The sequence below is a fragment of the Saccharomonospora xinjiangensis XJ-54 genome (assembly GCF_000258175.1).
Taxonomy (GTDB): Bacteria; Actinomycetota; Actinomycetes; order Mycobacteriales; family Pseudonocardiaceae; genus Saccharomonospora; species Saccharomonospora xinjiangensis.
In genome coordinates this window covers 2,998,643-3,110,667 of the sequence record NZ_JH636049.1, presented here as the reverse complement: position 1 = coordinate 3,110,667, position 112,025 = coordinate 2,998,643, and the positions used below count along the sequence as shown (strand labels likewise).

At 68.0% G+C, this 112,025-nt stretch carries 116 protein-coding genes and 2 tRNA genes (2 of these 118 running past the window's edge); 53 read left to right on the top strand and 65 right to left on the bottom strand.

Annotated features, from left to right (window positions below; all coding sequences use genetic code 11):
- The 6 genes from SACXIDRAFT_RS14035 to SACXIDRAFT_RS14010 all read left to right on the top strand — a co-directional run.
- A protein-coding gene (locus SACXIDRAFT_RS14035; protein WP_006239229.1) for an ABC transporter permease crosses the window boundary here: on the top strand, positions 1-627 show its 3' portion. Its footprint begins 141 nt before the window's first position; 627 of the gene's 768 nt are visible here — the last part of the coding sequence; its start codon lies off the left edge, out of view; it ends in the stop codon at positions 625-627.
- A 220-nt stretch (positions 628-847) separates the two neighbouring features.
- Entirely contained in the window at positions 848-1,393 is a 546-nt protein-coding gene (locus SACXIDRAFT_RS14030) for a ribbon-helix-helix protein, CopG family (protein ID WP_040922184.1), read from the top strand.
- Between the two features lie 77 nt (positions 1,394-1,470).
- The gene (locus SACXIDRAFT_RS14025; protein ID WP_006239227.1) at positions 1,471-2,328 is read left to right on the top strand and encodes a DUF4097 family beta strand repeat-containing protein; all 858 of its coding nucleotides are present in this window, start codon (positions 1,471-1,473) and stop codon (positions 2,326-2,328) included.
- Between the two features lie 17 nt (positions 2,329-2,345).
- Entirely contained in the window at positions 2,346-3,305 is a 960-nt protein-coding gene (locus SACXIDRAFT_RS14020; RefSeq protein ID WP_006239226.1) for a daunorubicin resistance protein DrrA family ABC transporter ATP-binding protein, read from the top strand.
- Positions 3,302-4,123 (top strand): ABC transporter permease, encoded by an 822-nt coding sequence (locus tag SACXIDRAFT_RS14015; RefSeq protein WP_006239225.1) that lies wholly within the window; start codon positions 3,302-3,304, stop codon positions 4,121-4,123. The genes SACXIDRAFT_RS14020 and SACXIDRAFT_RS14015 overlap by 4 nt, the downstream gene beginning before the upstream one ends.
- A 37-nt stretch (positions 4,124-4,160) precedes the next feature.
- Positions 4,161-4,766 (top strand): GH25 family lysozyme, encoded by a 606-nt coding sequence (locus SACXIDRAFT_RS14010; RefSeq protein WP_006239224.1) that lies wholly within the window; start codon positions 4,161-4,163, stop codon positions 4,764-4,766.
- A 199-nt stretch (positions 4,767-4,965) separates the two neighbouring features.
- On the opposite strand, the gene SACXIDRAFT_RS14005 is transcribed toward SACXIDRAFT_RS14010, so the two are convergent.
- A complete protein-coding gene (locus SACXIDRAFT_RS14005) occupies positions 4,966-5,952 on the bottom strand; it encodes a glycoside hydrolase family 183 protein (protein ID WP_040922183.1) in 987 nt (328 codons plus the stop codon).
- A 36-nt stretch (positions 5,953-5,988) separates the two neighbouring features.
- Here SACXIDRAFT_RS14005 and SACXIDRAFT_RS14000 point away from each other — a divergent pair, with 36 nt between their 5' ends.
- The gene (locus tag SACXIDRAFT_RS14000; RefSeq protein WP_006239222.1) at positions 5,989-7,380 is read left to right on the top strand and encodes an aminodeoxychorismate synthase component I; all 1,392 of its coding nucleotides are present in this window, start codon (positions 5,989-5,991) and stop codon (positions 7,378-7,380) included.
- Positions 7,381-7,548: 168 nt separating this feature from the next.
- On the opposite strand, the gene SACXIDRAFT_RS13995 is transcribed toward SACXIDRAFT_RS14000, so the two are convergent.
- Both SACXIDRAFT_RS13995 and rsmI read right to left on the bottom strand, forming a co-directional pair.
- Positions 7,549-7,863: a DMT family transporter gene (locus SACXIDRAFT_RS13995; RefSeq protein WP_006239221.1), complete on the bottom strand. Its 315-nt coding sequence runs from the start codon at positions 7,861-7,863 to the stop codon at positions 7,549-7,551.
- A 4-nt stretch (positions 7,864-7,867) separates the two neighbouring features.
- Positions 7,868-8,692, bottom strand: coding sequence for a 16S rRNA (cytidine(1402)-2'-O)-methyltransferase (gene rsmI, locus SACXIDRAFT_RS13990; protein ID WP_006239220.1), 825 nt, complete (start codon positions 8,690-8,692; stop codon positions 7,868-7,870).
- A 33-nt stretch (positions 8,693-8,725) separates the two neighbouring features.
- Here rsmI and SACXIDRAFT_RS13985 point away from each other — a divergent pair, with 33 nt between their 5' ends.
- Positions 8,726-10,297 (top strand): dolichyl-phosphate-mannose--protein mannosyltransferase, encoded by a 1,572-nt coding sequence (locus SACXIDRAFT_RS13985; protein ID WP_006239219.1) that lies wholly within the window; start codon positions 8,726-8,728, stop codon positions 10,295-10,297.
- A gap of 78 nt (positions 10,298-10,375) precedes the next feature.
- Here SACXIDRAFT_RS13985 and SACXIDRAFT_RS13980 read toward each other — a convergent pair whose 3' ends face one another.
- The gene (locus SACXIDRAFT_RS13980) at positions 10,376-12,127 is read right to left on the bottom strand and encodes a serine/threonine-protein kinase (protein WP_040922663.1); all 1,752 of its coding nucleotides are present in this window, start codon (positions 12,125-12,127) and stop codon (positions 10,376-10,378) included.
- A gap of 491 nt (positions 12,128-12,618) precedes the next feature.
- Between SACXIDRAFT_RS13980 and SACXIDRAFT_RS13975 the strand changes: the two genes are divergently transcribed.
- Positions 12,619-14,214, top strand: a complete 1,596-nt coding sequence (locus SACXIDRAFT_RS13975; RefSeq protein ID WP_006239217.1) for a beta-N-acetylhexosaminidase — start codon at positions 12,619-12,621, stop codon at positions 14,212-14,214.
- Between the two features lie 105 nt (positions 14,215-14,319).
- Here the strand turns inward: SACXIDRAFT_RS13975 and SACXIDRAFT_RS21820 are convergent, their stop codons facing one another.
- The 4 genes from SACXIDRAFT_RS21820 to SACXIDRAFT_RS13955 form a co-directional block, all read right to left on the bottom strand.
- Entirely contained in the window at positions 14,320-14,694 is a 375-nt protein-coding gene (locus tag SACXIDRAFT_RS21820; RefSeq protein ID WP_006239216.1) for a hypothetical protein, read from the bottom strand.
- Positions 14,681-15,217: a SigE family RNA polymerase sigma factor gene (locus tag SACXIDRAFT_RS13965; RefSeq protein WP_006239215.1), complete on the bottom strand. Its 537-nt coding sequence runs from the start codon at positions 15,215-15,217 to the stop codon at positions 14,681-14,683. The genes SACXIDRAFT_RS21820 and SACXIDRAFT_RS13965 overlap by 14 nt, the downstream gene beginning before the upstream one ends.
- Before the next feature lie 71 nt (positions 15,218-15,288).
- Complete coding sequence (locus SACXIDRAFT_RS13960; protein ID WP_006239214.1) at positions 15,289-15,663, bottom strand: hypothetical protein; 375 nt, start codon at positions 15,661-15,663, stop codon at positions 15,289-15,291.
- Positions 15,664-15,942: 279 nt separating this feature from the next.
- A complete protein-coding gene (locus SACXIDRAFT_RS13955) occupies positions 15,943-17,373 on the bottom strand; it encodes an aminotransferase class V-fold PLP-dependent enzyme (protein ID WP_006239213.1) in 1,431 nt (476 codons plus the stop codon).
- Positions 17,374-17,504: 131 nt separating this feature from the next.
- On the opposite strand from SACXIDRAFT_RS13955, the gene SACXIDRAFT_RS13950 reads away from it, so the two are divergent.
- From SACXIDRAFT_RS13950 to SACXIDRAFT_RS13940, 3 genes are read left to right on the top strand one after another with little or no spacing between them, the layout of a single operon-like run.
- Positions 17,505-18,530, top strand: coding sequence for a tryptophan--tRNA ligase (locus SACXIDRAFT_RS13950; protein WP_006239212.1), 1,026 nt, complete (start codon positions 17,505-17,507; stop codon positions 18,528-18,530).
- A gap of 7 nt (positions 18,531-18,537) precedes the next feature.
- Entirely contained in the window at positions 18,538-20,481 is a 1,944-nt protein-coding gene (locus tag SACXIDRAFT_RS13945) for a serine/threonine-protein kinase (protein ID WP_006239211.1), read from the top strand.
- Positions 20,478-22,307: a serine/threonine-protein kinase gene (locus tag SACXIDRAFT_RS13940; RefSeq protein WP_006239210.1), complete on the top strand. Its 1,830-nt coding sequence runs from the start codon at positions 20,478-20,480 to the stop codon at positions 22,305-22,307. Before SACXIDRAFT_RS13945 ends, SACXIDRAFT_RS13940 begins: the two co-directional genes overlap by 4 nt.
- A 9-nt stretch (positions 22,308-22,316) precedes the next feature.
- Here the strand turns inward: SACXIDRAFT_RS13940 and gdhA are convergent, their stop codons facing one another.
- On the bottom strand, positions 22,317-23,660 hold the full coding sequence (gene gdhA, locus SACXIDRAFT_RS13935; RefSeq protein WP_006239209.1) for an NADP-specific glutamate dehydrogenase: 1,344 nt from the start codon (positions 23,658-23,660) through the stop codon (positions 22,317-22,319).
- Positions 23,661-23,857: 197 nt separating this feature from the next.
- The gene (locus SACXIDRAFT_RS13930) at positions 23,858-24,613 is read right to left on the bottom strand and encodes a thioesterase II family protein (RefSeq protein ID WP_006239208.1); all 756 of its coding nucleotides are present in this window, start codon (positions 24,611-24,613) and stop codon (positions 23,858-23,860) included.
- A 295-nt stretch (positions 24,614-24,908) separates the two neighbouring features.
- Between SACXIDRAFT_RS13930 and SACXIDRAFT_RS13925 the strand changes: the two genes are divergently transcribed.
- Together SACXIDRAFT_RS13925 and SACXIDRAFT_RS13920 are read left to right on the top strand one after the other, a co-directional pair.
- On the top strand, positions 24,909-25,586 hold the full coding sequence (locus SACXIDRAFT_RS13925; RefSeq protein ID WP_040922181.1) for a universal stress protein: 678 nt from the start codon (positions 24,909-24,911) through the stop codon (positions 25,584-25,586).
- Positions 25,587-25,727: 141 nt separating this feature from the next.
- The gene (locus tag SACXIDRAFT_RS13920; RefSeq protein ID WP_006239206.1) at positions 25,728-28,490 is read left to right on the top strand and encodes a cation-transporting P-type ATPase; all 2,763 of its coding nucleotides are present in this window, start codon (positions 25,728-25,730) and stop codon (positions 28,488-28,490) included.
- A gap of 11 nt (positions 28,491-28,501) precedes the next feature.
- On the opposite strand, the gene SACXIDRAFT_RS13915 is transcribed toward SACXIDRAFT_RS13920, so the two are convergent.
- Positions 28,502-29,710: an MFS transporter gene (locus SACXIDRAFT_RS13915; RefSeq protein WP_040922660.1), complete on the bottom strand. Its 1,209-nt coding sequence runs from the start codon at positions 29,708-29,710 to the stop codon at positions 28,502-28,504.
- Positions 29,711-29,851: 141 nt separating this feature from the next.
- The gene (locus tag SACXIDRAFT_RS13910; protein ID WP_006239204.1) at positions 29,852-30,520 is read right to left on the bottom strand and encodes an ArsR/SmtB family transcription factor; all 669 of its coding nucleotides are present in this window, start codon (positions 30,518-30,520) and stop codon (positions 29,852-29,854) included.
- 202 nt (positions 30,521-30,722) lie between these two features.
- Between SACXIDRAFT_RS13910 and SACXIDRAFT_RS13905 the strand changes: the two genes are divergently transcribed.
- Positions 30,723-31,985, top strand: a complete 1,263-nt coding sequence (locus SACXIDRAFT_RS13905) for an MFS transporter (protein WP_006239203.1) — start codon at positions 30,723-30,725, stop codon at positions 31,983-31,985.
- A gap of 10 nt (positions 31,986-31,995) precedes the next feature.
- Here SACXIDRAFT_RS13905 and SACXIDRAFT_RS13900 read toward each other — a convergent pair whose 3' ends face one another.
- The 7 genes from SACXIDRAFT_RS13900 to SACXIDRAFT_RS13870 all read right to left on the bottom strand — a co-directional run bounded on the left by SACXIDRAFT_RS13900 (position 31,996) and on the right by SACXIDRAFT_RS13870 (position 36,993).
- Positions 31,996-32,205 carry an SHOCT domain-containing protein gene (locus SACXIDRAFT_RS13900; RefSeq protein WP_006239202.1) on the bottom strand — a complete coding sequence of 70 codons (210 nt, stop codon included), beginning with the start codon at positions 32,203-32,205 and terminating at the stop codon, positions 31,996-31,998.
- A gap of 44 nt (positions 32,206-32,249) precedes the next feature.
- Positions 32,250-32,639, bottom strand: coding sequence for a DUF302 domain-containing protein (locus SACXIDRAFT_RS13895; protein WP_006239201.1), 390 nt, complete (start codon positions 32,637-32,639; stop codon positions 32,250-32,252).
- 286 nt (positions 32,640-32,925) lie between these two features.
- Positions 32,926-33,001 (bottom strand) — tRNA-Ala (locus SACXIDRAFT_RS13890).
- A gap of 57 nt (positions 33,002-33,058) precedes the next feature.
- Entirely contained in the window at positions 33,059-33,952 is an 894-nt protein-coding gene (gene sepX / locus SACXIDRAFT_RS13885; RefSeq protein ID WP_006239200.1) for a divisome protein SepX/GlpR, read from the bottom strand.
- Positions 33,953-34,132: 180 nt separating this feature from the next.
- Entirely contained in the window at positions 34,133-34,810 is a 678-nt protein-coding gene (locus tag SACXIDRAFT_RS13880) for a GNAT family N-acetyltransferase (protein ID WP_006239199.1), read from the bottom strand.
- Between the two features lie 12 nt (positions 34,811-34,822).
- Entirely contained in the window at positions 34,823-36,091 is a 1,269-nt protein-coding gene (gene glp, locus SACXIDRAFT_RS13875) for a molybdotransferase-like divisome protein Glp (RefSeq protein WP_006239198.1), read from the bottom strand.
- Complete coding sequence (locus SACXIDRAFT_RS13870) at positions 36,091-36,993, bottom strand: UTP--glucose-1-phosphate uridylyltransferase (protein ID WP_006239197.1); 903 nt, start codon at positions 36,991-36,993, stop codon at positions 36,091-36,093. Before SACXIDRAFT_RS13870 ends, glp begins: the two co-directional genes overlap by 1 nt.
- Positions 36,994-37,017: 24 nt before the next feature.
- Between SACXIDRAFT_RS13870 and SACXIDRAFT_RS13865 the strand changes: the two genes are divergently transcribed.
- The 3 genes from SACXIDRAFT_RS13865 to SACXIDRAFT_RS13860 all read left to right on the top strand — a co-directional run bounded on the left by SACXIDRAFT_RS13865 (position 37,018) and on the right by SACXIDRAFT_RS13860 (position 38,909).
- Positions 37,018-37,629 carry a 5-formyltetrahydrofolate cyclo-ligase gene (locus SACXIDRAFT_RS13865; RefSeq protein WP_006239196.1) on the top strand — a complete coding sequence of 204 codons (612 nt, stop codon included), beginning with the start codon at positions 37,018-37,020 and terminating at the stop codon, positions 37,627-37,629.
- A 113-nt stretch (positions 37,630-37,742) separates the two neighbouring features.
- The gene (locus SACXIDRAFT_RS22470) at positions 37,743-38,090 is read left to right on the top strand and encodes an FmdB family zinc ribbon protein (protein ID WP_006239195.1); all 348 of its coding nucleotides are present in this window, start codon (positions 37,743-37,745) and stop codon (positions 38,088-38,090) included.
- Positions 38,091-38,252: 162 nt separating this feature from the next.
- Positions 38,253-38,909: an SAF domain-containing protein gene (locus SACXIDRAFT_RS13860; RefSeq protein WP_006239194.1), complete on the top strand. Its 657-nt coding sequence runs from the start codon at positions 38,253-38,255 to the stop codon at positions 38,907-38,909.
- 15 nt (positions 38,910-38,924) lie between these two features.
- Here the strand turns inward: SACXIDRAFT_RS13860 and SACXIDRAFT_RS23085 are convergent, their stop codons facing one another.
- From SACXIDRAFT_RS23085 to SACXIDRAFT_RS13815, 10 genes are all read right to left on the bottom strand, one after another.
- Positions 38,925-39,089 carry a hypothetical protein gene (locus tag SACXIDRAFT_RS23085; protein WP_006239193.1) on the bottom strand — a complete coding sequence of 55 codons (165 nt, stop codon included), beginning with the start codon at positions 39,087-39,089 and terminating at the stop codon, positions 38,925-38,927.
- A 56-nt stretch (positions 39,090-39,145) separates the two neighbouring features.
- Entirely contained in the window at positions 39,146-39,646 is a 501-nt protein-coding gene (locus SACXIDRAFT_RS13855) for a MogA/MoaB family molybdenum cofactor biosynthesis protein (RefSeq protein ID WP_006239192.1), read from the bottom strand.
- 99 nt (positions 39,647-39,745) lie between these two features.
- Positions 39,746-40,882 carry a hypothetical protein gene (locus tag SACXIDRAFT_RS13850; RefSeq protein ID WP_232285303.1) on the bottom strand — a complete coding sequence of 379 codons (1,137 nt, stop codon included), beginning with the start codon at positions 40,880-40,882 and terminating at the stop codon, positions 39,746-39,748.
- Between the two features lie 161 nt (positions 40,883-41,043).
- The gene (locus SACXIDRAFT_RS13845) at positions 41,044-41,634 is read right to left on the bottom strand and encodes an RNA polymerase sigma factor (protein ID WP_040922659.1); all 591 of its coding nucleotides are present in this window, start codon (positions 41,632-41,634) and stop codon (positions 41,044-41,046) included.
- Positions 41,635-42,358: 724 nt separating this feature from the next.
- Positions 42,359-43,690, bottom strand: a complete 1,332-nt coding sequence (locus tag SACXIDRAFT_RS13840; protein ID WP_198284319.1) for a S1C family serine protease — start codon at positions 43,688-43,690, stop codon at positions 42,359-42,361.
- Between the two features lie 66 nt (positions 43,691-43,756).
- The gene (gene galT, locus SACXIDRAFT_RS13835) at positions 43,757-44,785 is read right to left on the bottom strand and encodes a galactose-1-phosphate uridylyltransferase (protein WP_006239188.1); all 1,029 of its coding nucleotides are present in this window, start codon (positions 44,783-44,785) and stop codon (positions 43,757-43,759) included.
- The gene (locus tag SACXIDRAFT_RS13830; RefSeq protein WP_006239187.1) at positions 44,782-45,564 is read right to left on the bottom strand and encodes a DeoR/GlpR family DNA-binding transcription regulator; all 783 of its coding nucleotides are present in this window, start codon (positions 45,562-45,564) and stop codon (positions 44,782-44,784) included. The genes galT and SACXIDRAFT_RS13830 overlap by 4 nt, the downstream gene beginning before the upstream one ends.
- 100 nt (positions 45,565-45,664) lie before the next feature.
- Positions 45,665-47,059 (bottom strand): sensor histidine kinase, encoded by a 1,395-nt coding sequence (locus SACXIDRAFT_RS13825; RefSeq protein ID WP_006239186.1) that lies wholly within the window; start codon positions 47,057-47,059, stop codon positions 45,665-45,667.
- Positions 47,056-47,745, bottom strand: coding sequence for a response regulator transcription factor (locus SACXIDRAFT_RS13820; protein WP_006239185.1), 690 nt, complete (start codon positions 47,743-47,745; stop codon positions 47,056-47,058). The genes SACXIDRAFT_RS13825 and SACXIDRAFT_RS13820 overlap by 4 nt, the downstream gene beginning before the upstream one ends.
- 46 nt (positions 47,746-47,791) lie before the next feature.
- Entirely contained in the window at positions 47,792-48,442 is a 651-nt protein-coding gene (locus tag SACXIDRAFT_RS13815; RefSeq protein WP_006239184.1) for a response regulator, read from the bottom strand.
- 163 nt (positions 48,443-48,605) lie between these two features.
- Between SACXIDRAFT_RS13815 and SACXIDRAFT_RS13810 the strand changes: the two genes are divergently transcribed.
- Positions 48,606-48,678: transfer RNA gene (locus SACXIDRAFT_RS13810), tRNA-Arg, on the top strand.
- Positions 48,679-49,033: 355 nt separating this feature from the next.
- On the opposite strand, the gene SACXIDRAFT_RS23595 is transcribed toward SACXIDRAFT_RS13810, so the two are convergent.
- Complete coding sequence (locus SACXIDRAFT_RS23595) at positions 49,034-49,315, bottom strand: site-specific integrase (protein ID WP_040922180.1); 282 nt, start codon at positions 49,313-49,315, stop codon at positions 49,034-49,036.
- 337 nt (positions 49,316-49,652) lie between these two features.
- Between SACXIDRAFT_RS23595 and SACXIDRAFT_RS13795 the strand changes: the two genes are divergently transcribed.
- Positions 49,653-50,114, top strand: a complete 462-nt coding sequence (locus SACXIDRAFT_RS13795) for a hypothetical protein (protein ID WP_006239182.1) — start codon at positions 49,653-49,655, stop codon at positions 50,112-50,114.
- A 280-nt stretch (positions 50,115-50,394) separates the two neighbouring features.
- Here the strand turns inward: SACXIDRAFT_RS13795 and SACXIDRAFT_RS13785 are convergent, their stop codons facing one another.
- From SACXIDRAFT_RS13785 to SACXIDRAFT_RS13755, 6 genes are all read right to left on the bottom strand, one after another.
- A complete protein-coding gene (locus SACXIDRAFT_RS13785; protein WP_006239181.1) occupies positions 50,395-50,913 on the bottom strand; it encodes a hypothetical protein in 519 nt (172 codons plus the stop codon).
- Between the two features lie 503 nt (positions 50,914-51,416).
- The gene (locus SACXIDRAFT_RS13775; RefSeq protein ID WP_006239180.1) at positions 51,417-51,950 is read right to left on the bottom strand and encodes a YbaK/EbsC family protein; all 534 of its coding nucleotides are present in this window, start codon (positions 51,948-51,950) and stop codon (positions 51,417-51,419) included.
- A gap of 15 nt (positions 51,951-51,965) precedes the next feature.
- Entirely contained in the window at positions 51,966-52,265 is a 300-nt protein-coding gene (locus SACXIDRAFT_RS13770; RefSeq protein WP_006239179.1) for an ArsR/SmtB family transcription factor, read from the bottom strand.
- A gap of 135 nt (positions 52,266-52,400) precedes the next feature.
- The gene (locus SACXIDRAFT_RS13765; RefSeq protein ID WP_157599670.1) at positions 52,401-53,504 is read right to left on the bottom strand and encodes a putative hexosyltransferase; all 1,104 of its coding nucleotides are present in this window, start codon (positions 53,502-53,504) and stop codon (positions 52,401-52,403) included.
- 614 nt (positions 53,505-54,118) lie between these two features.
- Positions 54,119-55,261, bottom strand: coding sequence for a glycoside hydrolase family protein (locus SACXIDRAFT_RS13760; RefSeq protein WP_040922176.1), 1,143 nt, complete (start codon positions 55,259-55,261; stop codon positions 54,119-54,121).
- A gap of 82 nt (positions 55,262-55,343) precedes the next feature.
- Positions 55,344-56,663, bottom strand: coding sequence for an MFS transporter (locus tag SACXIDRAFT_RS13755; protein WP_006239176.1), 1,320 nt, complete (start codon positions 56,661-56,663; stop codon positions 55,344-55,346).
- Positions 56,664-56,900: 237 nt separating this feature from the next.
- Here SACXIDRAFT_RS13755 and SACXIDRAFT_RS21810 point away from each other — a divergent pair, with 237 nt between their 5' ends.
- Positions 56,901-57,725, top strand: coding sequence for an IclR family transcriptional regulator (locus SACXIDRAFT_RS21810; protein ID WP_006239175.1), 825 nt, complete (start codon positions 56,901-56,903; stop codon positions 57,723-57,725).
- A gap of 33 nt (positions 57,726-57,758) precedes the next feature.
- Here SACXIDRAFT_RS21810 and SACXIDRAFT_RS13745 read toward each other — a convergent pair whose 3' ends face one another.
- Complete coding sequence (locus SACXIDRAFT_RS13745) at positions 57,759-58,244, bottom strand: Lrp/AsnC family transcriptional regulator (protein ID WP_157599669.1); 486 nt, start codon at positions 58,242-58,244, stop codon at positions 57,759-57,761.
- Positions 58,245-58,406: 162 nt separating this feature from the next.
- Between SACXIDRAFT_RS13745 and pdhA the strand changes: the two genes are divergently transcribed.
- The 3 genes from pdhA to SACXIDRAFT_RS13730 are packed head-to-tail and all read left to right on the top strand — an operon-like array spanning position 58,407 to position 61,867.
- Complete coding sequence (pdhA, locus tag SACXIDRAFT_RS13740) at positions 58,407-59,507, top strand: pyruvate dehydrogenase (acetyl-transferring) E1 component subunit alpha (protein ID WP_006239173.1); 1,101 nt, start codon at positions 58,407-58,409, stop codon at positions 59,505-59,507.
- Between the two features lie 16 nt (positions 59,508-59,523).
- Entirely contained in the window at positions 59,524-60,519 is a 996-nt protein-coding gene (locus SACXIDRAFT_RS13735) for an alpha-ketoacid dehydrogenase subunit beta (RefSeq protein ID WP_040922654.1), read from the top strand.
- Positions 60,512-61,867, top strand: coding sequence for a dihydrolipoamide acetyltransferase family protein (locus SACXIDRAFT_RS13730; protein WP_006239171.1), 1,356 nt, complete (start codon positions 60,512-60,514; stop codon positions 61,865-61,867). The genes SACXIDRAFT_RS13735 and SACXIDRAFT_RS13730 overlap by 8 nt, the downstream gene beginning before the upstream one ends.
- Positions 61,868-61,900: 33 nt before the next feature.
- Here the strand turns inward: SACXIDRAFT_RS13730 and SACXIDRAFT_RS13725 are convergent, their stop codons facing one another.
- From SACXIDRAFT_RS13725 to SACXIDRAFT_RS13715, 3 genes are read right to left on the bottom strand one after another with little or no spacing between them, the layout of a single operon-like run.
- A complete protein-coding gene (locus SACXIDRAFT_RS13725; RefSeq protein ID WP_006239170.1) occupies positions 61,901-62,287 on the bottom strand; it encodes a VOC family protein in 387 nt (128 codons plus the stop codon).
- Complete coding sequence (locus SACXIDRAFT_RS13720; RefSeq protein ID WP_006239169.1) at positions 62,284-62,586, bottom strand: ArsR/SmtB family transcription factor; 303 nt, start codon at positions 62,584-62,586, stop codon at positions 62,284-62,286. Before SACXIDRAFT_RS13720 ends, SACXIDRAFT_RS13725 begins: the two co-directional genes overlap by 4 nt.
- A 25-nt stretch (positions 62,587-62,611) precedes the next feature.
- Entirely contained in the window at positions 62,612-63,157 is a 546-nt protein-coding gene (locus tag SACXIDRAFT_RS13715; protein WP_006239168.1) for a carboxymuconolactone decarboxylase family protein, read from the bottom strand.
- 64 nt (positions 63,158-63,221) lie between these two features.
- Between SACXIDRAFT_RS13715 and SACXIDRAFT_RS13710 the strand changes: the two genes are divergently transcribed.
- Genes SACXIDRAFT_RS13710 through SACXIDRAFT_RS13695 form a run of 4 tightly spaced genes read left to right on the top strand, consistent with a single transcriptional unit; the run spans position 63,222 to position 65,481 of the window.
- On the top strand, positions 63,222-63,707 hold the full coding sequence (locus SACXIDRAFT_RS13710; protein WP_232285302.1) for a MarR family winged helix-turn-helix transcriptional regulator: 486 nt from the start codon (positions 63,222-63,224) through the stop codon (positions 63,705-63,707).
- 37 nt (positions 63,708-63,744) lie between these two features.
- Complete coding sequence (locus SACXIDRAFT_RS13705; protein WP_040922175.1) at positions 63,745-64,446, top strand: alpha/beta fold hydrolase; 702 nt, start codon at positions 63,745-63,747, stop codon at positions 64,444-64,446.
- Between the two features lie 43 nt (positions 64,447-64,489).
- Complete coding sequence (locus SACXIDRAFT_RS13700; protein WP_006239165.1) at positions 64,490-64,981, top strand: GNAT family N-acetyltransferase; 492 nt, start codon at positions 64,490-64,492, stop codon at positions 64,979-64,981.
- Positions 64,982-64,992: 11 nt separating this feature from the next.
- A complete protein-coding gene (locus tag SACXIDRAFT_RS13695) occupies positions 64,993-65,481 on the top strand; it encodes a DinB family protein (protein ID WP_040922652.1) in 489 nt (162 codons plus the stop codon).
- A 7-nt stretch (positions 65,482-65,488) separates the two neighbouring features.
- On the opposite strand, the gene SACXIDRAFT_RS13690 is transcribed toward SACXIDRAFT_RS13695, so the two are convergent.
- Complete coding sequence (locus SACXIDRAFT_RS13690; RefSeq protein WP_006239163.1) at positions 65,489-66,073, bottom strand: dihydrofolate reductase family protein; 585 nt, start codon at positions 66,071-66,073, stop codon at positions 65,489-65,491.
- Positions 66,074-66,175: 102 nt separating this feature from the next.
- Between SACXIDRAFT_RS13690 and SACXIDRAFT_RS13685 the strand changes: the two genes are divergently transcribed.
- Complete coding sequence (locus tag SACXIDRAFT_RS13685; RefSeq protein ID WP_006239162.1) at positions 66,176-66,739, top strand: TetR/AcrR family transcriptional regulator; 564 nt, start codon at positions 66,176-66,178, stop codon at positions 66,737-66,739.
- Between the two features lie 85 nt (positions 66,740-66,824).
- Here the strand turns inward: SACXIDRAFT_RS13685 and SACXIDRAFT_RS13680 are convergent, their stop codons facing one another.
- Positions 66,825-67,775: a cutinase family protein gene (locus SACXIDRAFT_RS13680; protein ID WP_006239161.1), complete on the bottom strand. Its 951-nt coding sequence runs from the start codon at positions 67,773-67,775 to the stop codon at positions 66,825-66,827.
- A complete protein-coding gene (locus tag SACXIDRAFT_RS13675; protein ID WP_006239160.1) occupies positions 67,772-68,449 on the bottom strand; it encodes a C39 family peptidase in 678 nt (225 codons plus the stop codon). The genes SACXIDRAFT_RS13680 and SACXIDRAFT_RS13675 overlap by 4 nt, the downstream gene beginning before the upstream one ends.
- 210 nt (positions 68,450-68,659) lie before the next feature.
- Here SACXIDRAFT_RS13675 and SACXIDRAFT_RS13670 point away from each other — a divergent pair, with 210 nt between their 5' ends.
- Positions 68,660-69,625: a helix-turn-helix transcriptional regulator gene (locus SACXIDRAFT_RS13670; protein WP_006239159.1), complete on the top strand. Its 966-nt coding sequence runs from the start codon at positions 68,660-68,662 to the stop codon at positions 69,623-69,625.
- Between the two features lie 21 nt (positions 69,626-69,646).
- On the opposite strand, the gene SACXIDRAFT_RS13665 is transcribed toward SACXIDRAFT_RS13670, so the two are convergent.
- A complete protein-coding gene (locus tag SACXIDRAFT_RS13665; RefSeq protein WP_006239158.1) occupies positions 69,647-70,807 on the bottom strand; it encodes a macrolide family glycosyltransferase in 1,161 nt (386 codons plus the stop codon).
- Positions 70,808-70,986: 179 nt separating this feature from the next.
- Between SACXIDRAFT_RS13665 and SACXIDRAFT_RS23315 the strand changes: the two genes are divergently transcribed.
- From SACXIDRAFT_RS23315 to SACXIDRAFT_RS23080, 3 genes are all read left to right on the top strand, one after another.
- A complete protein-coding gene (locus SACXIDRAFT_RS23315) occupies positions 70,987-71,421 on the top strand; it encodes a hypothetical protein (RefSeq protein WP_006239157.1) in 435 nt (144 codons plus the stop codon).
- 334 nt (positions 71,422-71,755) lie between these two features.
- Positions 71,756-72,412 (top strand): transposase family protein, encoded by a 657-nt coding sequence (locus SACXIDRAFT_RS22460; protein ID WP_198284311.1) that lies wholly within the window; start codon positions 71,756-71,758, stop codon positions 72,410-72,412.
- Positions 72,413-72,432: 20 nt separating this feature from the next.
- The gene (locus SACXIDRAFT_RS23080) at positions 72,433-72,732 is read left to right on the top strand and encodes a hypothetical protein (protein WP_157599668.1); all 300 of its coding nucleotides are present in this window, start codon (positions 72,433-72,435) and stop codon (positions 72,730-72,732) included.
- Between the two features lie 963 nt (positions 72,733-73,695).
- On the opposite strand, the gene SACXIDRAFT_RS13650 is transcribed toward SACXIDRAFT_RS23080, so the two are convergent.
- Both SACXIDRAFT_RS13650 and SACXIDRAFT_RS13645 read right to left on the bottom strand, forming a co-directional pair.
- Positions 73,696-74,235 (bottom strand): hypothetical protein, encoded by a 540-nt coding sequence (locus SACXIDRAFT_RS13650; RefSeq protein ID WP_006239154.1) that lies wholly within the window; start codon positions 74,233-74,235, stop codon positions 73,696-73,698.
- Complete coding sequence (locus SACXIDRAFT_RS13645; protein ID WP_006239153.1) at positions 74,232-75,080, bottom strand: SAM-dependent methyltransferase; 849 nt, start codon at positions 75,078-75,080, stop codon at positions 74,232-74,234. The genes SACXIDRAFT_RS13650 and SACXIDRAFT_RS13645 overlap by 4 nt, the downstream gene beginning before the upstream one ends.
- A 348-nt stretch (positions 75,081-75,428) precedes the next feature.
- On the opposite strand from SACXIDRAFT_RS13645, the gene SACXIDRAFT_RS13640 reads away from it, so the two are divergent.
- Entirely contained in the window at positions 75,429-76,526 is a 1,098-nt protein-coding gene (locus tag SACXIDRAFT_RS13640) for a M23 family metallopeptidase (protein WP_006239152.1), read from the top strand.
- A gap of 118 nt (positions 76,527-76,644) precedes the next feature.
- On the opposite strand, the gene SACXIDRAFT_RS13635 is transcribed toward SACXIDRAFT_RS13640, so the two are convergent.
- Positions 76,645-77,430, bottom strand: a complete 786-nt coding sequence (locus SACXIDRAFT_RS13635; protein ID WP_006239151.1) for an SDR family NAD(P)-dependent oxidoreductase — start codon at positions 77,428-77,430, stop codon at positions 76,645-76,647.
- Between the two features lie 93 nt (positions 77,431-77,523).
- Between SACXIDRAFT_RS13635 and SACXIDRAFT_RS13630 the strand changes: the two genes are divergently transcribed.
- Complete coding sequence (locus SACXIDRAFT_RS13630; protein WP_157599667.1) at positions 77,524-78,000, top strand: MarR family winged helix-turn-helix transcriptional regulator; 477 nt, start codon at positions 77,524-77,526, stop codon at positions 77,998-78,000.
- Positions 78,001-78,019: 19 nt separating this feature from the next.
- Here SACXIDRAFT_RS13630 and mgtE read toward each other — a convergent pair whose 3' ends face one another.
- Complete coding sequence (gene mgtE / locus SACXIDRAFT_RS13625) at positions 78,020-79,369, bottom strand: magnesium transporter (RefSeq protein WP_006239149.1); 1,350 nt, start codon at positions 79,367-79,369, stop codon at positions 78,020-78,022.
- Positions 79,370-79,511: 142 nt separating this feature from the next.
- Between mgtE and SACXIDRAFT_RS13620 the strand changes: the two genes are divergently transcribed.
- The 3 genes from SACXIDRAFT_RS13620 (at position 79,512) to SACXIDRAFT_RS13610 (ending at position 82,699) form a co-directional block, all read left to right on the top strand.
- The gene (locus SACXIDRAFT_RS13620; RefSeq protein ID WP_006239148.1) at positions 79,512-79,943 is read left to right on the top strand and encodes a pyridoxamine 5'-phosphate oxidase family protein; all 432 of its coding nucleotides are present in this window, start codon (positions 79,512-79,514) and stop codon (positions 79,941-79,943) included.
- Positions 79,944-80,119: 176 nt separating this feature from the next.
- Positions 80,120-81,943 (top strand): DNA helicase RecQ, encoded by a 1,824-nt coding sequence (recQ, locus tag SACXIDRAFT_RS13615; RefSeq protein WP_006239147.1) that lies wholly within the window; start codon positions 80,120-80,122, stop codon positions 81,941-81,943.
- Between the two features lie 429 nt (positions 81,944-82,372).
- On the top strand, positions 82,373-82,699 hold the full coding sequence (locus SACXIDRAFT_RS13610) for a hypothetical protein (RefSeq protein WP_408640380.1): 327 nt from the start codon (positions 82,373-82,375) through the stop codon (positions 82,697-82,699).
- A 135-nt stretch (positions 82,700-82,834) separates the two neighbouring features.
- Here SACXIDRAFT_RS13610 and SACXIDRAFT_RS13605 read toward each other — a convergent pair whose 3' ends face one another.
- Entirely contained in the window at positions 82,835-83,590 is a 756-nt protein-coding gene (locus SACXIDRAFT_RS13605) for a 3'(2'),5'-bisphosphate nucleotidase CysQ (protein ID WP_006239145.1), read from the bottom strand.
- 109 nt (positions 83,591-83,699) lie between these two features.
- Between SACXIDRAFT_RS13605 and SACXIDRAFT_RS13600 the strand changes: the two genes are divergently transcribed.
- The gene (locus SACXIDRAFT_RS13600) at positions 83,700-84,506 is read left to right on the top strand and encodes an SDR family NAD(P)-dependent oxidoreductase (RefSeq protein ID WP_006239144.1); all 807 of its coding nucleotides are present in this window, start codon (positions 83,700-83,702) and stop codon (positions 84,504-84,506) included.
- Here the strand turns inward: SACXIDRAFT_RS13600 and SACXIDRAFT_RS13595 are convergent.
- Positions 84,496-85,392 (bottom strand): LysR family transcriptional regulator, encoded by an 897-nt coding sequence (locus SACXIDRAFT_RS13595; protein ID WP_006239143.1) that lies wholly within the window; start codon positions 85,390-85,392, stop codon positions 84,496-84,498. The genes SACXIDRAFT_RS13600 and SACXIDRAFT_RS13595 overlap by 11 nt on opposite strands.
- Positions 85,393-85,463: 71 nt before the next feature.
- On the opposite strand from SACXIDRAFT_RS13595, the gene SACXIDRAFT_RS13590 reads away from it, so the two are divergent.
- On the top strand, positions 85,464-86,519 hold the full coding sequence (locus tag SACXIDRAFT_RS13590; RefSeq protein ID WP_006239142.1) for an SDR family oxidoreductase: 1,056 nt from the start codon (positions 85,464-85,466) through the stop codon (positions 86,517-86,519).
- Between the two features lie 44 nt (positions 86,520-86,563).
- On the opposite strand, the gene SACXIDRAFT_RS13585 is transcribed toward SACXIDRAFT_RS13590, so the two are convergent.
- The 10 genes from SACXIDRAFT_RS13585 to SACXIDRAFT_RS13540 form a co-directional block, all read right to left on the bottom strand.
- Complete coding sequence (locus SACXIDRAFT_RS13585) at positions 86,564-87,328, bottom strand: ABC transporter permease (RefSeq protein WP_006239141.1); 765 nt, start codon at positions 87,326-87,328, stop codon at positions 86,564-86,566.
- Positions 87,325-88,242: an ABC transporter ATP-binding protein gene (locus SACXIDRAFT_RS13580; protein ID WP_006239140.1), complete on the bottom strand. Its 918-nt coding sequence runs from the start codon at positions 88,240-88,242 to the stop codon at positions 87,325-87,327. The genes SACXIDRAFT_RS13585 and SACXIDRAFT_RS13580 overlap by 4 nt, the downstream gene beginning before the upstream one ends.
- Before the next feature lie 268 nt (positions 88,243-88,510).
- Positions 88,511-89,128, bottom strand: coding sequence for a hypothetical protein (locus tag SACXIDRAFT_RS13575; protein ID WP_006239139.1), 618 nt, complete (start codon positions 89,126-89,128; stop codon positions 88,511-88,513).
- Entirely contained in the window at positions 89,125-90,396 is a 1,272-nt protein-coding gene (locus SACXIDRAFT_RS13570) for a hypothetical protein (RefSeq protein WP_006239138.1), read from the bottom strand. The genes SACXIDRAFT_RS13575 and SACXIDRAFT_RS13570 overlap by 4 nt, the downstream gene beginning before the upstream one ends.
- Positions 90,393-91,127, bottom strand: a complete 735-nt coding sequence (locus SACXIDRAFT_RS13565; protein ID WP_006239137.1) for an ABC transporter ATP-binding protein — start codon at positions 91,125-91,127, stop codon at positions 90,393-90,395. Before SACXIDRAFT_RS13565 ends, SACXIDRAFT_RS13570 begins: the two co-directional genes overlap by 4 nt.
- Positions 91,128-91,202: 75 nt before the next feature.
- Positions 91,203-91,601 carry a hypothetical protein gene (locus tag SACXIDRAFT_RS13560; RefSeq protein WP_040922171.1) on the bottom strand — a complete coding sequence of 133 codons (399 nt, stop codon included), beginning with the start codon at positions 91,599-91,601 and terminating at the stop codon, positions 91,203-91,205.
- A gap of 284 nt (positions 91,602-91,885) precedes the next feature.
- Entirely contained in the window at positions 91,886-92,359 is a 474-nt protein-coding gene (locus tag SACXIDRAFT_RS13555) for a hypothetical protein (RefSeq protein WP_006239135.1), read from the bottom strand.
- A 184-nt stretch (positions 92,360-92,543) separates the two neighbouring features.
- On the bottom strand, positions 92,544-92,978 hold the full coding sequence (locus tag SACXIDRAFT_RS13550) for a VOC family protein (protein WP_006239134.1): 435 nt from the start codon (positions 92,976-92,978) through the stop codon (positions 92,544-92,546).
- 69 nt (positions 92,979-93,047) lie between these two features.
- Positions 93,048-93,731, bottom strand: a complete 684-nt coding sequence (locus SACXIDRAFT_RS13545; RefSeq protein WP_006239133.1) for a metal-dependent transcriptional regulator — start codon at positions 93,729-93,731, stop codon at positions 93,048-93,050.
- 21 nt (positions 93,732-93,752) lie between these two features.
- On the bottom strand, positions 93,753-94,184 hold the full coding sequence (locus tag SACXIDRAFT_RS13540; RefSeq protein WP_006239132.1) for a GNAT family N-acetyltransferase: 432 nt from the start codon (positions 94,182-94,184) through the stop codon (positions 93,753-93,755).
- A 48-nt stretch (positions 94,185-94,232) separates the two neighbouring features.
- On the opposite strand from SACXIDRAFT_RS13540, the gene SACXIDRAFT_RS13535 reads away from it, so the two are divergent.
- Genes SACXIDRAFT_RS13535 through SACXIDRAFT_RS13520 form a run of 4 tightly spaced genes read left to right on the top strand, consistent with a single transcriptional unit; the run spans position 94,233 to position 97,435 of the window.
- Positions 94,233-94,985, top strand: coding sequence for an enoyl-CoA hydratase/isomerase family protein (locus tag SACXIDRAFT_RS13535; RefSeq protein ID WP_006239131.1), 753 nt, complete (start codon positions 94,233-94,235; stop codon positions 94,983-94,985).
- Positions 94,982-96,508, top strand: a complete 1,527-nt coding sequence (locus SACXIDRAFT_RS13530; RefSeq protein WP_006239130.1) for an ATP-dependent acyl-CoA ligase — start codon at positions 94,982-94,984, stop codon at positions 96,506-96,508. Before SACXIDRAFT_RS13535 ends, SACXIDRAFT_RS13530 begins: the two co-directional genes overlap by 4 nt.
- Positions 96,499-97,107: a TetR/AcrR family transcriptional regulator gene (locus SACXIDRAFT_RS13525; protein ID WP_006239129.1), complete on the top strand. Its 609-nt coding sequence runs from the start codon at positions 96,499-96,501 to the stop codon at positions 97,105-97,107. The genes SACXIDRAFT_RS13530 and SACXIDRAFT_RS13525 overlap by 10 nt, the downstream gene beginning before the upstream one ends.
- Entirely contained in the window at positions 97,100-97,435 is a 336-nt protein-coding gene (locus SACXIDRAFT_RS13520) for a hypothetical protein (RefSeq protein WP_006239128.1), read from the top strand. Before SACXIDRAFT_RS13525 ends, SACXIDRAFT_RS13520 begins: the two co-directional genes overlap by 8 nt.
- A 104-nt stretch (positions 97,436-97,539) precedes the next feature.
- On the opposite strand, the gene SACXIDRAFT_RS13515 is transcribed toward SACXIDRAFT_RS13520, so the two are convergent.
- The gene (locus SACXIDRAFT_RS13515; protein ID WP_006239127.1) at positions 97,540-98,709 is read right to left on the bottom strand and encodes an acyl-CoA dehydrogenase family protein; all 1,170 of its coding nucleotides are present in this window, start codon (positions 98,707-98,709) and stop codon (positions 97,540-97,542) included.
- Positions 98,710-98,847: 138 nt separating this feature from the next.
- Between SACXIDRAFT_RS13515 and SACXIDRAFT_RS13510 the strand changes: the two genes are divergently transcribed.
- Together SACXIDRAFT_RS13510 and SACXIDRAFT_RS13505 are read left to right on the top strand one after the other, a co-directional pair.
- Positions 98,848-99,555 carry a 4'-phosphopantetheinyl transferase family protein gene (locus tag SACXIDRAFT_RS13510; RefSeq protein ID WP_006239126.1) on the top strand — a complete coding sequence of 236 codons (708 nt, stop codon included), beginning with the start codon at positions 98,848-98,850 and terminating at the stop codon, positions 99,553-99,555.
- Between the two features lie 37 nt (positions 99,556-99,592).
- Positions 99,593-100,762 (top strand): isochorismate synthase, encoded by a 1,170-nt coding sequence (locus SACXIDRAFT_RS13505; RefSeq protein WP_006239125.1) that lies wholly within the window; start codon positions 99,593-99,595, stop codon positions 100,760-100,762.
- Between the two features lie 89 nt (positions 100,763-100,851).
- Here the strand turns inward: SACXIDRAFT_RS13505 and mihF are convergent, their stop codons facing one another.
- On the bottom strand, positions 100,852-101,163 hold the full coding sequence (mihF, locus tag SACXIDRAFT_RS13500; RefSeq protein ID WP_006239124.1) for an integration host factor, actinobacterial type: 312 nt from the start codon (positions 101,161-101,163) through the stop codon (positions 100,852-100,854).
- 297 nt (positions 101,164-101,460) lie between these two features.
- On the opposite strand from mihF, the gene SACXIDRAFT_RS13495 reads away from it, so the two are divergent.
- The 4 genes from SACXIDRAFT_RS13495 (at position 101,461) to SACXIDRAFT_RS13480 (ending at position 105,795) form a co-directional block, all read left to right on the top strand.
- Entirely contained in the window at positions 101,461-103,083 is a 1,623-nt protein-coding gene (locus SACXIDRAFT_RS13495; protein WP_006239123.1) for a long-chain fatty acid--CoA ligase, read from the top strand.
- 153 nt (positions 103,084-103,236) lie between these two features.
- Positions 103,237-104,127 (top strand): S1 family peptidase, encoded by an 891-nt coding sequence (locus SACXIDRAFT_RS13490; RefSeq protein WP_006239122.1) that lies wholly within the window; start codon positions 103,237-103,239, stop codon positions 104,125-104,127.
- 39 nt (positions 104,128-104,166) lie between these two features.
- Positions 104,167-104,595 (top strand): PaaI family thioesterase, encoded by a 429-nt coding sequence (locus tag SACXIDRAFT_RS13485; RefSeq protein WP_040922651.1) that lies wholly within the window; start codon positions 104,167-104,169, stop codon positions 104,593-104,595.
- Between the two features lie 48 nt (positions 104,596-104,643).
- Positions 104,644-105,795, top strand: a complete 1,152-nt coding sequence (locus SACXIDRAFT_RS13480) for a C39 family peptidase (RefSeq protein WP_040922650.1) — start codon at positions 104,644-104,646, stop codon at positions 105,793-105,795.
- On the opposite strand, the gene SACXIDRAFT_RS13475 is transcribed toward SACXIDRAFT_RS13480, so the two are convergent.
- Positions 105,792-107,435: an FAD-binding oxidoreductase gene (locus SACXIDRAFT_RS13475; protein WP_006239119.1), complete on the bottom strand. Its 1,644-nt coding sequence runs from the start codon at positions 107,433-107,435 to the stop codon at positions 105,792-105,794. The two genes, SACXIDRAFT_RS13480 and SACXIDRAFT_RS13475, sit on opposite strands and share 4 nt — an antisense overlap.
- A 16-nt stretch (positions 107,436-107,451) precedes the next feature.
- Here SACXIDRAFT_RS13475 and SACXIDRAFT_RS13470 point away from each other — a divergent pair, with 16 nt between their 5' ends.
- The 3 genes from SACXIDRAFT_RS13470 to SACXIDRAFT_RS23075 are packed head-to-tail and all read left to right on the top strand — an operon-like array spanning position 107,452 to position 109,983.
- Complete coding sequence (locus SACXIDRAFT_RS13470; protein ID WP_006239118.1) at positions 107,452-108,090, top strand: TetR/AcrR family transcriptional regulator; 639 nt, start codon at positions 107,452-107,454, stop codon at positions 108,088-108,090.
- Entirely contained in the window at positions 108,087-109,640 is a 1,554-nt protein-coding gene (locus SACXIDRAFT_RS13465) for a glycerol-3-phosphate dehydrogenase/oxidase (protein WP_006239117.1), read from the top strand. The genes SACXIDRAFT_RS13470 and SACXIDRAFT_RS13465 overlap by 4 nt, the downstream gene beginning before the upstream one ends.
- A 4-nt stretch (positions 109,641-109,644) precedes the next feature.
- Positions 109,645-109,983 carry a hypothetical protein gene (locus tag SACXIDRAFT_RS23075; RefSeq protein WP_157599666.1) on the top strand — a complete coding sequence of 113 codons (339 nt, stop codon included), beginning with the start codon at positions 109,645-109,647 and terminating at the stop codon, positions 109,981-109,983.
- 298 nt (positions 109,984-110,281) lie between these two features.
- On the opposite strand, the gene SACXIDRAFT_RS13460 is transcribed toward SACXIDRAFT_RS23075, so the two are convergent.
- Together SACXIDRAFT_RS13460 and SACXIDRAFT_RS13455 are read right to left on the bottom strand one after the other, a co-directional pair.
- Entirely contained in the window at positions 110,282-111,478 is a 1,197-nt protein-coding gene (locus SACXIDRAFT_RS13460) for a cytochrome P450 (RefSeq protein WP_050986936.1), read from the bottom strand.
- 113 nt (positions 111,479-111,591) lie between these two features.
- Positions 111,592-112,025 carry the 3' portion of a GTP-binding protein gene (locus SACXIDRAFT_RS13455; protein WP_006239115.1) on the bottom strand. The gene runs 166 nt beyond the window's last position, so 434 of the gene's 600 nt are visible here — the last part of the coding sequence; its start codon lies off the right edge, out of view — the gene reads right to left on this strand; the stop codon is at positions 111,592-111,594.

The following is a 112,025-nucleotide window of genomic DNA, read 5'->3' as shown; positions in this document are numbered from 1 at the left end:
ACGCCCGGCTTTCCACCCGGTGACGTCTGGACCATCTTCACCCCTGCCCTGATCGTGATGATCGCGCTGTTCGGCACCTCGTTCGTCGGCTTCGGCCTTCTCGCCGAGTACCGCAACGGCGTCGTCGAGCGGCTGCGCGTGACTCCAGTGAGCAGGGGTGCCCTGTTGCTGGGCAAGGTCGTGAACAACATGCTCCAGGCGCTGGCGCAAGCCCTCATTCTCATCGCGTTGGCGGTGCTCGTGTTCGGCCTGCGCGCCCCGGTGACGGGCATCCTGCTCAGCCTGGTGATCGCGGCTCTGCTCGCGGTCACGATGGCATCGCTGTCGTACGGGCTCGCGTTGACGCTCAAGAGCGAGGAGGCGTTTCCCGCACTGCTGAACGCCATCCTCCTGCCCGTGCTGCTGCTCTCCGGCATCCTGCTGCCCATCACAGCCGGCCTGGCACCCGGCTGGCTCTACACGCTGTCGCGCCTCAATCCGTTCAGCCACATCGTCGAGGCCGAACGCGCGGGTTTCCGGGGCGAATTCACGATGGACGGCCTGCTCACCGGCAGCGTCGTGCTGCTGGTGCTGACCGTGCTCGCCGTGTGGTGGGGCGCAAGCACGTTCCGCAAGGAAACCGCGTGAGCTACCTCCCGCAGTGAGCGCGGACCCTACCGATGCCCCCGAGGTATGCCTCTCGGGGGCATCGGTGGATCGGTGCCGTGTGGTCCCTGCCGTGTGCCGCCTTCCGAAACCACATTCGACCTGCAATTTTCGCCCTGCAAGCCACCTGTGCGCCACACTGGCTCAAATTTGGCGCCATCGTGGCATTGCTTAGGTGCCATTCATGTGCCATAGTAGTGCCATGGACTTGACCTCGTATGTGAACAACCTCGGACGGGAGTTCGCCACGCTCGCCGAAGCCGGCGGAGACGAGGCGCGTGCGCTGGTCGAGCGCCTGGCCGGATCACTGGAGTCGGCGATCCGGATGACACTGCTCGACGCGCTGTCCGCCGCCGCGGACGAGATCACCCGTGACCTCGCTCCGGGATCGGTGGAACTACGCCTGCGGGGCCGTGATCCCGACTTCGTCGTGACCCCGCCGCCCGGCGAGCCGGTCGAACCCGCGGCGGAGGACACGGCCATCGCAACCGGCGGCAGCAGGGTCGAAACCGAGTTGAGCGAACTGCTGATGGCCGAAAGCAGCCCTGTGGCGCGGATCAACGTACGCCTTCCCGAACCGCTCAAGGCCGCCATCGAGGAGGCTGCGGCCAAGGAGGGGCGGTCAGTCAACGCCTGGTTGGTCCGCTCGGCCGCCGCAGCCCTGCAACGGCCGGGTGGCGACCCACACCCGGAACCGCCCGGCAGCGGAAAGCGGGCGAAGCAGGGACTCACAGGCTGGGTCCGTTAGCGCCCGGCGAACACCTTCCTCACCTCACATCCCTGACCTGCGGGGATGCCTCACCAACCCATGATGTGGAGACCCCCATGCCGAAATTCGAGACACCCGAGCCGATCTCCGTCGTGCTCGAAATCGGTGTCGCCAACGTGCGGATCGCCGCGAGCGACCGCACCGACACCATCGTCGAGGTCCGTCCCAGCGACGAAGCCGACGAGTCCGATGTGAAAGCCGCGCGGCAAGTCCGTGTCGAGTACGCGAACGGCACCCTCCAGGTCACCGGCCCGAAGGCGCGCATGTTCGACTTCTCCCGCGAGAGCAGGTCGGTGGACGTGTCGATCGACCTGCCTGGTCACTCCACGCTGTCCTCCGAGATCCAGGCAGGTGGCATCCGTTGCACCGGCAGTCTCGGCGAATGCGACATCAAGCTCTCTGCAGGGAACGTCCAGCTCGAACGCACAGGTCCGCTGCGCCTCCGCACCTCGGCAGGCCACGTCACCGCCGACACCGTCACCGGCGACGCCGAGGTCTCCACCGGCTCGGGAAGGATCCAGATCGGCGAGGTGGACGGCACCGCGGTGATCAAGAACTCCAACGGCGACACCCTGATCGACGCTGCCACCGGCGACGTGCGGGTGCGCTCGGCCAACGGAGACATCCACATCGAGCGGGCGGGTGCCGACGTCGAGGCGAAGACGTCCAACGGAAGCATCCGCCTCGACGAGGTGGTCCGGGGTTCGATCGCCCTCGACACGGCCATGGGCGACCTGGAGATCGGCATCGCCGAAGGCACAGCGGCCTGGCTCTCGGTGAACACCGGCTTCGGACAGGTCCGCAACCTGCTGGAGAACGCCGACCGGCCCTCCGAGCCCGGCGAGACCGTCGAGGTGCGGGGCCGCACCTCCTACGGCGACATCACGATCCGCCGCCCTGCGACCACGTTCTGAACTGGGGAGAGACAACCATGACCACCACGCGCTCCAGCGCGGCCATCGCCGTCAACGGGCTCCGGAAATCGTTCGGTGACAAGGTCGTTCTCGACGGCCTCGACCTGACCGTGCCACGCGGAACGGTGTTCTCACTGCTCGGCGCGAACGGTGCGGGAAAGACCACCACGGTCAAGATCCTGTCCACGTTGCTCAGTGCGGACTCCGGTGACGTTCACGTCGCGGGGCACGATCTCGCCCGCGAACCCGACGCGGTGCGCGCCGCCATCGGAGTCACCGGCCAGTTCTCCGCTGTGGACAACCTGCTCACCGGTGAGGAGAACCTGCTGCTGATGGCGAATCTGCACCACCTCACGAAGGAGGAAAGGCGGCGGCGCACAGCGGAACTCCTCGCGCGATTCGATCTCACCGACGCCGCGGCGAAGCCGGCATCGACCTACTCAGGAGGCATGCGGCGACGGCTCGACCTGGCGATGACACTGGTCGGCGACCCGCAGGTGATCTTCCTCGACGAACCGACCACCGGCCTCGACCCGCGCAGCCGGCGCAACATGTGGGACATCGTCCGCGGCCTGGTCGCCGACGGCGTCACCATCTTCCTGACCACGCAGTACCTGGAGGAGGCCGACGAGCTGGCCGACCGGATCGCGGTCCTCGACAAGGGCAGGCTCGTCGCCGAGGGAACAGCCGACGAGCTGAAGCGGCTGGTGTCGGGCGGACACGTCAGGCTGCGGTTCGCCGACCACGACAGCCTCGACACGGCACGACGAGTGCTGGGGCAGACCACACCGGACAGCGACGCGCTCGCACTCCGGGTGCCCAGCGACGGAAGCCTGCGCTCGCTGAAAATCCTGATCGACCGGCTCGACGATCGAGCCGTCGAGGTGGAGGAGCTTTCCGTGCACACCCCCGACCTCGACGACGTGTTCCTCGCCCTCACCGGCAACCCGACCGACGAGAAGGTGACCACCCGATGACTACACCCGCGCTCGCAGGCCGTGCCCCGGCCGAATTGACCTTCCACCCTCTGCGCGATTCGGCGACGATGCTGGGCCGCAACCTCAAACGCATGCTGCGGTACCCGTCGATGACCATCATGCTCGTCGGGATGCCGGTCGTCTTCCTGCTGTTGTTCGTCTACGTGTTCGGCGGCACGCTGGGAGCCGGACTCGGAGGGCCAGCGGCCGGAAGGGCCGAATACGTCAACTACGTGGCCCCGGCGATCATCTTGATGACCGTGACGTCCACGGTGCAGGGGACCGCGATCTCGATCGCCATGGACATGACCGAAGGCATCATCAGCCGGTTCCGCACCATGCACATCTCCCGTGCCTCGGTGCTGACCGGGCATGTGCTGGGCAGTGTGCTCCAGGCGATGTTCGCGCTGGCGATCGTGATCGGTGTCGCGCTTCTCGTCGGCTTCCGGCCATCAGCAGGGCTCGGCGGGTGGCTGGCCGCAGCGGGTTTCCTCGTGGCCGTGACCTTCGCTCTCGTCTGGCTCGCCGTCGCGCTCGGCCAGGTGAGCAAGAGCATCGAGACCGCGAGCAATCTGCCCATGCCGCTCATTCTCCTGCCGTTTCTCGGCAGCGGGTTCGTCCCGACCGACTCCATGCCTGCCGGGCTGCGCTGGTTCGCCGAGTACCAGCCGTTCACGCCGATCATCGAGACCCTGCGTGGCCTGTTGATGGACAAGCCGCTCGGCAACCACCTGTGGATGGCGCTGCTCTGGTGCGCGGTCATCACCCTCGGCGGCTATCTCTGGTCGAAGCGCCTGTACAACCGCGAGTCCGGCTGAGCGCGCACGAATCGAGCGGCGGCATTAGCCTGCCGCCATGACGAGGAACGGCGCGCGGGGTGAGGTGACAGGAATCAGCCTCGCCCCGCACAGCCCGCCCACGGACTGGCAGGCGCTGGCAGCCCGCCGCGCCGTCACGTTCGCCTCGATCGACATCACCGAGAACAGCAACTGGGCCGACCGCGACGCCGCAGCCTCACTGACCGCCGCGCTGAACGCGGGAATCCACGCCGGACTCCGGCACCGTGCCAGGCCGGGCGGACCCCAAGACCAGGCACGACACGTCGTGCGCGTCGGCAAACCGCTCGGTGCGTTCACGCCGGGCACCCTCGCGCCGACATTGGACGCCCGTGCGGAAGGAGTGGACGACCGCTTCGTCCGCACCTGGATTCGCACGCTGCGGCAGGAAGCCGTCCTCCGGCGTGTGCTCGTGTACGCCGATGTGGAGCACTGGCTGCACCGGTTCCGGCCGGAGAGGTGGGCCGACGACGGCGTCGTGTTGTGGTCGGCCTGGCACAACGGCATCCCCGGCCGTGCGGGATGGTTCCACCCTCGCCTCGGCCTGCACGAGCATTCGGGTGACAGCCGCGTCGGCCGTCACGGGCTCGTCTACCCCTTCACCCTCGCCGACCTCCTGGTGTAAACAGCCGTTATCAAATGTCCTTTGAGGACATAACGGGGGTTGTGGCGATGGTGGACGAAACCCGTTCTGAAGATCAGGGGCGTAGCGCGTGGTGACAAGGACACTGTCGTCGCACTAACACCAATGTCGGGTCGTGTTGGTGGCAGCCCCGCTTCGAAGCCGTGACGCAGGCGGAGTGGTGTCCGTCGCCACCGAACGGTCATTCGAGCACGAGCCTGCTGCGCGTGAGATAGACGTTGTACGGCCCCCACTGCGACACCAGGTAGTACAGGTCGGGGCCGTCGAGCGACCACGGGTGAAGGTAGCCGCCGTAGACTGCCGGGTACTCGTCACCGGAGACCACCACCTCACCGGAGGTCCACGGGCCGGTGAGTCGCGCCGCGGAACGGAGCACGATGCCACGGCGGGTCTCGTCGAGGTGCATGAGCAACCATCGGCCGAGCGTCCGGTGAAACCCCAGCGACATCTCTCCCACCGGGCCTGCCGCCACGGGAGCGGCCGCATGCCATCGCGTGCTCCAGCCCGAGCCCGTCCAGTAGCGGAACGCGCGCGTGGCAGGCAGCGCGGTGGGGTCCGCTCTGGCCAGGTACGCGTCACCGTAGCGACCGTTGGTGGTGCCCAGCAGGTACAGGTGATCGTCGGCGAGCGCGAACGCGCCGAGCTGGAACCGATGCCCGCCCCAGCGGTTCGGCCAGCGCGCACCGCGTGGGGCGCTCCAGGTATTCCCGCCGTCGTGCGACACGGCGATGCCCGCGTGGTTCGTGCGCCACACGCCCGGCCTGATCCATTGCCGAACCGACATGTAATGCAGGTACTGCGTGCCTGCCACGGCGATGCCGCTGTTCGGGATCGTCGTGATCTCGCGGCCCCTTCCCGACGGCAGCACCTGCGCGGCACTGCCGTCCGCCCTCGCCACCACACCATCGAGTCGCAGACCTGTGGCGAGGTCCCGGTCGGTGGAGCAGGCCAGCACGTTGCGACGCCAGTCGGCTTGCGCCGGTCCTGGCCCGCTGCCACCCCAGCCCTCGCCGTAGGTGTCACCGAATGCCACGAGCACCCTGCCGTCACCACTCTCCCAGCAGACGCCGAGATCAGTGGCGTGGATACCGAACCGCTCGTCGGTTCTGCCCGGCGAACCGGCCCCGGTCACGAGGCCGATCCGCGTCGTCTCGCTCACACCCACCACACCATCGACGGTAGGTGTGCGCGGCGACGGGTGAGAATGCCCGGCGTGCGAGTGGTGAGAACAGCGTTGAGGGCCGCGCCGACCGAGGACGCGGCTGTCGCGCTGCTTCACCGGAGGGCCGAACGCCTGCGCCTTCCCCCTCCTGCCGCACTGTGTGGTGAGTGGTTCGGCTCCAGGGCGGTCATCGCGCCCACCGTGCGAGTGGAGCCGGTGAGTGCCGAACGCGCGTTCGGCACCGTCGCCGACCTGCCCGGCGTGGCCGACGCCGAGCCTGGCACCGTCGGCGGCGGCTGGTTCGGCTACCTCTCCTACGACCTCACCGACCCGTCCGGTAGGCAGTGCGCTCTCCCGCGTGCGGCGTGGGGCTGGGCCGACCACGTGCTCCGCCTCGACAGCGACGGCCGATGGTGGTTCGAGGCACTGCTGGCCGACGGTGAACCGTTCCCGCACGGCCTCGCGGCCGACCTCGACGAGACGCTCGGCGCGGCACTCCCCACCGACCTCGGCTGGCTTCCCACGACGCTGCCCCTGCCCTCACGGGACGAACACAGGAGCGCGGTGGTGGCGTGCGTGCAGGCCATCGGCGCGGGCGAGGTGTTCCAGGCCAACATCTGCACGCGGCTGACCGGCGAGTTCGCGGGCTGTCCCGCCGCGCTGTTCGCCGAGGGTGTCCGCAGGCTCGGTCCTGCCCGCGCCGCCTACCTCGCCGGTGACTGGGGCGCCGTGGTGTCGATGTCACCCGAGCTGTTCCTCGCCCGCCACGGACGGCAGGTGAGGTCGTCGCCGATCAAGGGAACACGGCCGAGGCGCGGCACGCACGACGACCACCTCGCCGCCGAGCTCCGGCGATCGGTCAAGGACGTCGCCGAAAACGTGATGATCACCGACCTCGTGCGCAACGACCTCGGGCGGGTCTGCGAGGTGGGGAGCGTCCACGTCCCGGAACTGCTCGCCGTGCGTCCAGCACCCGGTGTCTGGCACCTCGACTCCACCGTGGAGGGCGTCCTCACCGACGGCACCGACGACGCCACGCTGCTGCACGCGACGTTCCCACCCGGTTCGGTCACCGGCGCGCCGAAGCTCCGCGCGCTCGACCTCGTCGCGGAATTGGAGCCGCGGGCGCGGGGCGTCTACACCGGCGCGATCGGCGCGGTCTCCCCCGTGGCGGGTCTCGAGCTGAACGTGGCCATCCGCACCTTCGAAATCGCGGGAGGCACCGCGCGGCTCGGGGTCGGCGGCGGCATCACGGCCGACTCCGATCCGGACGCCGAGTGGGAGGAGTGCCTGCACAAGGCGGCCCCGCTGCTGCGGCTCCTCCAGACACCACACGATCGCCGGGCCGTCCTTCACAGGTCCTCCCCGGGCGAGCGGGCCATGGCAGCCAACCCCCATTGCGCTGACACAGCAGGTCGCAGCGGAATCCGGTGAGGCAGTAGCGCCATCGGCGACGACAATGCGGGCGAACCGCCGACAGGACCTCACGCATCCGGACCCGCCGGGCTTGAGACCGCGCGGGGTGGACACGGCGCGGACTCGGAGATTCGACTGATCGCGTCGGCACGCATCCGGTGGACGCCGGGCGCAAGGCTCGGCGGATCACCCGGCGAACTTCAGCCCGACGACCCCGCCGACGATCATCGCGAGGAAAACAAGGCGCAGCGCGCTCGCCGGTTCGTTCAACACGACCATGCCGTACAGCGCGGTGCCCACAGCGCCGATTCCCACCCACACCGCGTAGCCCGTGCCGACCGGAATGGTGCGCAGCGCGTAGGCCAGCCCCGCCATGCTCGCCGCCAACGCCACGAGGAACAGCAGCGACGGCCGCAGCCGGGAGAAACCTCGCGACGCCTCCAAGGCAGCGGCCCACACGGTTTCCAGCACGCCCGAGACGACGAGAACGAGCCACGCCATCGGCTCAGCCCCGGTTCTTCAGCACGGCGTCGTAGAGTTCCTTCTTCGATACCCCGGCAGCCTCCGCCACCTCACCCGCAGCCGATTTCAGCCGCTCCCCCGCTTCGACGCGGGAACACACCTCCGCGACGAGGTCGGCGAGATCGGCCTTCCTCGGCGCGGCACCCTGAAGCACCACCGTGATCTCGCCACGCACGCCGTCCGCCGCCCACGCCGCCAGTTCACCGAGGCCGCCGCGCCGCACCTCCTCGTAGGTCTTCGTCAGCTCACGGCACACAGCCGCCCTGCGGTCGGCACCGAGCACGTCGGCGGCCTCCGCCAGCGTCGTGGCCAGCCGGTGGGGCGAGTCGAAGAACACCGCCGTGCGCGGCTGGTTCACCAGTTCCGCAAGCCAGCGAGCACGCTCGCCCGGTTTGCGGGGCGCGAACCCCTCGAAGCAGAAACGTTCCGTCGGCAGGCCGGACACCGCCAGCGCGGTGGTCACGGCGGACGGCCCTGGAACGCACGTGACCCGCACACCCTCCTCGACGCAGGCCGCGACGAGCCGGTAGCCGGGATCGGACACGCTCGGCATGCCCGCGTCGGTGACGAGCACGACGGTGCGTCCATCGCGCAGCGCCTCCATCAGCTTCGGAAGGCGCGCCGACTCGACGTCCTCGTAGAAACTCACGACCCTGCCACGGGGCGTCACGCCGAGAGCAGTGGCGAGCGCCCTGAACCGTCGGGTGTCCTCGGCCGCTACCACGTCCGCATCGGCGAGTACCTCGGCGAGCCGTGGCGAGGCGTCACGGGAGTCACCGAGTGGGGTCGCAGCCAGTACGAGAGTCACGCTCCCAGAGGCTAGCCCGTAGGATCGGGGCCCGTGACCGCACTCCTCACCCGTTCGTCGGCGGGCGGCGTGGGCCGAGCGCCACAGATCATGCAGCCTCCGAGCGATCGGGAAGCCACGCTCCTCGGCAGGCCGATGCCGGGCGACCGGATCCGCGCGTTGATCGTCACGGTGGTGCTCACCGCGATCGGAGCCTTCGTGCGGCTCGTCGATCTCGGTGTGCCCACCGACAAGGGCACGCCGGTTTTCGACGAGAAACACTACGTGCCTCAGGCGTGGCAGATGCTGCGCAACGGCGGGTACGAGGACAACTACGGCTACGAGCTGGTGGTTCACCCTCCCCTGGCCAAGCAGCTCATCGCCATCGGTGAATGGCTCTTCGGATACAACGGCTGGGGCTGGCGGTTCAGCGCGGCGATCGCGGGCGCGCTGATCGTTCTGATCACCGTGAGAGTCGCACGCAGGCTAACGCGCTCCACATTGCTCGGCGCCGTGGCCGGTGTGCTCGTGATCTGCGACGGTGTGCTGCACCTCCAGTCGCGGATGGGGATGCTGGACATCTTCATCGCGCTGTTCGTGCTCGCCGCGTTCGCATGCCTGCTGTGCGACCGCGACCAGGTTCGGCAACGGTTGGCGGTCGCGGTGCGCGAGGGCTGGATCGGCACCTCGCCTTACGGGCCGAGGCTCGGGTTCCGCTGGTGGCGGTTCGGCGCGGGGGTCATGCTGGGGCTCGCCACGGCGGTCAAGTGGTCCGGGGCCTACTGGGTGATCGGATTCGGCCTGCTCTGCGTGGCCTTCGACATCGCCGCGCGCCGAGCGGCGGGGGTGCGCAGGCCGTGGGTCGGCGCGCTGCGGCAGGATCTGCTCCCTGCCATTTGGGCTATCGGCGTGATCTCCCTGCTGGTGTATCTGGGGAGCTGGTGGGCATGGTTCGCCAGCGAGACGGCCACCGACCGGCACTACGTCGAGATCGAGGGTGTCGCCGCGGGGCCGTTCGGGTTCGTGCCCGACGCGCTGCGTTCACTGTTCCTCTACACGACCAACGTGCTCGACTTCCACAGCAACCTGACCACGCCGGAGGACGATCCTCACCCCTGGGAGTCGAAGCCCTGGACGTGGCCGATGGGGCTGCGGCCGATGCTCTACTACTACGAGTCGGGCAAGGACGTCACCGGTTGCGGCGAGTCGCAGTGCGTGAGCGCCACCATGCTCATCGGCACGCCCGCGATGTGGTGGCTGTCGCTGCCTGTGCTGGCCTGGGGCCTCTGGCGTTCGGTGTTCCGCGCCGACTGGCGCTACACCGCCGTGCTGGTGGGCTACCTCGCCGGCCTGCTGCCGTGGTTTCTCAACCTCGACCGGCAGATGTACTACTTCTACGCCACTCCGCTCGCGCCGTTCCTCGCGCTCGGCCTCACACTCGTGCTCGGCCAGATCCTCGGCAGCGCGAGAAGCGGCAAGGAACGGCGGGGAACCGGCCTGCTCGTGCTCTCGCTCTACGTCGGTCTGGTCGTCGCGAACTTCGTGTGGCTGTGGCCGATCCTCGTCGGCGACCCGATCACCAACGACCGCTGGCAGGCGGAGCTGTGGCTGCCGTCCTGGCGATGACGCGGCAGGCTGCCGGAACCCGGTAAGTCCGTCCCTCGCGGCGGCCGTGGCCGGTGCCTTTCCGAACCGGGCACGGCGTCACTGCTGACGCGGCACGAGTTTCGTCACCGGACCATCGGACGACGTCCCGGCGCGGGAGAGCCAGCCCTCGACCTCGCGGTAGACCACGTTCAGGGTCGGCCGGTTGCGCGGCTGCGGGTCCAGCGACGCGGAGAGAAGCCGGGTGTGCACGCTCTGCCTCGGCAGGTGCGTCGGCGCCTCGGCCCGCGCGGCCGCCATGAGCGCCGCCATCGGGGTCTCCCTGGTGCCGCGAGGCGGCTGGCCCGTCAGCGCGTAACTGACGGTGGCCGCGAGCTGCCAGGCGTCGGAGGCCGGGCTCGCGGGCGCACCCGCCGCGGCCTCGGGCGCGACATAGTCGGGGGTACCGACCATCATGCCGGTGGCCGTCAGCTTCGAGTCGCCACGGCTACGGGCGATACCGAAGTCGATGAGGTGAGCAACGCCGTCGGGATCGACGATGATGTTGGACGGCTTGATGTCGCGGTGCAGCACGCCCTTGCTGTGCGCTGCTGCCAGCGCGCTCGCCATGGTGGCCCACAGCCGTCCCGCCGCGACGTCGTCGAGCGGGCCGCCGTTGTCCACGATCTCGGCCAGCGGCTGGCCCTGTAGGTACTCCATCACGAGCGCGAGGCCGTCGGGCTCGGTCACGAGGTCGTAGACGCGAACGCAGTTCGGGTGGCTGAGCGCGGCCAGCGCCCTTGCCTCGCGCTGCATGCGTTCCTCGGTATCGGGGTCGGGCGCGTGGGCGATCTTGAGCGCGACCGTGCGCCCGAGTTGCGTGTCAACGGCCTCCCACACGGTGCCGAAGCCCCCGTGGCCTAGCCGCCGGACTCGCCGGAACCGGCTGCTTCCTTGCTGCGAACTACCGGGCGGGGTGGGCACGGGTCCCGGAACGGCAGCCAGTTCGGCCGACGGCTCCGGGGCTGGAGCCACCGATGTCGGCGCGTACTGCTTGGCAGGAGGGGGAGGCGGTGGCGGCGGTGTGGAAGGTGGCGTCGGTGGGGTCTCCGGCTCCCGTGGATTGACGTGCACCGGTTGCTGCGGCAGCTCGTGCTTCGACTGGGCCGAGTCCGGACGGCGATCGGAGTTCTCGACCGTTGACCAGCTCGGCGGTCCGACGAGGGCCACAGGGATGACGCCGAGGACCGTGGCTGGAAGGAACCCGAGCCACAGGTGGATGGCCGTGTTGGCCTCCACACCGGCGCACACGAACACGAAGACCACGAACGGCACCCACAGGAGCCTGCCCGGCCATTTCGGCCCGCGCCGCAGAGCGATCCGGCCCAGCAGCATCACGGACAGCAGGATCAGCACAGGAAGGCCGACGAGACCGACGAGGGAGAGCCCGTAGGACAGCACGTCGCCGGACGGGTAGAAGAGAGTCTCGTAGATGTTCTGCCCGCCGCCGAGGTACGCGTCCTGGCGCCCGATGCCGTAGTCCTGCCGGAGCGCGGAGACCTCGATGCCGGACAGCCCGGCATTGTCACCTCGGAAAACCGATCGGAACACGCTCGACACACCCGTGGTGAGGAACCAGGGGATCAGCAGCATGCCGACAGCCCCGAGAACGGCCAACGCGGCCAGTGCGCCACCGTCGTAGCGGTTACCCGTGAACTTTCGCATCAGTGCGACACCCACGGCCGCCCCGACAGGGAACAAGCCGATCAGCGCACCGGCCATGCTCGTTGCCCACGCCCAGTCTCCGGGCCAGATTCCTGGCTGGAAGAGTTGATAGGCGAACGAGAGCAACGCGCTCGCGATCGATTCCACCCCTCGCTCCTTCGCCGCGTCGCCCGGCATAGTCCGGCACCGTCCGAAGGGACAGTATGCCTGTCTTCACACCCGAGCTTACGGTGGGCGGCGATCGCACTCCGCAGCCGACTGCCACGAGCGGTTCCCCTCACGCCGACTTCACCTGATCGAGCAAGCCCCGCGCCGTGTCCGCACTTCCCGTACGCGTGTCCGCACTTCCCGTACAGATGGGTTCATTCCGTGTCGAGTCCTCCGACTCCGCTCGACCGGAACTGCAAAGACCCGTACACCAGGTGCGGACACCCGCGCATGAAGTGCGGACACGCCGCTGCCGGCGCTCCTTCGAACCGGGCCGGTTCCTCTCCCGGGAACGCAGCGCGGCGGGGAATCGCACGCAGTTCGCTCCGATCTCACCCGATCGACGGGTTGTCTAAACCAATTCTGGGGCTTGACCCTGGAGACACCCCGTTGACCAGGAGGTGCTCGTGCGCAGCAGGAGAACCAGGGCCATGACCGGAGTCGCGGTGGTGCTTACCACCGCTCTCGCGATGACAACGGCGACGTCGGCGACCGCTGACCCCTCCTCCACCGGCGCGGCCACATCGGCGGAGACCGCTCTCACCGACGTCGTCCCCGCACCGGTGGAGGTCTTCCCCGACGCCGAGGCGGAATACCGCCTCACGCCGTGGACACCCATCCGCACGGAACCGCGCTCGGCAGAGGCTCACAAGGTCGGCCTGCTCCTCGCCGAATCTCTGCGGCCAGCGACCGGTTACCCGCTTCCCGTGGTGCCCGCCCGTAGCCACAAGCCATCCGGAATCTCGCTTCTGCTCGACAACGTCGGGGACACACTCGGGCGCGAGGGCTACCGCATCGAGGTCACGGACGACGGAGTCACCATCCGCGCTAACACCGCGGCCGGCCTGTTCGCGGGCACCCAGACGCTTCGGCAACTGCTGCCGCCGGACATCGAGGCGAACGCCCGGCGCACGACGGCGTGGACGGTTCCCGGCGGCACGATCATCGATCACCCGCGCTTCGCCTACCGGGGCGCGATGCTCGACATCGCCCGGCACTTCCACACGCCCGACGAGATCAAGTCCTACATCGACGAGCTCGCCCGCTTCAAGATCAATCACCTGCACCTGCACCTGACCGACGACCAAGGCTGGCGAATCGAGATCGAGAGCTGGCCGCGCCTCACCACGGTCGGCGGAGGCCCTGGTACGGGGGTTGACGGCGTGGGTGCAGGTTTCCTCACGAAAGAGCAGTACAGCGACATCGTCGCCTACGCGGCCGACCGCTACATCACCGTCGTGCCCGAGATCGACATGCCCGGCCACACCAACTCGGCGCTGTCCACCTACGCGGAACTCAACTGCGACGGCATCGCGCCTCCCCCGCGCACCGACATGGCCGTCGGATACAGCTCGTTGTGCATCGGCAAGGAGATCACGTACGAGTTCGTCGAGGACGTCATCCGCGAGGTATCGGAGCTGACACCGGGACCGTATCTGCACATCGGTGGCGACGAGGCACACGTGACCACGCCGGAGGACTACCGCCTGTTCATGAGGCGCGTGCTCCCGATCGTGGAGAAGTACGGCAAGCGGCCGTTCGGCTGGAACGAGATCGTGCGCGCCGAGCCTGCCACCGCGACGGTGGCCCAGTACTGGGGCACCTCGACCGACAACGCCGAACTCGCCGACGCGGTCGCCAGGGGCCATCGGGTGATCATGTCCCCCGCGAACAAGACGTATCTGGACATGAAGTACAACCCAGACACGCCGCTCGGCCTGTCCTGGGCCGGGTACATCGAGGTCCGCGACTCCTACGAGTGGAATCCGGGCGACCACGTCACCGGTGTGGGCGAGGACGCCGTCTTGGGCGTCGAGGCACCGCTGTGGTCGGAGACCCTGCGCTCATCGGACCATATCGAGTACATGGCCTTCCCTCGGCTCGCCGCTGTGGCGGAACTCGCCTGGTCGCCACAGGAAGCGCGCGACTGGACGGCGTTCAGGGAGCGCCTCGGCAAGCAGGCTCCTCGCTGGGAGGAACGCGGGATCGACTTCTACCGCTCGCCAGAGGTTCCGTGGCAGGACTGAGACACGCGTGCTCGCACCGTGAGGCGAACCCGCGAGCCGAGTGAACCGGAAAGGCCGAGGCCGGCAGCCTACCGACACTTCACAGATCCGCAGGCTGCCAGCGCCTCAGTTGGTCTCCTTCTGGTCCTTCGGAGGGTGACGAACCTCGAACGTTTCCGGTCCTTGAGGAACGTCAGCTTCGCTCGGCGCCTCGGAGACCTCGAACGATCCCCCGGCAACGTCCGAGGCCGGCGCGGACATGCGGGGAGGCTGCGGTGTCGCGGGCTGTGCGGGTTCACGCGGAGCGGAGGCCGCCAGCAATGCGACGAGTCCACCGACAAGGACAACGGCCAGCGAGCTTCCTGCGACCGTCAGCACCCGTCGCCTGCGCCTGATGCGCTGGCCGCGCGCGGCGATCTCGCTCCCGTCGAGCCACAGAGGCGGTTCCGGCGCGGCGCGGACCTCGGCCAACAATGCGCGGACGTCGTCATCGTCGAACACAGTGTTCACCTCCGTCCGGTACAGCGGCTTCGCTCTGCGCGAGAGCCCGCCGAAGGGCGGCGAGGCCACGGGCGGTCTGACTCTTGACCGTGCCGTTCGAGCAGCCGAGCACGGCCGCCGTCTGCTCCACGCTCAGATCCTCCCAGTAGCGAAGCACCAGCACAGCGCGCTGGCGCGGTGGCACCCGGGAGAGCGCTGCCCTCACCAGCATTCGTTGCTCGGTCTCGCCTTCGTGCGCGACCTGCTCCGGCAGGTCGTGCGTCAGGCGCTCACGCCGACGCCAGAGCCTGCGGTTCTCGGCGAGAAATGTCCGGATCACGACCTTGCGCGCGTACGAGACAAGGGCGTCGTGCTTTGCGAGTTTCGGCCACACCACATACAGCTTGGTCAACGCGGCCTGGGTGATGTCTTCCGCGCGATGCCAGTCCCCGCACAGCATGTAGGCCGTGGCACGCAGATTCTGGGCGCGCTCGACGAAGAAGCGGCTGAACTCGCCGTCCCACGGCGACGAAGCGTTTGTCACAGAATGCTGTTCCCCTGGGCCCTGGGACGGCCACTCCGGCCGTCCCAGGGGATGTCGGGCAGTCGGTTCGGTCAGCCCCCGGAAACCTCGCTCGGCGCCGGAGGTGCCACAGTCGCCTCACCAGGAACGTCCACCGGCTCCGCAGGCACCTCGGCCACGTCCGTAGGAACCTCGGCCACGTCCCTGGACACCCCGGCCACGTCCGTAGAAACCTCGGCCACGTCCCTGGACACCCCGGCCACGTCCGTAGGAACCTCGGCCACGTCCCTGGGCACCTCGGCCACGTCCCCACTCACCCCGGCCACGTCCGTAGGAACCTCGATCACGTCCACCGGCCCCGCAGGTGCCTCCCCCATCGAATCCATCGCGAAAGCCGTGGATGCTCCGAAGGCGAACAGCACAGCGATGCCGACGCCGGCGGACAGGATCATCTTTCGAGTACGCACGGCACTCCTTTCGTTCGGGTATTGCACCCGTTTACATGCGCCCGCTCCGCCGAGAGGTTGCACGCGACTCCACATTTCCTCACGCGGCGTGTCCGCACTTCCCGCACGCATGTCCACACTTCCGGGGCGGCGGTTCGCGCCGCTCGACGCGGAACGGCAGGTCGTCCGGACACGAGGTGCCAACACGCGTGCATAGGGTGCGGACACACGTGCATAGGGTGCGGACACAGCCTCGTTCACCCGAAGCCTTCAGCGCGGGGGCTTCAGTGAGCGCGGGTTTCAGCGGTCCTTGCGCTCGGCCATCACGGCGTCGTACTCGGCGGCGATCCGTTGCCACGCGGCATCGATGTGCCTCGCCTCGGTGGCGGGAGAACCGACGGCGAAGCGCAGCACCACATGTCCACGTGCCCTCGTATGGCTCAGGTACAGCTCACCCGAGTCGTTGAGCCGTTCCATGAGTTCCGTTGTGGCGGCGTCGGACTCGGCCTGCGAGGCTCCCGGCCACCTCGGCCGGAAGCAGACGAGCCCGAACGGATGGTGCGGGTCGAGGTCGAACCGGGGGTCAGCGGCCACGAGGTCCGCGAACCGGTCGGCGAGGTCGCCACACCGCCGGATGTGCGCACGCAGGCCCTCCGCGCCGTACCAGCGGATCACCGACCACAACTTCAACGCCCGGAAGCGGCGGCCGAGCGGTACCTGCCAGTCCCGGTAGTCGATCACTTCGCCGGAGCTGCTCGCGGCGTTGCGCAGGTACTCGGGCAGGATCGACAGCGCCTCCACCATCGGCGCGCGATCGCCGAGCCACAGCACCGAACAGTCGAAGTTCGTCAGCAGCCACTTGTGCGGATCGGTGACGTAGGAGTCCGCGTACTCGGCGACCCCGTCGTTGCACCACCGGAATTCGGGGCACACGGCGGCCACTCCCGCGTACGCCGCATCGACGTGCAGCCACACGCCGTGATCGCGACAGACCTCCCCGATCCGGGGTACGGGATCGACCGCCGTTGTCGAGGTCGTGCCGATCGTCGCGCAGACCAGCGTGGGAACGAACCCCCAGGCGAGGTCCTCGGTGATCAGCCGGTCGAGGTGTTCCGGGTCCATGGCGAGGCTTCCGGGGTCCACGTCCACCACTCGTACGTTCTCGGCGCCGATACCGGTCACGCGTGCGGCCTTCTCCAGCGACGAGTGCGTCTGCGACGACACGTACACCCGGTGCCTGCCCTCGCCCGCGCGCTGCCGCGCCGCGAGCAGCGCGACAACGGCGGCGCCAGACGCCGAATCCTGGATGACGCCGCCTCCGCGCTCGTCAGTGCGGAACCGCGACGGCAGGTCGAGCAGCTCGGCGAGCCAGTCAACGACGACGGTCTCCAGCTCTGTGCAGGCGGGGCTGGTGGCCCACAGCATTCCCTGCACACCGAGCCCCGAGGACAGCAGGTCTCCGAGCATGGCGGGACCGCTCGCGTTCGCGGGGAAGTAGGCGAAGAAGCTGGGGTGCTGCCAATGCGTGATCCCGGGCAGCACGACGCGGTCGAGGTCGGCGAGCACGGCGTCGAACGGCTCCCCGTGCTCGGGAGGGTGCGCTGGCAGCGCGGCACGCACCTCGCCGGGCGACACCTGAGCACGGACCGGATGTTCCTCCACCGACGCGAGGTAGTCGGCGATCCAATCGACGACTTTCCTGCCGTGGGCGCGGAACTGCTCCGGGGTCATGTGCTCGGTCACCCGGGTGAGCGTAGTCCGCCTGCCCGATCGCGACCCCGGCCGAGCGAGACGGCCGTGGCTGATCGAGCAGGCAGGCGGGCTCGGCGGCGGGTGAACGACGGCTGGCTAGGATGGATCGCATGTCCCAGCCCGCGGCCAAGGTCTCCCTGACCGGCATCAAACCGTCCGGAGAAGTCCACCTCGGCAACCTCGTGGGCGCGATCCGTCCGGCGCTGCGGTTGGCGCAGCAGTACGACTCGCTGTACTTCATCGCCGACTACCACGCGCTGACGAGCATCCGCGACCCCGAACTGCTCAGGCACTACTCGCGTTCGGTCGCCGCCTCCTGGCTCGCCGCGGGACTCGATCCGAAGCGAACCACGTTCTACGTGCAGTCGGACATCCCCGAGATCTTCGAACTGAACTGGGTGCTCTCGTGCGTCACGGGCAAGGGCCTCATGAACCGCGCCCACGCCTACAAGGCCGCCCGCGACCGCAACGTCGAGGCGGGTGAGGACCCCGACGTCGGCGTCAACATGGGTCTGTACAACTACCCGATCCTCATGGCCGTTGACATCCTGATCATGGAGACCGATGTGGTGCCGGTCGGCAAGGACCAGGTGCAGCACGTCGAGTACGCCGCCGACATCGCGGGCAGTTTCAACCACCTTTACGGCGACAGCTACAGCTTCAAGATCCCGCAGGCGGTGATCCCCGAGACGGGCACCGGCGATGTCCTTCCCGGGCTCGACGGCCGCAAGATGAGCAAGTCGTACGACAACACGATCCCGCTCTTCCTTCCGGAGAACAAGCTCAAGAAGCTGGTGCGCCGTATCCCGACGGACAGCACTCCTGTCGAGGACCCGAAGGACCCCGACAGCTCGGCGGTGTTCCAGATCCTGGAGCAGTTCGCGCCCGCGTCGGCTGCTGACGTCGTCGCCGACACACGCAAAAGGCTCGAAGCCGGCGGCATGGGCTGGGGTGAGTTGAAGAACGTTTTGTTCGAGGTGCTGAACACCGAACTCGCCCCGATGCGCGAACGGTACGACGACTACATGCGGCCCGGCAGCGAGCTGGACGAGGTGCTGGCAAGGGGAGCCGAGCGGGCACGGGAGCGGGCGAACCGGGTGTTGTCGTCGGTGCGCAAGGCCGTCGGCGTCGCCTGACGCCGCGGTGACCGTGAAGCCGCTCGCGCCACACGACCCCCAGCGCGTCGGCCCCTACCGCCTTCTCGGTTCGCTCGGCGAGGGCGGGATGGGCCGCGTGCTGCTCGCGGTGGGGCCTGAGGGCAGGCCGGCCGCCGTCAAGGTGGTGCATGCCTCGCTCGCCCGCGACCCCGTTTTCCGTGAACGGTTCCGCAGGGAGATCGAAGCCTGCCGCAGGGTGTCCGGCGCCTACACCGCTCCCGTGCTGGCAGCCGATCCCAGCGCACCCGTTCCGTGGCTGGCGACGCTGTACGTGCCGGGACCGTCGCTTCGGCAGGTGGTGGCCGACACCGGAGTGCTGCCCCTTCCTTCCCTGCACCGGCTTGCGGTGGGACTCACCACGGCTCTCGCCGACATCCACCGCGCGGGGCTTGTCCACAGGGACCTCAAACCGAGCAACGTGCTGCTCACGCACGACGGTCCCAGGGTCATCGACTTCGGCATCGCCCGCGCCGTGACCGACGACGTCGAGCTGACGAGCACGGGGTCGGTCATCGGCTCGCCGGAGTTCATGTCGCCGGAGCAGGCACACGGCCACGCGCTGACCTCGGCCACCGACGTGTTCTCCCTCGGTTCCGTGCTCGTTCTCGCCGCAACGGGACGCAGCCCGTTCGCGGGGTCCTCGGCTGCTCAGACGCTGTACAACGTGGCGCACACCGAAGCCGACCTGACCGGTGTGCCGTCCCCGCTGCGCGAGATCGTCGCCGCGTGCCTGGACAAGGAGGCGCAGCGGCGGCCCACGGCGCACGCACTGCTCGACCGGCTCGCCGAGATCGGCACCGTCGCGCCGGGTGCGGCTCCCTGGCCACCCGCCGTGCACAAGGCCATCGGCCGTCAGGAGACGGAAGCGGGTCGTGTCCTGGCCGCCACGCCTCGCTCCGTGATGTCCGCACGGCGCAGGACCGCGCCGGTCGTGTGGTCCGGCGTCGCGGCGGTACTCGCGATCGGCGTCGCCGCTACTGTGGTCGCACTCGCGGGAGGCGGTGACAGCGGCGACGGCGCGGGCGGTGCCGCCGCTGGTGATCCCGGCTCCGCCGCCGTGCCGACAGCGCTGCCGGGCAACCAGTCCACCACAGTGAACGCGGAGCCGGACGACGATCCGCTCGGAGTGGCCACACTGCGCGGAACCGACCCCTGCGCTGTGCTGGCGAGCGAACCCGGCCTGACCGCCCGTCCCGCCGTGCACCTGTCGCGGTGCACGTACGAACACGAGGACGGCCACTGGTTCGACCTCGCTCTCGGCGACGCCGTACCCGCGACGCCGAACCCCGGCGACGACGTTGACGACACCGAACTCGACGGGCTCTCTCTCGTCGTCGATCACGGTGGTGAGGGCCGGTGTGAGGTCGTCGCCGTGCTCCCCGCGAATCCCACCCTCGGTGTGAGCGTCGAGGTCGGCCCTGGAGTCGGTGACGCCGTGGCCCGGCCCTGCGCCGAGGCGAGGGAACGGCTCTCCGTGGCACTCAACCGGCTCACAGACGGCGGAGCGAAGCGCGATCCCGATGCGGAATCGCTCGCGAACGTCGATCCGTGCTCGCTGATCGACACGAATGCGATCGCGGACATCTTCACGGTGAATCCGACCGTCGTCCCCGACGGCCTTCACGGGTGCGAGTGGGCCGTGTCGGGCACGCTGACGCTCCAGCTCGCCAAGGAGGTCGATCCGGCAGCCCTTCCGGACGACTGGGAGAAGCGACGTCTCGGCGCACACACCGTGTACCTGCAACGCGACCCGCGGCCCGGTAGCCCGTCCTGCGCCGTCGCCTGGGCACACCGGCCGTCCGAGGAGTCGTTCACCGAGACCGTGACCCTGCGCTACCGCGCCACAGCGACGGACCTTCCTGTCGAAGAGGTGTGCGCGGCCACCCGCTCCGCAGCGGAGCACGTCGTCGCGAGGTTGCCGAAGCCGTGAAACCACTCGAACCACACGACCCGCGTCAGGTGGGCCGCTACCGGATACTGGCCGTGCTCGGTGAGGGCGGCATGGGCAGGGCACTGCTGGCGGTGGGGCCTGACGGTCGGTTCGCCGCCGTGAAACTGGTGTCGCCCGCGCTCGCACACGACTCCGTTTTCCGCGCGAGATTCCGCAGGGAGGTGGAAGCCTCCCGGCGGGTCTCCGGCGCCTACACCGCCGCCGTCCTCGATGCCGACACCGAATCCGTGACCCCCTGGCTCGCGTCGCTGTACGTGCCGGGCCCCTCGCTGGCCGACGTTCTCGACGCCGCAGGCCCACTCGACGTCGCGGCCCTGCGCCATCTCGCCGTCACCCTCGCCGTCGCGCTGGCCGACATCCACAGGGCCGGGCTGGTGCACAGGGACCTCAAACCCGGCAACGTGCTGCTCACCCACGACGGGCCGCGCATCATCGACTTCGGCATCGCGCGCGCGTCCGACGGCTCGGACCTCACAGCCACCAACGCACTCATCGGATCACCGGCGTTCATGTCTCCCGAGCAGGCGCTCGGCGGCGAGATCACCCCGGCGAGCGACGTCTTCTCCCTCGGTTCCCTCCTGCTCACGGCGGCGACCGGGCAGCGACCTTTCGTCGGCACCTCCACTCCGCAGACGCTGTACAACGTCGCGCACACCGAACCCGACCTGGGTCCTCTCGCACCCGAGGTCAGGGAGTTCGTCGGACCGTGTCTTGCCAAGAACCCGGCAGAGCGGCCGACTCCCGCCCAGCTCGTCGAGAAACTCGGCCCGGTGTCGTCGGCGACGGCTCCCTGGCCGACCGCCGTCCACGCCCTCATCGCGAGGCAACAGCAGCGGCTGCGAACCGTGACGGCGACACCACCGCCCCCGCCACCACCGAGCACGGTGGACGGACGACGGCGCAGCGGGTACACGGTTCCCTTGGCTGCCTTGGCCTCGGCGGTGGTGGCGGTACTCGTCGTGGTCGTCGTCAACCTCACCTCCGCCGAGGAAGCTCCTCCCACCGGACCCCCGGCTCCGTCGGTGAGCGTCGAGGAGTCCCTCGCCTCGGAGCGGCTCCGCAGGGTTGACCCCTGCGCGGTGCTGGCGAAGACCCGAGTGCCGTCCATGGGGCTGCTCCTACCCGAGGAGGAGCCGATCTACCTCGACAGGTGCCGCTACGAAGGCACCGAGTCCGGCAGCATCACACTGACACTCGGAGAGGCGTTCGGCAGCGGACCCACCGAACCGGGCGCCGAGGGGCGTCCCGTCCAGCTCACCCACAACACCGGCGGCTGCGAGGCCGCCGTGCAGCTCACCGACGACCCTGCCCTCGCGGTACGGATCAGCGACTCGTCGTCCGACTCGTGCGCCACGCCGAAAACAGCGCTCGACGAGGCGCTGCGACGACTACGCGGCGACGACGTCCTGCGCGACCTGCCCTCACACAGCGCACTCGGCCTCGAGGTGTGCCTGCTGCTGAACGACGAGCAGGTCCGCGACGTCCTGGGCCCGGCGAGGTCGGCCGCCGACGGCCTGCACGGCTGCGAATGGAGCGGGACAACCAGCGTGCGGGTGCGTGTCGTCCCCGGAATCCCCGGCGCCTCGCCCGACGAGAACAGCTCGCCACTGTCGGTGGACGGCATCGACGCCAACGCCACGACCGACTCGGACGCCTACTGCGCGATCCGCTGGACGCAGCGGCAGATCAGCGACAGTCTCTCCGAGGAGATCGAGGTGTACTACCTCCAGGACAGTGGGGACGACCCGTGTGGACCCGCGCAGCGGCTCGCGAGCGAGATCGCCGCGAACCTGCCGCGCGGGTGAGGACTGCCGTCAGATGAGCCCCTGGGCGAGCATCGCATCGGCCACCCGCGTGTACCCCGCGATGTTGGCTCCCGCGACGTAGTTTCCCGGCATGCCGTACTCCTCGGCCGTTTCGAGGCAGCGCGTGTGAATACCGCGCATGATGTCCTCCAGCCGGTCCTCGGTGTACTCGAACGACCACGAGTCGCGCGAGGCGTTCTGCTGCATCTCCAGTGCCGAGGTCGCCACCCCGCCCGCGTTGGCGGCCTTGCCGGGGCCGAAGGAGACACCGGCTTCCTGGAACAAGCGCACGCCCTCGGGCGTGGTCGGCATGTTCGCGCCTTCGGCCACCACGACGCAGCCGTTACGCACGAGGCGCTTGGCCTCCTTGCCCGTGATCTCGTTCTGCGTCGCGCACGGCATGGCGACGTCACACGGGACGTCCCACACCTGCTGGCCCTCGATGTAACGGGCGTGGGAGATCAGGTCGGCGTAGGCGGAGATGCGTTCCCGCCTGACCTCCTTGACCTCCTTGAGCACCTCGACGTCGATGCCCTTCTCGTCCACGACGTAACCGCCGGAATCCGAGCACGCGATCACCTTGCCGCCGAGCTGGTGGACCTTCTCGATGGCGTAGATCGCCACGTTGCCCGAACCCGAGACGACCGCGGTCTTGCCTGCGAAGCCGTCACCCCGCGCCGCGAGCATCTCGTTGACGAAGAACGCGGTGCCGTATCCGGTTGCCTCGGTGCGCACCCGCGCTCCCCCGTAGATCAGGCCCTTCCCGGTGAGCACACCCGACTCGTAGCGGTTGGTGATGCGCTTGTACTGGCCGAACAGGTAGCCGATCTCCCTGCTCCCGACACCGATGTCACCGGCAGGGACGTCGGTGTATTCGCCGATGTGCCGGTGCAGCTCCGTCATGAAGCTCTGGCAGAAGCGCATGATCTCGCGGTCGGACTTGCCCTTGGGGTCGAAGTCGGACCCGCCCTTGCCGCCGCCGATGGGCAGCCCGGTGAGGGCGTTCTTGAAGATCTGCTCGAAGCCGAGGAACTTCACGATGCCGAGATACACCGAAGGGTGAAAACGCAGCCCTCCCTTATAGGGGCCGAGGGCGCTGTTGAACTCCATCCGGAAGCCGCGGTTGATGTGGATCTCGCCGGAGTCGTCCTCCCACGGCACCCGGAAGATGATCTGCCGCTCCGGCTCGCAGATGCGGGAGACGATCTTGGCATCGGCGTACTGCGGGTGCTTGCCGACAGCCGGTCCGATGCTTTCGAGGACCTCACGCACGGCCTGGTGGAATTCCGTCTCGCCGGGATTGCGCGCGAGTACTTCGGCGTAGACGCTCTCGAGCCGTTCGTGAATGGGCACACCCGCCTCCTGGACAGCTGTTCGATGACCGAATCGTTAACCCTCAACGAAACATTGCGACGCTTCAGGAGGCAAGACCGCGTGCGTCACCATGGGCCGGTTTCGCCGTGATGTCCGCCACCGGAGCGGCCGGGCGCGTGAACTGCGCCACGAACAGCCGTTTCCAGGAGCGCGAACGAGTTCCTGCCAGGCAGGAACTACGTCCGGCTTGGGGCGCCCATCAACTCGACGATCGCGGCTGTGACGCTCGCCGCCTGCTCGACGAGGTAGAAGTGCCCACCCGGATACGTCCTGAGTTCGAAGTGACCTGTCGTGTGACGTTCCCACGACCGTGCCTCATCGATACTGGCCTTCGGGTCGTTGTCCCCCACCATCGCGTACACCGGGCACGACAACGGCGGCCCCGGCTGGTAGCGGTAGGTCTCCGCTGCCTTGTAGTCGGCACGGATCGCGGGCAGCACAGCGCGCAGGATCTCCTCGTCCTTGAGCACCTGTGCCTCGGAGCCGCCGAGCGTGCCGATCTCGCGGACCAGCGTGTCGTCGTCCTCAAGGTGCACCGACTCCGCCCTGCCGCAGGAAGGAGCACGGCGCCCTGACGCGAACAGCGCCGACGCCACGATGCCCCGCTGTTCGAGGCGCAGGGCGATCTCGAAGGCCAGCGTCGCGCCCATGCTGTGGCCGAAGAAGGCGAGTGGCTTGTCGGTCCAGGGCACAAGCCTGGCCACGACGGCGTCGGCCAGCTCGGCGATGGTGTCGAGGCACCGCTCTGCCCTGCGGTCCTGCCGTCCCGGGTACTGGACGGCCAGCACCTCGAATCGCGGAGTCAGTGTCCTGGAAACCGGGAAGTAGAAACTGGCCGAACCACCGGCGTGAGGCAGGCAGACCAGCCTCGTGTCAGCCTCCGGCGCGGGATGAAAGCGCCGGATCCACAACTCGTTGTCGTCGCGCGTCATGTCTGCACCTCTTCGCCTCGATGTTGATCCCGCTGTCCGACAGTGCTGGTCGCGCGCCCGACAAGCAACCCCTTAGGGGTACCCCCGCCGCACAGGTAGGAGGACCCGGATCGGCATGGGACAGGAAGACCATCACGCCCCTGGAGTGGGTGTCCCGCCTCGAGGGCCGGCGTGGCCGCCGGAGGTGAGTTGCACCCCGAGTCAGCGAGACGCCATCACGAGGACCTGGACCTTTCAAGGCACCGTGATCTCCGGCGCGCAGCGGCCAGTGTGCCGCGGACCTATCGTGGTCGGCATGGACCCAGGGCTCATCCTGATTTTCGCCGTTGTCTGGGCCGCCACCGGGCTCGCGACCGGCCTCTGGATGATGCGCCGGGGACACGATGCACGGTGGCTCGTGATCTCGGTAGCGATGGGACCGCTGTTCGTGCCAATCGCCTTGGAGCGGGTCGAGCGCCGCCCTCGGCTGGCCGCATCCGGTCCGGGCGGTATCCCAGCAGCCGATCCCGAGAGGCTGCGGGAGCCAAGAGTGCTGATCGGCGTGGACGGGTCGCCGGAGTCGGAAGAGGCCCTGGCCACAGCACTTCACCTGTTCGGGAGCAAATTCGAAACCCTTGTGCTCGCGGAGGTCGTGTCCTACGACGCGACCGGCCACGAGGGCCGTGCAGCCGATGCGGCATTCGACGACGCCATGGGGCGGCTCACGGCGACGGCCGCTCGCCTCGGCGACGCTGTCCCGGCGAGTTTCGAGGTGCTGGCGGGTGCACCGGGTGCGTCACTTCGCCGGTTCGCGAAGGAGCAGGACATGGACCTGTTGATCGTCGGTCGGCGCGGTCGGGGTTTGGCGCGGCTGCTCGGCAGCGTCTCGGCCGATGTGGTCGCGCACTCATCCGTTCCTGTTCTCGTCGTTGGACCCGTTTCTACCTCGATGCCGAAGACCGAGACTAGGGATGCGCCGGGTCAGAATCAGTAGGGTCGCAAGGGACACTCGGCCACACGGCGAAAGGTCACGGAAACCACCCGGTGACCCAACAGCTGCCACTCCAGCCTCAGGCACAAGTGGCGTCGTGTTCGCACCAGCGCCGTCGTTCACGGCAAGGCAGGGTGGGTACTGATGTCTCCATCCAGTCCCACGCAGAGCAATGCACCTCACGGGCTCGCGACCCACGAGGTCGTGCTGCTGCTGGAAACCGACCAGCACCGAGGACTTACCGATAAGCAGGTCGCCGAGCGTCTCGCCAGGTTCGGGCACAACATCCTGCCCCCGCCGCGAGGTGTGGGGATGCTGCGGCGCATCCTCCGCCAGTTCCACCACCCGCTGATTTATGTCCTACTCGCCGCCGGAGCGATCACGGCCGCGCTCGCCGAATACATCGATTCCTCGGTGATCTTCGGTGTGGTCGTTGTCAACGCGCTCGTGGGCTTCATCCAGGAATCCAAGGCCGAGGCAGCCCTCGAAGGTCTGCGGTCGATGGCGAGGACACGAGCGAGGGTGGTTCGCGACGGCCGGGAAAGGACGGTGGCGTCCGAGAACCTCGTCCCCGGTGATCTGGTGCTGCTCGAAGCAGGCGACAAGGTACCTGCCGATCTGCGGCTGATCCGCCTGACCGAGTTCAGGGTGAACGAGTCGGCACTGACCGGCGAATCAGTCCCCGTCGCCAAGGACGGGGCGGTGTTGCCGACAACGGTGCCCGTCGCCGACCGGCACAACATGGCGTACTCGGGCACCCTGGTCACCTCGGGAAGCGGCGCCGGGATCGTGGTCGCGACCGGGGCCGAGACCGAACTGGGCGAGATCCACCGCCTCGTGGGGGCAGCGGAAACACTCGACACGCCACTGACCCAGCAGCTCGCCAGGTTCAGCAGAATCCTCACCGTCGGCATCCTCGGACTGGCCGCGGTCACGTTCGCCGTGGGACTGCTGCGGGGGCAGGACGCTGCGGGGACCTTCACGGCGGCGATCGCCCTCGCCGTCGGCGCGATTCCCGAGGGACTCCCGGCCGCGGTCACGATCACCCTGGCCATCGGCGTCGGAAGGATGGCACGCCGCCGAGCGGTCGTTCGCAGACTGCCTGCTGTGGAAACCCTCGGCAGCACCACGGTGATCTGCTCGGACAAGACCGGCACTCTGACCGAGAACCAGATGACCGTGCGTACCGTGTGGACTCCCGACGGCGGCGTCGAGGTCACCGGCTCCGGCTACCGGCCGGAGGGCACGCTGCTCGGCGACGACGGCACTCCGATCGACACGACGGACCCGACCGGCCTCGGCGCGGCGCTTCGGTGGTCGCTGCTGGCGGGAGCCGCCTGCAACGACGCCTCGCTCAGCGAGCGCGACGGACACTGGGACATCGTGGGTGATCCCACCGAGGGTGCGATGCTGGTGGTGGGCGCCAAGGCGGGATTCACCCCGGACCGCGTCGCCGAGCTGCTCCCCCGGCAGGCGACCATCCCGTTCAGCTCGGAACGTCAGTACATGGCGACCCTCCATCGCGATGCCATGACGACACCGGCACCGCAGGCACCGTCCTCCGCCGATCACGTCGTGCTCGCGAAGGGCGCCGTCGAACGGGTACTGGACCTCTGCGCTGGTCAACTGTCCGACGGCACGGTCTCGCCACTCGACCGCGCCGAGGTGCTGCGCGCCGCCGACGACCTGGCAGGAAAGGGGTTGCGGGTGCTGGCCACGGCCATGCGTCCCGTGACGGCGCGGGACGAGTTCGGGGATGACTCGTTGCCAGGCACGATGGTGCTGACCGGGCTACAGGCCATGCTCGATCCGCCGCGTGCTGCCGCTGCCGCTGCCGTCGCGGCCTGCCACACCGCAGGCATCTCCGTGCGCATGATCACCGGGGATCATGCCGCGACCGCCACCGCGATCGCGGGCAAGGTCGGTCTTCTCGACGCGGCCGGTGAGCCTCCCGTGCTCGGTCGGCGCCGCGCCGGCCGTGTACTGACGGGCACCGACCTTGCCGAGTTGCCTGCCGAGGAACTGCCCGACGCTGTCGAGCGTGCGACCGTCTTCGCGAGGGTGTCCCCGGAACTGAAGCTCCGGCTCGTGGAGGCGTTGCAGTCGAGGGGGCACGTGGTCGCGATGACGGGAGACGGCGTCAACGACGCTCCGGCACTGCGTCAGGCCGCCATCGGGGTCGCCATGGGACGCAGTGGCACCGAGGTCGCGAAGGACGCCGCCGACATGGTTCTCACCGACGACGACTTCGCCACCATCGAAGCCGCCGTCGAAGAAGGCCGCGGTGTCTTCGACAACCTCACCAAATTCATCACGTGGACCCTGCCGACCAACATCGGTGAGGGACTGGTGATCCTCGCCGCGATCGTGTTCGGTGCCGCGCTGCCGATCCTGCCGACGCAGATCCTGTGGATCAACATGACCACGGCCGTCGCGCTGGGTCTGATGCTCGCGTTCGAGCCGAAGGAAGCCGGGATCATGGCAAGGCCCCCACGTGATCCGGGGCAACCGCTGCTCACCCGCGCGCTGGTGATGCGAATCCTGCTGGTCTCCAGCCTGCTGGTGGGGGGATCGTGGTGGCTGTTCGAGTGGGAACTCGCCCACGGGGCGAACCTGGCCGAGGCCCGCACGGCGGCGCTGAACCTCTTCGTCATGGTCGAGGCCTTCTACCTGTTCAGCTGCCGCTCGCTGACCAGGTCCGCATGGCGCATCGGGCTGTTCTCCAATCGGTGGATCACGGTCGGTGCCACTGCGCAGGCGATCGGCCAGCTCGCCATCACCTACCTCCCGGCCATGAACACCGTGTTCGGCACCGCACCCATCGGCGGGGGCGTGTGGCTGCGCATCCTCGCCATCTCCGGTGTCGCCGCCCTCGTCGTCGCCATCGACAAGCGGCTGCGACGCTGAGAAGCCGGTTCTCAGGGGCGTTGGCCGGCCGTGCGGGACCGCGCGGTGAACACCACGGCTGGGATGATCGCCAGGGAGAGCACTCCACCGACAACGGCGAGAGTGGCGTAGTCACCGGCCGCCATGACCAGACCCGATGCCATCCCACCCCCAGCTCCCGAGATCGCGATGGCGACGTCCACGGTGCCCTGTGTCTTGGCGCGGGTCGCCAAGGGAACGCTGTCCGTGATCATCGCGGTACCGCTGACCAGGCCGAAGTTCCAGCCGATACCCAGCAGCGCGAGCGCAAGTGCCAGCAGACCGACGGAGTCGGCAGGCGACAGCGCGGCGAGCAGCCCCGAGACGAGGAGTGTGACGGCGGATGCCACGGCGAGCCAAAGCCGCCCGAACCTGTCGGCGAGCAGTCCGCTCAGAGGCGAAGGCAGGTACATGCCCGCGACGTGGATGGCGATGACGGCACCGACCGCACCCACACCGTGTCCGTGATGCTGCATGTGCACGGGGGTCATGGTCATGACAGCCACCATGACGAGCTGGGTGAGCACCATGATCGTCGCGCCGAGCACGATCCACCCGTTGCCGCCCGCCGTCCCGGACGGGTTCCGCCCCTGCTCGTCGGCGTCCGAACCGTCGGCCGACTCGGCCGCGAGGCGCCGCGCCGTGAGCAGAGGGTCGGGTCGCAACAGGAGCCACAGCACCGTTCCCGCCGCCGCATAGGCGAGTGCGGCCAACAGGAAAGGACCCGCGAGGCGCGGGATGCCGATCGCGCCTGCCACGTCACCGGTGAGCGTCGCCAGGTTCGGACCGGCAACAGCGCCGAACGTGGTGGCCACGAGCACGGTGCTGACTGCCCTGCCCCGATGGCGCGCCGCCGCGAGATCCGCTCCGGCGTAGCGGGCTTGGAGGTTCGTCGCTGTGCCCGCGCCATACACGAACAGCGACGCGAACAGCAGGGGCACATTGCCGGAGGCCGCGGCGGCGACAACGCCGAGGCTTCCCAGCGCGCCGACACCGTAGCCGAGGGAGAGGCCCGCACGGCGGCCGAGACGCTGCGAGATCCGGCCGACGAGCACCGCCGAAGCGGCGGACCCGATCGTGAACAGGGCGCTGGGCAGGCCGGAAAGGCTGGTCGTGCCCAGCATGTCCTTGGCAAGCAATGCCCCGACGGTGATACCGGCCGCGAGACCGGCGCCGCTGAGGATCTGGGCCGCGACGAGCACGCGGAGCACGCGACGGTGGGCTGGGTGGGATCGCTGTGACGCTTCGGTGGTGGCGGCGGTCAACGGGGGTTGCCTTTCCGTGCCGGTTGGGGGTCGGGGTTCGGGGCCGGGAGTCACACGTCCTGCGGCTTCGCGGACAGCTCACGTCTCGACGGGGAGTTCGGCGAGCCGCCACTCCAGCATTCCTTCGGTGAGCCTGCGAGCGCGGCGACCGTGAGCATGGAGCAGGCGAACCGCGTCGTGGGCGAGTACGCAATAGCGCCCGCGACAGTAGGCGACCACCTCTTGATCAGCCGGTACGTCGTGGAGTCTGTCCTCGAGTTCGTCAACGGGTATCGACACCGCGCCCGGTATGTGACCGGCCTCGTACTCCTCACGCGGGCGTACGTCGAGCACGAGGACCGTGCCGCTGCGAACCCGGCGCAGCAACTCGTCGCGGCCGACCTGTTCGGCACTGTCGGCACTAGGACCGCTACCGAAGTAGGAGGCGCGGGCGGCTTCCACGTCGGGCAGGTGCGCGCCCGCGACCGCGCGCAGCTGGGCGTACAGGACGGCGACGTCGGTTCCGGCGAGCCGGTAGTAGACCTTGGTGCCCTCTCGCCGGGTGCTGACCAGGTTCGCCCGCTTGAGCGTCTGCAAATGCGCTGAGGCGGTCGTCAGGCCCAGGTTCGCCGTCCGCGCCAGCGCGTCCACGGTGCGCTCACCCTGCGCGAGGAGGTCCAGAAGCTCAAGTCGTTTACCGCTTGCCAGCGCTTTGCCGACCCTGGCGAACTGGTCGAACAACACGGCTTTGGCGTCGCGATCGCCCATGATCCTCCAATCATCCATGGAATAGCGTATAACTGGATCGGGGGATTGACCAGCCGTTCGCGTAAGGAGGCGACGTGACCTGCACCGTGCTGCACGCCGAGGCCGCGAACCGTCCCGGCCACCGGGCCCACAGCGCCACGGAAACCCGGGTAGAGCCGTGCCGTCACCTCACCCTCGGTGCTCGGCGATCGGAGCCGACGAGGTGAGCCGCTCCCCCGTACGACTCGGCCTGCGTGCGAACCTGGCGCAGTTCAGCCTCCTCGTCGCGGTCAACGCCCTGGTCGGCGGCATGGTGGGACAGGAGCAGACCGTACTCCCGCTACTCGCCGAGCAGGAGTTCCGGCTCACCGGCTACACGTTCCTGCTGACCTACGTGCTCGTGTTCGGCCTCAGCAAGGCCGCGACCAACTACTTCGCGGGCACCTGGTCCGACCGGTTCGGCCGTAAACCCGTGCTGATCGCGGGCTGGCTGATCGCCATCCCGGTGCCCGCGATGCTGATCCTGGCTCCGCACTGGGGCTGGATCGTGGCGGCCAACGTCCTCCTCGGCATCAACCAGGGTCTGACCTGGTCAACCACGGTGATCATGAAGGTGGACCTTGTGGGCCCCCGGCAGCGCGGGCTCGCCATGGGCCTCAACGAGGCAGCCGGATACGGTGCCGTCGCGATCACCTCGGTCCTTGCCGGCTACCTCGCCGAACAGTACGGACTCCGCCCAGCCCCGTTCCTGCTCGGCGCCGCCTACATTGTGCTCGCGCTCGCCCTTTCGACCCTCTTGGTTCGCGAGACCCGCGAGTTCGCCAGCCTCGAAGCGGCACAGTTCGCCGACGGCACCGGCGAAGCGGCTCCGGAGTTGACCGACCGGCAGGTCTTCACCCGCACGACCCTCACCGACCCTGCCCTGTCGTCGGCCAGTCAGTCCGGTCTCGTCAACAACCTCAACTTCGGGCTGTCCTGGGGGCTGTTCCCCCTGCTGTTCTCCGGCGCGGGCCTTCCCGTGAACCGGGTGGGGCTCCTCGTCGCCCTGTATCCCGCCGTCTGGGGAGCCGGTCAGCTCGTCACGGGGGCGCTGTCCGACAGGTGGGGCCGCAAGCACCTCATCACGGCCGGCATGCTCACCCAGGCCGTTGCTCTCGCCCTCATCGCGGTCGGCAACGACTTCTCCGCGTGGGCGGTCGCCACCGTTCTGCTCGGCGCGGGAACCGCCATGGTCTACCCGACCCTGCTCGCAGCCATCGGCGACGTCGCCCATCCCAGCTGGCGTGCCCGATCCGTCGGTGTCTACCGGCTCTGGCGCGACAGCGGCTACGCCGCCGGTGCGCTCCTCGGCGGTGTCGTCGCCGATCTCGTGGACCTGCGCGCTGCCGTGTGGGCCGCCGCTGCGCTGAGTCTCGCCTCCGGTATCACGGTCGCCGTGCGAATGTACGAGACGCATCCCACCCGCTCGACGCCACCGATGCCGTGACCGGCGGCGCCTAACGCAACTCCGCGCGCCGTCGCCGGTACTCCTCCTCGTCGATCTCCCCGCGGGCGAACCTCTCGTCAAGGATCCGCCGCGCGTCGCCACCCTGTGGCGAGCGCCGATTCGAGATCGACCACACGACGACGCCAGCGACGACGGTCACGAGGAGGACGATCATCGCGAACCACACCCAGATCCAGCCTGCGGACGCACAGCCCATCATTCCGGCATCACCTCCGTGACATCGATCGCACAGCGCGAACGCCGTCATCGTTCGATCGTCTCCAGCGCGGAACGTAGTCGCCGCAGGGCCTCGTCAGCGATCGGCTGCAAGCCGGGCTCCTTTGGCACGGTGACCATCACCTGCGGGTCGAGAGCCTCCACCACGGTCGAATCACCGTCGGCCCGCACCACGACGTTGCAGGGCAACAACATCCCGATCCTGCGGTCCACACCGAGCGCCCGATGCGCGAGTTGCGGGTTACACGCTCCCAAGATCAGATAGGGCTCGGTCTCCTCGCCCAGCTTCGATTTCAACGTCGCCTGCACGTCGATCTCGGTCAGCACGCCGAACCCCTGCTCGGCGAGCGCGGCACGTACCCGCTCGACTGTCTCGCCCATCGGTGCTTGTAGCCGCACGGCGATGCCGTAGTTCACGTCGATCACTCTCCTCGGGGTCCGACCGCCTGAGCCCGGCGGTCACCGCCGACCGGATACCCTCCAGCCACGCAACGCACTCATCCGGGTGACAACGTCGGATGAGCGCGCGCCCCGCCGAGTTCGAGCCCGAAACGTGCTCACCGAACACCACGACCACGACGAAGAGCCGCGCGTGTCGCGATCGGGCATGCGCAACGGCGGACTTCCCCGCCACACAAAGGAAACGAGGCCACTCCCACCTCAGCGGGAACAGCCTCACAGAATGATCGAAACTTCACGAATCTGGTGGAGCTGAGGGGAATCGAACCCCTGACCTTCTCGATGCGAACGAGACGCGCTACCAACTGCGCTACAGCCCCTTTTCAATTGCCCGGTGAGCATAGCAACCCGGCCACACCCACCGAGCAAGGGGGTCCCTATTCCCCCGCGGCCTTCCGGTACGAATAGCGCCCCGGGTCGTCGAGTTCGTGGAACGCCGGGTCCTCGTCCTCGAGATCGACCACGACTGCCTGCCTGCGCACCCTCGTGGTCGGCATCGGCTTGCGCTCGGCCCCCACTACGTCGCCGGGTTCGCTGACGACCACCTCGACGTCCTCGACCAGGCCCGCACGACGAGGCGTGCGTCGCGAAGCCGCCCTCAGCCTGGCAAGCCTGCGCTGCCGGATCTCCTCCTCGATACGGACCTGCCTGCGCAGGTAGACGAGGTACGCGACGAGGACCACGTCAACAGCGCCGTGTGCCCACCACAGCACCGGAAGCACGACACCAGCAACGACCGCCGTGGTCACCACCGTCAGCAACAGCATCACGACCACGCGCTGGCGGAAGGCGTACTTCGCCTTGGCCGCGAGCGCGGCGGCTTCGGGGTCGAATCCGCCTCGGCCCGGCCGATAGCGCCGCACAGCACGGCGCTCGATCACCGCGTTGCGCTCCGAGGAGATCTCACCGTCGTCGCCGTCGTCATCCCCGTCATGGTGGTCTTTTTCGTACGTATCGTCCTCGTCACCGTAGGCATCGCCGTCGCCGTCGCTGTCGCCGGAACACTCGGGACCGTCGTAGGCATCCCGAAGGCCGTCGTCCGCGCCCTCGAAGTCCTCGCCGTCCTCGCCGTCCTCGCCGGCCACCGAGTCCACGGCCCCCTGTTCGGACTCACCGCCCGACGTCCGCCGCGCACTCCCGCTGCGCACCACCCGCGCGGCAAGAGCCGCGTCGTTGGTCTGCGTTATGACCTGTCGCTTGCGCGCGACCATGGGAACGAGGACGGCAAGCCATGCCGCAGCGAGCCCCACGATGATCAACGAGCTGGGCACTCCGTCACCTCCCCCGACCTGTACTGCGCGCCGTCGTGAAGGATGCGTTGAACCTCACGGCCCTTGTCCCGCCCTCACTCCGACTCTCGCCACGCTAGTCACAGGAGTAACAGAAAACGCGGAGGCTCGCCGGATGGTTTTCCGACTCACCTGGTTGACCTACGTTCGCTTCACGCGAAATCAACGCTGCTCAGGCAAGGTGACCTTGCCCGTAGCGACGAGCCGGGAGACGACGCCGTCGCCCGTCTCCTCCGCCGTGACGGCGTAGCACAGGTGATCCCGCCACTCACCCTGCACCTGGAGGTAACGGCGGAACAGACCTTCCTCGCGGTAGCCCGCCTTCTCCAGCACCCGCAGGCTCGCCGCGTTCTCCGGCCGGACCGTCGCTTCCAGCCGGTGCAGGCCGCCTTCTCTGAAGGCGTGATCGGTGGCCAACGCCACCGCCGCCGTCGCCACACCCCCTCCGGCGACCGTGGAGGCCACCCAGTAGCCGATCCACGCGGAGCGCAGCGCGGCCCTGATCACGTTGCCGATCGTGAGCTGCCCCGCGAACACATCGTCCACAGTGATCGCGAAGGGGAAACACTGACCACGCCGGGCAAGGCGCCGCAACGCGGACCACTGGGACGGCCACGCGGCGACGGCGTTGCGCTCACGCCACGTGCCGGGCTGGGCGGGCTCCCAGCGTTCGAGGTACTCGCGGTCCCGGAGTCGCAGACGGCTCCATTCGCTGGCGTCCCGAAGCCGCAGCGGCCGTAGCCGGACGGTGCCGGACGGGACCATCAGCGGCCCCGCCTTCGCGGGCCAGCCGGGGCGTTGAGGCTCGGCCACATACGGCGTGCCGTACCCGGTGGACATGACCGCTTCCGGCTATGCGCGTGGCGCGAGGAAGGCCACCTTGACCTGCTCCCCCGCGGCGACGTCCGTCAGGTCTTCGTCCACATTGATCAGACAGTTGGCCTCGGCGAGCGAGGTGAGGAGGTGGGAGCCGCCTGTTCCGAGTGGTTGAACCAGATACTCGCCGTTGCTCTCGTCACGCAGCAACTGCCCGCGCAGGTAGCCACGGCGCCCCTTCGTCGAGGTGACGGGCGACAGCAGCCGCGCCTCCACCGTCCTCCGGTGAGGATGCCGGGTGCCGCGGGCAGCGCGGATCAGCGGACGCACCATCACCTCGAACACCACGAGCGCGCTCATCGGGTTGCCCGGGATCAGGAAGGTGGGCACCGCATCGGGGCCGAGTCTGCCGAACGCCTGCGTCGAACCAGGGTGCATGGCGACCCGCGTCGTGTCGATGTCGCCGAGGTCGGAGAGAGCGGCCTGCACCTCGTCGCCGATACCGCCGCCTGCGCCCCCCGCCACGACGATCACCTCGGACATCAGCAGCCTGCCCTCCACCGTCTCCCGCAGCCTCCTCGGGTCGAGGGGGACGATGCCGACCCGGCTCACCTCCGCGCCCGCGTCCCTGGCGGCTGCGGCGAGCGCGTACGAGTTCACGTCGTAGACCTGGCCGACGGCAGGCGTGCGGTCGATGTCCACCAGTTCGTCGCCGACGGAAATGATCGACACTCTCGGCCGGGGATGCACGAGCACCTTCGAACGGCCCACAGCGGCCAGCAGACCCACCTGCGCGGCCCCGATCGTGTCGCCCTTGCGCACGGCGACGTCGCCGGTCTGGACGTCTTCCCCCGTCCTGCGGACGTATCCGTGCGAGGGAACAGCCTTGCGCACCGTCACCTTCGCAGCCCCACCGTCGGTGTAGGAGCCCGGCACGACGGCATCCGCGAGCGTGGGAAGCGGTGCGCCGGTGGCCACCCGCACGGCCTGGCCTGGCTGGAGGCGCCTCGGCTGCCGTGACCCGGCCGGAATCTCGCCGACCACCGGCATCTCGACGGGCTCCTCGTTGGCCGTGCGGACATCGACGCTGCGCACGGCGTAACCATCGACGGCGGCCTGGTCGAAACCAGGCAGTGCCTGATCGGCGACGACCTCCTCGGCGCAGAGCAAGCCCTGCGCCTCGGAGATCGCCACCCGAACAGGACGGGGACGCACCGCTGCCTTCAACAGCAGTGCGAGATGGTCCTCGACCGACCGCAGCTCGGCTCTCGGGTGCGTGACGACGGTCGATTCGGTCTCACTCATCAGCCGGCGGTACCGATCCGTTCGATCAGCCACTCACGCAGGGAGGGGCCGTAGTCGGGATTGTCGAGGGCGAAATCGACGGCCGCGCGCAGGAAGCCGCCTGGGTTGCCGAGGTCGTGCCGCCCTCCGTGGTGCACGACGACATGCACAGGGTGCCCTTCGGAGATCAGCAACGCGACGGCGTCGGTCAGCTGGAGTTCCCCGCCGGAGCCGGGCTCGATGCGCTTGAGCGCGTCGAAGATCGCGCGGTCGAGCAGGTAGCGGCCCGCCGCTGCGAAAGTGGACGGCGCAGCCTCAGGGGCAGGTTTCTCCACCATGCCGTGAACCCGCTTGACGTCGGCGTCGTCGGTGTCGGAGACGTCGAAAACACCGTAGGGCGAGATCTGGTCCTTCGGGATGTCGAAGGCGCACAGGACGCTGCCGCCGTACCGGGCGCGCACCTCGGCCATCTTGGACAGCACGCCCGCGGGCAGCACAAGATCGTCGGGCAGCAGCACCGCGACGGCCGTGTCGGAGTCGTCCAGGTTCTTTTCCGCCTGCGCGACGGCGTGGCCCAGGCCGAGTGCCTCCTCCTGGATCGCCACCTCGACGTCCAGCAGCGCCGGTGCCCTCCGCACCTTCTCCAGCAACTCCGTCTTGCCCTTACGCTCCAGCGCTGCCTCCAGTTCGGGCTTGCCGGAGAAGTAGTCGGCAACCGACTTCTTCTCGGGGGAGGTGACGATCACCATGCGCCGTGCCCCCGCCTTGGCGGCCTCGCTCGCGACGATCTCGATCCCCGGGGTGTCAACGACCGGTAGCAGCTCCTTCGGAACGGCCTTCGTGGTGGGGAGAAATCTCGTGCCGAGCCCGGCAGCCGGCACGATGGCGGTCCGGAACGTGGTCTCAATCGTGGCGCCCGTCATGGCCGCAAAGCCTAGCCTGGTCCCGTGAAACCCACCGACAACGACAACCCCCCTGCGAGTGTCAAGGCCGCGTGGAGAAAGCGGGTGGACGCCGCGCGGGCCGAGATCACGAGAGAGCAGCGTGACGCTGAGGCAGCGGCCCTCACCCGTGGCCTCGCCGAACTCAGTGCCTCGACCGTGTGCGCCTACGTGCCGTTCGGCACCGAACCTGGCTCGGCGCAACTGCTCGACGTCCTGCGCCACAGGGGCGTCCGCGTGCTGCTTCCCGTCGTACCCACCGGGCACAGTCCCCTGGACTGGGCCGAGTACTCGGACGCTGCCTCGTTGCGGCCGGGGCGGTACGCGTTCCTGCTTGAGCCCACAGGGCCGAGGCTGGGACCGCACGCCGTGGCCGAGGCGGACATCGTGCTCGTTCCCGCGCTGGCGGTCGATCGCGTCGGTGTGCGGCTCGGCAGAGGAGCCGGTCATTACGACCGTTCACTCGTGCTCGCCTCCCGGCACACCAGGTTCGTCGCAGTGATCCGCGACACAGAACTCGTCGATCGCCTTCCCGCCGAACCCCACGACGTGCGGATGCACGCCGCGCTCACACCTGGCCGGGGCGTGTTCTCGCTGGCGGAGAGCGCCCAGGTGTGACCCGTGTCAGGCACACCTCGATTGCGCTCGGGGAACACGATCGAGCAGAATTGCGTTAGCACTCTCGGCAATCGAGTGCCAGATGCGAGTGCGAGAGCCTCGAAGGAGACCCTGTGCCGACCTATCAGTACGCCTGTAAGGAGTGCGACCACCGGTTCGAGGTGGTCCAATCGTTCTCCGACGCGAGCCTGACCGAGTGCCCCGAGTGCCGGGGAACGCTGCGCAAGCTCTACGGGTCCGTCGGTGTGATCTTCAAGGGCAGCGGGTTCTACCGCACCGACTCGCGGTCGGACTCGAAGTCGTCCACGGCGGCCAAGCCGTCCAACGGCAGCAGCTCCTCCAACGGCAGCAGCTCGTCCGACGGCGGAACCGCGTCGGGAAGCTCGTCCAACGGATCCGCCAAGTCGGATTCCGGCTCGTCGAGCTCCAGTACGACCACGGCGTCCGCCGCAGCATCCTGACATCGGGCTCGTGATGCAACCCGGTTGAACGGGTTGTCCACAGGGCCCCGAGTTGTCCACAGGCCGTTCATCAGCCGCTTTTGTCGGTGATGAGTCGCTTCTATCGTCCGTTTCCAGTGGGGTGCAGGTAGCGCCCACGGGGGAACGACGAGGGGAAGCGGCATGAACGACATTCGGCCACGCGGTCGGCGCACAGGACTGAAGGCTCGGTTACGGGCACGGCTGCGCGGGCGACCACTGGCTCTCCTGCGACGCGCGCTCGCTGCTGCGTTACTCCTCGTCGCCGCGGCACTCGCCGCCACTCCGGGTGCGGGTGGTGCAAAGGTACTGCCCACACTCGTCACCGCGAGAGACGTGTCGTCGGGCTCGGCGCTGTCCATCTCCGACGTCCGGCTTGTCGATATGGACGCCGGTTTCCGCCCCGACGGCGCTCTCACCGACCCGGCGCAGGCGGTGCACCGCCGGTTGGCGGGTGCCGCACGCGCTGGCGAGCCCATCACCGACGTCCGGCTCGTGGGCAGCAACAGTGGGCCGCCTGGTCACACCACGGTGCCTCTCCGGCTGGCAGACCCCGGAATCACCGACCTGTTGCGGCCGGGAACTCGCGTGGACGTCGTCGTACCGGCGGAGACGGATCAGGCTGAGGTCCTCGCGCGGAGCGCCACGGTGGTCACCGTGGCACAGCAGGAATCAGCGCGAGTCGGCGGGCCGCTGGGGCAGGAGGAGACACCCCTTGTCCTCGTCTCCGTGGCCGACGAACACGCTCCCCGAGTCGCCGCAGCCGGCCTCGACCGGCCCGTCACCGTGATACTGCGATGACGCGCCTCGCCGGGTTCAGCGGTCGTGATGCGGTGGCCGGTTCTCCCGATACCAGTCGTCAGGAAGGCCCGATCGCGACGTGGCGTCACGCTCGTCCCGCGTCGTCTCGGGAAGTACTTCACCGAACACGCGGTCCAGTGCCTTCTTCCTGTCCCGCTCCTCGCGTCGGTTCTGGGCCATTCGCCTCGTACCTTCGTCCATGGCTTGCCGATCCGCCGTCAGGCCCCTCAGGCAGCTCAGGCCTCGTCGAGCCCCGAGAGCTGGTCGATGACGTGGGGCACGAGCGCGGAAAGCGTGGCCATGCCGTCACGGACAGCCGAGCGGGAGCCCGCGAGGTTCACCACCAGTGTGCTGCCCGAGATACCCACGAGTCCCCGCGAGATACCCGCGTCCACCGCACCGGCCGCCAGCCCGGAGGAGCGAAGCGCCTCCGCGATGCCGGGCACAGGACGGTCGAGCACCCCGGCAGTGGCGTCGGGCGTGACGTCTCGGGGAGACACCCCTGTCGCGCCGACGGTGATCACAAGGTCAACGCCACCGATGACAGCCGTGTTGAGTGCGTTGCGGATCTCGACCGTGTCCGCACGGACCACCACGACGCCATCGACGATGAAGTTCGCCTCTTCCAGCAGCTCGGTGACGAGCGGACCCGTGCTGTCCTCCAGCTCGCCCTGCGCCAACCTGTCGTCCACGATCACGACGAGGGCCCGGCCCAACCGCTGCGCATCCCGTTCCATGTGCACCACCGTAGTGCCCGCCGCAAACCCAGGGTGATCGACGCCGTGGGAGGGCCGCCGCGCTATGGCGCACCGCGACGGCCTTCCCTCATGGCTGGTTCATTGCTTCGGAATGTCCGGAAGCCGTCCCTCGTGTACGACCTTGCCGTCGGCGTCATAAGCCACCACGGCGATCTTCGAGGCCTCGAAGGGCTCGCCATCGGCAGAGGCAAGGGTCGCGGCGAACGTCCGCTCCCGGACAGACACGACCTCGGTGTCCTCCCCGTGACGCAGCTCGACGCGCGCGATCTCCTCGCTCGTCACACCCACAAGAGACAGCCCCGAGACATGGTTCTCACCGGTCACCGTGGCGATCGGCTGCTCGGCCGATGTGAGTTCGTCGGGAGACGGGTACGCGGAGAAGCGCCACACCGGCGAGACTCGGCACACAGCGGTGACGTGATCGTTGAGGGCAACGCGCCACTCCAGATCGTAAGCGGCTGCCGACTTGCCTTTCCCGGTGTCTTCCTTCACCTGCTGGTCGAGTACCGCGCCCGCTCGCCACGTCGGCGCGTCCACCACCGGACCACCCGCCTCGCCTCCGGGCCCTTCCAGGCAGCTTTCGAGTCCCCGTTGCGCCTCGTCCCGGGTACTCCGGTTTTCGTCCACCGGGCGATCGATCACGTTAACAAGGGGCTCCGGCACCCGAATCGCCGTCTCGTGGATCTCCCGCTCCTGCGCCGGATCGGCCTGCTTGATGGTGGTGGCGGTGAATTGCAGCCCGGTGATGTCGTGGTGAGCGAGCTCGGCGACGAAAACCCCGTCCTGGACCTCCACCTCGCTGTCGTGGCGACCGTATCCACTCACCGCGTGTGTCGAGGTGGGGTCATCGCTCTCCAGGCCGTCCGACCACACAGCCACCGCGGTGACGCTCGAAGGGGCGTGCCCGACGACGGTGCCGTTGGGGGTGGCCATGACGCCGTCGATCTGCTGGGCCTTCGATGTCGCCGGTTTCGACACCGCGACGGATGTCATCGACGTCTCACAGAAGATGCTCTGCTGATCGGCCTTGATCATGGTCAGCCTCGTCAGGTGGAGCGATCGATCGTCCACCACCTGCCAGGTTTCCCGGTCCGGGTACTCAGCGGCCTTACCTGCCTTCTCCACAGCGGCCCAGCAACGGTCGAGATCGCGGGAACCGGAAGCGGACGCCACCCGGTCAGCCTCACTCTCGCCGCCGACTGCTCCAACGGTCACGAAGGCACCACCGGCCAGCACCGCCACCGCTGCCGCGATGCTCAGAGGGGCGCGCATCGACCGGGTACGAGGTTCCTGCATTTCCCGCCTTACCGAGGACAACATCCGATCGCGGACGTGTGGTGGGAGAGAACGATCTTCGGGCAGGTGGAATTCGTTGCTCATGATTCCTCCAGGACAGCGCGAAGCCGGGCGCGAGCCCGTGAAATTTGTGATCGGACGGTGGCTTCGGCGACCCCAAGCACCGCAGCGGCCTCGGCGAACGACAGATCGCCGAGCAGGCAAAGCTCAGCCGCCTTCCGCTGGGCCTTCGGCAGACCACCGATGGCTGTGACGACACGCTTCAAGCGGCTCTCGTTCGCCATCCTGTCGGTGACGTCGTCGGCGTGGTCGTGGGCTGCCTCCAGGCGCTGCGACCTACGTAGCCGCAGAAGTCGTCGCTCCCCTCGACCGTGGGTGCGCGCGATGTTGGCGGCGACGGCGAACAGCCATGGCCTGGCGCTGTCGTTGGCCAACGTGACAGCCGCACACTTGCTCCACGCTGTGACGAAAGTAGACGAGGTCACATCCTCTGCGGTCGCCCACGAACCGCTCAGCCGGTACGCGTGGTTCCACACAGCCTCGGCATGCCGGTGGAACAGTTCGGTGAAGGCAGCCTCGTCACCGCGCGACGCGCGGCGCCACAGTTCTCCGTCTGGTCTCGGAACGGGCTCGGGGGCACTTTCCACACCGCTGTCCGGCACGGCAGTCAAGCCCCTGCCCTCCGTCACGCGTTTCGCAATGATGTTCACACCCGAAGTCGCCGGCGCACCTGGTGTTGTTGCACTCGATACCCCAACTCTCGGCGTGACTTCCGGCCTGCCGATGTTCGGCCAGCGCAGAGGATGGCCCTGCCGCGCGTTCACGTCCGCTCATTGCCACAGAACCCAGCGCCCGGAAGTCCCTGACACAGTGGTGTGTTCGGCAAGCCACGGGGAGTCAGCACCTCGCTGTGGTGAAGTATTGCCCACGTTTTACCGCAACACGGACGCCATGCCGCGTCGCGAACCAGGTCCCCTGTACGTCGAGGCCACCACCCCCGGTGAGGGACCACCCAGCCGCAGGGCCCTGACCGGACGCCGACGTTCTCCGGGCCGCTTTTCACGGCTCCACCCAACCCCATCGGGCAGGGCGTGCTCCTTGCTGTGGGCGGTGCTGCCTCACGGCTGGGCGGGGCATCGCGTGACGTTCCGCCGGGTCGTGGGCGGCTCTGCTGTCAACTCCTCCGCTGTGCTGGCCCCCGGCCGCGGCAGCCACACCACAGCGGGCGGAACACAGCCTGACGGCCGGGGTTACCGGGGAATGACCGCGTGGCGGGAGGACACCCAGGTGATCGGTGCGGATCGTGATGGTCCACACCGATCACCGAGGGCCGCGCTGTTCCGAGGTCGTCCGAATCACGTACGGCACAGTCCACAATGTCCTGAGACAGTGCACCTAGTTGACAGTCACCGGCTGCCCACCGAGCGTAACCGCGACGTCACTGCCGTCGGCGAGCGTGAAGGTCACTTTCTCCCCCGGCGCCCTCGTCCTGATCGCGGCGACCAAGGTATTCGCGTCATCGATACGCCGATCACCCATCTTCACGATCACGTCGTTCGGCTCGATCCCGGCCTTGTCAGCCGGACTTCCCGATTGCACGTCGCCGATGCGCGCGCCACCGTTCGGGGCGTCGCCGACAGTGGCGCCGATGTAGGTCTGAGTCGCGTGCCCGTTCTCGATGATCTCATCCGCCGTCCTGCGTGCCTGGTCGATCGGGATCGCGAAACCGATGCCGACGTTGCCGCTCTGCGACGGGCTGTAGATGGCGGAGTTGATGCCGATGACCTGGCCCTGCATGTTCGCGAGAGGGCCGCCCGAATTGCCGGGGTTGATGGCGGCGTCGGTCTGGATGGCGTCCATGACCGTGGTCTGGTCGCCCTGTCCTCCTGCGGTCACCGGACGATTCAGGGAACTGACGATGCCGGCGGTCACGGTGCCCGCGAGTTCGTAGGGCGACCCGATCGCCACCACCGACTGGCCGACCCTCAGATCATCCGATCGTCCCAGTTCCACCGTGGTGAGGCCGGACACGCCCTCCGCCCGCACGACGGCGATGTCGGTCGTGGGGTCACGGCCCACGATCTCGGCTTCGGCCTCGTCGCCGTTGTGGAAGACCACGGTGATGCGCCCACCTTGAGAAGCGGCTTCGACCACGTGGTTGTTCGTGAGGATGTATCCGTCCTCGCTGAGGACAAAGCCCGAGCCCTCGTTCGCGGAGCCCCGTCCCTGCACTTGCAGCTGGACCACGCTCGGTTTGAGCTTCGCAGCAACGGCCTCGACGCTGCCCTCGGGCGCGCTGGCGGTGTATCTCGCCGGAGGCGGCTGGTCGAGAGCGTTGGTAGCGGACGATCCCGTGGTCAGGTCGGCGGCGAGGTAGCCACCTGCCGCGCCCGCTCCACCGCCAACGAGCAGGGCGAGCAGGGTGACAGCCGCCACCAACTTGCCCGGCATGCGTTGGCGACCATGCGGTGCCTGCTGAACCCCGGCCTGCGGATACGGTCCGTAGCCATGCTGCCGGTAGGGCGACGATGCGTAATCGCCGTGCGCATACCCTGCCGAAGATGGGTGTGGTGGGTAGCGGAACTCGTCCGTCGTGCGGTCAGCTGCGGTGGGCCCACCGCCAGGTCCCTGTCCCGTCGCGGCGTGCTTATCTACCGAGTCCGGCTGGTCCGGCGTGCCCGATGCCGGAGTCGGCCTGTCCTGTGCGGAGGGATCGTTCTCGGTCATGTCTCCATAATGGGACCAAGTCCTGAGAGACGGCTGAACTTCGGCTGTGCGGGCGGTACGAGTCGTTCAGAGCGAGGCACGCAGCCGCTCGGCGATCCGCTCGGGCGTGGTGTCATTGATCCACACGGCCATCGCGGACTCCGAGCCGGCCAGGTATTTCAGCTTGTCCTCGGCCCTTCGGATCGAGAACAGTTCCAGATGCAGCCAGGCCAGGTCACGGTCGCGATGGACGGGTGCCTGGTGCCACCCCGCGACGTACGGGAGTGGCCGATGGAACAGTGCGTCACAACGGCGCAACACCGACAGATAGACCTCCGCGAAGTCCTCGCGTTGCGCCGTGCTCAATTCGGTGAGGTCTGCAATCTGACGATGCGGAACGACCAGAACGTGAACCGGCCACTTCGCCGCAGGCGGAACGAAAGCCGTCCAGTGTCGTCCCTCCACGACGACGCGCCGCCGGTCGGCCAGCTCCATGGCGAGAACGTCGGCGAGCAGGTGGCGGCTGTGTTTGTCACGGTAAACGCGGACCTCGTCGAGGAAGCGCGCCGTCCGGGGTGGCACGAACGGATAGGCATAGATCTGGCCGTGCGGGTGGTGGAGCGTCACCCCGATCTCTTCACCCCGGTTCTCGAAGGGAAACACGACCTCCACGCCCTCCCGAGCCGACAACTCCGCCGTACGGTCGGCGAGCGCCTCCAGCACGGTGTGAACCCGCCTCGGATCGAGTTGGGAGAAGGAACTGTGGTGGTCGCTCGTGAAACACACGACGTCGGTGTGCCCGATCGCGCCAGAGAACGCGGGAAACCGATTGTCGAAGACCACCACGTCGTACTCCGCCTCAGGCACCTCGGTCGGCCTTCCCGGAGTGCTGGGGCACAGAGGGCACAGTTCGGCAGTGGGTTTGTACGTACGGCTCTGGCGATGAGCAGCGATGACGACCCGCTCGCCGGTCAGCGGATCACAGCGAATCTCGGAGACCGCGGCGGCCTCCGGGAGGTCACGGGTGTCCATCGCCGTCCGAGGGCGTGGCCGCCCTCCGTCGTCGTAGTACGTGATCCGGCGACCGTCGGCGAGGCACCGCACGCTCTTGTTCACCGATGGCCGTCTCGACGCACAGGCACGGTGACGAGTTCTCCGACGTGCGCCGACAGGACCTCTCGGGCGTTCTGGGGCAGCCCCTCGTCGCTGATCAGCACGTCCGCCTCGGACAGAGCGGCCACCGTCGAAATACCTGCCGTGGCCCAGCGGGTGTGGTCGGCGAGAACCACAAGGCTCCGGCCTGCCTCGACAAGAGCGCGGTCGGCGTCGCTCTCGGTGAGGTTGGGGACCGTGAAACCGGCTCGGTCGCAGATACCGTGCACACCGAGGAAAACCAGATCGAGATGCAGACCACGCAGGCTCTGCACGGCCAGCGGGCCGACGAGAACATCCGTCCCGCCACGCACGCCACCGGTGAGGATCACCACACGGTCGGGCTGCGCGGACGCCGCGGCGATGTCGGCCACCGCCAGCGAATTCGTCACCACCGTCAGTTTCGGCACCGGATCAAGCATTCGGGCAAGAACGTTCGTCACAGCACTCGACGACAGTCCGATGGCGTGGCCCGGTCTGACCCTGCGTGCCGCCTCGCGGGCGATGGCTTCGTGCCGCGCACGGGTTTCCAGGCAGGTGTCCGGCTCAGCCCCTTCCGGGCGCGTCACCGTGGTAGCTCCGCCGTACACCTTCTCGACAAGGCCCCTGCCTGCCAGCACGTCGAGATCTCGCCGGATCGTCATGTCGGAGACACCCAGCCTGCTCACAAGGTCACTTACCCGAACGGCCCCAGCACGTCGGGTCTCCTCCAGAATGACCGCCTGTCGTTGTCGCGCCAGCACTGTTGACTCCGTCCCGCGACCACGCCTCCAACACAAAATCGTACGCCAATAAGCACACTCTCGGTCGTCATCACTCATACGTGGGGTGACCGACTTGACGTCAACCGGGGATTCCGGGGAGCCGGATGGCCATGAGAGCGCCACCCTCGGGTTTGTTGTTGGCGTAGGCAATACCGCCGTGCCGCTCGGCGGCCTGCTTCACGATCGCCAGCCCGAGCCCCGACCCCGGCAGGGTCCGCGCCTCCGAAGAACGGTAGAAGCGGTCGAACACCCGAGGCAGGTCCTCAGGCGCAATGCCAGGCCCGGAATCGGACACCTCCACCACCGCGGTGCCGTCTCCCAGCGGGCGAAGTGCCACGTGAACGACCGAGCCCTGCGGGGAGAACTTCACGGCGTTGTCCAGCAGGTTCAACACCGCACGTTCGAGGCCGTGCGAGTCGCCCGTGAGCACCCACGGCTGGAGGTCGGTCTCGAAGTCGATGCTGCCCGCTCGCCTGCGAGCGCGGTCGAGCGCACGTTCGACCACCTCGACCAGGTCCACCCGCTCCGTGTTGTCCGTGGCACTGTCTTCACGGGAAAGCTCGGTGAGGTCGCCGATGAGCTGGGTGACCTCGTCCAACTGCCCCCGGATGTCGGCCTCGATGTCCATGCGGTCGCGTTCGGACAGGGACGGAGCACCCTCTCGACTGGCGGCCAGCAGAAGTTCCAGGTTCGTTCGCAACGATGTCAGCGGTGTCCTCAGTTCGTGCCCTGCGTCGGCGACGAGGCGACGCTGCCGGTCCTGGGATTCCGCCACCGCACCCAGCATCGTGTTGAAACTCTGGGTGAGGCGGGCGAGTTCGTCGTCCCCGCTGACAGGTATGGGGCGCAGGTCCATCGTGCGGGCCACCCGCTCGGTCGCCGACGTCAGTCGCTCCACGGGTCTCAGGCCCGCACGGGCGACAGCCGTGCCGGCTGCCGCGGCCACGAGGATTCCCGCTCCGCCAAAGAACAAGAGCACCAGCGCCAGTTCCCCCAGCGTTCGTTTCGTGGGTGCGAGGGATTGCGCGAGCACCATCGCCACGCCGTTGCCTGCGGGGAGTGCGACGACCCGCATATCGGTGGCGTCGTCGGTGCGCAGAGAGGACTCGGAGGAACCGGTGGCGACGGCGAGTTCGCTGCGGCCCCACGGGGGTGGTGTGCCCGCGCGCGGGTACACGAGTTCCCCTCGCGCGGTGAGCAGACCGATGTGGATGTCGCTACTCACCAGGAAAGCACCCGGCACGGATTGCAGACGCGTCTGCACCGACGGGCTCTCCACGGCCGCCTGAGCACGGTTGATGAGGTTCTCGTCGAACTCCGCGTACAGATTGCGGTGAACGGTGACGTAGGCGCCGAGAGACACCAGCGCCACGGTGCAGCCGACGCAGACAGCCGCGAGGAGCGAGACGCGCGCCCTCAGGGAGAACCGCCTGCGCGCGGCCCGCGGCTCAACGCTCGGCGGGGAGGTCGTCACGGCGGAGTCTCCCGCAGCACGTAGCCGACCCCCCTCACTGTGTGGATCAGCCTGGGCTCGCCGTCCGCCTCCGTCTTGCGCCTCAGGTATCCGACGTAGACCTCGAGCGCGTTGCCGGAGGTGGGGAAGTCGTAACCCCACACATCCTCGAGGATGCGGGTACGAGTGAGCACGTGCTTCGGGTGCGCCATGAACAGTTCGAGGAGCGCGAACTCGGTGCGCGTGAGGCTGATCTGCCGCTCACCACGCGTCACTTCCCTCGTGTTGGGATTCAACGTCAGGTCGGCGAAAGTGAGCACCTCGCTCTGGCCGTCCCCGCCGTCCTGCCCCGCTCTCCGCAGCAGGGCACGCAGGCGCGCGAGCAGCTCCTCGAGAGCGAACGGCTTCGGCAGGTAGTCGTCGGCGCCCGCGTCGAGCCCGGCAACGCGATCCGACACCGCGTCGCGAGCGGTCAGCACCAGAATCGGAAGGTCGTCCCCGATCCCACGCAGCCGTCGCGCCACCTCGAGGCCGTCGAGGCGCGGCATCATGACGTCGAGCACCATGGCGTCGGGACGCTCGGTGGCAACCTTCTCCAGCGCCTGGCCGCCGTCGGCGGCCAGCTCGACCTGGTAGCCGTTGAACTCCAGCGAGCGCCGCAGCGACTCCCGGACGGCCCGGTCATCGTCCACAACGAGAATGCGCATGGGTCCAGTCTGGCCCTGATGGCTGAGAAGGTCCTTAACGAACCGGTCAGTCCACGAGGCCGCCGCGATAGGCCAGCAACGCGGCCTGCACCCGGTTGGCCGCCCCGATCTTGGACAGCACGGCGGACACGTATCCCTTCACCGTGGCTTCGGACAGGTGAAGCCGCGCTCCGATCTCGGCGTTGGACAGCCCTTGCCCGATGAGTGTCACCACTTCCCGCTCTCGCTCCGACAACGACGCGATCAGCTCCCTGGCCGGCGCCGAAGCGCGCTGGCCGTCGCGATGAGCGTTGACCATGCGAGCGGCCACGCTCGGGTCGAGCACGGCGCCACCTCGCGCCAGATCCCGGATGGCCCGTACGAGGACGGCGGGCTCGATGTCCTTCAGCAGGAAGCCGTTCGCCCCGAACCTCAACGCGAGGCTCACATACTCGTCGATGTCGAAGGTGGTCAGCATGGCCACCACGGGCGGGTTCGGCAGTGTCTGGATCGCGCGCAGGGCGCGGATGCCGTCGTCCGGGGTGCGCATACGAATGTCGAGGAGGGCGACATCCGGATGGAAGCGGCGCACAGCCTCGACCGCGGTCCTGCCGTCGGCAGCCTCGCCCGCGACCTCGATATCCGCGGCAGGAGCCACCATCGCGCGCAATCCCGACCGGACCAGCTCCTCGTCGTCGGCGAACATCACCTTGATCAACAGCGCCTCCGGCGGCCGACGGAGCGCGTCGCGCGCCCAGTCACGAGCAGGTTACTGATAGGTAGTGGAGGTATTACAGTGAGCCGTCGGCATTCCGTCAAGGTCCCGATCACACGCGGGAAAGAGCACGCGCTAAGGTGTAGGCAGAGTTGACGATTAGCCAGCCCTCGTAGCTCAGGGGATAGAGCACCGCTCTCCTAAAGCGGGTGTCGCAGGTTCGAATCCTGCCGGGGGCGCCCAGGTCAGAGGCGTTTTCGCCCTCAGCAAGATCATTATTGGGGCACATACGGCCCGGTCCATCCGGTCGGCGATCTCGTCCAGGCGGTCCGGGAAGGAGTGCCCCGTGGAGATCGAGCGTCACCAACGCGGTCTTGTGCCCCAGCATCTGCTGCACGGTCCTCACATCAGCCCAGACGCGATCGCCAGCAACGCCGCGGTGTGCCGCAGCTCATGCGGGTGGAAACCCTCAGGCCCGACCGCACGGACCGCACGGACCGCTACATCGAACACACGCCGCCGGAAGTTGCGCACCCGCAGTACCCCGCCCCGTGGCGAGGGGAGCACCAGCGCCTCCGAAGATCGGCCTGCGATTCACGGCCGGAGTTGTTCGGCGAGGAAGCGCGGCAGCGGCACCGAACGCCGCTCGTGGGTCTTCGGCGCGCCCCACACCAGTTGACCGTTCACCTCGGTGACGGACTCGGTGACGAGCACCCGCCGACGCCGCAAATCCAGCCGGCCGACCTTGAGCACCGCAAGCCCGCCCCACCGCAGGCAGGTATAGGCGAGAAACAGCATCACCAAGCCGTAGTCCACACAGCGCTCGGCCAACGCGGCGACCTGAGAGTGATCGAGGTAGCGATGATCCGGCAGCACCGGACGAGGCAGCCGAACCCCCTCAGCCGGATTCCGTGCCAGGCGCGCGTCCCCGGACGGCCCAGGCCAGCATTAACGAGAACACCCGGTAAACCTTCGCCCAGACATGGCAGCGAGTGGACAGGCCAAGCTCACTGGTCACCAGCTCGGCGAATGAATAAGGGAAGCGGTCGCAGGTTCATTTCGGGGGACTTCGGGCTTTAGCGGGCACGCCAGGAGCTGCCCGAGTGGCGGCCGGCTGACGGGCTCCGCTCTCCCGCCCCAAGTCACCTCCCGCCGCTCCACCGACCTCGCGCTACGATCCAACGTCAATTCGTGCGGAGCTGAGGAGACTGCTGTGGCTGAATGTGGCGGCCTGGACGACTTCCGCGTCGGTGAGCTCGTGCAGGTGCGCTGCCCGATGGTGCCTGCACGGGTAGCCGAGGTCACCAACTTCCACGTGTTTGTGGAATGGCCCTGGGGTCGGGTGGATCCGGCATCGAAGTTCGCGTGGAACGGCCAGCGCGCCTTCTCTCGTAACGCGAGTTCGATTGACTGGATCGCCTCGCTCTTCCGCACCGACCCTGAACCATGGCACCTCTCACCCGGACAGGAATGCCACGTCGGCATCCCTGAGCGCGTCATGCAGGTTATCGACGTGTACCACTGCGACCCGCCGCGCGATATCGGCCGGCTTCCCCGGCCGCACACCATGCTGGCCGTCATACCCGCCGACCACCCCGAGTACGCGGATCTTGAGGATGCCTGCGACACGATCGAGGTTCCGTCGGCGGCACCACTTACCCTGACGCGGGTCTAGCAGCCGTCGCTTGGCCGTCCGGGGTGGCTGGTCGGGCGGCTTCCGGTTCCTTCTTGATCCCCTCGGCCTCGGCCCGGCTGACCCGAAGCTGAAGGACTTCCTCGGGTCGCTCATCAGGGAGCCCCTCGCGCGTGACGTCGTTTCGCACGGGACGACAGAACGTGGTTTGAGGTCCATCATTCCGGGCGTGTGGACATCGGCGACTGGGCTGGCCGTCAGGTAGCGGTCGGCAAGTACTCCAGTCGGAGTTCGTGATCTTGGCCGACGACATCTCCGCGTTCTACCAGCCGAACTCCCCGTGGATGGCGGCGCCGACGTGGATGCCACCACCCAGGTGCTCGACGTGGCGGGGATCCTTCACCGTCAACGTAAACTCGGCGTAGGGGTACTCGTCCAGGGTCATCTGTTCGAGCTTGTCCGCGTACTCGTCCTCGTCGTAGTCGTCGTTGTCGCCGAATTCCCAGGGCGGCGGCCAGTTCCGGACCTCGCCGACCCGGTAGTCGGTGATGATCTCGCACGCTCGCTCGTAGAACGCCCGGCCGTCACGCGGGCCGGTGAGGTAGTAAGACCCGTCGCTCAAGCCCAGGCTCAGCGACTCGACGCCGTACCGCTCCTTCAGCGCCTGCCGGGCCGCTTCCTTCTCCTCGTGGTCGCGGATCCGGTGCACCGCCCGCACCCGTTCCGCCTGCTCGTCGGACAGGTGGATCTGACGGCCGAAGTCCAGGTCCCAGAGCTGTTGCAGCGCCGTCGGCGGTCGCGTGGTTCCCTGGCCCGCGGTCCCGGTGTACTGCCGCTGCACACCGACGGTGTGGATGCCCTTTTCGCGTCATCGATCTCGGCCACGACCAGGATCGCGTCGGCGGTGCCCATGTGCTGCACGACGAAGGTGGCGGATGTCCGGCCACCACAGGATCTTGGACAGTCCTCACAAACCGTTCGTGATCACCTGGGGGCCGCATCCGTCTCCCACGGCCCCCTGACCAACCATGATCACGAACTCTGGCTGAAGTACTAACTCGGCGCGCTCGTTGTGGTCCCCGAGCCAGCAGTGACGGCCAACTTCGGCGAGCTCGGCTTGGCGCTGCCGCCAGTCGGGCATCCACAGGTTCATGCGCCTTCGCCAGGCGCGTCCGTGAGAGCTACCGCCTGGCCTCGTCGCGTGGGCCTGTCGGCGTGCCCGACGAGCGCCCAGGATCGCAAGGTGCAGGGGCGTCCGCGTACTCGAAGTACGTGGACGTTTCTCCACCGCAGCGAGGCGCCGCCTGAGCGTCGCGAGCCGAACAGACCACGGTGTCGGGGCTCTCAGACGTGGTCGGGCTCCAGTTCCCGCCTGCTCTCACTGTGGGCCGGGTCGGCCGGAAGCTGGGCGATCGCGTGAATTCTGGGCTTCGCGATGCGGCGGTAGTCCTCGGTCGCCAACGCCACGGAGCGGTCGAGGCGTGCGGCGTTGAAGAAAATCTCGTCGTGGTCCAGCAGCAACGGGTCCACGACGAGATCGAGTTCTTCGGTGAAGGTCACCGGCAGGATCGTGCCGCTGACGCTGCCGGAGAGCCGCTCGGCCGCCTCGTTGTCGGCGAACCCGGCGTAACGGGCGTTGTAGAGCGCCTTCACCACACCGAGGTCCACACGCGTGTGGCCCGGCACGACGGCGAGCACGTATTTCCGCGTCTTCCTGTCCACTTTGACCAGTACGACGACACACTTGGCTGCCTGCCGCACTGGGTGTCCGCGCAGTCGGCTGACCGGTTCCGTCCGGCCTTCAGGCTCATGGTCGATCAACCGATACGAGGCGCCGTGCTCGTTCAGCAACCCGATCAGACGTTCATATGTGCTCACATCAGCCACGTTCCATCACCAGTCTTGTGAAAAAGCTTGCTTGACTTCGCGGATCCGGTCCTCGTCGCGCCGGTAGAACACCCATTGCTTGATCCGCTTCCCCTCGATCAGTCCCGCCGCCGCCAGCACCTTCAGGTGCTCGCCCGCGGTCGGCTGGCTGACCTTCAGCTTCTGGGCGATCAGGACCCCGCACACCCCGTCGGTCTCCAGGTCCCCGTCCACCTGCGGCGGGAAGTGCGCGACCGGGTCGCGCAGCCACTCCAGGATCTGTAGCCGTCGCTGGTTTGCCAGCGCTTTGAGGACCTCGACCTCCACGAATAAGGGAGTTTGCTAATTGCCTAAGTCACTGTCAAGAGGTGTGGCGATTCTCGTGCGAATGCTCAGGTCGAGCGGGCCGCCGAGCCGACGACGCTCGGCTCACCGCTCTCGGCCTACTGCTGAGCGTCGCGGTCAGATCGCGTGCGGCCACACGGTCAGTGAGTAGGCACTCAACCATGTGCCGATGAGCACGTAACCGGCGAGGACCGCGACGAGTGTGCTCGCGCGCCGGTTGACCAGCCCGATCGCCACGGGCAGCAGCAACACGAAAAGGCCGACGAACACGAATCGCGGCTTGGCGAACGGCAGGCCGCTGCTTCCGAGGGTGAGTGCGACAACACCGGCGCCGTAAGCGACCAGCGGCCACGGCACGCGCCGCACCAGCAGCACCGCGAGCACCACCGTGGCGACCATGATCATCGCGCCGATGGTTTCCCACGCGCGCATCTCGCTCGTCAGCGTGGCCGTGATCCACTCGACCGCCTCGGCGCCGAAATCCCACTCCGTGTTCCAGCCACGCAGTTCGATCGCCTGCCACGTGTCGCCCGTCGCGACGACCACCGTCGCCCACCAGCCGAGCAGCCCGAGCGGCGCGAGCGCCACCGCCGCGAGCGGACGCCATCCCTCCCGCTCACGCCACATCGCCCACACCGCTGCGGCCACCACCACCGCGATGAGCACAACGGCCGTCGAGCGGCTCAGACCCGCGAGCAGGGTGCAGGCACCGGCGAGCCACCAGCGCCGTTCGAGGACACCGACGAGCGCCCAGGCGGCCGCCGCCATGAACAGCGCTTCGGTGTAGACCATGGACAGAGTGATCGACATGGGCGCGGCCGAGGTGAGCACGACAAGGACGAGGCCTACGCACGGCCTCGGGTCGATGTGCTCGGCGATCCGCATGATCGCCGGTACGGCGAGCAGACCGGCCACGGTCGTGACGATGACCCCGGCAACCGGAAGGGGGACGCCGAACACCGCCACGACCGACATCGCGGAGGGCAGTGCGGGGAAGAACGCGAACGGAGCCGCCGAGTACAGGCGTTCGTCTGCGTCGAGGGTGGTCTTTCCAAGCTCGAAATAGCCACGTTCGGCGATGTCGATATACCACTGCCCGTCCCACGGGGCGAACTGGTCGAGAAACGGCTCGTCCGCCACGGCCGCCATCAGCGCGAGCACGCCGACGCCGATCAGACGCGCAAGGAGGTAGGCGCCGATGCCGAGCACCCACATCGGCACGCGCCGATCCCGTACCGGATCGTCACCGCGAAGATTGCCGGTCTGCGGCTCGGGAGAACGGCCGTGGATGACGGGCGACCGACCACCGCGGCATGGGCCGGGCGGCGGGCGGTGGGTGGCTGGGGACGTGGCCACCATGGTCGGGAAGACCTCCACAGGCGAACGCTTCGTCGGTCGATCGGGGCAGCTGCGACTGTCCGACTCGTCGCACCGTTGTCCCGAGCCCGCCAGGAACCGCCGTGAGCCGCGGACGTGCTTTCCCGACGACCAAGGCTCCTCGGTCGCACGCCGAGAAAAACCTTGAAAGTGGGTGCCGCAGGTTCGAATCCCGCCCGGAGGGCAAAGATCACCTTACGAGTCGGCCCGCGACAACACCTCACGCGGGTCGTCCTGCCCTTCGCGGGCCCGCCGGGAAAATCCGAGGCCACCCATTTCCGTGCCTTGCCCTGGCTGTGTCAGGCCCCGGCATGGCGTGATCGCGGTGTGACGGTCAGCGGTGGGCGAAAAAGTACACCGTGCCGGAGACAGCGCGGCCAAGGGCCGAACCGGCGCTGCGGCTTCGCGGTGCGTCCGAGTCCGAGCGAGCCGAGTAGCAGCGCCGGTTCGAGCCGGCTTCACGCGAACGGACTTCCTCGGCGCAAGGTGTAGAGCGTGTCGAGCAAGTACAGATCACCCCACAGCGTTTCGTGACGGTCACCAACCTTGCGCGGCATGTTGAAGCAGCCGTCAAGCAGCATGCCCTGCGGGCGCGAGTCGTCAGCGGACGTCGGTGTCGTGCGGGCGATCAGCGCCTCGAGCATCGGCTTGAGGCGAGCGAGCAGGGGTGCCGCCTGTCCAGGTCCGTCGGGACTGGTCGCCAGACGTGCCAGTGCCGCGGTGACGATCGCCGCAGCCGAGGTGTCAACCGGGATGCCCTCGGCAGGGTCCGCGAAATCGTAGGGAGGTGGCTCGGCACCGCACTGCCGCCACCAGTAGTCGAAGGCGGTCGTGGCGAGGTCGAGGTAGTAGCGATCACGGAAGGTCTCGTAGCCCAGCAGAGCGCCTGCGATCACCCATGCCTGTCCACGACTCCAGCATGAGTTCTCGACGGTCCCGAACAGGGTGAACTCTCGCAGAACAGCGCCCGTTACCGGGTCGAACTCGATGAAGTCCTTGGTCGATCCGTCTTCACGCAGGTAGTACTTCTCCAAGACTTCGGCCATGCGCCGGGGGCCCACCCTGAAAATCTCGTCACCGGTCTCTCGCCAGGCCCACCAGTCGAGTCGGCAATTCGGGTGCAGATTGTCCACTGCGACAATGCTGCGGCTGGCGATCGTTACGTTCCTGACCTGAACTTGGGTGCCGATCGGCATTGCCCCGTTGACCGGCATTGCCATGCTACGCATCGCGTACGCGGCAGCAAGCGCGAGCGTACGCATACTCTGGTCGCCCGTGTATTCGTACAGCCGTGCGGCTGAGTAGTAGAACCGGTGCCCGCGAAATTGATCGTCTTTCTCCAGCTTCCACCGCGAACGCTCCGTTCGCGCGAGCGCCTCCCGAACAAGTGATTCGTCCCCCGTCACCTCTCCAGTGATTCTCAACATCTCGATCCAGTGGCCGTCGCACCAGTCACCGTCATCCGTGGTGGTCCATTCCCCGGTGTCGGGTTCGGCAAAGTACGGCCATTTCTCGCCGACCGCCTCACGTGTCGTACGTACTCGGCCAAGCAGTGCAGCGAAGGCCCGTTCAGCACCGTCGGGAAGGAAATCACTCGTCACGGCAGCTTCCTTTTTCATTATTCCCTCTCATTGATTCGACAGCCGAGCTTCAGTCGAAGAAGGATCGCGTGATCGGCTGACGTCAGTTCTCCACCGCAACCGGACTGGATATCGGCGAGCGATCCTTCGCCTGATCGCCAGTCACGCGGACAAGAAATACACACAGCAGACCGATACCGGCCGCGATCGCCATGTAGATCCCAACGGAAGTGATACCCCAGCGGGAATACAACGCGGTCGCCAACGTAGGGGAGATCCCACCGCCGAGCACAGCTCCCAACTGGTAGGAAATCGACAGCCCGCTGTAGCGAACGTGGGTTCCCACGATTTCGGCGATATACGTCCCCATCGGCGCCCAGTAGGCACCTGCTCCCGCCCAGACAAGCGCGATCGCAAGGACGATGACCGTGGTGTTGCCGGTTTCGAGGAGCTTGAACAGCGGAACGGAGTAGACGACGAGGAACAGCGCGCCGCCCGCGATCACAGGGCGGCGACCGACCCGGTCGCTGAGTGCCCCGAAGGCTATGGTCGTCCCGATCTTGAGGGTTGTCCCGATGACCGTGGCGATGAGCACGACGGAACGGGACAGACCAAGGCCGGTCGTCACGTAAAACACCACGAAAGAAATCACGATATAGGCGAATGTGTTGTAGCCGAGGCTGAGCCCGATACCCGCGAAGGTCTGCCTCGGATAGGCACGGATAACCTCGAGGGCAGGAAGCTTCGACCGTTTACCCGAAGCTTTCGCGGCCATGAAGTCTTTGGTCTCGTGGAGCCGCAGGCGGACGAACAGACCCACGATGACAAGGAGTGCGCTCAGCAGGAAGGGCACTCGCCAGCCCCAACTCAAGAACGTCACCTGGTCGAAACTGGCGACGGCGAGGAACGCGGCGTTCGCCAGAAGGAGTCCCAGCGGCACTCCCGCCATCGGCCATGCGCCGAAAATTCCTCGGCGATGCGGGGGCGCCTGTTCGACGGCGATGAGGACAGCCCCGCCGTATTCGCCACCTCCGGCAAAGCCTTGCAGCAGCCGGAGGGCGACCAGCAGCACCGGCGCCCACGCACCGATCGTGTCGTAGGTGGGCAGTATTCCGATAAGGAAGGTCGCTGCCCCCATGAGAATGAGAGTCAGAGCCAAGACGTTGCGGCGCCCCAACCGATCGCCGAAATGGCCGAACACCAGCCCGCCGAGCGGCCGAGCGATAAATCCCACGCCGAACGAGGCGAACGCCAGGAGGGTTCCGACCAGCGGATCGGCTCCCGGGAAGAACAGCTTGTTGAAAACCAGGGCGGCAGCGAGTCCGTAAATGAAGAAGTCGTACCACTCCAGCGCGTTACCGACGAGCGATGCGATCACATTACGCCGCATTGCCGCATGGCGGGCTTCGTTGCCCTGTTCCATGACAGATCTCCTGATTCAGCTTCCGCCGTCCACCGCACGGGCCGCTTTCTCGTCCGTGTGTGGCGACACCGATGTTGAGCTACCGCACCTCCGCGCCGAGTCGGCCTTGTAGGCGAGACGCACGGGGCTATCCCCTCAACTTTGATTGCGCTGGGCGCAATCCGTGTTGCATACTAAGCGAGTGAGGCGATGACGACAAGAGGTTGACCGGCGATACACTCGCGTTCCGATGAGGCGGTGTCGCCCACCGAGGGGCTGCGGGAGAGCATGAACACTCACAACGGGGACAAGCAGCGCGAGCGGAGCCCGGTCAGTCGTGCGCTCCAGATCTGCGCCGCGCTCGCGGACGCCGACGAGCCGCTCCGCCTGGTGGACATCGCTGAGCGCACCGGTTTCCTGGCATCGACCGCGTCAAGGACACTCAACGAACTCGCCGCGGGCGGATGGGTACACCGCGATGGCAAAGGCCGCTATTTCTTCGGGCCCGCCCTCGTGAAGCTCGCACACGCCACGAGGCTGCGGCACGAGTCGTTCGCCGAGCTGGCGCGCCCGGCCATCCAGGATCTGGCGGACCGGACCGGGCTCATGACCAATGTGCAGACCTTGGAGGCGGAAGGTAGCCGCGTGCTCGCCGTGGCGCGTGCTCGCCGATACGCGGTCGTGCATGACTTCAACGGTGAACTCGTCCCCGCGCACCGCGCCGCAGGTGGTGTCGTCCAGGTCGCCGCTCTGCCACCCGCCCGCCAACAGTCTTACCTCGATCAGGCCAGGAGAGATGGTGGCCGCGAAGCCTGCGAGGAGTTCGCGCGGCAGCTCGAACAGGCGGCACGGATGGGAACGGCCACACTGGCCGGAAAAGTGGAGTCACTGCTGACCGCGACAGCCGCACCGGTCCTGACACCCGACGGTCAGTGCCACGGCGCGATCGCCATCGTCGGGCTCGCACACGAGTTCGTCGGCGCAACGCTGGAGGAAGGCACACACGCGGTGCGAGAAGCCGCGGCTGCCGTCAGCCGGACACTCAGCTCGTCGGGTACGAAGCCGGTCGCTGCGGACGGCTGAGATCGGGGCGACTTCCCGACGGCACCGGCTCCGCTACCCGTTCCCCTTCCGGCCTTCGCCGGGCCGTGGCCACGGCGCGCCGGGGCCGTCGCCTTCCTCGAAGATCAGCCAGGTCCGGCTGCCCCGCACGCCGTCCATGGCGTGAATGTGTTCGAGCACGACGTCGCGGAGGGTGGCGTTGTCCGGTGTGCGGACCAGAAGCAGCACGTCGAAGTCCCCGCCGACGAGCGCGATGTGCTCGATGTAGGGCATCTCGTGCAGTGCGGCCTTCAATGAGCGCCAGGCCATCTGCTCGACGGTGAGCAGCACGTACGCGCTCGTGCCGAGCCCGGCGAGTTTCGGATCGACGCGCGCGCCGAACCCCGTGATCACGCCGTCGCGCGTGAGGCGGTCGAGCCGCGAGTAGGCGTTGGCTCGGGAGATGTTGAGGCGGTCGGCCAGCGCGCGGATGGAGATCCGGGCGTCGTCGGTGAGTGCGGCCAACATGGCCTTGTCGGTGGCGTCGAGCGGGGCCGCCATTCGTCCAGCCGGACTCGCAGGACGCGAAGAAGACTTGGACATTCTGCCGCCTTGGATCGATTCACGAGACTGTCTGTCGCTGATTTCCCATGACTGTTGAACACACAGTGTGCCACGGGCCAGCATTCTCGCCGTTCGACGACCGTGGAGAGGTGGTTGGTGATGGCGGCTCGACGACGCGCGCCTTCCGGTCTGCTGCCGTCCGCGAAGCCGGTCCGGTTCGTGGCCGAGGACGGGAGCGCAGGCCCGCCCCCTGCCGGCTACGCGGAGCCTGCCGAGGACAGGTTGCGTGAGGCGTACCGGCGGATGGTGCTGGGACGGCGGTTCGACACGCAGGCCACCGCGCTGACCAAGCAGGGGCGGCTGGCCGTGTACCCGTCGGCGGCGGGGCAGGAAGCGTGCCAGATCGGCGCGGTGCTCGCGCTGCGCGACGACGACTGGCTGTTCCCGACCTACCGGGATTCGATGGCGCTCGTCGCACGCGGCCTCGACCCGGTCGAGCTCATGGCGTTGTTGCGGGGCACCTGGCACAGCGGCTTCGACCCCTACGCCACCAACACCGCGCCGCAGTGCACGCCGCTGGCGACGCAGACCCTGCACGCGGTGGGCCTCGCGGACGCGCTCCGGCGTCGCAAGGAGGACAGGGTCGTGCTCGCGCTCATCGGTGACGGCGGCACCAGCGAGGGCGATTTCCACGAGGCACTCAACTTCGCCGCCGTGGTGCGCGCACCGGTGGTCTTCTTCGTGCAGAACAACCGGTTCGCGATCTCGGTGCCGTTGGAGAAGCAGACGGCCGCGCCCGCGCTCGCGTACAAGGGCATCGGCTACGGCATCGCGTCCGAGCAGGTGGACGGCAACGACCTCGTCGCCGTGTTGTCGGTGCTCGACAAGGCCGTCGCGCACGCGAGGCAAGGCAACGGGCCGTTCCTTGTCGAGGCGCACACCTATCGGATGGACGCGCACACCAACGCCGACGACGCGACCCGCTACCGCGATGCGGCCGAGGTGGAGCGGTGGCGTGAGGCCGACCCGGTGTCCCGTCTCGAACAACACCTCCGCGAGCGCGAGCTTCTGTCCGATGCGGACGTGGAAGCCGACAGGGCGGCAGCCGAGGAGTTCGCGGCCGACTTCCGGCAGCGCATGAACGAGGAACCCGACGTGGACCCGTTGGAGCTGTTCGACCACGTGTATGCCCGACCGACCCGCGAACTCGCTCGCCAGCGGGAGACGTTGCGGGCCGAACTCGCCGCGCAGGAGGACTGAGGTGGAGCCGATCACGATGGCGCAGGCGCTCAACGCGGCTCTGCGCGACGCGCTCACCGACGACGAGACCGTGCTCGTCTTCGGTGAGGATGTCGGTCCGCTCGGCGGGGTTTTCCGCGTGACCGACGGCCTGACAAGGGATTTCGGCGAGGACCGGTGTTTCGACACGCCGCTGGCCGAGTCCGGCATCGTCGGCCATGCGGTTGGGCTGGCGATGGGCGGGTTCCGGCCGGTGGTCGAGATGCAGTTCGACGCGTTCGCCTATCCCGCGTTCGAGCAGATCACCTCGCATGTGGCCAAGCTGCGCAACCGCACGCGTGGCCGGGTCGAGTTGCCGATGGTCATCCGCATCCCCTACGCGGGCGGTATCGGCGGGGTCGAGCACCACTGCGACTCCAGCGAGGTCTACTACACGCACACGCCGGGGTTGACGGTCGTCACGCCCAGCACGCCGCAGGACGCCTACGACCTGCTGCGGGACGCGATCGAGTCGCCGGACCCCGTGGTGTTCCTCGAACCGAAGTGCCGGTACTGGGCCAAGCAACCGGTGTCGTTCGAGCGCTCGGGAACGGCGTTCGACCGCGCCGCCGTCCGCAGGAACGGCGACGACGTCACGCTGATCGCGTACGGGCCGATGATGGCCACGGCGCTGGAGGCCGCCGAAGCCGCAGCGGAGGAGGGTAGGAGCGTCGAGGTGATCGACCTGCGCACATTGTCCCCTGTGGACGACGAGACGATCGTCGAATCGGTGCGGAAGACCGGAAGGGCCGTCGTGGTGCACGAGGCGTCCGGGTTCTGCGGCTACGGCGCCGAGATCGCGGCGCGGGTGACCGAGCGATGCTTCCACCACCTGCACGCGCCGGTGTTGCGGGTGACCGGTTTCGACGTTCCGTATCCTCCTCCGAAGCTCGAAACGCATCATCTGCCCAGCGTGGACAGGATTCTCGACGCGATCGATCGCCTGCAATGGGACGACGAGGTCGTCGTCGCGGGAGGGGCGCTCGATGGCTGACTTCCTTCTTCCCGACCTCGGCGAGGGCCTGACCGAGGCGGAGATCGTGCGCTGGCTGGTCGAGGTGGGCGACGAGATCACCGTTGACCAGCCCGTCGTGGAGGTGGAGACGGCCAAGGCCGCGGTCGAGGTGCCCGCGCCGTTCGCCGGAACGGTCACCGCACGGCATGGCGAACCCGGCCAGACGCTGCCCGTCGGCACCCCGTTGATCACCGTCGAGCAGGCGGGCGGGTTCCGCGAACCCGGAGTGGTGACCGGCAGCGAAGGCAGCGGCAACGTCCTCATCGGCTACGGCACCCCGACCGCCTCACGGCGGCGTCGGCGGAGGGTCGGCTCCGAGCAGGCAGTGCCGGAGCAGGCCGTTTCCGAGCAGGCCGTGGCGCAGCACACCGCGCCGCAGGGCGGCGGCCACAGCGCCGAGCGTCCCACTCGGTCCCACAACCGCCGCCCTGCCGTGATCTCCCCGCTGGTTCGCAAGATCGCGCGAGACAACGGGATCGACCTCACCACGGTGGCCGGCAGCGGCCCGGGCGGCATCATCCGCCGCACCGACATCGAAGCGGTGCTTGCCGCGCGGACCGGGGCGTCCGAATCGCGCGACGAACGGAAGGACGACCGGCGGGTTGACCGGCAAGGCGGCCTCGCCGCCGAGCCGCGAGACGGTGAGCGCCGGATTCCCCTTCGCGGGCTGCGCAGAGCGGTCGCCGAGAAGCTGCGCACCTCCCGCCGCGAGATCCCGGAGGCCACGGTCTGGGTCGATGTCGATGCCACCGAGCTGGTCGCCACCCGCGCGGCGCTCAACGAGCGCAACCCCGAACGGCCGTTGAGCCTGCTCTCGCTGCTCGCGCGGTTCACCGTCGCCGGTCTGCGCCGCTACCCCGAGCTGAACTCCCGCGTCGAGCAGGACGAGATCGTCGTACTCGACGCCGTGCACCTCGGATTCGCGGCGCAGACCGAACGCGGTCTCGTCGTTCCCGTCGTGCATGATGCCCACCGGCTGACCACCCGCGAACTCGCGGAGGCCATCGGCAGGCGCACCGCCTCGGCGATGGACGGAACGCTGGGGCCTGCCGAGCTGACCGGCGGAACGTTCACCGTGAACAACTACGGGGTGTTCGGTGTGGACGGTTCGGCCGCCATCATCAACCATCCCGAGGTGGCGATCCTCGGCATGGGCCGGATCATCGAGCGGCCGTGGGTGCACAACGGCCAGGTGGTCCCGCGCACGATGTGTCAGCTCACCCTCGCGTTCGACCACCGGGTCTGCGACGGCGGCACGGCAGGCGGCTTCCTGCGGTTCGTCGCCGACTGCGTCGAATCCCCCGTCACCGCGCTGGGAGACCTCTGAGACCTTTGAGGGCATCGAGGCGGCGCCTCGGCGTCAGTCGTGCTCCGCGATCTGGATCAGGTTGCCGCAGGTGTCGTCGAAGACCGCGGTCGTCACCGTGCCCATCCGCAGCGGCTGCTGGGTGAACCGCACACCCAGCGCCGTGAGGCGTTCGGCTTCCGCGTGCACGTCGGACACCGCGAACGAGGTGAACGGGATCCCGTCGGCCACAAGCGCCTCCTTGTAGGGCCGCGCGGCAGGGTGGCCGTCCGGCTCCAGGAGCAGTTCCGTGCCGTCGGGGTCCTCCGGCGACACGACGGTCAGCCAGCGCGCGTCGCCGAGCGGGATATCGTGCTTCGTGGTGAACCCGAGCACCTCCGTGTAGAAGCGGTGGGCCTTCTCCTGGTCGTCCACAAGAACACTGGTGACGTTGATCCTCATGTCTCGGTCCTTCCGTTGAGGTCTCTCACCGGCCAGCGGTCGGCGATGGCTCGCAGTGGTGACGTGTCGAGCCAGTGGAACTTGCACCGGCCCTGCTTGCGCGTGGTGATCAGACCTGCGTCCTCCAGCACACCGAGGTGCTGCGAGATCGCCTGCCTCGACGAGCCGAGACCGTGTTTGGTCGTGAGCCGGCTGCACAGCTCGAACAGCGTCTGACCGTTCCGCTCCTGCAACTCGTCGAGGATGGCGCGCCGGGTGGCGTCGGCAAGTGCCTTGAACACGTCACTCACACCGGCCACAATAGGCAAGTGAATGCTTGCCTGTCTAGCTCTCGCGCCACGCGAAGTCGGCGAGCTGCTCGTCCAGCGGGGCCCGGGTCAGCCGATTGGCGAGCGTGGACGTCGTGTAAGCGCCGATGCCGAGCACGACCTCAAGGGCGTTGCGTGTCGTGAAGCCGTGCTCGAGGAATGCCCGCAGCGCGGCGTCGTCCACCGCGCCAGCCGTGGCGATGACCTCAAGAGTGAAGACCCGAAGGGCCTCCAGTCGCTCGTCGTCGAGAGGCCGCTGCTCCCGCAATGCGGCAACGAGCGACGGCGCGGCCCCCAGCGCGGCGAGCTTCGCGGTGTGTATGGCGACGCAGACCTCACAGCTGTTGCGGGTCGCGACGGCAAAGATCACCACCTCCCTCTCCACCGGATCGAGGGTTGTGGCCTCGAACAGGGCGCTGAGCTTGAGGAACCCGTCGAGCAGGTGCGGAGACTCGGCGAGACGCCGCACCGGCGCCGGCAGGTAGCCCATCTTCTCGGAGACGCCGGTCATCGCCCTGCGGGACGCGGGCGGAGCGGTCTCCAACGTGTGGTCCACGAACACGATTCGTTCCTCCACGGTGCGGCGAGCGCACCTAAACTAGACAACATGGTTGACGAAAAAGTAAATGAGGTTGTCGATTATGGCAAGGGGTGAACCCGCCGGATTCGTGCTGCCGTTGCTGCTGTTCGGCGGCTTCCGCGCGATCATCGACGAACTGCACGCCGAACTCGCCAGGCAGGGCCATCCGGACCTGCGCCCCGCACACGGCTTCGCCATGCAGGCCATCGGCCGCTCGGGAACCACGGCCACCGAACTGGGACGACGCCTCGGCGTGTCGAAACAGGCCGCGGGAAAGACGGTGGCCCGGCTCGAATCCCTCGGCTACGTCGAGCGGATCGACGACCCCGCCGACGCGCGTCGCAAGAGAATCCGCCTGAGCGAAAGGGGAAGCGACGTCCTCGCACGCTCCGCCGTGATCTTCGAGCGACTGCGACGGCGGTGGGCGGCCACGCTCGGCGAGGAGCGGCTCCGCGACCTGGAGTCGGCCCTGCGCCAGATGCAGCCCCACGCCCACTTCCCGCTCGACTCGGGAAGCTGGTTCGGCGCGTGAGAACGGATTGTCGGTGTCCACACCTAGCGTCTGGACCATGGACGTCATCCTCATCCCCGGCTTCTGGCTCGACGGTGCCTCGTGGGGCGCCGTCACGCCCACGCTGGAACGGGCGGGTCACCGCGTGCACGCGCTGACCCTGCCGGGGCTCGAATCGCCGGACGCCGACCGGCGAGGCATCACACTGCGCGACCACATCGACGCCGTCGTCGCCGTCGTGGATCGCTGCGAGGACAAAGTCGTCCTCGCGGGCCACTCCGGAGGTGGCGCCATCGCGTACGCGGTCGCCGACGCGCGACCCGACCGCATCGCCCGCGTCGTCTACGTCGATTCGGCCCCGCTGCCCCACGGGCGGCCGATCAACGACAAATTGTCCGTTGTGGACGGTGCGATTCCGCTGCCGGACTGGTCGGAGTTCGAGGAGATCGATCTGCGGGATCTCAGCGACGAGTTGCGGGCGTCCTTCCGCGCGCGGGCGGTGCCTCAGCCAGCCGCCGTCGCGAACGATCCCCTGGTGCTCGCCGACGAACGGCGCTACGACGTGCCGACCACGGTGATCGCCTGCGAGTTCTCCAGCGACCTGGTGCGGGAGATGCTGGCGCAGGGAAATCCGATGGCCGCCGAACTCGGCAAGATCCGCGACGTCGAGCTCGTCGATGTCCACACGGGGCACTGGCCGCAGTTCACCAAACCGGCCGAGCTGGCCGAGGCGATCCTTCGCTGCGTGGAGATGAGCTGAAAAATCGGCGTGGCGGCGACGGCTCGTTCGGCATGATGGCCGGATGGACGACGTCACCATCCGCCTCGCCACGCCAGCCGACCTCCCCGCCGTCGCCGCGCTGCGATGGGAATGGCTGCGGGAGAACGGTGACACACCCGCTGTCGATCGTCAGGAGTTCGCCGCCCACCTCGTCGCGTGGGCAAAGGAGAACGAGGAGACACACCGCTGTCTCGTGCTGGCCCGCCACGAGGTGGTGATCGGGATGGCGTGGCTGGCACTCGTGCAGCGGGTGCCGACCCCGCAGGCGCTGTCACGCCGATCCGGTGACGTCCAGTGCGTCTACGTGATCCCCGGCGAACGCGCGTCCGGCCTCGGAGGCAGGCTCATCGACGCCGTGCTGGCGCTGGCACGCGAACTCCGGTTGGAGCGGGTGACGGTGCACTCCACCTTCCGCGCCATCTCGGCCTACTGCCGTGGAGGCTTCGCTGCCTCACCCAGGCTGTTGCAGGCGCGCCCGCGACTGTCGGACCCGGCTGACACCATCGCGCCATGACCGAACGCCCGATGCCGCCATTGGCCGCCGACGAACGCTCGACCCTGGAGGGCTGGCTCGACTTCTACCGCGCCACCCTCGCGGGCAAATGCGACGGGCTCTCCGACGAACAGCTGCGCACCGCGTCGGCGCCGCCGTCGCCACTGACGTTGCAGGGCCTTGTCCAGCACGCGGCCGAGGTCGAACGCAACTGGTTCCGCCGCGTCCTGACCGGCGAGGAGCTGCCGCAGCTCTACGGCCTGTCTCCCGAAGGGCACAGCGGCGGCTTCGACGTCTCCGGCGACGTGCCGTTCGCCGAGGCCGTCGCGACCTGGGAGGCCGAGATCGCCGCAGCACGAGAGAACTGCGCGGCGCACGCACTCGACGACACACAGCCGTTCCCGGCAGGCGGAGAGGTGTCGCTGCGGTGGATCTACAACCACATGATCGCCGAGTACGCGCGCCACTGTGGACACGCCGACCTCGTTCGCGAGCGCATCGACGAAGCCACCGGGGTGTGATGCTGGTTCAGCCGCGCTTGTCGTAGGTGAGGACGGCGACACCGCTGTCGTAGTGCCGCACATCGGTGAGGTCGTAGCGTTCCGGGTCGAAGCTCGCGCCGTGGAACAGCGAGATGCCGTCGCCGGCGACGATCGGGTTGAGCTTGATGATCAGCCGATCGATCTCGTGGCGCAGCGTGGTGGCCAGCCTGCCACCGCCGCAGAGCCAGATGCCCATGCCGTCCTCCCGCTTCAGCTCCCGCACCCTGGCGACCGGGTCTGTGCGCACCAGCTCGACCGTCGGGTCGGGGCTCTCGGTCATCGTCGTGGAGAACACGATGTGGCGTAGATGCCGATAGGCGTTGGTGATACCGGCGCGCAGGCCGATCTCGTAGGAGCCCCGGCCTTCGAGCACGGTATCGAAGTGCTTGTTGGGCGCGTTCTCCATCCCGAGTAGCGGTCGCACGTGTGTGGGATGCATGTCGGGGAACTCGTCACGCAGCGGCTCGACGTGATCGCCCTCCAGCACGAACCACGATGACGGGTCATTGTTGCCGGGGTCGGTGATGAAACCGTCGATCGTCTGGGCCACGAGGTAGGTCAGTTTTCGCATCGGTCACACTCCTGCTCGATCAACCACTCCAGTTGAAGTACTTGAACTGTAGTACTATGGACGCAGTGGTTGTCAAGCGATCGTCAGCAGGAGGTTCGAAAGATGGTCACCAATCCGCAGCGCCGCATCGCGCTCATCGACGCGGCGATCGAGGTTCTCGCCAGGGACGGCGCGCGCGGTCTGACGTTCCGCGCCGTTGACGACGAGGCGGGAGTACCGAAGGGGACCGCGTCCAACTACTTCGCCAACCGCGACGACCTGCTCGGCCAGGCCGCCGAGCGCGTGCATCTCCGAGTCGCCGTGGGCGCGGCCGAAGGCACCGAGACCGATCCGAGGGCGCTGCTCACCCAGTTCATGCACCTGCTGCTGCACCGCATCTCCGACGATCGCGCAGGCTGGCTGGCGCTGCTGGAACTGAGACTCGAGGCGACCCGGCGGCCGGAACTGCGCGCGACGCTCACGAAGACACTGCGCGACAATCTGCACGCGAACATCGAGGGCAGGCGCCAGGGAGATCTTCCCGGCGACGACCTCACGACACTGCTGCTGTATTACGCGATGACCGGGCTGATCCTGGAACACCTCACGTTGCCCGGCGTCCTCGCCGAGGTCGATCTCGACGGACTCGTCGCGGATTTCGTGACACGCGCACTGCCCCGCACGTGAGAAGGCCGCCCACGAGCGGGTCCGTGGGCGGCCTTCGAACATCGGCCGGATCCGGGGGGCTCCCGACAAGGCCCTGCCAACCGGCCTATGCGGCTTGGAGCAGGCGGTACCAGGGCGAGGTCTCGGCCAGCCGGTCGAGAGTTTCCTGCCCCACAAGGCCCGCGAGTTGACCCTGCGCGGTGCGCACAGCCTGGCGAGCCGCCGCGTCGTCACCCAGCGCCTGCTGGATCTGCCACGGCGTGCCGACCGGGATCGGCAGCGGCGGGCCGTGCGGCACACGTTGTGGTTGCCGGTACAGCGTCCGGCCCAAACCGAGGTCACGCGCGGGGTTCAGGTCGTAGCCGTGATCGCCGCTGACGTAGCCGACGAGTCCGTTGGCGAACGCCGCCAGATTGGTGATCATGTTGGTGGAGTTGCAGATGCCGTCGTTCTCGTTGCAGATGTCGTGCACGGCGAGGTCGCCGAAGTCGTGCCCGCCCTTCATGGTGACGCCGGGCAGGATCGTCGGCACGTTCGTCTCGATGCCTCCGGCGATGCCGCCCGCTCCTCCGTCGCCGAACGCCCTGCGCGGATTCCCGTACAGCACGCCGTTCACGAGGTGGTGCGGGATGTCGTCGGTCCGCGCGAGACGTTCGAGCACATCGCCCGCGACGAGAGCGCCCTCCGAATACCCGCTGAGCACGAGCCGTGTGCCGGGACATTCGGCGTGGAGATCGCGAACGGTGCGGTGGAGCTTCTCCGCGCCGCCCGCGACGGATTCGTCGAGCGCTTTCGCGTCCACTCCGGGGAACACACCCGCGTCGTACGGAACCTGGACGATCTCCCAGCCCGCAGGAGGGTTGGCGTTGAACGCCGAGTTGTTCCAGTTCGTGAGCGTCTCGCCGTGCCCGTAGCCGTCGGTCTGGAACACCGCCGTGTCAGGGCAGGCGGTCACCTCTTGTGCCGCAGCAGGAGGCGCGACGACCGTTGTGGCTGTTCCCGCCGAGCCTGCCACGACCACCGCGACGAGCGCCTTCCGCAGCGATCCCTTCGTCATGCGCTGTATCCCTTCGGCGGGATGAGCGAGGCGAGCTGGTCGAAGGTGAGCCAGTAGAACTGGTAGCCGCTGAACGACGCGGGGTCCGCGATCAGCACGGTGCGGTTGACGTCGTTGTAGCCGATCACCGTGAAGTAGTGGTAGATCGTCTGGTTCGGCGGGTAGCCGGGAGGCTGGTTACCGGGAGGCGCGACGATGTTCGCGACGATCGGGTAGTTGTTGTTGATGTTGAGCACGATGTCGCGCCACAGCAGGTCCTTCTGCGCCTGCGTTGGCGGATCGTTGGGCATCTCCTTGGTCTCGTACCAGCCGACGTGGTTGCTCAGCACGCGCGTGACCTGGCCGATCCAGTCGGTTCCACCGGTGTGTGTGCCCAGCTGCGCGGCGAGGTCGGCTTGACTGCGGTAGATGCCTCGGGCCGACAGTGCGATGCGCACCGCCGCCGGTCCACACCAGTAGCCCGTCTCCTGCACCTGGTAGTCCACGTTGAGGACGACCTCGCCCATCGTCCTCGGTTCCTGCGCCACACCGGTGGGCCGGCCTGCGGCGGACTGGCTTGTGGCTGGAGGGCCGCCTGCCTCGACGGCAGCTCCCGCGGCGGCAGGCCCCAGCAGCGGAACGGCGAGCACGACCGTGAGCGCGGCGGCGGAGGCCACCAGTTTTCGCTGACGCATTCCTACTCCCCTGACTCGGAAATGGTTCTTGATAGTGCCAAGAGCGGAGAGACAACAGCCAGTGATTCGGCTGGCTCACCTGTGACATCGCGCAGTTGCGCCATTTCTCGGCGCGGAAGCAGCTATTTCCCGACGTTCGTCTGTTGACCGGAAAAGAGCGACCCCATACCCTTTTCGCGCCCGTAGTGTGCCGGAAACCGGAAGGGGACCGTGCTCGACGTCCTCGTGCCCGACAGCGACCAGGGCCGCGTCTACCGCGCCCTGACGATGCGGGGGCGATCGGATCACCAGGCCATCGCCCGCTACACCGGCCTGCCCGCGTCCACGGTCCTGACCGTGTTGCACACGCTGGCCGGCCTCGATCTGGTCCATGCCGACGACGGCGATCCGGTGCTCTGGGAGGCGGCCTCGCCCGACCGCGTGATGTCGTTGGCGCTGGCCGAGGAGGAGAACCGCAGGGCACGACTGTGGCAGGCGGGAGCGGAACTGGACCGGCTCTACCACCACGCGCGCGCCGCGAGCGGTCCCCTTCGCTACGTCGAGCCGATCGAACATCCGGCGACGCTCATCCTGCTCACCAAGCGGCTCCAGGAGCAGGCCGCCCAGCAGGTGCGCTGGCTCGACCGTCCTCCGTACTACAGCAAACCGCACCATTTCCGGGCTCAGGAGGAAACCCAGGCGCACAGAATGGCCGACGGTATTCGCTACCGCACTCTGTACAGCCAGGCCGTCTACGCCGACCACCGATTGTTTTCCGCGATGACGCGCATGGCCGAGCGGGGAGAGCGTGTGCGCGTGCTACCGGAACTGCCGGTGAAACTGACGATCGGCGACGCGGAGTCTGCGTTGTTGGTGCCGGACCCCGACCGATCCGGTCTCGAAGGCGCCCTTCTGGTGCGCCCTTCCGGATTGTTACGGGCACTGATCGGAATTTTCGAAACACTCTGGACACTCGGAATCCCGGTGACCGATGTGGGCGGTGAGCAGCGCCTCCCGCCGCAGGACAGGGCGATCCTCACTCTCATGGCCGCTGGCGCGACGGACGAGACGATCGCCCGCCGCCTCGACATGTCGCGGCGCACCGTGGTCCGGCGCATCGCCGCGCTGCTCGACCGGCTCGGAGCGACCACCCGGTTCCAAGCGGGAGTGCAGGCGGCGAAGCGCGGACTGCTGTAGCGCTTCGCCGCCCACGCGCTTTCAGAGCATGCTCTCCACGATGTCGGCAGCGGCATCGGCGCCACCGGCCCGGCGTGACTCGGCGCGACAGGACGCCAGAGCGTCGGCCACCTCGGCGGAGTCGGCCACCGACAGCACCGCTTGCCTCAACGACTCCGCCGTGACCTCCGAGGCCGGAAGGTGCACGCCGACCCCGATCTCGGTGAGGCGGTGCGCGTTGAGGAACTGATCGACGGCCTGCGGCACCGCCACCATCGGCACCCCGTGGTACAGCCCTTCGGAGCAACCGCCCATCCCGGCGTGGGTGACGAACGCCGAGGCGTGCTCCAGCACCGCGAGTTGCGGAACCCATCGGTGCAGCTCGATGTTCGACGGCACCGGCCCGAGCGCCGAGGTTTCGACGTACTGCCCGATGGAGATGACCACCTGCCAGTCCAGCCCGCCGAACGCCTCGATGCACGCGCGGTAGAAGTCCGGCCGGTCGGTGTAGGCGGAGCCGAGGGAGACGAGCAGCAGCGGCCGGTCCGGTTTCGGCCATCCGCCCTGGTGTTTCCGCCTGTCGAGAGCGGGGCCGACGAAGGTGTAGACCGATTCGTCCACCCGGTCGGCGTTGGGTTGCATGGCCTTCGGGATCAGCACGGCGCATCTCGGCGGCCGTCCGGTGAACGTGTCGCCGTCGCAGTCGATACCGAGGTCGGCGAGCCACCGGTCGAACCGCCTCCGGTAGGCCGCACCTTCAGTCGTGTCGAGGAAAGCCAGCGCCTCGGCCATGTCCTCCTCGTAGCCCTGCCAGGCCACCATCGACGGCGAAAGCTGGAGCAGCGGGAGATCCCGTCGGTGGGCCAGTGCCCGGCCCGCGTATCCGCCGATGTCGTAGAGAACGGCGTCCGGCGCGTCGCTGGCCAGCGCCGTTTCCAGTTGCGGCAACACGCCCTGCCCCTCGGCGAGGAACAGGTCCATGGCCTCGACACCGCCGTCAGGCCACTGCTCCCCTCGCGACTGGTCGGGCAGGTCGGAGCTGATGATCAACGGTGTCGCGCCCGACGAGGCGGCGACCTCGGCGAACGACTCCGGCACGGCGATGGTGACGCGATGGCCACGCTCGACGAGTTCGGCGAGCACCGGCAGGTGGGGATTGACGTGGCCGTGTGCGCCCACGGTCACCATCAGGATGTGAGACATCTGTGACTCCAGCAGTGAGATCGACTCGGATATGACGAATCAGCCGTCGGGACCCGACGGCTCGCGCGAGGGCGCGGCGATCTCAGAGGTAGAACTGCTGCTGCACGGGCTCACCGTAGCAGGACGGGTACGGCGAGCGACGCCCATCGCCGCTTGACGATTCCGACACCACATCTGCTGTGTCCACAACTTGCCCTGCGTGCCACACCGCCGGCGGCCACGCCCGCATCACCGATGTCCGCACTTACACCGCCACCACCCGGGTCCACAACCTCACCATCAACGGCATCCACACCTACCACGTCGGGTACGCGCAAACACTCGTCCACAACGACTTCGGGTCCGAACTTCCGGGGTTGCCCGCGGACGCACCGAAACCACTGGGACTAGGTTCGACGGGCAGGACGGTTCCCCAAAATTTAACTGAGCAAATCGCGATGACTGAAGTTCGATCGGCGCCCGGTGGTAGGGTGCTGACGAAGGTCCCAATGACCGATCCACGCTGGCCAGCTGAGGACAGATGGGGCAAGATGCAGCATATCGTCAACGGCGTGAACATTCATTACGTCCGAAGCACCGCCACCGGAGCAGTCGATGACTTCAAGTTCAATTGAGAAAGTCCGATGAGGGCCGCTTGTATCTCTAACGATCCTCGTGCGTTATCCGATCATCAGCGGCATCGAGCAGCGGAGTTCGAAAGCGTATATGCGTTGACGATCGGTAAGAGATACCCAATATTGGGAGCGTTATTCAGGTGGCATGGTTGCCTAAAAATAGGACAACGGCCCCGCCGTGTAAGATCGTTTTCCTACCACAGAAGACGATTAACAGGCGGAGCCGTTGCGATACCATTCTACTACAGGACTTTCTGCCGACCAGGTTGAGGAGCTTGTTGCCCGTATTTGGCAGATCGTTCAGTGCGGTCGCGAGCGATCGTGGCCTCCGGCTATGGGACTCTATCGGGCTGTCCTACTGACGTTGATTTATGTTCGGCAGAACCTGAACCAGGCGGCCGTGGGCGATCTGTTCGATGTCAGCCAGTCGACAGTGTCGAGAGTCTATCGACGCATTCTCCCGCTGATCGGAGAGGCGTTATGCCTGCACGTTCCCCACCTCAAAGAAGCGATACGCGGCCGACTTGTCCTCGTCGACGGCACCGACATCCCCACTGGCAACCGTGCAGGTCACGAGGACAACTACTCCGGTAAGCGCCGTCGGGCCGGGCTCAACATCCAGGTGGCAGCCGATACCGACGGCGTCCTGTTGGGAATATCGATACCCCTGCCTGGCGCAATGCATGACCGCAAAGCGTTCACCGAATGCGACTGGGAGGTTCTTCTGGCCGATGCCCCGATCATCGCCGACCCCGCCTACCAAGGAACTCACGCGATCACACCACGCAAAAAACCAAAGGGCGGCGAACTTTCCATCGGAGACAAGGCCAACAACAAAGCTATCTCCTCACTGCGTGCCGCAGTCGAACGGTGCATCGCCCATATCAAGAACTGGAAAATACTCGCCACCGGTTACCGAGGACGACTCGCCGAACTTCCCAACGTCATCCGAGTCATCACCGCATTGGAATTCTACCGACTTGGCTGGTAAGCCTGAATAACGCTCTGGGTATGAGCATCACCGAGAATGTACTCGAATACCTCGTTCGCGATGATTGGGGTAGGCCCTGCTTCGCCCCTGCTGGGTTCTTCGACTTGATGACGGCGCAGATTCCGGAGAACTGGCACTTCGCTTTGAAGGCGGGCGTACATGCTTCTGGAAAAGAACTGTGGTCACATCCTGTTGTGGCACTCTGGGGATACCCTGAGCTTATTGAGGATCCTGAGCATGCGGCTGCACTCGAGGAACAAGAAGCTGCCGCCATAGAGCTCTTCAGTCGTTATGCTGATGCGGCTGAAGAGGACACGTGAATGCCAAGGTTGCCCTATGGAAACCCTTGTCTGTCGAGTGGGGCGATGTCGGTGAGTGTCCACGGCCCACCGAGCATCCCTCACTGAGCCGATTCGGGCGGGTCGCGCCGCCTTCGTCCGCCTCTCCGGCCGCGACGTCCCCTGCGGCGGTTGACGTCGGCGCACGTGCCTGTTTCGGGTGACTGTGCGTCGGCGCCGACCGTGCTGGGTCTCGGTGGGGCGGCGCCGTACTGGGTGGAGTTCGGTTACGACGAGGCCGGTAATCGGGTGTCGGAGGTTCGGCACGAGGTCGAGGGGGACACGACTCGGGCCTACGAGTATCCGTCGGCGGGGCAGGTGCAGCCGCACACGTTGACGTCGGCTCCAGCACATCGGCGTTGGTGCCATGGTGACGTGGCTTAAGCGATCAAGGGCCTATCGATCACCTCGGCTCTGCCGTGAAACGCGCCAGCTTCCGGGTTGCCCGTATGCCGCTCAGCGCCTCGGCCGTCGCGCGCCTTCGTGGTGCTTCCGTCGGCCGACTGCGGTGCCGGTCGAATGCACCAGGTTCTCCCACAGCACAGTCGAAGTCCGCCACGCCAGCATCCTCCGAAACCAGCAGTCCGCCGCCGGGCTCTTCAGCACAGCGACGGTCACGAGGCCATTGGACATGGACAGAACTCACCTGGGTGTCGAGAATGGACTGATCGACGACCTGGCCGCCGAGTTCGCCGAAAGTCGGCGAAGCGCATCGGCTCGTCCTCGTCACGGCCTTCCCGGGCGAGCGCGGGGCGGTAGCCGAGGAGCCACTAAGTGGACGAGCCTGTGCTCCCTCGGTCCCGTGATACACGCGATGCGCTCGAATCCCCGCTCCACCAGGTGTTCGCGAGGTAGGCGCCTGCTCGTCGGTGGCACGCGCCCACGACGGGCAGCACGGACTCCTCGCCCAGGAACCCGGCCTCGCGCCGCTTCCCACGCCCTCGGCTACGGCGACGGCGTCCACGAGACGCCGTGCCAGTAGGCCGCGGTGTCACTGGTCTGCCTCACCACGACGTCGTCGGCCTTCGGCGCGGGCCAGAACTGAAGCAGGTAGGCATCCACCGTGCAGTCCTCGCAGTCGTCGTCCGCGTCGTCCCGGCTCATGTCACGCTGCCCACCGGCGTCCATGTCGCGGGCGCTGTAGCGCACCCGGTAGTCACATTCGGCCAGGTCCAGGTCGTGGCCCCACTCGCCGCACCAGCCCGTCACCTGCGCCGCACCCGACGGCCGGAACGACACCTCGACGACGTCCTCCCAGCGGTCGTCCAGCTCCGGCTCGCCGTCACACACCTCGACGGTGAGCCGGACGCTGCCGGTGTGCAGGCCGGTGACACAGAACAGAACCCCCGGCGAAGCGGCTCCACACAGGCCGTTTTCCTGACCTGCGAAACACTTCTCCATATCCGCGTGCTCGGCACCCGACTCGACGTAGAACTGGCCGTAGTTGACGTACACAGGCCCGTCCAGGACCACTCTCGTGCTCACCGTTTGACGGCCACCCCGCCGAGCATGAGGTTCTCCTCCGGCCACGCCTCGCGCGTGCGCGGCCCCGCGGGCCACCAGTCGTCGAGTCGCACGAGCCCCGGCTCCAGCAACTCCAGTCCGACGAACAGCTTCTCGATCTGCGCGCGCTCGCGCCAGAACCCGCTTCCGAGTCCCGCTTCGTGCAGCTTGCTTTCCAGCTCGTGGGCGTGCCGCGACCACTCGGGGTTCTCCGCCGCGGGGTCCCAGAAATGCGTCATCGCCACGTACGAGCCGGACGGCAGCGCGTCAACGTACGCGCGCATGACCGCCACCGGGTCCTCCTCGTCGGACACGTGGTGAAGCGTGCCGATCTGCATGAGCACCAGCGGGCGGTCGAGTTCGAGATGCCGCGTGATCTCCGGATGGGTGAGCACGTCCTGCGGCTTCGTCAGGTCGGCCTCGACGAACCGGGTGTTCTCGTTCTCCTCAAGCAACGCCCTGCCGTGCGCGTTGCAGATGGGGTCGTTGTCCACGTAGACGACCCTGGCGTCCGGGTTGCTGAACTGCGCGACCTCGTGTGTGTTCTGCACGGTGGGTAACCCGCTGCCGAGGTCGAGGAACTGATCCATGCCCACGATCTCAGTGAGGTAGCGGACCGCGCGCACGAGGAACCTGCGGTTCATCCAGCTGACGTCGCCCTGATGCGGAGCCACCTGTTTGACCAGCTCGAAGACCTGCCGATCGACCTCGTAGTTGTCCTTGCCCCCGAGGCTGGCGTCGTAGACCCTGGCGACCGTCGGCCTCGTGGGGTCGAGCTTCGCCGATGGTGGGATCGTCTGCCCCGGGTTCTGCGCCTGGTCCTGCACTGCGTTGGGCTCCTTCCAGTGGCGGAGACGGTGTCGAACACCTGTGTTGATCACCACTGTGCCACCGAGCGTGATGAGTCAACGCGAGTGTGTCACCTCGGCGCCCGGCGCGGAACCCTTCCAGAGGCGGGTCCCACCACGCCCGAAACCGGGCCGCTGATCAGCACTTCGTGCGCAGTCAAGTACGCCACGCCGAGAATTATCGTAAAAGTAACCGAATCGTTGTGGCGCACATCAAGTTTGGTAGAGAGCGATCGAGCCGAGTCCGCATAGTCGCGAGTGCCCCGATTCGAGTGCGTCGGCCCCCCACCGGCGCGCTTTCCCCCGACACCCACTGGAGTCGCACATATGCGTGCGCGTCATGTCCGGCGGGCCGCGCCGATCGCGCTACTCGCCTCACTGACCCTGATTTCCACCCCCGGCGTCAGCTTCGCGGAGCCCGCGGAGACGGCGACCCAGCAGATCCAGCTCAACCCTGCGGCAGCACAGCAGGACGAGAAGCCACTCGGCGAGCAGATCGCCTCGGCCGAGAAGGCCCTGGAGAAGGTCAAGAAGCAAGCGGCTGACGCCAAGAAGAGGCTCGACAACACGACGTCGCAGCACGACAAGGCGAAGAAGGCCACGGAGGACGCTCGCGGCAGCCTCGTCAAGGCTCGCGCCACGGTCGCCAAGGCCGAGGCGCAGCTGCGGAAGGCGCAGCAGCGCGTTGACGAGCAGTCCTCCGGGTTCAGCTTCGCCGGTGTGGTCAACTCGCTGATGGGCTTCCTCGGCTCCGACGTCACCGACTCGATGAGCCAGGACGTCGATGCCAAGCGCGACGCAGCCGACGACGCGGGCAAGCGCGTCGAGAAGGCGGAACGCGAACAGACCAAGGCCGAGCGCGCCAAGCTCAACGCCGAGAAGGCGCACAAGCAGGCCGCCGCGAAGCAGGACGAGAAGCAGTCCGAATTGGACAAGCTGCACGAGCGGAAGAAGGCCGAGGAGGCCGAGAAGCAGGCCGCCGAGGCTCCCGCGGACGGTGGTGCGGCGGCTCCGGCCGCTCCCCCGCCCCCGCCGCCTGCTCCCGGCGTCGTGAAGCCTGCGGAGGGAACGTTCACCTCCGGCTACGGCGCGCGGTGGGGCACAACGCACTACGGCGTGGACATCGCCAACGCCATCGGCACGCCGATCCACTCCCTCATGTCGGGCACCGTGATCTCGTCGGGTCCCGCGAGCGGCTTCGGCCTGTGGGTCCGCGTGCAGCACGACAACGGCCTGATCACCGTCTACGGGCACATCAACGAGTCGCTCGTGTCGGTCGGTCAGCGCGTCGAGGCCGGTCAGCAGATCGCCACGATGGGCAATCGCGGCCAGTCCACCGGCCCGCACCTGCACTTCGAGATCATCGAGAACGGTGTGAAGATCGACCCGCTGCCCTGGTTGCAGGCCAACGGCATCACCCTGTGATCGCAGGGTCCCGAAGCGAAGGCCACCGTCACCGAGACCCGGTGGCGGTGGCCTTGTCACGCCTTTCGGCACACGGCCTTGTCACACGCCTTTCGGCACGCGGCCGTCACTCACCGCCTCACCCGCCGACGTGCGGTGCGCGGGCCGCGGAACTGCCCTCGCGCACCAGTTCCCCGGTGAGGTTGCCGTTGGCCTCCGAGCCGAGGAACGTCACAAGCCGCGCAACCTCGTCCGGTGTGGACAGACGACGCGACGGGACGGCCGCGGCGAACGTGTCCACGTAATGCGACCCCAGGCTCGGCACCCGCTCGGTGAGCGTGAGGCCCGGCGCGACGACGTTGACGAGGACGCCGTCGCTGCCGGCGTTCCACGCGAGAGCCCGTGCCATACCGTGCAGGCCCGACTTGGCTGTGCCGTAGGGGCCGGGGCCGGGCAGTCCCTCCTCCGCGACGCCGGAGGACACGAGCACGATGCGCCCCCACCGCCGTGCCCGCATCGACGGCAGCACCTGCCGCACCACGTCCGCCGTGCCGAGCAGGTTGGCATCGACCATCGCCTGCCATTCCTCGGCCGGAACGTCCTCGAACCTCGCCGAGAAGTCCGGCGCCGAGCCTCCCCAGCGAACGGCGTTGGCCACGAGCACGTCCACCCCGCCCCAGCGTTGGACCACCGCCGACACGGCAGCGGCGATACCCGCCCTGTCCTCCAGGTCGAGGCGAACGGTGAGTGCTTCGCCACCCACGCTCTCCACCTCCTTCGCGACGCGGGTGGCCTTGTCCTTGTTCGTCCGGTAGGTGAGCGCGACCCTCGCACCCTCACCACCGAACGCGCGGGCCGTGGCCGCGCCGATGCCCGTTGACGCACCGGTGACCAGTGCCACGCGACCTCGCAAACCCATGTCCATCGTGCAACTCCCGAAATCATTGAATAATGAGACGAGTGTATAGTCAGATCGTTTTGAATCAAGACGATTTTGGGAGCTGTTATCGTGCTCGTCGTGAGCCGACTGCACGACGACCTGCACTGGACCCTCGCCCGGCTCAAGCTCAGCCTCGGCGCGGCGGAGGCCGAGGTGGTGGCCAGGCACGGCATGGACCTGTGGGGCTACACCACCCTCATGACCGTCGCCGACGCTCCCGCCGGGAGTCAGCTCGCGCTCGCCAAAGCCATGGAAGTGGACAAGAGCAAGCTCGTCGCGATCCTCGACGACCTCGAAGCAGCCGGTTACGTCGTCCGCAAACCCGATCCGGCCGACCGCAGGGCTCGCATCATCGAAGCGACGCCGGAGGGGATGCGGGCGCTGCACGCCGCGTCCGCCGAGGTGGCCGCCATCGAGGACAGCCTGCTCGCCGACCTCGGTGAGGACGAACGCGACACGCTGCGCACCACTCTGCGCAAGCTCGTCGGTGAGCCGGTCGCCCGGCTCGACGGCGGTGGTCCCGCCCCCGACGCCTGCGCAGGGCAGCGTCGCTGACCCTCGGGTTCACCGGAAGTCACAGACCGAAGACCAGGCGCGCCACGAGGAAGTAGATGATGAGCCCTGTGGCATCGACCAGCGTGGTCACCAGGGGCGCGGAGATCACGGCGGGGTCGATGCCGACGCGCTTGGCCAGCAGCGGCATCGTGGAGCCGATGGTCGCCGCCCAGGCACACACCGCCACGAGCGAGACCGCGACACTGGCGGCCACGGTGACGTTCACGAGCAGCGTGCCGATCACGAGCGCCACCACGGCGAGCATGGAGCCGAGCACGAGACCGACCCGGCACTCCCGCCACGCGACCCTGAGCACGTCCTTCGTGCGCACCTCCCCGACGGCCAGCGCCCTCACCGCCGCCGTCGCCGCCTGCGCGCCCGCGTTGCCACCCGTGCCCACCAGCAACGGGATGAACAGGGCCAGCGCCGTCACACTCGCCAGCGTGTCCTCAAAGAGCTGGAGCACGTTCACCGTCAAGGTGGCCGCGACGATCAGCAGCAGCAACCACACCGCCCGCGCCCTCGCCAGCTCCACCACGCTCGCCGACATGTAGTGACCCGCCCACGGCGTCGATGCCGACTGACGCGCGAAGTCCTCGGTGTCGGCGGCCTCGATCACCTCGAAGGCGTCGTCGAACGTGAGCAACCCCAGCACGCGGTTCTCGCTGTCCGTGACGGTCAGGGCGAGCACGTTGGTGTCCTGCATCAAGCGTGCCGCCTCCTCGACGTCGTCGGTGGCATGCACCTGCGGCACATCGGCGTTCGCGATCTCCGCGACCGGCCTGTCCGGTGCACTGAGCACGAGGTCGCGCAGAGACACCGTGCCGAGGAAATAGCGCCGGTCGTCGATCACCGGAAGCGTGTAGACCGTCTCGGCGTCCGCACCCTTCCTGCGCACCACGTCGAGAGCCTCCGCAGCGCTCATGTGGTGACGCAGGGCGACCGTCTCGGGGGTCATGTAGCGGCCGACCGAATGCTCCGGGTAGCCGAGCAACGCGGCCGTGTAGCGGCGTTCGCGGGCACTCAGCCCCGCAAGGACGTGGCGCGCGAACTTCGCGGGCGCCTCGCCGAGCAGCCGGGCCCTGTCGTCCGGCGCCATCCGCTCGACCACATCCCTGAACGCGGGCTCACGCAACCCTTCGAGCACCTTCTGCTGGTCGGGGGGATCGAGTTCCTCGAAGACGGTGAGCGCCCTGTCCTTGTCGAGCAGCCGGAACAGCAGAACGGCGTGGACGGCGTCTGCGCGCCCGAGCTCGTCGGCGATCTCGTACGGCGGGTGTTCCGCCAGCCAGTTCTGAAGGCCGGGAAGGTCGTTGTCCTCCAGCAGATCCCGCAGTGTCTCGGTCGGCTGTGCTGCCATGGCCGCCATGTACTCCCTCCAGTCCGCCCAGCGGGATACCCCACGGATAAACGTGGCGACCCATCGGCGTGATCTTGCTCCCCACTGACGGGAATTCCCCACGATCACCGCCGGTTGTCCCGATCGACACAGACAGTCGAGGAGGACACACATGTCAACGGTCATGACCGAGGCCGAGCGGGAAGCCTTCCTCGCCGATCGTCACGTGGGCGTGCTCGCCGTGTCCCGGGACGGAAGGGCGCCTCTTGCCGTGCCCATTTGGTACGGCTACGAACCCGGCGGTGACGTGCTGCTCTGGATGGATCGCGATTCGATGAAGGACCGCGCGATCCGCAAGGCGGGCAGGGTGAGCCTCGTGGCACAGTTCGAACAGTTCCCGTACGCCTACGTCAGTGTTGAGGGCCCTGTCGTGGCGAACGACGAGCCGCCGACCCGTGAGGAGGCACTGGCGATCGCGGGCCGGTACCTGCCGCAGGCCGATGCCCAGGCGTTCGTGGAGGCGAACCTCCGTTCCGACGGATCGTCGATCCTCGTGCGCATGCGCCCTGAGCGCTGGCTGAGCCAGGACCAGAGCAAGTCCTGACGGCACCCGTGTCCGCACTTGATGCACCCGTGTCCGCAGCCTGCGGCGCGGACACGGACGACAAGTGCACACACCCGTCCCCCTAGTGCGAAAACCCGTACGAGAAGTGCGGACACGCGTGCGAGAAGTGCGGACACGGCGGTTGGGGCGGTGGGACTCGGCCTAGGATCGCGGAGGTGGGGAATCCGCAGACACTCGACGTCCTCAAGCGCGTCTTCGGTTACGACTCGTTCCGCGACAACCAGCAGCAGATCATCGATCATGTGACCGGCGGCGGCGACGCACTCGTGCTGATGCCCACCGGTGGTGGCAAGTCGCTCTGCTATCAGATCCCCGCGCTGGTGCGCGACGGCGTCGGTGTGGTGATCTCGCCACTGATCGCGCTCATGCAGGACCAGGTGGACGGGCTGAGGGCCGCCGGTGTGCACGCCGGGTACCTCAACTCGACGCAAGACCCCGACGAGCGCCGCATGGTGGAGGCCGAGTTCCTCGCGGGCGAACTCGATCTGCTCTATCTCGCGCCGGAACGGCTGCGGTCCGAGGCCACCATGCGGCTCGTCGAACGCGGTCCCGTTTCGGTGTTCGCCATCGACGAGGCGCACTGTGTCTCCCAGTGGGGCCACGACTTCCGCCCCGACTACCTCGCACTGTCGGCGCTGCACGAGCGCAGGCCCGACGTGCCGCGCGTCGCGTTGACGGCCACGGCCACCCCCGCCACTCGCGACGAGATCACCACACGGCTGAAGCTGGACGACGCCCGCGTGTTCGTCTCCAGCTTCGACCGGCCCAACATTCAGTACCGGATCGTGCCGAAGAAGGACCCGCGCAAGCAGGTGCTGGAATTCCTCCGCGCCGAGCACCCCGGCGACGCGGGCATCGTCTACTGCCTTTCCCGCCGTTCGGTGGAGGAGACCGCCGAGTTCCTCACCCGCAACGGCATCGAGGCATTGCCCTACCACGCGGGGCTCGACGCGGGAACGCGCGCGAGGCACCAGTCGCGGTTTCTCCGCGAGGACGGCCTCGTCGTGGTGGCCACCATCGCGTTCGGCATGGGCATCGACAAGCCCGACGTGCGGTTCGTGGCACACCTCGACCTGCCCAAGTCGGTGGAGGGCTACTACCAGGAGACGGGACGCGCGGGGCGTGACGGGCTGCCGTCCACGGCGTGGCTCGCCTACGGCCTCTCGGACGTCGTGGCACAGCGGCGGCTGATCGACACCTCGGAGGGCGACGCCGCACACCGGCGGCGGCTGTCCGCTCACCTCGACGCGATGCTCGCGCTGTGCGAGACGGTGGACTGCCGCAGGGCTCGACTGCTCGCCTATTTCGGACAGGACGGCGCGAAGGACCGTTGCGGTAACTGCGACACGTGCCTTTCGCCACCGGAGTCGTGGGACGGCACCGTCGCGGCGCAGAAACTGCTCTCCACCGTCGTCCGCCTTCGCAGGGAACGCGGTCAGAAGTTCGGAGCAGGGCAGATCATCGACATCCTGCGCGGCAAGCTCACCCCGAAGGTCACCCAGCATCGGCACGACACGCTCTCGGTGTTCGGGGTCGGCTCCGACCTCGGTGAGGGTGAGTGGCGCGCGGTGGTGAGGCAGTTGCTCGCCGCGGGCTTGCTCGCCGTCGAGGGTGACTACGGCACGCTCGTCACCACGGAGTCGTCCGACGAGGTGCTGTTTTCGGGCAGGACGGTGCCGATGCGGCGCGATCCGGCGCGGGTCGCGGTGCGCACGTCTCGCTCGACGTCGTCGGCACGCGCCGAGCCGGTGGAACTGGACGCCGAGGCCAGCGCGGTGTTCGAGCGGTTGCGGGCCTGGCGGGCCGCCACCGCGAAGGAACAGGGCGTGCCAGCGTATGTGATCTTCCACGACGCGACATTGCGGCAGATCGCCACGCTGCGACCCGCGACCCGCGACGAGCTGGCGACGGTGAACGGCGTCGGAGAGACCAAGCTGAACAGGTACGGTGAGGGCGTGCTCGGCGTCCTGACCTCCTGAAGCCGGTCCTCGGGACCGGGGCGGCCCATAAACCCCGAACGGCGGGTCTGGACGGCTCGCGACGCCGATATGTCCGGAACTCTGCCGGACCCACGGACACGTTCCACGGCGCGGAAGCACACCGCGCACAGACCGTTGCTTACGCAAGGAAGTTCGCCAAGTTTCATCCCATCAGGTCATTTGCACACAGCGCATTCAATACGTTTCGCATCGCTTCCGTCGTCACATAGGGGGACGCGAGGGGTTCTATCGAGTATGCGGACACGGAAAGCAACGACTCGTTCTTGACATCTCCGCTGGTCAGAGCAATCTCGTGACCCAATCCAGCGTCGGCAGTGACCCGCACCACCACGAAACCGGGTGATTTCCCACAACCGTATTGTGCCGTGTGCTTTGTTCTGGGTGCTTGTAAATTCACAGACGGTTGCGGTGAATTCCTACCGCAGCACGAACATCACTCGAGTCGATAGGAATGGGTTAAAGGTGTTCAAGAAGACTGCAATTGTTGCCAGCGCCGCGGCCGGGATTCTGATGCTGGGCGCGCCCGCCTTCGCCACGCCGGGCGACACCGACACCGACGTCCACGACAACACGAACCAGATCGGTCTGATCAACGTGGACGACGTGCTCAGCAACAACCAGATCAACGTCTGCCCGGTGGTCAGCGTCGATCTGCTCGGCCAGATCGGCCTGCTGGGCAGCGCCGACGAGAACAACGTCGCGTACTGCAGCAACGCCGAGGCGACCGACCACTGAGTCGCGCGCACTCCAGCCACGGGTGGGAGGCCACGGGCCTCCCACCCGTTTCCATGTCCGGGTTCGGTGTCCGGCGCACGATGCATCAGCGCCTCAGCAGCAACCTTCACGGCCCCACGGTGTGCATGCCCGGGTTCAGTTCCTGGCGCGCGCGATCGCCCTCAGCAGCGGGTCCGCCAGCGCCGAGCGGCAGATGAGCAGGTCAGGAAGGTACGGCGACGGCCTGTTGTACACCAGTTCGGAACCGTCGATCCGGCTCGCATGCAGACCCGCCGACCTGGCGACACCGACAGGTGCCGCGGAGTCCCACTCGTACTGGCCCCCGGCGTGCAGGTAGGCATCCGCCTCGCCCTTCACCACCGCCATGGCTTTGGCCCCCGCCGAGCCCATCGGCACCAGTTCCCCGCCGACGTCGTCGGCGACCTTTTGCGCGAATTCGGGGGGCCGGGTGCCGCTGACGAGAATGCGGACGGCCTTTCCGGGCATTTCGACAGTCTTTTCCGATTTCTCGTCCGTCGCGATGACCCACCCTCGGTCGGGTTCGGCCACAGCGGCGTCCGTTATTCCCTCGCCCGCTTTCCAGAGCGCGACGTGCACCGTCCAGTCGGGCCGTCCGATCCCGTATTCGCGGGTGCCGTCGAGCGGGTCCACGATCCACACCCTGCCCGCACTGAGCCTCGCGGGGTCGTCGGCGGACTCCTCCGACAGCACGGCATCGCCGGGCCGTTCCCCGGCGAGCCCTCGCAGGATCAGCGCGTTCGCCTCCGCGTCACCGCGACGTCCCATTTCACGAGCCTCGTCGGGAGTTCGGAACCCGGGTGCTCCCCTGAGCCTGAGCAGCAGCCTGCCCGCTTCGTCGGCGAGCCGCGCGGCAAGTCGTGCGTCGGTCATCACGTCGGCAGCGTAATGCCGATGTGGCTGACGCCGTCGAAGGCGGCGCAGGTGCCGGGGCAACCCGGGTACTCCCGAGGTGCCAAGCAGCGAGGGAAGGGGAAATGCGATGGGAACCCGACTGGCCGTGGTGACCGGCGCTTCGACGGGGATCGGGAGGCAACTCGCGCTTGAGTTCGCCCGGCACGGATTCGACCTGGTGGCGTGTGCCGACGACGACGCGCTCGACGCCGCCGTTGCCGAGTTCGACGCTCTCGGCCGCCAGGTGTGGAGTGTGCGCGACGACCTGGCGACCTACTCGGGGATCATGGAGCTGGCCGACCGCGTCGATGCTCTCGACCGTCCTGTGGACGTGCTGGTTCTCAACGCCGGAGTGGGCACAGGCGGCGCCTTCGCAGGGGACACCTCATTGCACGACCAACTGCGCGTCGTTGACCTTAACGTGGCGGGAACCGTGCATCTGGCCAAGCGGCTGCTGCCCGCGATGGTCGAACGCGGCAGTGGGCGGCTCGTCGTCGTGTCCTCGACCGTCGCTGGACTCCCCGGTCCTTACCAGGCCACGTACAACGCCTCGAAGGCGTTCGTGTCGTCGTTCGCCGCGGCCCTCGCCGAGGAATTGCGGGGAACCGGGGTCAGCGTCACGACGGTGCTGCCCGGGGTCACCGACACGGAGTTCTTCGCGCGAGCGGGACTGCGGGACACGAAGATCGGGGCGCTGTCGTTCAAGGACGACCCTGCTCGCGTCGCGCGCCAGACCTACGCCGCCGTGACGGCGGGGCGAGCACAAGTCGTCACCGGCCCGCTCTACAACCGGTTGTTCGTGCTGGCAGGACGTCTGCTGCCCGATCGCCTGCTCGCCCGCGTTCATCGCACCTTCTCCGCGCTGGACTCCGCGGGTTCTCCGGTCATCGGCTGAGAGCTCCTTCCGAGCGCCATTCGCGCAGCACCCTCAGGAACGCGGTGGTCAGCGGGTCGGGGTCGTGCCGTGTGTAGGCGGCGAGCGTCCTGGTGATCGCGGGCTTCGGCCGCAGCACCGCGCCGTCGAACTCCCTCGGCAGGATGTTGGCGGGCACCAGCGCCACACCCAGCCCCGAGGCCGCGAGCACCGGAGCTGCGGCGCTCTGTTCGGTGCGCACGGCAGGCCGGGGGCGGAAACCCGCCGCCGCGCACGCGGAGTCCACCACGTCGGCGAGTCCGTTGCCCTGCGCGTAGTGGATCCAGTCGCGATCGGCGAGATGCGAGAGGTCGATACCGTCGCGGTCGGCGCGGGAGGCCGCGGGATCGTCCCGCGCGGCGACGACGACGAACTCCTCGGTGTCCAATTCGTGCAGTGTTCCTTCCCAGTCGCGCGGTCGTGGGCCCACCGCGATGTCCGCCTCGCCGGCGAGCATGGCGTCGCGTAGCTGATCGGCGTGACGGTGTTCGCGCAGCCTGATGCGCACGTCGGGATGGCGCAGCCGCCAGGTCCGCAACACGGTGGGCAGCACCCCGATCCCGACGGAGTAGACGGTCGCCACTTCCAGTTCGCCCTCTTCGAGACCGGCCGCGCGGCGGGCCGCACACAACGCCCGCTCCGCGTCGGCGAGCGCGGCTTTGGCGTGTGGCAGCACGGCGCGGCCGAGCGGGGTCGGGTTCACCGAACGGGGCAGCCGTTCCAGCAGTGTCCCGCCGACAGTGCGTTCCAGGGTGCGGAGCTGATGCGACAGCGCGGGCTGGGTGACGTGCAGCGACTCGGCCGCTCTGGTGAACGACCCAAGTTCGACCACCGTGATCAAGTACTCCCATTGACGCAGCGTAGGCATGAGCAGATTTTATAGGAAGTCTCAGAGATATGTATTGGACTTATAGACGCTGATCGCTGGACGATCGACACATGAGTTCCAGAACCAACGTGGCCCTCGTGATCGGGGCCAACGGTGTCATCGGCGGCAACCTCATCGACCACCTGCGCACGCTCGACGACTGGGACGTCGTCGGCGTCTCCCGGCGCGGGGGCACCGACGCGCCGGGACTGCGCCACGTGAGCGTGGACCTGCTCGACCGCGAAGCCACTCGCGCGGCCCTCGGCGAGCTGCGCGAGGTGACCCACGTCTTCTACGCCGCCTACCAGGACAGGCCGAGCTGGTCCGAGCTGGTCGGCCCGAACCTCGCGATGCTGGTCAACACGGTCGAGGCAGTCGAGGCCGTCGCGCCGCTTCGGCATGTCAACCTCATGCAGGGCTACAAGGTCTACGGGGCGCATCTCGGCCCTTTCAAAACCCCGGCCAAGGAGGACGACCCCGGTCACCTCCCACCGGAGTTCAACGTCGATCAGCAGAACTTCCTCGAACAGAGCAGCCGGGGCAAAGGCTGGACGTGGTCGGCGCTGCGGCCGTCCGTGGTGTGCGGGTACGCGCTCGGCAATCCCATGAACCTGGTGATGGTGCTCGCCGTGTACGCCTCGATGTGCGCGGAGTTGGGTCTTCCGCTGCGGTTCCCCGGCAAGCCGGGCGCCTACGACACGTTGCTGGAGATGACCGATGCCACGCTGCTGTCCAAGGCCGCGGTGTGGGCCTCGACGAACGAGCAGTGCGCGAACCAGGCGTTCAACATCACCAATGGCGACCTGTTCCGGTGGCGGCACATGTGGCCGGTGATCGCCGACCACTTCGGACTCACCGTGGCCGAACCGCTGCCCATGTCGCTCGCTGACACGATGGGCGACAAGGGTCCACTGTGGAATGACATGGTGCAGCGGCACGGGCTGGCCGACACGAGTTTCGAGCAGGTGTCGTCGTGGCCGTTCGGCGACGCGGTGTTCTCGTGGGACTACGACTTCATCGCCGACAGCTCCAAGGCACGCCGGTTCGGGTTCACGGAGTTCGTCGATTCCGAGGCCATGTTCCGCTCGGCGTTCGACGACCTGCGCAAACGCCGCATCATCCCGTGACGATGTCGCTGGTGCCTGACGACGCGCCAGGCACCAGCGACCGATCACGCGTCACGCCTGGTCAGCACCCAATACGCGATGCCGGACGAGAGCACGACGTAGGCGGCGAGCACCACCGCGGCAACGCCAGGAGAGAACACGGCACCTGGACTGCCCGCGAGTTGGCTCGGCAGGGCGGGCAGCGTGCCGGAGACGAGCCGGAGGTTCCACGGCTCGGGCAGGAACGTGAAAGCCACGGGCAGGACGAACAGCAACACGGTCATCGTCACCAGCGTCCCCGCCGACGCGCGGATGGCCACGCCGAGACAGAGCGCGACGTGCGCGGTCACCACGAGCACCGCCACGGCCGCGAGCGCCGAACCCACACCCTCGCTCATCGACTCCCACGGCGCGATGGGCGAGGGCCGGTCGCCCACGACGACCGACACCACGGCGAGCATCAGGAAGGTCGTGGCGAGCGCCAACAGCATCGTGGCGGTTCCGACGACCACCACCTTGCCGAGCAACACCCGCCCCCTGCGGGGAACCGCCGCGAGAGTGCTCAAGATCGATCCGGTCGTGTACTCGGAGGTGACGGTGAGGCCCCCGAAGACAGCGACACAGAACTGGAGGAACGGCAACACGAGCACGGCCATGTCGGCGCTGGCGAAGCGCTCCCGCTCCGCTGCGGCAGAGGCGTCCCAGTCGGCGACCATCAACACGGACACGACGGTGCCGAGCACCAGAGCACCGGCGACGGCAGCGAGCAGCCAGTACGTGGACCGCACCGACCGCACCTTCAACCACTCCGAGGCGATCACGTCGTTCACCGGGCACTCCCCTCGGCAACGCCCCTGTACTGCACGCTGTCCCGCGTGAGGTCGAAGTAGGCGTCCTCGAACGACGCGCTTCGCGGCGTCAACTCGAACACGGCGACGCCTTCGCTCGCGGCGACCTTCGCGATCCGCCGTTCGTCGAGGTCGGACACCGCGAGCCCGCCTTCGGCCTCGGCCACCACGGAGGCGCCCTGCCTGGTGAGCACCTCGGCCAGCGTGACGTCGTCGTCGGAGTGGACGAACACATCACGGCGGTACCGTTCGGCGAGTTCGGACATCGACGCATCGGCCAGCAATCGGCCCCTGCCGACGACGAGCACCCTGTCGGCCGTCAACGCCATCTCGCTCATCAGGTGGCTGGACACGAGCACGGTCCTTCCCTCGCGGGCGAGTCCGCGAAGAAAACCCCGGATCCACTGGATTCCCTCGGGGTCGAGACCGTTGACGGGTTCGTCGAACAACAGCACAGCGGGGTCACCGAGCAGTGCCGCCGCGACACCGAGGCGCTGTTTCATCCCGAGGGAGAAGCCACCGACCCGCTTGCGGGCCACCTGCCCGAGGCCGACGAGGTCGAGCACCTCGGCGACCCGCTCCCTGCCGATGCCGTTGCTGCGGGCGAGACAGTGCAGGTGAGCGAACGCGGTGCGACCTCCGTGGACAGCGCCCGCGTCGAGCAGCGCACCCACCTCTCGCAGAGGTGCGGTGGAGGCCCGGAAAGGCTTTCCGTTGACGAGGGCCTGCCCTGAGGTGGGAAGGTCGAGCCCGAGGATGGCGCGCATCGTCGTCGATTTGCCCGCACCGTTCGGCCCGCAGAACCCGGTGACGTGCCCGGGCCGGACCGTGAAGGTCAACCCGTCCACAGCGACGACGTCGCCGTAACGCTTGGTCAGTTCACGCACTTCGATCATGCCGCCGACACTCCCGTGCAGGAGGCGGCCGAAGCATCGGACCGGACGGCGATTTGACGGTCCACTCCCATGCTGACAACGGTGGTGCGCCGCGCTCCAACCACCATCGGTAGGCCGCCTCGGCGGCATCCCACCGCAGAGCCCCGAAATCGGCCGACGGCACGCGATGCGGCTCTAGATTCTCCCGCTACAGCAAGAGGCGCTGTGGCCGCAGCGCTATGTGGAGGCCCACCACCCTTAACAGGGGAGCACGTTCGGTCGCACGACCTCAGGAACTGTCGTCGCGAGCCCGCCGATAAGCCGTGGCTCCCACGGTGGCGAGGTGAGCGGCGACAGCGGCGAGCGCGAGGACGGCGGCGTGGCCCCAGTGGGGCCGGGCTTCGAGGTAGCCTGAGGTCGGCAGGTATGGGGTGGCGGCAGGGTAGAGGTGGTGAACCACGCCGCACCCCACCCACGTCGCAAGCGCGACCACGCCCGCCCACAGCGCCCCGGTGAACGGCACCGCCAGATACACCACAGCGGCGAGTGTCACGGTGTTCGCCCACACCCACGTCCACGGTGTGCCGTCGGGAAGCCGGGGGAGCACGGCGAACAGGCAGGCGGTGGGGAGCGTGATCCCGGCCGCCGCGACCGCCCCGGCCACTCCTCTCCCGCGCCACCCGGCGGCGACGCGGTCCCACTTCCACAGTCGCGGCCGGGTGATGGTCGCCAGCATGGTGGCCGACAGCAGAGCACACAGCTCCACCAGGGGAAGGCGTTCCGGGCGGGTGCCGGCGATGTCGATGCGCAGCATGGCGGTGCCGATGAGGGCGCTGAGTCCGGCTGAGGCCAGCGCAGCAGCGAGTCCCCAGGAGGCTGCTCGGGTGTGGAGGATGATGCGGATCATCGGCGTGGCAGGTCCTGGGGTTGGAGTGTGCAGTCGTCGAGCTGGTCACGGTGCTGATGGATCCAGGCGCGAATCTCGTCAGGCCGCATCCCGTTGAAAACGCCGATGGGGCGGCCGGTGGACAGGTAGTCGGCCAGGTTCCCGTACAGGGTCTCGACCTCGCCGGGCAGCGAACCCGCGCACCGGGTGATGCCGATCAGCGACGGGATGAGCCCGGAGGACAGCGTGTCCACCGAGCCGTCCGGTTCCAGTCGCGCCACGAGCGCACCGTCGATGGGTTGACCGTTCATGGGCGTGTGCAGCAGCAGCGTGTGGTCCCACACCCCGTCGAACTGGATCGGCGTGGTGCCGTAGCGATGGAGGACATGACCGAACTCCGTGATCATCTGGTCCAGGCGTGGCGTGTTGTCCTCGTGGACGCAGTACTCGATGCCGTCCACGGTGCGGCAGATCCGCTCGTCCGCCGATGCCTCGATCTGGAACAGGTGTGGAGTGGTGATCAGCGCGGTGACGATCAGCGCTACCGGCGCCGTGGCATACAGGGCCACGTCGCCTACCCGAACGAGTCTCGACTGGTGACGTCCGGTGCTGTGGCTGCGCAACACCGTTGCCGCCAGCGCAACCGAGGCCGCCGTCACGACGAAGAAGAAGGCCAGCCGGAACACGACCAGCTCCGTGGATTCGGCCAGCCCCACCACAGGGTCGGTGTACAGCTGGGGGATGACCGCGCCGAAGGTGTCCGTGCCGTAGGCGGCGAACGCGTCGAGGCCGTAGAAGATCACCGCGACCAGTGGCACCACCGCCAACGACCGCACCAGCGTGCCGACCACGTAACCCACCGCTGTGGCAGCGCTCATCGCCAGTACACCGCTGGCCATCACCCCCGGCTGTGGAGCGCCGATCGCCCCGTTGACTGCGGTTGTGATGGTCAACGGCAACAGGGCAGCGACATAGGAGCCGACGAACCAGCCGAGGAGCAGGCGCAGATGCCGCGCGACCACGCCACTGCCCATCCGCGGGGCCTGCGGTTGGGCCCAGATCCGGTCGGCGCCGCCCAGCCGCACCGCCCACAGGCAGGCCATCGCCGCCGCGATCGGCCCGGCGAAGACGAACTGCTGGTGCCAGTGCGCCGAGGCCTGTACCCACACCGGATACGGCCAGGACAGCATCTCCCAGGTCCGGGCGAGCACCACTGCGAAGATGGCCGCCGAAGGCAGGACCACGAACAGGCTGTTCAGCGGCCAGAACCACGACCGTCGAGTGCTCACCGGCCACCACCGAACTCGTCGAGCAGCGTGCGGTAGCCCCGCTCCAGGGCCGATTCCAGCCCACCGGCCTCCGACGTGGTCGTCATGGCTGCTTTGACGTCCTCGACCGTGCCGTCGAAGGCGATCCGTCCGCCGGTGAGCAACCCGACTCGGTGGCACAGATGGTGCACATCTTCGAGTACGTGCGTGGAGAGCAACACGGTGTACTCGCGACCCAACGCCGCGATCACATGCCGCACCCGCACCCGCTGAGTAGGATCGAGTCCCACTGTGGGCTCGTCGAGCACGAGCACGTCAGGTGTGTGGGCCAGGCCCGCCGCGATCCCAAGCCGCTGCCGCTGACCACCCGACAACGACCGCACCCGATCCCGCGCCCGGTCCGCGAGATCGACGGCGGCGAGCGCGCGCAGCGCCGCGTCATGGCTGTCCCGCCGGTGCACACCGTTGACCCAGGCCGCGTAGCTCACCGCGTCGATGACCCGAACCTCCGGCGGCAGGGAGAATCGCTGCGGGACGAACCCGAACCGCGGCGCGGCCGCGCCTTCACGCCTGTTGAACGTCACCGATCCAGCCTGCGGCTTGCGCAGGCCCACCAGCACGGACAGCAGCGTGGTTTTTCCCGCACCGTTCTCACCGAGCAGACCGGTGATCCCGGGCCGGATCGTCCAGGACAGCTCCCTCAACACCTGGTGGTGGCCGAAACGCACACCAATTCCCTCAAGCTTGATCATTCACATACCCCAGAACTGGAAATGCGTGGGGACGGACACGGTCGCGTCCGCCCCCACGCCTTGCTCACCCGCGTTTCAGCAACGCCAAGGGTGCCCCGACTCGTCCGCCCCGCCGCTGGTCGCCCAGCCTTCGGTGTAGTGACGGGCGGCGGGCCCGCACCCGCCTCGGGCATCGACGTAGGCGTTGACGACGTAGGTGCGGTAGTTCTCGCCGTGAACCCGGTCCGGCCAGTTGTTGATGTCCCGTTTGACCTGAGACCACAGGTAGGTGGTCCTGGTCGTACACCCTCCGCGACCCGTGCGGCCGGTCAGTGTGCCACCGGACACCGTCGGCTCCCAGGCTCGAACCCCACAGGCCATCGTGGACACATCGCCCTGAGCCTGAGCACTCTCCGCGAACGCTGGAACCGACAGAGCCCCCACGCCAGTGGTCAACGCTCCGGCGACCACAGCGCTGGCCATCAGTTTCTTCACCCGCACTTCAATCCCCCTTGCGACTTAGTGCGCCTTCAAGCTAGGACATCCGCGACCAAGCGCGATCGAATACCACAACAAACACCATGGATTCACTCGAGCGGAGCATTGAATCGGTGGAGGATGGACGCGGAACCATTACGTCACGTTGACCTTCTGGGGTTCATCTCTGTTGGTCTCTTGGGTCAGCAACCTCGGAGCGGCAGGATTCGGCTTCGGGGTCGTTGGTATGTGCCTGCACTTGACCCGTCCTCCACACGACCAGCTTCCAACCCACCATCGCGTCAGCCGCTTTGATCACCATCGCTCCTTCCATCGCAGCACTCGTCGCGGCCATCACGACGTTCGCCCCGCATGTCCATGAACGACACCTTCAGCCAGTCAACCGCGCGCCCGGTCGCGGTGCCGTCCTCGCCGACGACGGACCGAACCAGCGGCCCGGTCGGCACGTCCGCACGCATCGGAGCGACGATCACCCCGCCAGGGACGGTCCGCTCGACCCACGAGTACGGCAGTTGTCCAATATGGACGTCGCGAACTGGTCGGGCGCTTCCGATCTCCGGCCACGCGGTCGCCACGTCATCGAACTGGGTCACCAGCGGCCTGTCCGCGGACACCACCGACAGCCAGCGGTCCGGGTCACAGGCCCGGTTCACCACCACGCCCTCGTCGCCTTCGCCGGACTGGCACCAGAACCGTTCCGGGATGAACCATTCCAACGCGGCGGCGAGGAAGGCCGGGCGGAACTCGGCAGGCAACCTGCCGGCCGAGTCCAGCTAATGTGATGGCAGGACGCTGCCTGATCGAATCGGGCGACCCGCTCGCCGCGGCGTCAACTCCGCCCGGCTGGACCTCCGCATCGCCTCAGTGGAGAGCCTGCTGCCCGGCTAGAACCGCACTGCGTCGAACGGGTTCGGGAGCGAGCACCGGCCGCCTGCGCCTTCAGTCGAGGCAGAACTCGTTGCCCTCGACGTCCTGCATCACAAGGCACGACTCGTTGACGCCGTCGGCGCGCAGAAGCCGCACACGCACCGCGCCGAGCGCGACCAGTCGTTCGCACTCCGCCTCGAGCGCGGCGACACGCTCCTCACCCACGAGCCCCGTGCCGACGCGCACGTCGAGATGCAGCCGGTTCTTGGCGACCTTGCCTTCTGGGACGCGCTGGAAGTACAGCCGAGGTCGGACTCCCGATGGGTCCTGGCACGCGAAGGACGCCCCCCACTGTTCGGGTGGCAACGAGCGGTCGTAATCGGCCCACGAGTCGAACCCCTCCGGCGGCGGCGGGACGACGTATCCCAGCACCTCGCACCAGAAGCGAGCGACACGTTCAGGATCAGCGCAGTCGAAGGTGATCTGGAACTCTTTCACCGAGGACATCGGGCCACCCTAGTGGCCCGTCGTGCCCGCCGGAAAGCCAATTGTCACGACCGCAGGCGGTCGGCTCTCTCAGCGGAGCGCCACCGAAAGGGCTTGTGCGATCTCCCTGCCGAGGGCGTGTGTGGCGGCGTCGGGCGGCTGCCCCACCTTCACCACGATCGAACCGCCGAAGGGCTGGCGTTCGACGACCTCGATCCGTTCGCCGAGCCCGATGGCCCGCTCAGTCAGGTACCGCAACAGCTCGGGGTCGGTGTCCCACACCCGGACGATCTCCCCCACCGCGCCGATCGGCAGTTCCTCCAGCAGCTTCGTGGACACCTCCTCGACGGAGCCGTCCACGGCGGGGATCGGGTCGCCGTGCGGGTCGCGCACGGGATTGCCCAGCTTCACCGCGATGCGCTCGACGAGAAGGTCGGACACGACGTGTTCGAGCTGGTCCGCCTCCGCGTGCACCTCGTCCCAGGTGTAGCCGAGTTCGGACACGAGGTACGACTCGATGAGGCGGTGCCTTCGCAGCACCGACCTCGCGAGCTGCCTGCCCTCACCGGTCAGCTCGAAGCCCCGGTACGGTACGTGCTCCACGAGCCCCTGCTGCGCGAGCTTGGTGACCATGCCCGACGCCGACGAAGGGCTCACCTCGAGCCGTGAGGCCAGCGCCGTGTTCGTGACGGCTTCACCGCGCTCCTCAAGGCCGTAGATCGCCCGCAGGTAGTCCTCGATCGAGGCCGAGCGACGGTCCGAGCCACCAACCATGCCCTCTACGATACGTACTGTTCAGCCGCGCCAGCGATAGCGCACCCAGCCCGGCACGGGTTCGGCGCCGAGATCGGCGTAGAACGCGGCGGCCTTCTCGTTGCCCTCCTGCATGTCCCACTCGACCCTGCCCTCGGTGCGCGCCTTCAACTCGGCCAGCAGCTGCCTGCCGAGGCCGAGCCTGCGGTAGTCGGGCCGCACGAAGAGGTCGTCGAGCCAGATGCCGGGCCTCGCCTCCCATGTGGAGAAGTTCCACGAGCAGAACGCCATGCCCGCCGTCGCGCCGTCCACCTCGGCGATCAGCACCCATGCCTTCGGCTCGGGACCGAACAGGTGCCGGGCCATCTCGGCCCTGTCGAGAACGAGGTCGTCCTTGCCCTCGTAGCGGGCGTGTTCCTCGATCATCGAACAGATGTCGTCGGTGTCGTTCTCCACGGCGTCGCGAATCGGCATGACACAAACCCTATCGATCGATCGATCGTGTGGCTAGGCTGCGGGGTCATGCGAGACGTTGCGACCGTGGACCTCGATATCGACCACCGCGTTGCCACAGTGTGGCTCAACCGGCCGCACCGCCTGAACGCCGTGACTCCGGAACTGGTGGCCGACCTGCTCACCGTGCTGGGTCGCGTCTCCGCTGACGACGGTGTCGGCGCGGTGGTGCTCGCGGGGCGGGGCAGGGCGTTCTGCTCGGGTCACGACCTCAAGCAGCCCCCGCCGGAACAGGAGTCCCGCGCGAGGCTGGAACAGCTCCAGGACGTCACACGGGCGCTGCGGGCACTGCCGCAGCCCGTGGTCGGGGCCGTGCACGGGTACGCCATCGGCGCGGGGGCGGAGTTCGCGCTCGGCTGCGATCTCGTGGTGGCGGCCGACGACGCGGTGTTCGCCTTCCCCGAGGTGGGGTTGGGGCTGAGTGTCACGGGCGCGGCTTCCCGGCTGCTTCCGCTGCTCGTGGGGCCGATGAGGGCCAAGGAGCTGATCATGCTCGGTGAGCGGATCGACGCGGCGTCCGCGCACGCCATGGGGCTCGTCAACCGGGTCGTTCCGGCCGCGGAACTCGCCGAACACGTCAACGGCGTCGCGCGCACGCTCGCCGAACGGCCTGCGTCGGCGCTGGCACTGGCGAAACGGGCCATCGATCGCGGCATCGACGGCACCGTGGAGGCCGCGCTCGAACTGGAGGTCAGCCATGCGCTGATCACCGAGCACACGCCGGAGGTGGCCGCGTCGAAGAAGGAGTTCGAAAACCGATGAGCGACGACCTGGTGGGTTTGCTGCGCCACGCCGCGACGGCGTGGCCCGACAAGGACGCCCTGGTGTTCGACGCGACGGGTGAGCGGCTCACGTTCGCCGACGTCGCCGACCGCGTCGAAACGCTGGCCGGTTCGTTGCACGCACTCGGCGTGCGCAGGAGCGACCGCGTCGCCGTCATGCTCGACAATCGGCCGGAGTTCCCGCTACTGTGGCTGGCGCTCGCCAGGCTCGGCGCCGTGCTCGTCCCGGTCAACACCAACTACAGGGAGCTCGACGGCGAGCACGTGCTCGCCCACTCCGGCGCTCGGTTCGCCGTGGCTGGCGAGCAGTTCGCCGAACTACTCCGCACCATCGCGCCGAAGACGTCGGTGGAGCGGGTGCTCACCCCGGCCGAACTGCCGGAGGGCAGCGAGCCACCGCCCTACGAGCCAGCGCCCGAACTGCCCACCAACATCCAGTACACCTCCGGCACCACGGGCGCGCCGAAGGGTTGCGTCCTCCCGCACAGCTACTGGACCACGCTGGCTGGCGGGCTTGTCTCGCACTTCCCGAACATCGGCGCCGACGACATGATCCTCACCGCGCAGCCGTTCCACTACATCGATCCGCAGTGGAATGTCGCATTGGGACTCGCATCCGGCGCGACACTCGTGGTGCTCGACCGTTTCCACCCCTCGACGTTCTGGGAGAAGGTGCGCGAGTACGGGGTGACGTGGTTCTACTGCCTCGGGCTCATGCCGACGCTGCTGCTGCGCATGCCACCTTCGGACGCCGACCGCCACCACAAGGTGCGCGCCGTCAGCGCGTCGGCCATCCCGAAGAACCTCCACGCCGACCTCGAACGTCGCTGGGGTGCGCCGTGGTTCGAGGCGTTCGGCATGACCGAAACCGGCGGCGACATCCGCATGTATCCGGGCGACCACGACGACACCGTCGGCACCGGCTGCCTCGGCAGGCCCGCGCCCTGCCGCGAGGTGATGATCGCCGACGACCTCGGCAGGCCCGTGCCGCGTGGCCAGGACGGCGAGCTGCTGGTGCGGGGTGTCGGTCTCATGCACGGCTACCACGACGACCCCGAGGCCACGGCCGCGGCGTTCCGGGGTGGCTGGTTCCGCACCGGCGACATCGCGCGAATGGACGAGCAGGGCCTCGTCTACTACGTCGGCAGGACGAAGGACATGATCCGGCGCAGTGGCGAGAACATCGTGGCCGACGAGGTGGAGCGGGCACTCGCGCTACACCCCGCTGTGCGGACCGCCGCCGTGCTCGGTGTGCGAGACGACCTGCGCGGCGAGGAAGTGAAGGCGCTCGTGGTGCTCACCGAGGGCCACGACATCACACCGGACGAACTGGCTGAGCACTGCGGAACGAAACTCGCCTACTTCAAGGTGCCGCGCTACTGGGCTTTCGTTGACTCGCTTCCGCTGACCGCCTCGGAACGCATCGCCAAGGGCGAGCTGCGCAAGGCGGGCGCTGACACGCCGGAAGGCTCCTACGACCGGGTGGAGCAGCGGTGGCGTTAGACACGCGCGAGCGGGTGCGAAGGGCCGCCGTGAAGCTGTTCGCGGCGAAGGGCTTCCACGGCACGGGAATTCGTGACCTCGCGCAGGAGTCCAACCTCTCGACGGCGAGTCTGTACCACTACATGGGTTCCAAGGAGGAGTTGCTCGCGGACATCATGCGCGGTTGCCTGCGGACCCTGCTCGACTCCGCGACGGCACAGACCACCGACGTCGAAGATCCGGCCATCCGGCTGAGCAGGCTCGTGAAACTGCACGTCAGGACCCATGCGCGGCTGCCGAGGGAGACGCGGATCGTTGATCACGAGATCCATGTCCTCGCCCCTGCGACGCGGCGTTCCGTGGTGGCCTTGCGCGACTCCTACGAGAGCCTGTGGGCCGACGCGGTCGCCGACGGCGTGGCGAGCGGGGTGTTCACGACAGCGCATCCTGGTGTGACCCGGCTCGCGTTGCTGGAGATGTGCAACGGGGTCGCGCGGTGGTACTCGCCACGGGGTTCGATGTCCCTCGACGACCTCGCCTCGCACTACGCCGACGTGGCACTGCGGGCCGTCGGAGCTTGCCCGCAGCGCTCGCCTGAGGGACAGTCGAAGGGTGAGTGAGGAAACCATCCAGCTGGAACTCAACGATGCCGGTGTCTCCCCGAAGCTTCCGATGCCTTCGGACCCGCGCGACCGAATCCAGGACGTGCCCTACCGACCGGTCGAGTTCCGCGACGACGATCTCCCCGCCGCGTTGGAACGCTGCGCCGGTTGGCTCCGGCAGGCCCAGCAGTGGCTAGGGGAGCCCGTGGACGTGCTCGCCGTCCACCTCGACTACGACGAACGCGACGGCTACCCCTACTACGACCTGAAGCTGCTGTGCAACGAGGAGGATCTGGCAGGCGTGCCGGTCGCCCTCAGGGAACGAGACAGCGAGGCCACGGGATAGCCCCGGGGGCAGGTCGTCAAAAAGAGATTCGATTCACGTGGTGACACGGACGCCGTGGGACCGGTAACACGACCGGCTCCACGGCGTCTGTGCGCCGAGGCTCATCAGCCGAGTGCTCCTCCCACTGTGACGTGGCCCTTGAGCAGGTTGCGCGCGATGGTGCGGCGCTGGATCTCATCGGTTCCCTCGTAGATCCGCAACAGCCGCAGCTCGCGATACCAGCGTTCGATCGGCAACTCCCGCGTGTAGCCCATGCCGCCGTGGATCTGGAGCACGCGGTCAACGATCTCGTTGGCTTTCTGGCCGCCGTAGAGCTTCGCGATCGACTGCGCGTGACGGGAGTCCATGCCCGAATCCACCTGCCACGCGGCATGCAGTACCAGCCAGCGCAGCGCCTCGATCTCGACGCCCGAGTCGGCGATCATCCACTGGATCGCCTGGCGTTCCGCGATGGGCGCGCCGAAGGTCTCCCGCGTATTGGCGTGGTCGATGGCCATCGTCAGCAGCCGCTCGCACGAGCCGATGGCCCTCGCGGGCAGCAGGTAGCGCCCCCGGCCGATCCACTGCATGGCCAGCGCGAAGCCCTGCCCGACCTCGCCAAGGATCTGGCTCGAAGGAACACGCACGTCGTCGAAGATCAGCGAGGCGGGGCCCCACTCGCCCATCGTGTCGATGTACTCGGAGCGCCAGCCCATGTCGCGATCGACGAGGAAACACGTCACACCGCCGTTCGCTCCCTTGCCGGGGTCGGTGACGGCGAAGACCATCACGAAGTCGGCCTCGTTGCCGCCGGTGATGAACGTCTTCTCGCCGTTGATAACCCAGTCGGAGCCGTCCCTGCGCGCGGTGGTGCGGATCGCCTTGGCGTCGGAGCCCGCGCCGGGTTCGGTGATGGCGAAGCAGGACTTCCGCGTGCCCTCGATCGTCGGCAGCAGGTAGCGCTCCTTCTGCTCGTCGTTGGCGTGGAACAGGATGTTGTCCGCGGAGCCACCGAAGCTGAACGGGACGAATGTGCGGCCGAGTTCGGCTTCGAGCAACGCCGTCATGACGGCGGACAGCCCCATGCCCCCGTACTCGGGCGGGGTCTGGACACCCCAGAATCCCGACTTCTTCGCCTTCTGCCGTAGTTCGCTCAACTCGTCGGAGGTGAGACCGGGCTGGTGCGCGCGTTCCCTGCGCAGCACCTCCTGTTCGAGAGGAACGAGTTCCTTCCGAACGAACGTCCTGACCCAGTCACGAATCTCGCGTTCCTCGACACTCAGGCTGAAATCCATCGGCTCACGCTCCTCCGTCCCCACTGACTAAGCGATTGCTTAGTTCGCACGGTAGCGCATGCACGACCTTGGCGGGAGCCCTGACGACGCCTAGATTGAGTCGAGCCGGACCCACGGGCCTAGGGGGAAGAAACGCTCATGACCGAGTGCGCCGTGTGGTGGTCGGAACCGATCACCGAGACGGAAGCCACACTGTGCCTGCTCACTGATGCCGAGCGGCATCGATATGCGGCATACCGGAAGGTCGAGGACAAGCGCCGGTTCCTCACCGGCAGGGTGCTCGCCAAGACGGTCGCGGGCCTGCGGCTGGGACTGCGGCCCGAGGAGGTCCGCTTCGACGCGACCTGCTCCGACTGCGGCAAGCAACATGGTCCCGTTCGGGTGCCCGGCGCGGCGCTACGGCTGTCGATCTCCCATGCCGGCGAGCGCGTCGGCGTGGCCGCCACCTCGGGCGAGCCGGTGGGGCTCGACGTGGAAGGCACGGAACGGGGCGCCGACGACTCGCTGATCGGCTACGCGCTCGCCGAGGCGGAACAGGCCACCCTGCCCCCCGCCTCCCCCGAACGGGCCATGGCGTTCTTTGCGTTCTGGACCCGCAAGGAAGCCCTCATGAAGGCCACGGGACGCGGCCTTCGCATCCCGCTCAAGTCACTGATCCTGTCGAGCGCCGACCAGCCCGCCCGCCTGCTCTCCTCCTCCGACGACGCGCTCTCACCTGCCACGACGCGCATGGCCGACCTCGACCCCGGCCCCGGCTACCGCGCCGCCGTCGCGGTAATCACCGCGAACGAGATCGACGTCACCGAGCACTGGTGGCGCCAAGATCCGGTGTCCGGCGGACAATAGGGACGACCGGGAGATCGCCGAAGGAAAGGGGCAGGGTGTGACCGAAAAAAGCCCCGTGGATCTTCTGGCGGCCTACCGACGAGGGGACTTCTTCCTCGCCACCGAGAATCGCACGATGCTCGGCCGTGGCATCCACACGGCCGTGAGCGACGCCGACGAGTTCGCACTCGCCGAACGGGTGCGCACGCTGCTGCTCGGCAAGATCGAGGAGCGTTCGGGCGAGGACGAGGCAGACCTCGTCGCGGTGGGGGCGCTGCCTTTCGACAGCGACGCCACCACCCCGGGCCATCTCGTCGTGCCGAAGGACGTTCACGTCGCCGGTGCCCTGCACCCGGCAGCCGCGACGTTGCCCCGTCACGAGGTACCCCGGCCCGTGGCGATCCGTCCCGTGCCCGAGCCGTCACGGCACGTCGAGGCCGTCGCCACGGCGGTCACCGCGCTCGCCGAACGGAACCTGCGCAAGGTCGTTCTCGCACGCGCACTCGACGTCGAGTTCGCAGGCCCGGTGGGGCCGGAGGGCATCCTGCACAACCTCGTCGTGGACAACGACCGCGGCTACACCTTCGCCGCCGAGCTTCCGAACGCGAGGACCCTGGTCGGGGCGAGCCCGGAACTGCTGCTGTCGCGGCGCGGCAGGACGGTGGTGTCGCACCCGCACGCCGGATCGGCGCCGAGATCGGCCGATCCCACCATCGACAGGGAGAACGCGGAGCGTCTGCTCGCGTCCCGCAAGGACCACATCGAGCACGCCGTGCTCACCGAGGCCATCGTGGAGACGCTGCGCCCCTACTGCGCGCGCCTCGACATTCCGCCACGCCCTGCTCTGGTGTCCACACCGACCATGTGGCACCTCGGCACCACCATCACCGGAGAGCTGTCGGACCCCGGCGTCACGGCTCTGCACCTCGCCGCCGCCCTGCACCCGACCCCTGCCATCTGCGGCACGCCGACGCCGTCGGCGCGGCGGCTCGTCACCGAGCTGGAGGAGTTCGACCGCGGCTACTACGCAGGCGCGGTCGGCTGGGTGGACGCTCAGGGCGACGGCGAATGGGCCGTGTCGATCCGTTGCGCCGAGCTGGCGGAGCAGTCCTTGCGGCTGTACGCGGGCGGCGGGATCGTGCCGGAGTCCGACCCGAAAGCGGAGCTTGCGGAAACATCGGCCAAGTTCGCGACGTTGTTGCGCGCGATGGGCCTGCCCCAGGAGTGATGCCGGCCGAGAGACCGGCCGACGACCGATCTTGTCGCCTCACGCCGAGACGGCGTTTTCCGAGTGCTGAGGGCGGGGCGCCCCGGCACTCACTTCAAAGCGTTGATAAGGGCTTCCCGCTGCCGGTCGCCGAGCCCTGCTGCCCTGCGGTCCGGGTCGATGCCGGCCTGCTCCATCAGTGCGGCGACCTTGACCTGTCCGAGGCCGGGAACCGCCTTCAGAAGCTGCGTCACCTTCGTCTTCCCTACGGTCTTGTCCTCCTTGGCTCGGTTGAGCACCGCCTCGATGCTCTCCTTGCCCGCTTTGATGTTGGCCAGCAGTTCGGACCGCGCCTTCCGGGCCTCCGCGGCCTTGGCGAGAGCCTCGGCCCGCTGCTCAGGGGTCAAGGTGGGAAGTGCCAACGTAGTGATCCTTTCGTGCTTGATCGAACACCGCGTCACGCGGCGAAGGACCGACCCGGCCGCGCAGGCGCGCGAGGCCGCCGACGAAGCCGTCGAGGTCCAGGGCCTCAGTAAACGCCAAGTACGGCGATGACGCGAAATCAAGACACGAGGTTTCCCCGACCGTGCCACGCCCTGGTCACGGCCGGTGCCGGAGCGAGGACGGCAAGCACAGTTGGGCGCTGCGCACAAGCCCCGAACGTGCGGTGCGCATTACAGTCGCCCAATCCGGACACTCCACCTTCAGCGGGAGGCTCAATGTTGAGCACCATGCAGGACGACCAGCTTTCGCTGGCCCATCTGCTGCGTCACGGCGTGCGAATGCACGGAGACAGCGAGGTGGCCACCTGGACGGGAAGTGGTTCGAGGAAGACGACGTTCGACCGGATCGGAAGGCGCTCGGCCCAGCTCGCCCACGCGCTGCGGGAACTCGGGGTCACCGCGGACCAGCGCGTCGGCACGTTCATGTGGAACAACGCCGAGCACCTCGAGTGCTACCTGACCATTCCCGCGATGGGCGCTGTGCTGCACACGCTGAACATCAGGTTGTTCCCCGAGCAACTCGTATTCGTCGTCAACGACGCGCAGGACCACGTCGTCGTGGTCGATGGTTCGCTGCTCCCCCTGTTCGCCAGGCAACTCCCGGAGATGACCACCGTCCGTCACGTGATCGTGACAGGTGGTGCCGCCGGTGCTCTCGACGCCCCGTCGGGCGTCACCGTGCACTCCTACGACGAACTCCTCGACGGAAGGCCGGAGACCTTCGAATGGCCGGAGATCGAGGAACGCTCCGCCGCCGCGATGTGCTACACGTCAGGCACCACGGGAGATCCCAAGGGCGTCGTCTACTCCCACCGATCGATTTGGCTGCACTCGATGCAGGTCTGCATGACCGATTCGATGCGGCTGACCGACGCGGACAAGGCTCTGGTCATCGTGCCGATGTTCCACGCGATGTCGTGGGGTATGCCCTACGCCGCGTTCATGGTGGGCACGTCGATGGTGCTGCCGGACCGGTTCCTGCAACCGGGACCGATCGCGGAGATTCTCGCTGAGGAGAAGCCGACCTTCGCTGGCGCGGTTCCCACGATCTGGCAGGGCCTGCTCCAGCACCTCGACGCCAACCCGCAGGACATCTCGCACCTGCGTGAGGTGGTGGTGGGCGGTTCGGCAGCACCGCCCGCGATGATGCACGCCTTCGAAGAGCGGTACGACGTTCCCGTCCTGCACGCCTGGGGCATGACCGAGACCTCCCCGCTCGGCAGCGTCGCGAGGCCACCGAAGGCGGCGAAGGGTGAGGAAGCCTGGCGGTACCGCTACACGCAGGGACGGTTCCCCGCTTCGGTCAGGGCCAGACTCATCGACGACAACGGCGACGAGGTGCCGTGGGACGGCGAGAGCGTCGGCGAACTCGAGGTGAAAGGGCCGTGGATCACGGGTTCGTACTACGGCGGAGCCGACCCTGACAAGTTCCACGACGGCTGGCTGCGCACCGGCGACGTCGGCAAGATCACCCCGAACGGGTACCTGACTCTCACGGACCGTGCCAAGGACGTCATCAAGTCCGGCGGCGAGTGGATCTCGTCGGTTGACCTGGAGAACGCGGTGATGGCGCATCCGGCGGTGGCCGAGGCCGCGGTGATCGGCGTCCCCGACGAGAAGTGGGACGAGCGGCCGCTCGTCGCGGTCGTCGTGCGGGAGGGCGAGCAGGTGACGGCGGAGGAACTGAGGACGTTCCTCGCCGACAAGGTCGCGAAGTGGCAGCTTCCCGAGCACTGGACGTTCGTGGACGAGGTGCCGAAGACCAGCGTCGGCAAGTTCGACAAGAAGCGGCTCCGCGCCGCTCACGCCGAGGGCAAGCTTGACATCGCACACTTCTGAGAAATTCTCGGTGAATTCCTGAATACGGCAAGGAAGGCCACCTCCACGACCGCACGTGAAGGTGGCCTTCGCCATGCGGGTCGGCCTCGGAACTGTCGGTGCCCTGCGAGATGATCAACTTGTCAGGCATCGAGAGAAAGGGGCAGTCCCACGATGACGAACGGTCTGGGGGAATCGAAGGGCGGCAACGGGCGACGGTGGGGCAGGCTGGGCGCCGTGCTCGCGGCAACCGCCGTCATCGCAGGCGCGGGTGCGGCGACGGCATCGGCGCAGACCGGCATCGCACCAATGATCATCGACGGTGACACCGCCGACCAGCAGTACTCGTTCATGGTCTCGTTGCAGTACGAGCGCAACGGCGACCCCAACGGCCACCGCTGCGGCGGGACGCTGGTGGACGAGGAATGGGTGCTGACGGCCGCGCACTGTGTCACCACCGCGGGCAAGGACGGGGAAGCGTTCACGGTCATGGACCCGAACATCTTCCACGTCAGAGTCGGCTCGACGGACCGGTTGAACGGCGGCAGCGTCGCCGACGTGGAGGACATCGTCGTCCACCCCGGATGGGCGTGGCTGGCCGATCGCAACGACGGCCACGACGTGGCGATGCTGAAGCTGGCCGAGCCGGTAGAGCAGCGGCCCGCACGCCTCGCGTGGTTCGAGCCGGGTACCGGAGCCCCGGTGCGCGCACTCGGCTGGGGATACACGTCCAGCGAGGACATCGGCGACCCCACCACGCTGCCGGTTGACCTGCGACAGCTCGACACCACCGTGCTGTCACCGACCTCGCAGGAGTGCCGGGTTGACGCCGAGGGTGACGACTCGTGGGGCATCCGTAACGGTGACATCTGCACCGACAACCCCGGCGACTACCAGGCTCTGTGCGGCGGTGACTCCGGTTCGCCGTTGCTGAAGAACTACTACGGGCGCTGGATCGTCGTCGGCGTCGTCAGCAGGGGCATCGGCAGCGGGTGCGGCAGCACGCCGGACGTCTCCACCGGCGCCTACTCGCACTACAAGTGGGTCCACAGCGTGATGAGCTGAAACTGGACGCCCGCCGCTCGGTGCGGCATGGTCTTGCGGATGGACACAGCACAAGCCAGCGGTCTCGACGGCGAGGGCACGGCTCTGTTCCACCGCAGCATGCCGTTCACCGAGCGACTGGGTGTCGAGGTTCTCCAGCACTCCCGCGAGCTGGTGGTGGCCAGGCTCGCTCACGACGAAAGTCTCTGCACCCTCGGCGGGGTGCTCCACGGTGGAGCGTTGATGTCGCTCGCCGACTCCACCGCCGCCGTGTGCGCGTTCCTCAATCTTCCCGAAGGCGCGCAAGGCACGTCCACCATCGAATCGAAGACGAACTTCCTCCGCGCCGTTCGCGAAGGGTACGCCACGGCGACGGCGCGCCCGCTGCACGCGGGAGGGCGGGTGATCGTGGTGGAGACCGAGATCCACGACGACGAGCGACGACTGATCGCGAAGGTCACGCAGAGCCAGGCCGTGCTGCGGTCCTGACCACCACGGGACATGAATCCCGCGCTACCCGGCCGTATGGTGGGTCGCGTGGACATCGATTACCACGAGTGGAGTTCCGCGAACGGTTTCGCGCACGGCGAGTTCTCGGGCACCGAGATCGTGGATTCCGGTCTCCGCATCGCCTCGGCCGCCGGTGTGCAGGACGGCGGCGAGTACGCCTGGTGGACGTCTCCGGAGCACGAGATTCCCTTCGACGCCGACGACATCGTGGTGTCGTGGAACGCGGTAACACCGCCGGGAACGTGGCTGACCGTCGAGGTGGAGGCGCGGACGACGACGGAGCGGCGCACACCGTGGTATTCGATGGGCCGCTGGTCGTTCCACGAGACCGACGTGCGGCGCACCTCGGTGGCAGGTCAGCACGACGAATCCGCCCGCGTGGTCGTCGATCGTCTCGTGGCCGCCGACGACGTGCGCCTGCGGGCGTACCGGCTGCGGGTGACACTGTGCCGAGCGGAGGGCACCTCCGCCACACCGTCGCTGGCCGCTGCCGGAGCAGTGTCCTCGGTCTCGGAGGAGCGCACCGACGTTCCCGTGTCAACAGCCGGTCCCGGCCTCGGCATCGAACTCCCCGTGCCGCGTTACGCCCAGTATGTCCACAATGGCCACTTCAGGGAATACGGCGGTGGCGGTGAAGCGTGGTGCAGCCCTGCCGCGACGGAAATGGTGGTCGAGTACTGGGGAGCGGGACCGACGGACGCGGAACTCGCCTGGATCCCCCGCGACCACCCCGACCGCAGTGTGGTGCACGCCGCGAGGCACACCTTCGACCACGCCTACGACGGCACGGGGAATTGGGCTTTCAACGTGGCCTACGCCTCCCAGTACGGCCTGCGCGGCCGGGTTTCGCGCCTGCGTTCGCTGCGCGACGTCGAGCACTACGTCGCACACGGGATTCCCGTGATCGTCTCCGTTTCGTTTACCGAGGGCGAGCTTCCCGGCGCGGACTACGGCACCGAAGGTCACCTGCTGGTGCTGACCGGCTTCACCGGCGATGGCGACGTCGTCGCGAACGACCCCGCCGCCGACGACGCGGCCTCGGTGCGGCGCGTGTACCCGCGAGAGCCGTTCGAGAACGTCTGGCAACGCACCAAACGCCGCGACGCGAGCGGCAACCTCATCGACACACCGGCCGGCGTCGCCTACCTCATCGCACCGGCCGCCTCACCACAGTTCTAGCGCGGCTCGTCCGCGCCGTCCTCGGTGTCCGGCAAGCCCAGCTTGCCCGGGTTGAGAATGCCCTTCGGGTCGGCGGCCCTCTTCGCCGCGGCCAGCACCGCCATGCCCACATCACCGATCTCGGCAGGCAGGTAGGGCGCGTGGTCCACGCCGACGGCGTGGTGGTGGCTGATCGTGCCCCTCCCGCCCTCGCTGATCGCCTCGCTCGCGGCGCGCTTGGCGCGTTCCCACTGGCCGAACGGGTCGTGCGGGTCGCGGGCTGCGAGCACCGTGAAGTACAGCGACGCACCGGTCTCGTACGTGTGGGAGATGTGGCACATCACCAGAGGGCGGTCGAGTGCGCCGCGCAGGGCGGCCCGCACGCTGTCGTAGAGTTCGCCGATCCTCGACCAGTGAGTGGCCGTCTCCAGCGTCTCGACGCAGACGCCGAGGTCGAGCAGCGCGTCACGCTGACGGGGACCTGCGAAACGGCCCTTCCGCCACGCCTGCCCCGGAGCTTTCCCGAGCGAGACGGCACCCGCCCCCTTGAGCAGCTTGCGAGCGCGGGCGCGCTGCGGCGCGTGCCCGTGCCAGCCGAGGATCAGCAGGCACGGCTCGTGCACCCCGCGCGCGGTGAGGTAGCCGCGCAGAGCCTTCGTCGCGAGGCCGCCCTTGAGGGCGAGCGACACCGCAGTCTCATCCACATCGGACACCCGGGTGACATCGGCGGAAAGGCCGTTCTGCGCCAGCATCCTCACGAGGGCGACCGCGTGCCGCCAGCCCTTGAGCACGAACCCCTCGTAGTGCTCCCGCTCCGGCAGAGGGCGAACGCGAACGGTGACCTCGGTGATGACACCGAGTGTGCCTTCGCTGCCGACGGCGAGCGCCCTCAGGTCCGGCCCCGCCGCCGAAGCCGGCGCGACCCCGAGGCGCCACGGCCCTGCCGGGGTCGCCAACCGCACGCCCTGCACCATGTCCTCGAACCTGCCGTAACCCGCCGAAGCCTGGCCTGCCGACCGCGTCGCGGCGAACCCGCCGAGCGTGGCTCGCTCGAAGGACTGCGGCACATGACCGAGTGTGAATCCGTGTGCGGCCAGTCGGCGTTGCGCCTCGGGGCCCGTGACTCCGGCCTGGAACACGGCGAGCCTGGATGTCGCGTCCACGGAGACCAGCCGGTCGAGACGTTCGAGATCCAGCGCGATCACAGCGGGTTTGCCGCCGCGCAGAGCCGCCACTCCGCCGACGACCGACGTTCCTCCGCCGAAGGGCACCACGGCGATGTCGTGGGCCGAGCACACGTCCACGACGCGCTGCACCTCGTCGGGATCACCCGGCACCACGACGGCGTCGGGCACAGCGAGGTCGCCGGGATGACGCCGTCGAAGGAGGTCCAGATAGGACAGTCCGCCCGCGCGGCCGAGCCGCTCGCTCTCGCCGTCCAGCACGTGATCGGAGCCGACGACCTCCGCGAGAGCCGCGTGTGCCGCCGTGGGCAGGCCGGACGGAGGCACGGTGAAGGCGGGTTCGGCGGCGGGCACGGAGGGCGACAGCGGACCGATGCGGCGCGTCAGCCAGCTCACCGCGTGCGGCGGAAGCGGTGCGGCGTTCCCCGCCTCGGGCGTCCAGGCCGAGCGAAGGCGATGGTCGAGGATCTCGTTCACGGCTAGAGTGTGACACATGAAGCAAGAACGTCACACCTTCGAGCGGGTAGGTGCGGTCCCCACCGTGGCCGAACGCGCCACCGGCTCAAGGGTTCCCGACGACCTGCTTCTCGACGCGGCCCGAACGTGCGTGCTGGCAGCCGGAGTACGCAGGACCACGCTCACCGACATCGCCCGCACCGCGGGGGTGAGCAGGATGACGCTCTACCGGCGGTATCCGGACGTGCGCAGCATTCTCGCGGCACTGCTGACGCGCGAGTTCGGCGTACTGCTCCACAGGGTGAACGCAGGCATCGACTTCGCGCTGCCCGCTCGCGAGAGGCTCGTGGAGCTGGGCGTGGCCGCCGTGCGCGCGCTCGGCGCCGATCCGCTGCTGCGGACGGTGCTCGACCGGGACGCCGAGCAGGTGCTCCCCTATGTCACGGAGCGCCTCGGCAGCACGCAGCGGCTCGCCGAGCAGGTCGTCGCCGGGCTCGTCGCCGAGGGGCACGCCGACGGGTCCGTGCGGAGGGGTGAACTGTCCGCGCAGGTCAGAGCCCTGCTGCTCGCCGTGCAGTCCTTCGTCCTCTCGTGGCGGCCCGCCACCCGCGACGTCGATGGCGAGTCCCTTCTCGCCGAACTACGCCACCTACTCGAAAGCAGCCTGACACCATGACAGCAGTGATCCACGCTTCCTTGACGGCCCGGCGGCGCGCGAGGGAACTCGACGCGCTCGCGTCGGGAGAGCAACCCGACCTGATCGTCGTCGGCGGCGGCGTGACGGGCGCGGGGGTGGCACTCGACGCGGCTGCGCGCGGACTCTCCGTGGCGCTGCTGGAGGCCCACGACCTCGCGTTCGGCACCTCGCGGTTCTCCAGCAAACTCGTGCACGGCGGGCTCCGGTACCTCGCACACGGCCACGTGAGGCTCGCCAGGGAAAGCGCGATCGAGCGCGACATCCTCATGCGGCGAACCGCACCGCACCTCACGCGCCCCATGGGCCAGCTCTTCCCCCGCTACGCGAACACCTCGCCACGCGATCACGCGCTCACCGCGACCGGACTCGCCGCAGGTGACGCGCTGCGCAGACTCGCCCGAACGCCGTCGTCGTTGCTTCCCCGGCCGAGAACGGTGCAGGCCGCCGAAGCGTTGGCGCTCGTACCCGGGCTGCGCGAGACCGGGCTCCAGGGTGGGCTGCTGGCCTTCGACGGCGCGCTCACCGACGATGCCCGGCTCGTGGTCGCCCTCGCCAGGACGGCCGCCGGACTCGGCGCTCGCGTCCTCACCAGGCTGCGAGCGCTGGAGGTGACCGCCCACCGGGTCAGGGCACGCGACGAGCTGACCGGTGAGGAGATCGAGCTGAGCGCTCGCCAGGTGATCAACGCTGCCGGGGTGTGGTCGGGAGGGCTCGTGCCCAGCGTCCGATTGCGTCCTTCACGGGGCTCGCACCTCGTGCTGGACGCGAGGTCCATCGGCATTGGGGAGGCCGCCCTCATGGTGCCGGTGCCCGGTGAGCTGAACCGGTTCGTCTTCCTGCTCCCCCAGCCGGGAGGAACCGTCTACCTCGGCCTCACCGACGAACCGCTCGACGGCGAGGCAGACGACGTCACCGAGGTTCCCGACACGGACGTGGACTTCCTGCTCGACGTGGCGTCGCGGGTGCTCGACGTTGCGCTCACCCGCGACGACGTGCGCGGCTCCTTCGCCGGCCTTCGCCCCCTGCTCGACACACCCGGCGGCAGGACGGCCGACCTCTCACGGGAACACGCCGTCCTCACGGACGCCTCGACCGGGGTCGTCACCGTGGTGGGCGGCAAGCTCACCACCTACCGCGTGATGGCAGCCGACGCCGTCGATGCCGCCGTGTCGGCAGCAGGACTCACCGCGCCCGCGTCTCGCACGGCACGTCTTCCGCTCGTCGGTGCGGCGAGCAGAGCCGCGTTGACCACTGTGGAGGCTCCACGCAGGCTGGTCGGCAAGTACGGTACGGAGGCGCCGAGGGTGGCCGCACTCGGCGACGTCGATCCCGAACTGGCGCGCCCGCTGTTCGAGGGCTGCGCCACGACGGCGGCCGAGGTCGTGTGGGCCGTCCGCCACGAGGGAGCACTCGACGTCGAGGACGTGCTCCAGCGCCGAACACGGATCGGCCTCGTGCCCGAGGACGCGGAAGCCGCTCGCCCCGTTGTGGCGGACCTCGTCGAACGGTCGCTGCGGGGACTGGACTGACGCCGTGTCCGCACCTGATGCACGGGTGTTGGCACCTGGTGCACGGGTGTTGGCAGCTGGTGCGCAGGTGCTGGCACTTGGTGCACAGGTGATTGCAGCTGGTGCGCAGGTGCTGGCACTTGGTGCACAGATGATTGCAGCTGGTGCGCAGGTGCTGGCACTTGGTGCACAGATGATTGCAGCTGGTGCGCAGGTGCTGGCACTTGGTGCACAGGTGTTGGCACCTGGCGCCCAGGTGCTGGCATCTCGCCCCCAGGGGTTGGGCACCAGTTGCACAGGTATTGACAACAGGTCCACCGTTTTCGGCAACTGGCGCACGAGAGCCGCCGTCCTGTGTCGCTGACCGCATCGACTCGCCTTCGCAACCCCGCCGAAGTGCGGACTCGCGAGCACTCAACGCAAACGCCCGTACGGGAAGTGCGGACACGAGCGCACCAAGTGCGGACACGATCCCAGACTGCAAACACCCGTGCGGGAAGTGCGGACACCCGTGCGGGAAGTGCGGATACCCGTGCGGGAAGTGCGGATACCCGTGCGGGAAGTGCGGACACGGGCGCACTAGGTGCAAACACCCGTGCGCAGAGTGCGGACACCCGTGCACAGGGTGCGCCAGGTGCGCCAGGTGCGCCAGGTGTGCCAGGTCAGCGGTGGGCCGCTTGCGCCGGCGTGAAACGCACGGGCAGCGCCGTCAGGTGACGGTTCCACAGCGAAGGGGTGAAGGTCAGCCTCTCCACTGGAACGGCCACGCTGACGTCGTCCAATGAGTACAGTGCCGTCTCCACGGCGATCCGCGCGATCAGCCGTGCCGCACGCTGGGCAGGGCAGGCGTGAGAACCCGCGCTGAACGAGAGGTAGGCGCGGTTGCCGATCTCGAGCCACGGGTCGTTGGTACGAACCCGGAAGTCCGCGTTACCGGCCGCGAAGCTGAGGATCACCGCGTCTCCCCTGCTGATCGGCTGCCCGGCCAGCTCGCAGTCCACCGCGGCGTATCTGCCGATCATGTTGGCGATGGGCGGGTCCCGCCACAGCACCTCGTCGAGTGCCTCGTCGATGCCGAGCCTTCCCCCACGCAGCCGGGCTGTGAACCGGCGGTCGGTCAGCATCAGCCGCAGCGCCATCGCGATCCAGACACCGGTGACCTCGTATCCCATGCCGATGATCATCATCATCGCGTGGAGCACCTCGTCGTCGCCGCGAAGGCCGGGATGACGCACGAGCACCGAGGTGAGGTCGTCCCTCGGTTGCGCCCTCCGCTGCCGCAGCAATTCCACCAGCATCCGCCGCATGGAGTCGTCAGCGAAGTACGACTCGATGCCTGCGAGCAGAGTGCCTCTCAGCTTCTCCCTGTCCTCGGCGGAGACGCCGAGCAGCGACAGCATCACCAGCATCGGGATGGCGGCGGAGTACTCGGTGACGAGGTCCGCCTCGCCCCGCATCGAGAATCCATCGACGAGGCCGAGGCAGATGTGTTCGGTGGTCCTGCGAAGGCGATGCTCGTCGAGACCGTCGAAACCCTCCTCGACGGGCGCCCGTAGCCTCCGGTGTTTCTCGCCGTCGGCGTACACGGCGTTCTCCAGCGGAGACAGCAGCGCCGCCAGCGGCGCGTCCGGCGGGATCACTCCGCTCGTGTACTCCCGCCACATGCGCGGATCGTGCGAGAAGAGCCGCTCATTTCGAGCAACCTGACAGATCTCGGCATGCCCGAGCACGAGCCAGCCGTTGACGCCGGGCATCAGTTCTACCGGAGCGACCTGCCCCCACCGCGCCCGCAACTCGCTGTAGACGGCGTGCGGGTTCTGCGAGTTGACGATCTCCGACAGCGGAGTGAGACCGGTCATCTCGGCCAGCGTCCGAGCCGTGGGCGGCTGCGGCGACCCAGCCGTGGGCGGCTGCGATGACCCAGCCGTGGGCGGCTGCGATGACCCAGCCGTGGGCGGCTGCGACAACACGGTCAGGCCACCTCCGAGTTCTTGCGCACCGCGAGGGAGTACTCGACGAGTTTCACCAGTGTCTGCACCGACGACTGCCGGTCGCGCGCGTCGCAGTACACGATCGGCGTCTCCGGCAGCAGGTCCAGCGCCTCGCGAAGCTTCTCGGGACCGTAGGTCGGCGAGTCGGGGAACTGGTTGACCGCCACCGCGAACGGCACACTGGTGTGCAACTCCAGCTGGTCGAACACCTCGAAACTGTCCTCGATCCTTCGGGTGTCCACGAGGACGAGCGCGCCGACCGCCCCGTCGGCCAGCCCCTCCCAGAGGCTCCAGAAACGCTTCTGCCCCGGCGTGCCGAACAGGTAAAGCACGATCTCGGGGCTCACGGTGATGCGGCCGAAGTCCATCGCCACCGTCGTCGTCCGCTTGCCGTGGAGCCCGGCGAGTGAGTCAA

Coding starts and splice junctions, on each gene's coding strand:
- SACXIDRAFT_RS13880 (WP_006239199.1), bottom strand. CDS start 34,810: ATGTCCACCGGGTACGGCACGCCGTATGTGGCCGAGCCTCAACGCCCC.
- SACXIDRAFT_RS13735 (WP_040922654.1), top strand. CDS start 59,524: ATGGCGCAGGCGCTCAACGCGGCTCTGCGCGACGCGCTCACCGACGAC.
- SACXIDRAFT_RS14015 (WP_006239225.1), top strand. CDS start 3,302: ATGACTACACCCGCGCTCGCAGGCCGTGCCCCGGCCGAATTGACCTTC.
- SACXIDRAFT_RS14025 (WP_006239227.1), top strand. CDS start 1,471: ATGCCGAAATTCGAGACACCCGAGCCGATCTCCGTCGTGCTCGAAATC.
- SACXIDRAFT_RS14020 (WP_006239226.1), top strand. CDS start 2,346: ATGACCACCACGCGCTCCAGCGCGGCCATCGCCGTCAACGGGCTCCGG.
- SACXIDRAFT_RS13640 (WP_006239152.1), top strand. CDS start 75,429: ATGCGTGCGCGTCATGTCCGGCGGGCCGCGCCGATCGCGCTACTCGCC.
- SACXIDRAFT_RS13605 (WP_006239145.1), bottom strand. CDS start 83,590: ATGACCGACGCACGACTTGCCGCGCGGCTCGCCGACGAAGCGGGCAGG.
- SACXIDRAFT_RS13470 (WP_006239118.1), top strand. CDS start 107,452: ATGAAGCAAGAACGTCACACCTTCGAGCGGGTAGGTGCGGTCCCCACC.
- SACXIDRAFT_RS13495 (WP_006239123.1), top strand. CDS start 101,461: ATGTTGAGCACCATGCAGGACGACCAGCTTTCGCTGGCCCATCTGCTG.
- SACXIDRAFT_RS13855 (WP_006239192.1), bottom strand. CDS start 39,646: ATGGAACGGGATGCGCAGCGGTTGGGCCGGGCCCTCGTCGTGATCGTG.
- SACXIDRAFT_RS13950 (WP_006239212.1), top strand. CDS start 17,505: ATGTCCCAGCCCGCGGCCAAGGTCTCCCTGACCGGCATCAAACCGTCC.
- SACXIDRAFT_RS13955 (WP_006239213.1), bottom strand. CDS start 17,373: ATGACCCCGGAGCAGTTCCGCGCCCACGGCAGGAAAGTCGTCGATTGG.
- SACXIDRAFT_RS13675 (WP_006239160.1), bottom strand. CDS start 68,449: ATGCGTCAGCGAAAACTGGTGGCCTCCGCCGCCGCGCTCACGGTCGTG.
- SACXIDRAFT_RS13820 (WP_006239185.1), bottom strand. CDS start 47,745: ATGCGCATTCTCGTTGTGGACGATGACCGGGCCGTCCGGGAGTCGCTG.
- SACXIDRAFT_RS13510 (WP_006239126.1), top strand. CDS start 98,848: ATGACCGAGTGCGCCGTGTGGTGGTCGGAACCGATCACCGAGACGGAA.
- SACXIDRAFT_RS13600 (WP_006239144.1), top strand. CDS start 83,700: ATGGGAACCCGACTGGCCGTGGTGACCGGCGCTTCGACGGGGATCGGG.
- SACXIDRAFT_RS13930 (WP_006239208.1), bottom strand. CDS start 24,613: ATGACGCGCGACGACAACGAGTTGTGGATCCGGCGCTTTCATCCCGCG.
- SACXIDRAFT_RS13530 (WP_006239130.1), top strand. CDS start 94,982: ATGAGCGACGACCTGGTGGGTTTGCTGCGCCACGCCGCGACGGCGTGG.
- mgtE (WP_006239149.1), bottom strand. CDS start 79,369: ATGGCGGCCATGGCAGCACAGCCGACCGAGACACTGCGGGATCTGCTG.
- SACXIDRAFT_RS13755 (WP_006239176.1), bottom strand. CDS start 56,663: ATGGAACAGGGCAACGAAGCCCGCCATGCGGCAATGCGGCGTAATGTG.
- SACXIDRAFT_RS13590 (WP_006239142.1), top strand. CDS start 85,464: ATGAGTTCCAGAACCAACGTGGCCCTCGTGATCGGGGCCAACGGTGTC.
- SACXIDRAFT_RS13995 (WP_006239221.1), bottom strand. CDS start 7,863: ATGGCGTGGCTCGTTCTCGTCGTCTCGGGCGTGCTGGAAACCGTGTGG.
- SACXIDRAFT_RS14030 (WP_040922184.1), top strand. CDS start 848: ATGGACTTGACCTCGTATGTGAACAACCTCGGACGGGAGTTCGCCACG.
- SACXIDRAFT_RS13685 (WP_006239162.1), top strand. CDS start 66,176: ATGGTCACCAATCCGCAGCGCCGCATCGCGCTCATCGACGCGGCGATC.
- SACXIDRAFT_RS22460 (WP_198284311.1), top strand. CDS start 71,756: ATGGGACTCTATCGGGCTGTCCTACTGACGTTGATTTATGTTCGGCAG.
- SACXIDRAFT_RS13635 (WP_006239151.1), bottom strand. CDS start 77,430: ATGGACATGGGTTTGCGAGGTCGCGTGGCACTGGTCACCGGTGCGTCA.
- SACXIDRAFT_RS13665 (WP_006239158.1), bottom strand. CDS start 70,807: ATGTCTCACATCCTGATGGTGACCGTGGGCGCACACGGCCACGTCAAT.
- SACXIDRAFT_RS13745 (WP_157599669.1), bottom strand. CDS start 58,244: ATGGCGGCCCCGCTCGACGCCACCGACAAGGCCATGTTGGCCGCACTC.
- SACXIDRAFT_RS13465 (WP_006239117.1), top strand. CDS start 108,087: ATGACAGCAGTGATCCACGCTTCCTTGACGGCCCGGCGGCGCGCGAGG.
- SACXIDRAFT_RS13840 (WP_198284319.1), bottom strand. CDS start 43,690: ATGACCGAGAACGATCCCTCCGCACAGGACAGGCCGACTCCGGCATCG.
- SACXIDRAFT_RS13540 (WP_006239132.1), bottom strand. CDS start 94,184: ATGCCGATTCGCGACGCCGTGGAGAACGACACCGACGACATCTGTTCG.
- SACXIDRAFT_RS13975 (WP_006239217.1), top strand. CDS start 12,619: ATGACCGGAGTCGCGGTGGTGCTTACCACCGCTCTCGCGATGACAACG.
- SACXIDRAFT_RS13725 (WP_006239170.1), bottom strand. CDS start 62,287: ATGAGGATCAACGTCACCAGTGTTCTTGTGGACGACCAGGAGAAGGCC.
- SACXIDRAFT_RS14010 (WP_006239224.1), top strand. CDS start 4,161: ATGACGAGGAACGGCGCGCGGGGTGAGGTGACAGGAATCAGCCTCGCC.
- SACXIDRAFT_RS13700 (WP_006239165.1), top strand. CDS start 64,490: ATGGACGACGTCACCATCCGCCTCGCCACGCCAGCCGACCTCCCCGCC.
- SACXIDRAFT_RS13730 (WP_006239171.1), top strand. CDS start 60,512: ATGGCTGACTTCCTTCTTCCCGACCTCGGCGAGGGCCTGACCGAGGCG.
- glp (WP_006239198.1), bottom strand. CDS start 36,091: ATGAGTGAGACCGAATCGACCGTCGTCACGCACCCGAGAGCCGAGCTG.
- SACXIDRAFT_RS23085 (WP_006239193.1), bottom strand. CDS start 39,089: ATGGCCCAGAACCGACGCGAGGAGCGGGACAGGAAGAAGGCACTGGAC.
- SACXIDRAFT_RS13925 (WP_040922181.1), top strand. CDS start 24,909: ATGGACCCAGGGCTCATCCTGATTTTCGCCGTTGTCTGGGCCGCCACC.
- SACXIDRAFT_RS13910 (WP_006239204.1), bottom strand. CDS start 30,520: ATGGGCGATCGCGACGCCAAAGCCGTGTTGTTCGACCAGTTCGCCAGG.
- SACXIDRAFT_RS13460 (WP_050986936.1), bottom strand. CDS start 111,478: ATGACCGGTCTCACTCCGCTGTCGGAGATCGTCAACTCGCAGAACCCG.
- SACXIDRAFT_RS13490 (WP_006239122.1), top strand. CDS start 103,237: ATGACGAACGGTCTGGGGGAATCGAAGGGCGGCAACGGGCGACGGTGG.
- pdhA (WP_006239173.1), top strand. CDS start 58,407: ATGGCGGCTCGACGACGCGCGCCTTCCGGTCTGCTGCCGTCCGCGAAG.
- SACXIDRAFT_RS13580 (WP_006239140.1), bottom strand. CDS start 88,242: ATGATCGAAGTGCGTGAACTGACCAAGCGTTACGGCGACGTCGTCGCT.
- SACXIDRAFT_RS13565 (WP_006239137.1), bottom strand. CDS start 91,127: ATGATCAAGCTTGAGGGAATTGGTGTGCGTTTCGGCCACCACCAGGTG.
- SACXIDRAFT_RS13900 (WP_006239202.1), bottom strand. CDS start 32,205: ATGATGGGCTGTGCGTCCGCAGGCTGGATCTGGGTGTGGTTCGCGATG.
- SACXIDRAFT_RS13690 (WP_006239163.1), bottom strand. CDS start 66,073: ATGCGAAAACTGACCTACCTCGTGGCCCAGACGATCGACGGTTTCATC.
- SACXIDRAFT_RS13695 (WP_040922652.1), top strand. CDS start 64,993: ATGCCGCCATTGGCCGCCGACGAACGCTCGACCCTGGAGGGCTGGCTC.
- SACXIDRAFT_RS13920 (WP_006239206.1), top strand. CDS start 25,728: ATGTCTCCATCCAGTCCCACGCAGAGCAATGCACCTCACGGGCTCGCG.
- SACXIDRAFT_RS13860 (WP_006239194.1), top strand. CDS start 38,253: ATGAACGACATTCGGCCACGCGGTCGGCGCACAGGACTGAAGGCTCGG.
- SACXIDRAFT_RS13515 (WP_006239127.1), bottom strand. CDS start 98,709: ATGGATTTCAGCCTGAGTGTCGAGGAACGCGAGATTCGTGACTGGGTC.
- SACXIDRAFT_RS13535 (WP_006239131.1), top strand. CDS start 94,233: ATGCGAGACGTTGCGACCGTGGACCTCGATATCGACCACCGCGTTGCC.
- SACXIDRAFT_RS13595 (WP_006239143.1), bottom strand. CDS start 85,392: ATGCCTACGCTGCGTCAATGGGAGTACTTGATCACGGTGGTCGAACTT.
- SACXIDRAFT_RS13710 (WP_232285302.1), top strand. CDS start 63,222: ATGAGGTTGTCGATTATGGCAAGGGGTGAACCCGCCGGATTCGTGCTG.
- SACXIDRAFT_RS14000 (WP_006239222.1), top strand. CDS start 5,989: ATGCCCGGCGTGCGAGTGGTGAGAACAGCGTTGAGGGCCGCGCCGACC.
- SACXIDRAFT_RS23080 (WP_157599668.1), top strand. CDS start 72,433: ATGAGCATCACCGAGAATGTACTCGAATACCTCGTTCGCGATGATTGG.
- SACXIDRAFT_RS13545 (WP_006239133.1), bottom strand. CDS start 93,731: ATGGTTGGTGGCTCGGACCGTCGCTCGGCCTCGATCGAGGACTACCTG.
- SACXIDRAFT_RS13620 (WP_006239148.1), top strand. CDS start 79,512: ATGTCAACGGTCATGACCGAGGCCGAGCGGGAAGCCTTCCTCGCCGAT.
- SACXIDRAFT_RS13575 (WP_006239139.1), bottom strand. CDS start 89,128: ATGATCCGCATCATCCTCCACACCCGAGCAGCCTCCTGGGGACTCGCT.
- SACXIDRAFT_RS13705 (WP_040922175.1), top strand. CDS start 63,745: ATGGACGTCATCCTCATCCCCGGCTTCTGGCTCGACGGTGCCTCGTGG.
- SACXIDRAFT_RS13485 (WP_040922651.1), top strand. CDS start 104,167: ATGGACACAGCACAAGCCAGCGGTCTCGACGGCGAGGGCACGGCTCTG.
- SACXIDRAFT_RS13870 (WP_006239197.1), bottom strand. CDS start 36,993: ATGACGGGCGCCACGATTGAGACCACGTTCCGGACCGCCATCGTGCCG.
- SACXIDRAFT_RS13550 (WP_006239134.1), bottom strand. CDS start 92,978: ATGTCCTCGGTGAAAGAGTTCCAGATCACCTTCGACTGCGCTGATCCT.
- SACXIDRAFT_RS13680 (WP_006239161.1), bottom strand. CDS start 67,775: ATGACGAAGGGATCGCTGCGGAAGGCGCTCGTCGCGGTGGTCGTGGCA.